At 66.4% G+C, this 80,861-nt stretch carries 92 protein-coding genes and 4 tRNA genes (1 of these 96 running past the window's edge); 23 read left to right on the plus strand and 73 right to left on the minus strand.

From position 1 onward, the window contains the following. From E0L93_RS07160 to lepA, 21 genes are all read right to left on the minus strand, one after another. A protein-coding gene (locus E0L93_RS07160; protein WP_132690417.1) for a peptidoglycan D,D-transpeptidase FtsI family protein crosses the window boundary here: on the minus strand, positions 1-322 show its start. 1,397 nt of this gene lie to the left of the window's left edge; 322 of the gene's 1,719 nt are visible here — the first part of the coding sequence; its start codon is at positions 320-322; the stop codon falls past the left edge of the window. Further along, on the minus strand, positions 315-689 hold the full coding sequence (locus E0L93_RS07165; protein ID WP_132690419.1) for a hypothetical protein: 375 nt from the start codon (positions 687-689) through the stop codon (positions 315-317). Before E0L93_RS07165 ends, E0L93_RS07160 begins: the two co-directional genes overlap by 8 nt. Continuing rightward, the gene (rsmH, locus tag E0L93_RS07170; protein WP_132690597.1) at positions 689-1,609 is read right to left on the minus strand and encodes a 16S rRNA (cytosine(1402)-N(4))-methyltransferase RsmH; all 921 of its coding nucleotides are present in this window, start codon (positions 1,607-1,609) and stop codon (positions 689-691) included. The genes E0L93_RS07165 and rsmH overlap by 1 nt, the downstream gene beginning before the upstream one ends. After that, positions 1,609-2,064, minus strand: coding sequence for a division/cell wall cluster transcriptional repressor MraZ (gene mraZ / locus E0L93_RS07175; protein WP_132690421.1), 456 nt, complete (start codon positions 2,062-2,064; stop codon positions 1,609-1,611). Before mraZ ends, rsmH begins: the two co-directional genes overlap by 1 nt. Positions 2,065-2,379: 315 nt before the next feature. Next, a tRNA-Ile gene (locus tag E0L93_RS07180) sits at positions 2,380-2,453 on the minus strand. Positions 2,454-2,463: 10 nt separating this feature from the next. Continuing rightward, positions 2,464-2,536: transfer RNA gene (locus E0L93_RS07185), tRNA-Asn, on the minus strand. A gap of 39 nt (positions 2,537-2,575) precedes the next feature. Continuing rightward, complete coding sequence (dnaG, locus tag E0L93_RS07190) at positions 2,576-4,315, minus strand: DNA primase (RefSeq protein ID WP_165874221.1); 1,740 nt, start codon at positions 4,313-4,315, stop codon at positions 2,576-2,578. 77 nt (positions 4,316-4,392) lie between these two features. Next, positions 4,393-5,343 (minus strand): deoxyguanosinetriphosphate triphosphohydrolase, encoded by a 951-nt coding sequence (locus tag E0L93_RS07195; RefSeq protein WP_132690425.1) that lies wholly within the window; start codon positions 5,341-5,343, stop codon positions 4,393-4,395. Between the two features lie 12 nt (positions 5,344-5,355). Further along, positions 5,356-6,090 carry a DNA repair protein RecO gene (gene recO / locus E0L93_RS07200; RefSeq protein ID WP_165874222.1) on the minus strand — a complete coding sequence of 245 codons (735 nt, stop codon included), beginning with the start codon at positions 6,088-6,090 and terminating at the stop codon, positions 5,356-5,358. After that, positions 6,071-6,778 carry a deoxyribose-phosphate aldolase gene (gene deoC / locus E0L93_RS07205; RefSeq protein WP_132690429.1) on the minus strand — a complete coding sequence of 236 codons (708 nt, stop codon included), beginning with the start codon at positions 6,776-6,778 and terminating at the stop codon, positions 6,071-6,073. The genes recO and deoC overlap by 20 nt, the downstream gene beginning before the upstream one ends. Positions 6,779-6,821: 43 nt before the next feature. After that, complete coding sequence (era, locus tag E0L93_RS07210) at positions 6,822-7,715, minus strand: GTPase Era (RefSeq protein WP_132690431.1); 894 nt, start codon at positions 7,713-7,715, stop codon at positions 6,822-6,824. Further along, entirely contained in the window at positions 7,712-8,092 is a 381-nt protein-coding gene (locus E0L93_RS07215; protein WP_132690433.1) for a cytidine deaminase, read from the minus strand. The genes era and E0L93_RS07215 overlap by 4 nt, the downstream gene beginning before the upstream one ends. Positions 8,093-8,105: 13 nt before the next feature. Further along, positions 8,106-8,837, minus strand: a complete 732-nt coding sequence (locus E0L93_RS07220; RefSeq protein ID WP_132690435.1) for a diacylglycerol kinase — start codon at positions 8,835-8,837, stop codon at positions 8,106-8,108. Next, complete coding sequence (ybeY, locus tag E0L93_RS07225) at positions 8,824-9,240, minus strand: rRNA maturation RNase YbeY (RefSeq protein ID WP_165874223.1); 417 nt, start codon at positions 9,238-9,240, stop codon at positions 8,824-8,826. The genes E0L93_RS07220 and ybeY overlap by 14 nt, the downstream gene beginning before the upstream one ends. After that, on the minus strand, positions 9,240-11,465 hold the full coding sequence (locus E0L93_RS07230) for an HD family phosphohydrolase (RefSeq protein WP_132690439.1): 2,226 nt from the start codon (positions 11,463-11,465) through the stop codon (positions 9,240-9,242). Before E0L93_RS07230 ends, ybeY begins: the two co-directional genes overlap by 1 nt. After that, on the minus strand, positions 11,455-12,360 hold the full coding sequence (locus tag E0L93_RS07235) for a PhoH family protein (RefSeq protein WP_243638145.1): 906 nt from the start codon (positions 12,358-12,360) through the stop codon (positions 11,455-11,457). The genes E0L93_RS07230 and E0L93_RS07235 overlap by 11 nt, the downstream gene beginning before the upstream one ends. Positions 12,361-12,468: 108 nt before the next feature. After that, complete coding sequence (locus E0L93_RS07240; RefSeq protein ID WP_132690441.1) at positions 12,469-12,921, minus strand: GatB/YqeY domain-containing protein; 453 nt, start codon at positions 12,919-12,921, stop codon at positions 12,469-12,471. A gap of 28 nt (positions 12,922-12,949) precedes the next feature. Continuing rightward, on the minus strand, positions 12,950-13,729 hold the full coding sequence (locus tag E0L93_RS07245; protein WP_132690443.1) for an RsmE family RNA methyltransferase: 780 nt from the start codon (positions 13,727-13,729) through the stop codon (positions 12,950-12,952). Next, positions 13,726-14,856, minus strand: a complete 1,131-nt coding sequence (gene dnaJ / locus E0L93_RS07250) for a molecular chaperone DnaJ (protein WP_132690445.1) — start codon at positions 14,854-14,856, stop codon at positions 13,726-13,728. The genes E0L93_RS07245 and dnaJ overlap by 4 nt, the downstream gene beginning before the upstream one ends. After that, positions 14,856-15,878, minus strand: coding sequence for a heat-inducible transcriptional repressor HrcA (gene hrcA, locus E0L93_RS07255; protein ID WP_132690447.1), 1,023 nt, complete (start codon positions 15,876-15,878; stop codon positions 14,856-14,858). The genes dnaJ and hrcA overlap by 1 nt, the downstream gene beginning before the upstream one ends. A gap of 26 nt (positions 15,879-15,904) precedes the next feature. Next, positions 15,905-17,674 carry a translation elongation factor 4 gene (lepA, locus tag E0L93_RS07260; RefSeq protein ID WP_132690449.1) on the minus strand — a complete coding sequence of 590 codons (1,770 nt, stop codon included), beginning with the start codon at positions 17,672-17,674 and terminating at the stop codon, positions 15,905-15,907. A gap of 130 nt (positions 17,675-17,804) precedes the next feature. Between lepA and rpsT the strand changes: the two genes are divergently transcribed. After that, positions 17,805-18,062 (plus strand): 30S ribosomal protein S20, encoded by a 258-nt coding sequence (gene rpsT, locus E0L93_RS07265; RefSeq protein WP_132690451.1) that lies wholly within the window; start codon positions 17,805-17,807, stop codon positions 18,060-18,062. On the opposite strand, the gene holA is transcribed toward rpsT, so the two are convergent. From holA to E0L93_RS07390, 25 genes are all read right to left on the minus strand, one after another. Then, positions 18,043-18,963 carry a DNA polymerase III subunit delta gene (gene holA / locus E0L93_RS07270; RefSeq protein ID WP_132690453.1) on the minus strand — a complete coding sequence of 307 codons (921 nt, stop codon included), beginning with the start codon at positions 18,961-18,963 and terminating at the stop codon, positions 18,043-18,045. The two genes, rpsT and holA, sit on opposite strands and share 20 nt — an antisense overlap. A gap of 18 nt (positions 18,964-18,981) precedes the next feature. After that, the gene (locus E0L93_RS07275) at positions 18,982-20,571 is read right to left on the minus strand and encodes a ComEC/Rec2 family competence protein (protein ID WP_132690455.1); all 1,590 of its coding nucleotides are present in this window, start codon (positions 20,569-20,571) and stop codon (positions 18,982-18,984) included. Beyond that, positions 20,558-20,974: a ComEA family DNA-binding protein gene (locus E0L93_RS07280; RefSeq protein ID WP_132690457.1), complete on the minus strand. Its 417-nt coding sequence runs from the start codon at positions 20,972-20,974 to the stop codon at positions 20,558-20,560. The genes E0L93_RS07275 and E0L93_RS07280 overlap by 14 nt, the downstream gene beginning before the upstream one ends. 63 nt (positions 20,975-21,037) lie before the next feature. Beyond that, positions 21,038-21,110, minus strand: a tRNA-Ala gene (locus E0L93_RS07285). Between the two features lie 42 nt (positions 21,111-21,152). After that, the gene (rsfS, locus tag E0L93_RS07290) at positions 21,153-21,554 is read right to left on the minus strand and encodes a ribosome silencing factor (protein ID WP_207890371.1); all 402 of its coding nucleotides are present in this window, start codon (positions 21,552-21,554) and stop codon (positions 21,153-21,155) included. Further along, the gene (nadD, locus tag E0L93_RS07295) at positions 21,551-22,198 is read right to left on the minus strand and encodes a nicotinate-nucleotide adenylyltransferase (protein ID WP_132690459.1); all 648 of its coding nucleotides are present in this window, start codon (positions 22,196-22,198) and stop codon (positions 21,551-21,553) included. Before nadD ends, rsfS begins: the two co-directional genes overlap by 4 nt. Next, a complete protein-coding gene (gene obgE / locus E0L93_RS07300) occupies positions 22,195-23,427 on the minus strand; it encodes a GTPase ObgE (RefSeq protein WP_132690461.1) in 1,233 nt (410 codons plus the stop codon). The genes nadD and obgE overlap by 4 nt, the downstream gene beginning before the upstream one ends. A gap of 28 nt (positions 23,428-23,455) precedes the next feature. Then, positions 23,456-23,716 (minus strand): 50S ribosomal protein L27, encoded by a 261-nt coding sequence (gene rpmA / locus E0L93_RS07305; protein WP_132690463.1) that lies wholly within the window; start codon positions 23,714-23,716, stop codon positions 23,456-23,458. A gap of 2 nt (positions 23,717-23,718) precedes the next feature. Beyond that, positions 23,719-24,009 (minus strand): 50S ribosomal protein L21, encoded by a 291-nt coding sequence (rplU, locus tag E0L93_RS07310; protein ID WP_132690465.1) that lies wholly within the window; start codon positions 24,007-24,009, stop codon positions 23,719-23,721. Positions 24,010-24,098: 89 nt separating this feature from the next. Beyond that, positions 24,099-25,253: a rod shape-determining protein RodA gene (gene rodA, locus E0L93_RS07315; RefSeq protein WP_132690467.1), complete on the minus strand. Its 1,155-nt coding sequence runs from the start codon at positions 25,251-25,253 to the stop codon at positions 24,099-24,101. A 6-nt stretch (positions 25,254-25,259) separates the two neighbouring features. Beyond that, positions 25,260-25,754, minus strand: a complete 495-nt coding sequence (gene mreD, locus E0L93_RS07320; protein WP_165874224.1) for a rod shape-determining protein MreD — start codon at positions 25,752-25,754, stop codon at positions 25,260-25,262. Next, positions 25,751-26,653, minus strand: coding sequence for a rod shape-determining protein MreC (gene mreC, locus E0L93_RS07325; protein WP_132690471.1), 903 nt, complete (start codon positions 26,651-26,653; stop codon positions 25,751-25,753). Before mreC ends, mreD begins: the two co-directional genes overlap by 4 nt. Positions 26,654-26,656: 3 nt before the next feature. Continuing rightward, the gene (locus E0L93_RS07330) at positions 26,657-27,685 is read right to left on the minus strand and encodes a rod shape-determining protein (RefSeq protein WP_132690473.1); all 1,029 of its coding nucleotides are present in this window, start codon (positions 27,683-27,685) and stop codon (positions 26,657-26,659) included. Between the two features lie 43 nt (positions 27,686-27,728). Then, the gene (gene radC / locus E0L93_RS07335; protein ID WP_132690475.1) at positions 27,729-28,418 is read right to left on the minus strand and encodes a RadC family protein; all 690 of its coding nucleotides are present in this window, start codon (positions 28,416-28,418) and stop codon (positions 27,729-27,731) included. After that, complete coding sequence (locus E0L93_RS07340; RefSeq protein WP_132690477.1) at positions 28,391-28,972, minus strand: Maf family protein; 582 nt, start codon at positions 28,970-28,972, stop codon at positions 28,391-28,393. The genes radC and E0L93_RS07340 overlap by 28 nt, the downstream gene beginning before the upstream one ends. Before the next feature lie 8 nt (positions 28,973-28,980). Beyond that, positions 28,981-29,382 (minus strand): nucleoside-diphosphate kinase, encoded by a 402-nt coding sequence (ndk, locus tag E0L93_RS07345; protein WP_132690479.1) that lies wholly within the window; start codon positions 29,380-29,382, stop codon positions 28,981-28,983. A gap of 2 nt (positions 29,383-29,384) precedes the next feature. Beyond that, on the minus strand, positions 29,385-29,900 hold the full coding sequence (locus tag E0L93_RS07350; RefSeq protein ID WP_132690481.1) for a double zinc ribbon domain-containing protein: 516 nt from the start codon (positions 29,898-29,900) through the stop codon (positions 29,385-29,387). A gap of 104 nt (positions 29,901-30,004) precedes the next feature. Beyond that, entirely contained in the window at positions 30,005-31,222 is a 1,218-nt protein-coding gene (locus E0L93_RS07355; protein ID WP_132690483.1) for a bifunctional folylpolyglutamate synthase/dihydrofolate synthase, read from the minus strand. Positions 31,223-31,225: 3 nt separating this feature from the next. Then, complete coding sequence (locus E0L93_RS07360) at positions 31,226-33,793, minus strand: valine--tRNA ligase (RefSeq protein ID WP_207890372.1); 2,568 nt, start codon at positions 33,791-33,793, stop codon at positions 31,226-31,228. After that, entirely contained in the window at positions 33,790-35,049 is a 1,260-nt protein-coding gene (clpX, locus tag E0L93_RS07365; protein WP_132690487.1) for an ATP-dependent Clp protease ATP-binding subunit ClpX, read from the minus strand. Before clpX ends, E0L93_RS07360 begins: the two co-directional genes overlap by 4 nt. A gap of 52 nt (positions 35,050-35,101) precedes the next feature. Then, positions 35,102-35,704, minus strand: a complete 603-nt coding sequence (locus E0L93_RS07370; RefSeq protein WP_132690489.1) for an ATP-dependent Clp protease proteolytic subunit — start codon at positions 35,702-35,704, stop codon at positions 35,102-35,104. Further along, positions 35,701-37,065, minus strand: a complete 1,365-nt coding sequence (tig, locus tag E0L93_RS07375) for a trigger factor (RefSeq protein WP_132690491.1) — start codon at positions 37,063-37,065, stop codon at positions 35,701-35,703. The genes E0L93_RS07370 and tig overlap by 4 nt, the downstream gene beginning before the upstream one ends. A 39-nt stretch (positions 37,066-37,104) precedes the next feature. After that, positions 37,105-37,187 (minus strand) — tRNA-Leu (locus E0L93_RS07380). A gap of 50 nt (positions 37,188-37,237) precedes the next feature. Then, entirely contained in the window at positions 37,238-37,999 is a 762-nt protein-coding gene (locus E0L93_RS07385; RefSeq protein WP_165874225.1) for a glycerophosphodiester phosphodiesterase, read from the minus strand. A gap of 85 nt (positions 38,000-38,084) precedes the next feature. Next, positions 38,085-39,482 (minus strand): S8 family serine peptidase, encoded by a 1,398-nt coding sequence (locus tag E0L93_RS07390; protein ID WP_165874226.1) that lies wholly within the window; start codon positions 39,480-39,482, stop codon positions 38,085-38,087. 237 nt (positions 39,483-39,719) lie between these two features. On the opposite strand from E0L93_RS07390, the gene E0L93_RS07395 reads away from it, so the two are divergent. From E0L93_RS07395 to E0L93_RS07405, 3 genes are all read left to right on the plus strand, one after another. Continuing rightward, entirely contained in the window at positions 39,720-40,067 is a 348-nt protein-coding gene (locus tag E0L93_RS07395; protein WP_132690497.1) for a hypothetical protein, read from the plus strand. 25 nt (positions 40,068-40,092) lie between these two features. Next, on the plus strand, positions 40,093-40,362 hold the full coding sequence (locus E0L93_RS07400) for a hypothetical protein (protein WP_132690499.1): 270 nt from the start codon (positions 40,093-40,095) through the stop codon (positions 40,360-40,362). Positions 40,363-40,560: 198 nt separating this feature from the next. Beyond that, positions 40,561-41,562, plus strand: a complete 1,002-nt coding sequence (locus E0L93_RS07405; protein ID WP_132690501.1) for a CPBP family intramembrane glutamic endopeptidase — start codon at positions 40,561-40,563, stop codon at positions 41,560-41,562. Positions 41,563-41,572: 10 nt separating this feature from the next. On the opposite strand, the gene E0L93_RS07410 is transcribed toward E0L93_RS07405, so the two are convergent. Beyond that, positions 41,573-41,863, minus strand: a complete 291-nt coding sequence (locus E0L93_RS07410) for a helix-turn-helix domain-containing protein (protein ID WP_132690503.1) — start codon at positions 41,861-41,863, stop codon at positions 41,573-41,575. Positions 41,864-41,873: 10 nt separating this feature from the next. After that, positions 41,874-42,710 carry a deoxyribonuclease IV gene (locus E0L93_RS07415; RefSeq protein WP_165874227.1) on the minus strand — a complete coding sequence of 279 codons (837 nt, stop codon included), beginning with the start codon at positions 42,708-42,710 and terminating at the stop codon, positions 41,874-41,876. Positions 42,711-42,813: 103 nt separating this feature from the next. Here E0L93_RS07415 and E0L93_RS07420 point away from each other — a divergent pair, with 103 nt between their 5' ends. Together E0L93_RS07420 and E0L93_RS07425 are read left to right on the plus strand one after the other, a co-directional pair. Then, entirely contained in the window at positions 42,814-43,263 is a 450-nt protein-coding gene (locus E0L93_RS07420) for a hypothetical protein (protein WP_132690507.1), read from the plus strand. 161 nt (positions 43,264-43,424) lie between these two features. Continuing rightward, the gene (locus E0L93_RS07425) at positions 43,425-43,949 is read left to right on the plus strand and encodes a rhomboid family intramembrane serine protease (RefSeq protein WP_132690509.1); all 525 of its coding nucleotides are present in this window, start codon (positions 43,425-43,427) and stop codon (positions 43,947-43,949) included. On the opposite strand, the gene E0L93_RS07430 is transcribed toward E0L93_RS07425, so the two are convergent. After that, positions 43,939-44,325 (minus strand): Fur family transcriptional regulator, encoded by a 387-nt coding sequence (locus tag E0L93_RS07430; RefSeq protein WP_132690511.1) that lies wholly within the window; start codon positions 44,323-44,325, stop codon positions 43,939-43,941. The two genes, E0L93_RS07425 and E0L93_RS07430, sit on opposite strands and share 11 nt — an antisense overlap. Before the next feature lie 147 nt (positions 44,326-44,472). On the opposite strand from E0L93_RS07430, the gene E0L93_RS07435 reads away from it, so the two are divergent. Genes E0L93_RS07435 through E0L93_RS07455 form a run of 5 tightly spaced genes read left to right on the plus strand, consistent with a single transcriptional unit; the run spans position 44,473 to position 48,347 of the window. Then, positions 44,473-44,838, plus strand: a complete 366-nt coding sequence (locus E0L93_RS07435; RefSeq protein WP_132690513.1) for a SaoD/DsrE family protein — start codon at positions 44,473-44,475, stop codon at positions 44,836-44,838. A 9-nt stretch (positions 44,839-44,847) separates the two neighbouring features. Then, positions 44,848-45,042 carry a hypothetical protein gene (locus tag E0L93_RS07440; RefSeq protein WP_132690515.1) on the plus strand — a complete coding sequence of 65 codons (195 nt, stop codon included), beginning with the start codon at positions 44,848-44,850 and terminating at the stop codon, positions 45,040-45,042. Positions 45,043-45,091: 49 nt separating this feature from the next. Further along, entirely contained in the window at positions 45,092-45,616 is a 525-nt protein-coding gene (locus tag E0L93_RS07445; RefSeq protein ID WP_132690517.1) for a hypothetical protein, read from the plus strand. Beyond that, positions 45,609-46,721 (plus strand): NAD(P)/FAD-dependent oxidoreductase, encoded by a 1,113-nt coding sequence (locus E0L93_RS07450; RefSeq protein WP_132690519.1) that lies wholly within the window; start codon positions 45,609-45,611, stop codon positions 46,719-46,721. The genes E0L93_RS07445 and E0L93_RS07450 overlap by 8 nt, the downstream gene beginning before the upstream one ends. Next, on the plus strand, positions 46,722-48,347 hold the full coding sequence (locus E0L93_RS07455) for a nucleoside recognition domain-containing protein (protein WP_132690521.1): 1,626 nt from the start codon (positions 46,722-46,724) through the stop codon (positions 48,345-48,347). Between the two features lie 168 nt (positions 48,348-48,515). Here E0L93_RS07455 and E0L93_RS07460 read toward each other — a convergent pair whose 3' ends face one another. From E0L93_RS07460 to E0L93_RS07500, 9 genes are all read right to left on the minus strand, one after another. Beyond that, positions 48,516-49,361 carry a metal ABC transporter permease gene (locus E0L93_RS07460; RefSeq protein ID WP_132690523.1) on the minus strand — a complete coding sequence of 282 codons (846 nt, stop codon included), beginning with the start codon at positions 49,359-49,361 and terminating at the stop codon, positions 48,516-48,518. Positions 49,362-49,363: 2 nt separating this feature from the next. Then, positions 49,364-50,128, minus strand: a complete 765-nt coding sequence (locus tag E0L93_RS07465; protein ID WP_243638146.1) for a metal ABC transporter ATP-binding protein — start codon at positions 50,126-50,128, stop codon at positions 49,364-49,366. 1 nt (position 50,129) lies between these two features. Further along, complete coding sequence (locus tag E0L93_RS07470) at positions 50,130-51,170, minus strand: metal ABC transporter substrate-binding protein (RefSeq protein ID WP_165874229.1); 1,041 nt, start codon at positions 51,168-51,170, stop codon at positions 50,130-50,132. 46 nt (positions 51,171-51,216) lie between these two features. Further along, on the minus strand, positions 51,217-51,594 hold the full coding sequence (locus tag E0L93_RS07475; protein WP_165874230.1) for a Fur family transcriptional regulator: 378 nt from the start codon (positions 51,592-51,594) through the stop codon (positions 51,217-51,219). Positions 51,595-51,685: 91 nt separating this feature from the next. After that, the gene (gene lgt, locus E0L93_RS07480; RefSeq protein WP_132690529.1) at positions 51,686-52,507 is read right to left on the minus strand and encodes a prolipoprotein diacylglyceryl transferase; all 822 of its coding nucleotides are present in this window, start codon (positions 52,505-52,507) and stop codon (positions 51,686-51,688) included. Between the two features lie 18 nt (positions 52,508-52,525). Beyond that, the gene (gene mrdA / locus E0L93_RS07485) at positions 52,526-54,523 is read right to left on the minus strand and encodes a penicillin-binding protein 2 (RefSeq protein WP_132690531.1); all 1,998 of its coding nucleotides are present in this window, start codon (positions 54,521-54,523) and stop codon (positions 52,526-52,528) included. 74 nt (positions 54,524-54,597) lie between these two features. Beyond that, complete coding sequence (locus tag E0L93_RS07490) at positions 54,598-55,221, minus strand: class E sortase (protein ID WP_243638147.1); 624 nt, start codon at positions 55,219-55,221, stop codon at positions 54,598-54,600. A 79-nt stretch (positions 55,222-55,300) separates the two neighbouring features. Next, complete coding sequence (locus tag E0L93_RS07495) at positions 55,301-55,810, minus strand: hypothetical protein (protein WP_132690533.1); 510 nt, start codon at positions 55,808-55,810, stop codon at positions 55,301-55,303. Continuing rightward, on the minus strand, positions 55,807-56,343 hold the full coding sequence (locus tag E0L93_RS07500) for a CPBP family intramembrane glutamic endopeptidase (RefSeq protein ID WP_132690535.1): 537 nt from the start codon (positions 56,341-56,343) through the stop codon (positions 55,807-55,809). The genes E0L93_RS07495 and E0L93_RS07500 overlap by 4 nt, the downstream gene beginning before the upstream one ends. Before the next feature lie 89 nt (positions 56,344-56,432). On the opposite strand from E0L93_RS07500, the gene E0L93_RS07505 reads away from it, so the two are divergent. Next, positions 56,433-57,785 (plus strand): phosphomannomutase/phosphoglucomutase, encoded by a 1,353-nt coding sequence (locus E0L93_RS07505; RefSeq protein WP_132690537.1) that lies wholly within the window; start codon positions 56,433-56,435, stop codon positions 57,783-57,785. Here E0L93_RS07505 and E0L93_RS07510 read toward each other — a convergent pair. The 6 genes from E0L93_RS07510 to E0L93_RS07535 form a co-directional block, all read right to left on the minus strand. After that, on the minus strand, positions 57,782-58,492 hold the full coding sequence (locus E0L93_RS07510; protein WP_132690539.1) for a BON domain-containing protein: 711 nt from the start codon (positions 58,490-58,492) through the stop codon (positions 57,782-57,784). The genes E0L93_RS07505 and E0L93_RS07510 overlap by 4 nt on opposite strands. 79 nt (positions 58,493-58,571) lie before the next feature. After that, complete coding sequence (locus tag E0L93_RS07515; protein ID WP_132690541.1) at positions 58,572-59,375, minus strand: DR2241 family protein; 804 nt, start codon at positions 59,373-59,375, stop codon at positions 58,572-58,574. Then, the gene (locus tag E0L93_RS07520; protein ID WP_132690543.1) at positions 59,362-60,117 is read right to left on the minus strand and encodes a CbiX/SirB N-terminal domain-containing protein; all 756 of its coding nucleotides are present in this window, start codon (positions 60,115-60,117) and stop codon (positions 59,362-59,364) included. The genes E0L93_RS07515 and E0L93_RS07520 overlap by 14 nt, the downstream gene beginning before the upstream one ends. A gap of 97 nt (positions 60,118-60,214) precedes the next feature. Then, the gene (locus E0L93_RS07525; protein WP_132690545.1) at positions 60,215-60,979 is read right to left on the minus strand and encodes a potassium channel family protein; all 765 of its coding nucleotides are present in this window, start codon (positions 60,977-60,979) and stop codon (positions 60,215-60,217) included. Between the two features lie 28 nt (positions 60,980-61,007). Further along, positions 61,008-61,895 (minus strand): triphosphoribosyl-dephospho-CoA synthase, encoded by an 888-nt coding sequence (locus E0L93_RS07530; RefSeq protein WP_132690547.1) that lies wholly within the window; start codon positions 61,893-61,895, stop codon positions 61,008-61,010. A 5-nt stretch (positions 61,896-61,900) separates the two neighbouring features. Then, positions 61,901-62,356, minus strand: a complete 456-nt coding sequence (locus E0L93_RS07535; RefSeq protein ID WP_132690549.1) for a redoxin domain-containing protein — start codon at positions 62,354-62,356, stop codon at positions 61,901-61,903. A 129-nt stretch (positions 62,357-62,485) separates the two neighbouring features. On the opposite strand from E0L93_RS07535, the gene E0L93_RS07540 reads away from it, so the two are divergent. After that, positions 62,486-63,628, plus strand: coding sequence for a carboxylate-amine ligase (locus E0L93_RS07540; RefSeq protein WP_132690551.1), 1,143 nt, complete (start codon positions 62,486-62,488; stop codon positions 63,626-63,628). On the opposite strand, the gene E0L93_RS07545 is transcribed toward E0L93_RS07540, so the two are convergent. Further along, positions 63,625-63,900: a 4a-hydroxytetrahydrobiopterin dehydratase gene (locus E0L93_RS07545; RefSeq protein WP_132690553.1), complete on the minus strand. Its 276-nt coding sequence runs from the start codon at positions 63,898-63,900 to the stop codon at positions 63,625-63,627. The two genes, E0L93_RS07540 and E0L93_RS07545, sit on opposite strands and share 4 nt — an antisense overlap. A gap of 18 nt (positions 63,901-63,918) precedes the next feature. After that, on the minus strand, positions 63,919-64,698 hold the full coding sequence (locus tag E0L93_RS07550; protein WP_132690555.1) for a YrzE family protein: 780 nt from the start codon (positions 64,696-64,698) through the stop codon (positions 63,919-63,921). 141 nt (positions 64,699-64,839) lie between these two features. Between E0L93_RS07550 and E0L93_RS07555 the strand changes: the two genes are divergently transcribed. From E0L93_RS07555 to E0L93_RS07575, 5 genes are all read left to right on the plus strand, one after another. Then, entirely contained in the window at positions 64,840-66,210 is a 1,371-nt protein-coding gene (locus E0L93_RS07555; RefSeq protein WP_132690557.1) for a glutamine synthetase family protein, read from the plus strand. A gap of 120 nt (positions 66,211-66,330) precedes the next feature. Next, a complete protein-coding gene (locus E0L93_RS07560) occupies positions 66,331-67,797 on the plus strand; it encodes a leucyl aminopeptidase (RefSeq protein ID WP_132690559.1) in 1,467 nt (488 codons plus the stop codon). Beyond that, positions 67,794-68,435, plus strand: coding sequence for an MBL fold metallo-hydrolase (locus tag E0L93_RS07565; RefSeq protein ID WP_132690561.1), 642 nt, complete (start codon positions 67,794-67,796; stop codon positions 68,433-68,435). Before E0L93_RS07560 ends, E0L93_RS07565 begins: the two co-directional genes overlap by 4 nt. Beyond that, positions 68,432-68,947, plus strand: coding sequence for a MogA/MoaB family molybdenum cofactor biosynthesis protein (locus E0L93_RS07570; protein ID WP_207890373.1), 516 nt, complete (start codon positions 68,432-68,434; stop codon positions 68,945-68,947). The genes E0L93_RS07565 and E0L93_RS07570 overlap by 4 nt, the downstream gene beginning before the upstream one ends. A 6-nt stretch (positions 68,948-68,953) precedes the next feature. Next, a complete protein-coding gene (locus E0L93_RS07575) occupies positions 68,954-69,211 on the plus strand; it encodes a hypothetical protein (RefSeq protein ID WP_132690565.1) in 258 nt (85 codons plus the stop codon). Between the two features lie 55 nt (positions 69,212-69,266). Here E0L93_RS07575 and E0L93_RS07580 read toward each other — a convergent pair whose 3' ends face one another. Together E0L93_RS07580 and E0L93_RS07585 are read right to left on the minus strand one after the other, a co-directional pair. Continuing rightward, entirely contained in the window at positions 69,267-70,295 is a 1,029-nt protein-coding gene (locus E0L93_RS07580) for a class I fructose-bisphosphate aldolase (RefSeq protein WP_132690567.1), read from the minus strand. A 100-nt stretch (positions 70,296-70,395) separates the two neighbouring features. After that, positions 70,396-71,070, minus strand: coding sequence for a sortase (locus E0L93_RS07585; protein ID WP_132690569.1), 675 nt, complete (start codon positions 71,068-71,070; stop codon positions 70,396-70,398). A gap of 107 nt (positions 71,071-71,177) precedes the next feature. Here E0L93_RS07585 and E0L93_RS07590 point away from each other — a divergent pair, with 107 nt between their 5' ends. From E0L93_RS07590 to E0L93_RS07600, 3 genes are read left to right on the plus strand one after another with little or no spacing between them, the layout of a single operon-like run. Then, positions 71,178-72,152, plus strand: coding sequence for an ABC transporter ATP-binding protein (locus E0L93_RS07590; protein ID WP_132690571.1), 975 nt, complete (start codon positions 71,178-71,180; stop codon positions 72,150-72,152). 2 nt (positions 72,153-72,154) lie between these two features. Next, a complete protein-coding gene (locus E0L93_RS07595; RefSeq protein ID WP_132690607.1) occupies positions 72,155-72,919 on the plus strand; it encodes an ABC transporter permease in 765 nt (254 codons plus the stop codon). A gap of 15 nt (positions 72,920-72,934) precedes the next feature. Next, on the plus strand, positions 72,935-73,561 hold the full coding sequence (locus tag E0L93_RS07600; RefSeq protein ID WP_132690573.1) for a GNAT family N-acetyltransferase: 627 nt from the start codon (positions 72,935-72,937) through the stop codon (positions 73,559-73,561). 6 nt (positions 73,562-73,567) lie between these two features. On the opposite strand, the gene E0L93_RS07605 is transcribed toward E0L93_RS07600, so the two are convergent. Together E0L93_RS07605 and E0L93_RS07610 are read right to left on the minus strand one after the other, a co-directional pair. After that, positions 73,568-74,836, minus strand: a complete 1,269-nt coding sequence (locus E0L93_RS07605; RefSeq protein ID WP_165874231.1) for an alpha/beta fold hydrolase — start codon at positions 74,834-74,836, stop codon at positions 73,568-73,570. A 105-nt stretch (positions 74,837-74,941) separates the two neighbouring features. Beyond that, positions 74,942-75,265: a hypothetical protein gene (locus E0L93_RS07610; RefSeq protein WP_132690577.1), complete on the minus strand. Its 324-nt coding sequence runs from the start codon at positions 75,263-75,265 to the stop codon at positions 74,942-74,944. 191 nt (positions 75,266-75,456) lie between these two features. Here E0L93_RS07610 and E0L93_RS07615 point away from each other — a divergent pair, with 191 nt between their 5' ends. After that, positions 75,457-76,665, plus strand: a complete 1,209-nt coding sequence (locus E0L93_RS07615) for an NAD(P)/FAD-dependent oxidoreductase (RefSeq protein ID WP_132690579.1) — start codon at positions 75,457-75,459, stop codon at positions 76,663-76,665. Here the strand turns inward: E0L93_RS07615 and E0L93_RS07620 are convergent. Beyond that, positions 76,655-76,930: a (2Fe-2S) ferredoxin domain-containing protein gene (locus E0L93_RS07620; RefSeq protein ID WP_132690581.1), complete on the minus strand. Its 276-nt coding sequence runs from the start codon at positions 76,928-76,930 to the stop codon at positions 76,655-76,657. The two genes, E0L93_RS07615 and E0L93_RS07620, sit on opposite strands and share 11 nt — an antisense overlap. Before the next feature lie 73 nt (positions 76,931-77,003). On the opposite strand from E0L93_RS07620, the gene E0L93_RS07625 reads away from it, so the two are divergent. Then, positions 77,004-78,437: an aldehyde dehydrogenase family protein gene (locus E0L93_RS07625; protein ID WP_132690583.1), complete on the plus strand. Its 1,434-nt coding sequence runs from the start codon at positions 77,004-77,006 to the stop codon at positions 78,435-78,437. Positions 78,438-78,474: 37 nt separating this feature from the next. Here E0L93_RS07625 and E0L93_RS07630 read toward each other — a convergent pair whose 3' ends face one another. Together E0L93_RS07630 and E0L93_RS07635 are read right to left on the minus strand one after the other, a co-directional pair. Beyond that, a complete protein-coding gene (locus E0L93_RS07630) occupies positions 78,475-79,932 on the minus strand; it encodes an NAD-dependent malic enzyme (protein WP_132690609.1) in 1,458 nt (485 codons plus the stop codon). A 165-nt stretch (positions 79,933-80,097) separates the two neighbouring features. Then, entirely contained in the window at positions 80,098-80,541 is a 444-nt protein-coding gene (locus tag E0L93_RS07635; protein WP_132690585.1) for an Hsp20/alpha crystallin family protein, read from the minus strand. Positions 80,542-80,861 lie beyond the last annotated feature (320 nt).

Below are 80,861 nucleotides of genomic sequence, written 5' to 3' on the forward strand. Positions count from 1 at the left end.
CAGCATCCACGCTCATCGCCAGCGGCCGCCCGTCGGCGCTCCAGATGGTCCCCCGGCGCTCCGTTCCGGCCGCGGGCTCGGGGTTCTGGCTCGCCGCGAACGCCTGCAGGCGCTCGCCGTCAACGACGCTCAGCTGGAAGGCCCGGCCCACCAGAACCAGCCCGACGATCAGAACCGCCGCGACGACCGTGAACAGCCTCCTGCGACCGGTCTGCCGGGATGCGGGAGCGGCGCGGAGGCGGGCCCGCCTCCGCGCCGCGGGCCGCCGCCCCGCGAGATATACCACCGACCGCCGGCGGCGCTCCGCCCTCTTCCTACTCAACCGCGCCCCCCTCGAAGACCTCCACGCTCCCAGAGCCCGGCTGCCGCATCCCCATGCTCCGGGCGCCGTCCATGACCCGCTCCGGCCGGGACAGCTCTGCGGCCTGAACTTTCAGCTCCCGGTTCTGCATCTCTACCTGCTCCACCTGCCGCTGCAGATCCATCACCCGCTCCTCAAACTGACCGGCGAGGGAGTTCAGGTAGATCCCCCCCATCATAAGCAGCGCGGGAACCACCACGAGCGTCAGGAAGGTCCGCCTGCGCCGGGCCGCCCCCCTCTTTGAGGGCCGCCCGCGGGGCCGGGGAGCGGGAGCCCGGCGATCCCCGGGCTTTGCCAGCGGACGCCGCCGGTAGTTATGGGCGGCCATCAAGGCTCCCCTCCAACGCGGAACGCCACTCTCAGGCGGGCCGGAGCGCTACGGGGATTCTCCTCCACCTCCCGGGCGGACGGACGCAGAACTGGTCCCCGGCGAAAAGCGGGCTCTGCCCCGCAGACGCAGACCGGCAGATCCGGCGGGCATACGCACCCTCGCGAACGCCCGGCGATAAACCTCTTTACCAGCCGATCCTCCCCACTATGAAAAGTGAGGGCGACCAGTCGCCCTCCGGGTTTCAGTATCTCCTCTGCGGCCGGCAACGCCCGCTCAAGCCCGCCCAGCTCGTCGTTGACGTAGATGCGAATCGCCTGAAAGACCCGTTTGGCGGGATTCCCACCCCGCTCAACCCACCCAAGCGCCGCCCGGACGGCTTCTAAAAGATCCATCGTACTCCTGAGCGGCCGCCGCGCCACGATCTCCCGCGCAACCCGGCCGGCCCGCGGAACGTCCCCGTACTCGGCGAGTACGCGCCGGATCTCCCGCACCTCTGCCCGGTTCAGGAACTCGGCGGCGGAGATGCCCCGGCCAGGGTCCATCCGCATGTCCAGCTCGCCAGCGCGCACGTAGCTGAACCCGCGGCGCACATCCTCTATCTGATAGCCGGAGAGCCCGAGATCGAAGAAGACAGCATCAACCCTCTCACCAGCCTCCGCCATCGCCCCCAGAACCTCGTCGAACGGCCCGAACCGGAACTCGAAGCGAGGATCCTCCCCCTCCAGAACCCGGGCCCGCTCCCGGGCCTCAGGATCTCGGTCTATGCCAATCACCCGTCCCCCGGGCCCCAGCTCAGAGAGGATGCGGCGGGTATGCCCCCCGCCACCGAAGGTGGCGTCGACCACCCGCTCCCCGCCGCCGAGAGCCAGAGCCTCGATCACCTCCTCCAGCATCACCGGTACGTGACCGAGAGCCATCACCGCCCCTCCTCCCGCCCGGCGAACTCCTCGATGATCTCCGCGAACGACTCGTCGGCACCGGCGAGATAGCTGTTCCACTCGTCCGTGTCCCAGATCTCCAACCGGTCGTCAACCCCGGCTATCGTTACGTCCTTCCTCAAACCCGCATACCGCGCGAGCTTCGCCGGGATGAGCACCCGCCCCTGACGATCCAGAGTCGCCTCGAAAGCCATGGAGAAGAACATGCGGGAGAGCTGGCGTCCCTTGGCCGATAGATCAGCCTGAGCCTTGATGTTCGCCTTGAACGCCGCCCACTCCTCCGGAGGAAACGCAAAGAGACACCTGTCCACACCCTTGGTGATTACTATCCCCCCCTCGAAGTAAGGCCTCAGCCGAGACGGGAGAGTCAAACGCCCCTTCTCGTCCAGACTGTGCTCGTATTCACCGAGAAGGGCCAGGGTTCTTCCTCCCACTACTCTCCACTTTGACCCACTACGCTGAGAATTCTTGCACAGCGGGTCGTTTTAAGCAATTTTGCAGCAAAATCAGGCCCCAAATACCGTTTTCAACCCCTTTATTCCCCCTCCCCAGGGACTAGGACTCCCTCTGAAGATCTCGGAGCATTGCTGTGAGACGGAGTGGAATCTGCGGTTCTCAACGCTATATGTTGTGTTTATCTCCGGGTGTTGTGGAATTTATTGAGAGCCGAAAAATTTTCCGGGTTCTGCCGGGGAGGTGCGGGGGCGTGGGGTTTGATCCGCCCCTCCGGGTGGGGTTCGGGAGGTTTGTGGGCCCACCAGGACTCGAACCTGGGACCGTCCGATTATGAGTCGGATGCTCTGACCAACTGAGCTATGGGCCCTGGCCTAGAGCTCCCCTGGCTGGACTCGAACCAGCAACCCTTCGGTTAACAGCCGAATGCTCTGCCAATTGAGCTACAGGGGAATGCCCGGACGCAGATTATACGCTCTGAGTCCGGGGGCTTCAAGGCGCTGAGACCTCTTCGGAGCTTATGGCGGACTTGAGGATCCGTATCTCGTGATGCAGGCTCAGTTTTTCGTCCAGGTCTCCGGTGCGGCGTTTGGCACGCTCGCGGGAGAGGGTGCGCAGGCGGAGCCAGGCGGCCCGGATGATTGGGGGAGTAGCTTCGGTCTGCCGGCTTTGAAGCGTCAGTGCGCTCACCAGGTCCAGGTACGGTCGGGCTCTTTCGCTCGCGAGGAGGGCGTCGAGCTCGCTGCCGGCGTTCTCTCTCAAGAGTTCGAAGAGCTCCGCTCGCGCTCTGTCGGAGAAATCCCGGGGCTCTGGCTTCACCGGCTCGGGCAGCCCCGGGACCTCTACCCCCTTCCGGAGGAACTCCGCCGTGTCCGCCGGGGAAGTCAGGATCAGGGCCAGAACCTCCAGTTCCGCCTCTTTTGCGGGATCGTAGTCCCCGGTCTGCCGGAAGCGGCGCTCTCCTCGGGTTCCGGGCGCCAGCAGATGAGCGAATGATCTCGCATCCACGCCGAGAGACTCCGAAGCCAGCCGGACGGCCTCCCGGCGCAGGACGGGATCTTCTATCTCCCGGATCATGCCCTCCAGCTCCGGGCGAGCCCGGGCCCGGTCGACGGCCTCCGCCCCTCGGGCACGCTCCGCAATGCGCCGGATGCCGTACTCCAGCACCGGAAGTGCCTCCTCGAGCAGCCCTCGAAACTCCTCCGCCGAATGCCTCAACAGCCAGTCCGCCGGGTCCTGTTCCAACCGTAACACCCGGAGATCCAGCCTCATCGAAGCCGCCGCCCCGGCAGCGCGCCGGATCGCCTCCTCCCCAGCCTCATCCGGGTCGAAGAGGAGATATATCCTCTCCGCATATCCGCTAAGCCGCTTCAGATGATCCCCCGTGATCGACGTGCCCAGCGTGGCCACCGCATTCCTTAGCCCACACTGATGCAGCATGAGTACATCCGTATACCCCTCCACTACTATAGCTATACCCCCCCTCCGTATATGATCGGCTGCCTGAGGGAGGCCGTAGAGCAGGTAGCGTTTGTTGAAGAGGGGGGTTTCCGGGGAGTTGAGATACTTAGGTTTGGCGTCGCCGAGAGTTCGGGCTCCGAAGCCGATCACGCGTCCCCGGTGGTCTGCGATGGGGAAGGTTATTCGCTCGAAGAATCTGTCGCGGCCGCTTGTGGAGAGGAGTCCTGCATCGTCCAGGGCTTCGCGGGTTATGTTCAGCCGGCCTGCTATCCGGACGAAGCCTGCGGGCGGGGCGTATCCGATCTTGAACGTCTCGAGGGTTTGCCGGTTAAATCCGCGCTCTGCGAGGTACCTGCGGGCGGGAGCGGCGCGGGTGGATTCCCTCAGGCATTTGTGGTAGTAAGCCGCTGCGGCCGCGAGGGCCCGGTACGCCGCGCGGCGGCGCGCGAGGGCTCGGGCTTCGCCGGGCGACCGTTGCACGTACTGCAGGTCCACTCCGAAGCGTTCGGCCAGATAGCCGATGGCTTCGGTGAAGGAGAATCCTTTCAGCCGGCTGACGAGCTCGATCGCATCTCCTCCGGCGCCGCATCCGAAGCAGTAGTAGAGTCCCTTATCCGGAGAGACGCTAAAGGATGGGGTCTTCTCCTGATGGAAGGGGCAGAGACCCGTGTACTCGCTCCCCTGACGGCGCAGTGCGGTAAACTCGGAGGCGACCTCCACGATGTCTGCCGCCTCCCGGACTTCTTCGATGCTCTGCGGGGATATCTTCAAGGTGTTCCGAGCCCCCTCTCTCCGCACACGCTGCCAGAGACTCTACAGCGGCCGGCGGGATTTGGCAATGTGTCCCCTCAGCGGGAGATTATGTCGCTCTGCGGCATGAAGAGTCGCCTGAAGGTGGCCAGAGCGTAGCGGTCGGTCATGCCGGCCACGAAGTCCACGGTCTCGGTCACGGGATCGGGGTCGGTGGAGGGGCGCTCTTCCGGGTGCTCCAGAAAGTACTGAAAGAGGGTTCTAACCACTCCGGCGGCCTTATCGTCCTGCCGGGAGAGCGGGTTGCGGTAGACGTTCTCAAAGAGCCAGCCCCTCAACTCCAGCAGGGTTTCGTGGATGGGATCTGAGAGGGCGATCTCCCCGCGTTTCTCGGAGGTCGAGATCATGTCCCGCACCAGCGTATCTATCCGGCGGCTGGCGCGGTCTCCGAGTATCCGCGCGGTCTTCTCCGGGAGTTGATCTGCTGATACGATCCCGGCCCTCATCGCATCGTCTATGTCGTGGTTGACGTAGGCTATTCTGTCCGCGATGCGAACGATCCGGCCCTCGTAGGTCTCAGGGTGGCCCCGGCCGGTATGGTGGAGTATCCCATCCCGGACTTCCAGCGTAAGGTTCAGCCCCCGGCCGCCCTTCTCCAGCACATCCACGACGCGTAGCGAGTGCTCGTTGTGGCGGAAGTCACGCCCGTGCTCCCGGAGAACCTTGCTCAGGGCCTCTTCACCCGTGTGTCCGAAGGGTGTGTGCCCCAGGTCGTGACCCAGCGCTATCGCTTCGGTGAGGTCTTCGTTGAGTCCGAGAGAGCGGGCGATGGTGCGTGAGATCTGCATCATCTCCAGGGTGTGTGTCAGCCGGGTCCGGAAGTGGTCCCCGTCCGGGGCTATAAACACCTGCGTCTTGTGCATGAGCCGGCGGAAGGCCTTGGCATGGATTATCCGGTCGCGGTCGCGCTGGAACTCGTTCCTCAAACCGTCGGGCGGTTCCGGACGCAGCCTCCCGGCACTCTCCACGCAAGCCCGGCCGGACCTCACCCCGGATCCTCCCTAGCCCGTCATCCGCTGCGCTACCGTACCGGCGGGAGCGTGCGCCAACGCATGTTCCTGCACCACCCGCCGCGCACTCTCTATGAGACCGAACTCCAGCCGGGCCTCGGCCACCGGACGCCGCATCAGGCCCATCAGGGCCTCCCTCAGGCCCGGCGGTACGGGGAAAGCTCCGCCCGGGACGGTCTGGCACTCACTACAGAGCATGCCCCCCGCCTCCGGAGCGAAGCGCACGCCCGGCAGCCCTTCCGCAAACCCCCTCCGGCAGCTGACGCAGCGCCCCAGCTCCGGAGCGTAGCCGGCGAGCGCGGAGAGCTTCATCACGAAGGCCACCTCGACCGCCGCGTACTCTCCGGTCCGCCCCTCCAAAGCCTCCAACCCCCTGAAAAGCAGGTTGAAGACCCGCCGGTCGGCCTCATCCCCACCGCAGAACGCCCGCACGGCCCGGACCATGCCCCCGGCCGCCTCCAGGCGCCGCAGATCCTCCCTGACCCTCCGGAAGCTCCTCAAGACCTCTGCCTGAGTCACCGTGTCCAGGGTGCGCCCCTCATAGGCGACGAACTCCACGCACGAGAGAGGCTCCATCCGGGCCCCGAACCGGGAACCGACGCGCCTCACCCCCTTTACTATTGCGGAGATCAGCCCCCGGTCCAGAGTGTAGATATCCGTTATCCGATCGGCCTCGCCGTAGCGAATCGAGCGCAGGACTATGCCCCTACTCTTGTAGACCGCCATTCTCGGCCTCCTGCATGATGGCCACGCTCCTGCTGGCCCCGATTCTAGAGGCTCCGGCATCCAGCATGGCGAGCGCGTCCTCCAGAGTGCCGATCCCGCCGGACGCCTTGATCGCCAGCGCGTCCGGAGCCTCCTCTCTCAGGAGCGCAACGTCCTCGGCGGTAGCCCCTGCCGGACCGAAGCCCGTCGAGGTCTTGATGAAGTCCGCCCCGCTGTCGGCCACCATCTGAACCGCCAGCCGCTTCATCTCGTTCGTGAGGTAGGCCGTCTCCACGATCACCTTCACTATGATATCGCCCAGCCCGTTGCTTATGGCAAGCGCACTCACCTCCTGAATCAGGCTGGTGAGCTCGTCCGCCACGTAAGAGAAATCGCCGGACAGAAAGCGGGAGATGTTCATCACCACATCCAGCTCCGAAGCCCCCGCCGCGACCGCCTCCCTCACCGCCGCCACCTTGACGCCCGTGACGTCGTTTCCGAACGGGAAGGAGACTACCGTGCACACCTTAACATCCACCCCGCGCAGCTCCTCCGCAGCCAGCCGCACGTAGCAGGGAGGAACGCATACCGAAGCGAAATGATAGTGGCTGGCCTCCTCGCACAGGCGGCGAATGTCCCCCTCAGAGGCGTCGGGCTTCAGGAGCGTGTGATCCACCATCTTCGCAAACTCCCGAACCCTTAGCGCCATCTCTCCACCGCCTCCTCCAGCAACGCCACAGAACCCGCCGCCATTATAAACCCAGACGTTCGAGAAATTTCTCGTCCCGCCGCCACCTGGGCGTCACTTTGACGGTGAGGTTTAAGTATATCCTCGTCCCGAGCAGGCGCTCGACCTCTTTCCGGGCTTGGGTACCGATGGTTTTGATGGTGCGGCCGTCTTTACCGAGCACTATCATGCGCTGGGTCGGGCGTTCCACATGGATGATGGCGTAGATGACCGTCACCTCTCCCTTACGCTCGACCTCTTCCACCTCGACGGCGATGGCGTGTGGGACCTCTTCCCGCAGTATGTTCAGGGCCTTCTCCCGGATATACTCCGCCAGGATGAAGGCCTCCGGGAAGTCCGTTACCGTACCTTCGGGGAAGTACCGGGGACCTTCCGGAAGCAGGGAGACCAGGCGGTCGAGCATGGTCTCGGTATTCTCGCCGCTTACGGCGCTGACGGGGAAGACATCCTCCCACTCCCCGAGTTCGGCCACCCGCTCCAGAACGGGCAGCAGCTGCGAGCGGTCTCTGAGGAGGTCCACCTTGTTGACCGCGGCCACGGTCGGGGTCCCGGCGCGGGAGATCAGCTGAGCGATATAAGTGTCGCCCTTACCTATGGGCTGGGAGGCATCGAGCACGAAGAGCAGGACGTCGGATTCCTTCATGCTCTCCACGACGCGCTCCTGCATACGCCGCCTGAGCGCGTCGCGGGGCTTCTGGGAACCCGGGGTATCCACGAAGACCGCCTGGTAGCCCGGACCGTTGCGCACCCCCCGGATCGTGGTCCGGGTAGTCTGGGGTTTGGGGGATGTGATCGCCACCTTCGCCCCTACCAGCCGGTTCATCAGGGTGGACTTACCGACGTTCGGCCGTCCGACGACGGAGATGAACCCGCTCTTGAAGCCTCCCCCTGCGGTCACAGATCCTCCGGCCCGAAGGCGTGCGGAAGTATCTCCCGAAACGGGTAGCTTACGGCCCCGTTCTCCGAGCGCACGACGACCTCCTCGCACCCGAACTCGTGCAGCACCTGCCGGCAGGCCCCGCAGGGGAAGGTTCGCTCTCCATCCGGGCTCACGACGGCGATGGTCTTCACCTTGCGCTCTCCGGAGTTGACCATGGCGGCCGCCGCGTTGCGCTCGGCGCAGATGGTCATCCCGAAAGAAGCGTTCTCAACATTGCAGCCTGTATACACCCGCCCGCTCCCGGAGCGTATCGCGGCCCCTACCCGGAAGCCGCTGTACGGAGCGTATGCTCTACGGGCGGCTTCCTCCGCGGCCCGTACCAGATCTTCCCGCAAAAGAGCCCCTCCTTCATCCCGCCAGCTGGAAGACGGCCATGGACACCAGTATTCCCAGCACGGCCCCAACGACCACCTGATAGATGGAGTGTATACCGGCCTCGACCCGACTCTGACAGACCAGCAGCGCCATCAGCAGCGCCATTATGGAGATCAGACCACCGTAGCGCGCTTCGGCGGCAAGGAAGCTCACTACCACCCACGCAGCGAACGCGGCCGCCGCATGCCCGGAGGGCATCCCGCCCAGGAAAGAGTTGGGTGAACGCGTGAGCGCCTTCCCGATGATTACCAGCAGGCTCACCAGCACCAGCGCCACCAGCGTCAGGTGTCCGGGCCAGCTGCGAACCTCCTGCAGCGTCTGCATCGAGAACGGTCCCAGCTTGTCCGCCAGGACCAGATAGCCCACCGCCACCGCCGAGACGCTGGCGACCAGCACCGCCCCGGCCGCCACATCCTTCGCCAGCTTGGCGAGCGGATGATACTCGCGGGTCACCAGGTCCACCGCGAACTCCATGGCCGTATTGAACATCTCGGTCACAAATACGGCCATGATCACGATCACCAGCACCGCCAGCTCCAGCCGACTGACGTTCAACAGCAAGCTCAGCACCAGCACCATCAGCGCGGCGACCGCGTGAAAGCGCATGTTGCGCTGGGTCCGGATGACGTAGATGATGCCCTGATAGGCGTGGTTGAGGCTGCGCGCTACGTTCTGCTGCTTCTTCCCGGTCTTATCCCCGCTCACGCAGCTCCCTTAAAACCGCCTCCTGAACCCGGAACATCTCACTCCCCTCGAACTCCTCCCCGTGATCCATGCCGCTCATGTGCAGCGCACCGTGCACTACGAGCTCCTCAACCGCGGATGCCTCGCCTCCCACGTACCCGGGGGCTATCACTATCTCACCGGCCATCTCGCCGTACATGCCATCTATGGTAAAGGTCAGCACATCGGTCGGGGAATCGATTCCCCTATACTTCAGGTTCAGATTGCGGATGGTCGGCAGATCGACCAGCGCCACGGACACCTCGCCCAACCGGTCCAGTTCCAGTCCCCGGGCTGCGAAGGTCTGGGCGCAGATGCGGGTGGCCTCCTCCCGGGAGAGGAGACCGTATCCTGCCTCGTCCACTACCTCAACGGAGAAGGTCATCATCCGGTAGAGGGGTTCTGGGCGGGCACGCGCGGTTTCTTCTGGTCCTGAGGTTCGGGGTAGGTGATGCGGGGGCCGAGGAAGCCGATGAGCGCATCACGGATAGCCTCACCGGCCTCGCGGATATCCTTGATGGTCAGCTCACACTCATCGAACTGGCCGTCGTCCAGTTTCTGGCGGATTACCTGATCCACGACGTCCTGAATGCGCTTGGGCGTGGGCTTCTCCATCGCCTTGACGGCCGCCTCGATGGAGTCGGCGAGCATGAGGATCCCCGCCTCCTTGCTCCGCGGGCGGCCGCCCACGTGCCGGAAATCGGCTTCGGAGATGTTGGTTCCCGGAGGCGACTCCTTGAGTGCCTTCCTGTAGAAGTACTCCACGCGGGTGGTGCCGTGATGCTGGGCTATTATATCCAGCACCTCCTGCGGCAGGTTCCACGCCCGGCCGATATCCAGCCCGTCTTTGACGTGTCGCTGGATGACCCGGACCGAGAGCGCCGGGGTGAGCGCCTGATGGGGGTTGGAGCGTGCGATCTGATTCTCTATGAAGTACGAGGGGTGCTCCATCTTGCCGATGTCGTGATAGTAAGCCCCGACGCGCGCGAGCAGGGTGTCGGCCCCGATCCTCTCGGCGGCGGCCTCGGCCAGATTCCCGACCTGCATGGCGTGGCTGAAGGTTCCCGGGGCCTCCCTCAGCAGCTTCTGCAGGAGCGGGTTGCTGGGGTCTGAGAGCTCCAGAAGGCGCATCGGCGTGAGGATGTTAAACGCGCTCTCGAAGATCGGCAGGAGCACCATCGCCAGCATGAGCGAGAGCAGCCCGTTGCCCAGTCCCCAGAGCCCTTGCTCCGCGGCGACCCGCAGCCCGCCCCCTCCGATAAGGCTCATGGCGAACGCTATCCCGGCCATGACCCCGGCAACAATGAGCCCGGCCCGCAGCAATTCCTTCCTGGACCGGGTCCGGACGACCGTGTAGATCGCAAATCCGGAAGAGAGCAGGAGCGCCGCGGTCAGATAGAAGTCGTTGTCGGCGATGATCCCGACGTTAATGCTGGTTATGACCACCATCAGGAAGGTTAGGCGCGGACCCAGCAGGATCGTCCCCAGCATGCCCAGCCCGGCTAGCGGCGTGAGGTACGGGTTGAAACCCGCCAGAGCGAAGATCTGGGCCAGCGCCGTGAACAGGATGGCCAGCAGCGCCGCCAGCACCAGCTTGGTGTGCAGATTGTTCCGGATCAGGCGCCGACCGAAACGATCCATCAGATACCAGGCTATCCCCAGCTCCGCGGCTACGATCAACCCCACTCCCAGAAACACCGTCCACGGGTTGTAGGTGCGCACCAGCCCCAGAGCCTCCAGCTTGGCGAGCGCCTCCCGGTCTATGACCTCGCCCCGGGCAACGACCCGCTCGCCCTGCAGCACGGTACCGGTCACCGGCTCGACGCTCATGGCCGCCTGCTCCCGCGCCTCCCGTGTGGCCGCCCGGTCGACCACGTAGTTGGGCTCCAGAAAGCCCCGGCTCAGGGCCTCGACCACGTTCGCAAGCTCGCCCGAGGCGTCCAGCCGGGCCGCATCCGAGAGGCGCGCCCGCCCTTCGGAGAGCGAGATCACGGTGGCGGGAGATTCAGAGACCGCGTCATCGGCGATGGCCGTTGCGCCGTAGAGCTCTTCGAGGTTCTCGATAACGTACTCCTCGGCCTCCCTCAGTTCGCCGTCCTCCAGGAAGATCAGCGCGCGGGCTACATCCTCCGGCAGATAGAACGGCGCCACCCCGAGCACCCGGGAGACCTGCTCCTCGGGAGGCGCCCCGCTCTGCCGGATCTCCTGGATCTGCGCGAAGAAGGCTCTGACCCTGTCGGTCACCTCGCCGGGCACCGAGTCGTCCTGAACGTATATCGGGGGCACCTGACTTGCGGCCTCGCTGCGCGCGGCCTCTGTGGCCACGGGATCCTCGTAGGAAACGCTGCGGGGAGCGTATACGTCCTCCTCGGCCACGTCGCCGAGATCGTAAGCCCGCGGCCCCTCCGCGATGCCCAGCGAAACCAGTGGCCTGAAGTCTACCGCTATGAGAGCCGAGAGCGCGAAGAAGGTAAAGAGGGTGAGCCCGATGTAGAAGACGCGGTGCGGAAGCCGCTCCAGACGGTCTCTCAGGCGTTCCAGACGCCCGGGCGGTCGGTGCAGCTCGGCCTTGAGCTCTCTGCGAGACGCAGCTTCCCGGTTATCTTCCATCTCCAGTCTCTTCCCGACCGGACCTATGGCTCCGCTCGTAGGCGTTGACGATCCTCATCACGATATCCGCCCGCACGATGTCGGAGCGGTCCAGCCGGACGAACTCCACGCCTTCCACACCGCCCAGTATACCCTCCACCTCCGCGAGACCGCTGCGCTTGCCGCCCGGAAGATCCACCTGAGTGATATCCCCCGTAACGACCATCCTGGAACCGAACCCCATCCTGGTAAGGAACATCTTCATCTGCTGCGGCGTGGTGTTCTGCGCCTCGTCCAGTATGATGAAGGCGTCGTTCAAGGTCCGACCCCTCATGTACGCCAGCGGAGCTACCTCGATTATACCCCGCTCCAGATAGATCTGGACTTTGTCCGGATCCATCATCTCGTACAACGCGTCATAGAGAGGCCGGAAGTACGGATCCACCTTCGCCATTACGTCGCCGGGGAGGAAACCGAGCGACTCACCCGCCTCAACGGCCGGACGGGTGAGGATGATCCTGCTAACCTCCCCGCGGTTCAAAGCGTCGACCGCCAGAGCAACGGCGAGATACGTCTTCCCGGTCCCGGCCGGCCCTATGCCGAAGACAACCTCGTTCCTCCGAATGGCGTCTATGTACGCCTTCTGATTGCGGGTCTTGGGCGCTACCCGCCGCCCGCGGTGCGTCAGGATTACGTCCCCGAGCACCTCCTCGGCCCGCCCCCGGCCATCACCGCCCATCCGGTGCAGCCGCTCGGCGGTCTCCGGCGTCGGATGCTGCCCCCGCTGTACCAGCCGCGAGAGCCCGTGGAAGATCCGCTCCGCCTCCTCCACCTCAGGCTCCCCGCCCCGTAGCGTCACCTCGTTGCCCCGGACGTAGATCTCACAGTCCACCAGCTCCTCTACGCGACGTAACACCGCATCCCGCTCCCCGAAGATGCCGAGTACGTCACCCGGTGGAACGGTCAGGTTTACCTCAACCTGATTCTCTGGTATAGAGTTCGTGGGTCCCTCCTTCACTGGCCCTCAACTGCTCCTCTGAAGACACTCCTTTACCGCCTCTGAGAGTTCCCGGCCGGAGGCGCGTTCGCCGGCCAGCTCCATAGCGCGCCTCATAGCCGCGCCCATGTCCCTCATGCTCTCGGCGCCGGATTCTTGAACGGCCTGATCCGCAACCCGCTCCAGCTCCTCGCGCGAGAGCGGCGCGGGGAGATAGCTGCGGATGACCTCCGCCTCCGCCCCCTCCGCTGCGGCCCGATCCTCCCGGCCGGCTCTCCTGAACGCCTCCGCGGACTCCTCCCGCTGCTTGAGCTGCTTCCTCAAAACCGCCAGCTCCTCTCCTTCGCCAAGCTCGCGTCCGAGCTCTATCCGGCGGTTCTCGAGCGCCGCGCTCAGCATCCGCAGCGCACTCACCCGGTCCCTGTCCCGGGCCTTCAACGCCTCCTTGGTGTCCCTCTGTATCCGGTCCAGTAGGCTCACGTCAGCTCTCTCTACCCTCCACTATGTATCATGTGTGATCTGCACCGTCTATCCCCGGCCGGGGGCACTCCGTGCGGTAAGCCTCCCCTTCATAACCGCCGAGGAGCACCTTCGCCCGGCTCACCGCCGCGATCCCGGCCGTCTCACTGCGCAACCTGTAAGGGCCCAGATGAGCTACGCTCAGACCCGCCTCCCCGGCCCGGGACAGCTCCCGCTCGCTCCAGCCGCCCTCAGGGCCGACGAAGACCGCAGCCGGCGACCGTAGATCCATCCCCTCCAGCGGAGGAGCGGCCGGATCGTTGTGAAGCAAGACCCCGCCGTCTTCTGCCTCCTCGACGGCCTCCCCGAAGCTCATGACCTCGCTGACCTCGGGCACCTTCAGCCGGAGCGCCTGCCGGGCGGCGGACTCCGCTATCCTGCGCCAGCGCCCGACCTTCGAGCTCCCGACCCCCGACCGCACCACGCCCCGATCTGATGAGAGCGGGACTATGCGCTCCACCCCGAGCTCGGTGGCTTTCTCCATTACGAGATCCATGCGCCTCCCCTTGGGCACCGCCTGATAGAGAACGACGCACGCCCCACCGTCATCCCCCCCAGCAGACACCTCGCTCAACACCCGCGCCCGATCCCCCTCCAAAAGCTCCGCAACGAAGAGCCTCCGGGAGACATCTACCAGCTCTATCCGCTCCCCGTCTCCAGCCCGCAAAACCCTCCGGATATGGTGCGTCTCACCCGGCGATAGACGAACCTCGCCCCCAACCTCGGTCTCGTCCCGCAGGAAGACGCGCGTGATCGGCCCGAAACCTATCGGAAGACACTCCTTAAACGGTCGAAGAACGAGCTGCCGCCCGTCCCGTTGTAGTTCTCCTCACCGCTGATGTTCTCGAACCTCCTCAACAGCTCCCGCTGCTCCTCAGTCAGATTCGTCGGTACCAGAACGTCCACCATTACCTTCAGATCACCACGCCCCGACCGGCGCAGCCGCGGCATCCCCTCAGCCTTGAGCCGGATGGTCGAACCCGGTTGCGTCCCCGGCTCTATCCTTACCTTCCGCTCGCCGTTCAACGTCTTTACCGGCTTCTCCGCCCCGAGCGCAGCCTCCGCAAACGTAACCTTCAAACGGTAGACGAGGTCGTCCCGGTCGCGGATGAGGTCGGGATCTTCCTTAACCTTCACCTTTACGTACATATCGCCTGAGCCGGCGCCGTAATCTCCGGCGTGTCCTGCTCCGGAGAGCCGGATCTGCATCCCGTCCTCGATGCCGGGCGGAATCTTGACCGTGCGCCTGATGCGTTCGGAGACGCGGCCCCCTCCCCCACAGTTCTCGCAGGTCTCCTCCACCATGCGCCCGCTGCCACCACACGTGGAACAGGTCTGGGTGCTCATGATCTGCCCCAGTAGCGTCTCCCGGACCGTGCGAATGATGCCGCTCCCCCCGCATCCCGGACAGGCCCGTAGCCGCTCGCCGCCAAGCCCGTTGCAGACCGGACAGACTCCTATAACATCAACCTCTACTTCACGCTCAGTTCCAAAAGCAGCCTCGCGCAGGTCTATCTCCACCTCAGCCTCGACGTCGCCTCCGCGCCGCGCTTGCTGCCGGCGGGCGCCGCCGAAGAAGGAGTCTCCGAACCCTTCGCCGAAGAAGGCTTCGAAGATATCCTGGAAGCCGCCGCCGAACGGGTCGCCGGCACCGGCGCGTCCGGTACCGCGCGGGACCTGGTGGCCGTATCTATCGTATGCCCGGCGGGCTTCCGGGTTAGAGAGCACCTCGTAGGCTTCGGTCAGTTCTTTGAAGCGCTCTTCGGCCTCGGGGTCTCCGGGGTTAGCGTCCGGGTGATGCTTGCGCGCCAGTCTGCGGTAAGCCTTCTTTATCTCCTGCTCCGAGGCTCCGCGGCTAACGCCCAGAACCTCGTAATAATCGCGCTTGGCAGGCATTAAAATCCGGTGCTGAGCCTATCTGTCAGGGTCTCTGCTGCGGAACGCACGGTAGAGATCGCCGAATCGTAATCCATCCGCTTCGGTCCGATGAGGCTCACCACGCCGTACGGGCGGTCGTTTACCTGGTAGGCGGCCGCCACGAGGCTGGTGTTGGAGAGCTTGTAGAAGCCGCTCTCCGAGCCGATGGCGACCACGACGTCGGTGCAACTGTTCGAGCGTTCCAGTGCTCGCTCCAGGACGTGCAGGAGCCACCGCCGCCGCTCGAAGATCTCGACTATGGCCGCGAGGCTGGCGGAGTCCAGGTCGTCGAGCCGGGCCAGGAGGGCCGAGGCTCCCCTGACGAACAGGCCCCGGTCTTCGGAGCGCGCCAGCGCCTCTATAGTACCCATAACGGCCTGCACGACATCGGGATTGTAATCGGAGAGCAGTCGGCGGGCGGCCAGATCCAGCTCCAGATCCGGGTCCAGATACCGTCCTCCGATCCAGCCGTTCAGGGCCTGCACGATCTCGCGCAGCTCTTCGTCCCGGACCCGTTCCGGCAGTGTGACGACCGAGCTGGACACAACACCGCTCTCCATCGAGATGATGAGCAGCACCGTGTTGGGCCGGAGCACCACGCAGTCCACGGAGGTAACCGTGTCGCCCAGCATTCCGGGGCCTGCGACCACCGCAAGAAGGCGGGTGACCCGGGACATGTCCTCCGAGATGCCGCGCAGCAGCTCGTCTAGATTGCCGTAGCTGTCCGCGGAGGTCTCGAACAGCCCGTCCCGCGGCCGCTCCCCGGTCATGAGGGTGTTGACGTAGTAGCGGTACCCCGCATCCGTGGGCACCCGACCGGCGGAGGTGTGCGGGTGGGTGAGCAGCCCCAGGCTCTCGAGCTGGTTCAGCTCGGCCCTGATGGTTGAGCTGCTCGCGTCCACGCTCTCCGTCAGAGCTCCGCTGCTGACCGGAGAGCCGGTCGCTATGTACAGTTCCACCGTCTTTATGAGTATCCTGCGCTGCCTGCTGGAGAGCTCCATACCGGCAGAAATTTTATCACAGGGACCTATATCCTCAGCGCTGCCAGGAAGGCCTCCTGGGGTATCTCTACCTTACCCACCTGCTTCATGCGCCGCTTGCCCGCCTTCTGCTTCTCCAGCAGCTTGCGCTTGCGGGTGATGTCGCCACCGTAACATTTGGCGGTGACGTCCTTGCGGTAGGGGCGAACGTTCTCGCGGGCCACGATCCTCTTACCCACTGCCGCCTGCACCGGGACCTGGAACTGCTGGCGGGGTATGAGCTCCTTCAGCTTCTCCACCAGCGCCCGGCCTCGCTGCGCGGCCCGGTCTCTGGGGACTATCATCGAGAGTGCCTCCAGAGGATCCCCTGCGACCAGAACCTCGACTTTGACCAGGTCCGCCGCCTGATATCCCCGCGGTTCGTAGTCGAAGGAGGCATACCCCCGGGTCCGGCTCTTGAGCGCGTCGAAGAAATCGGTGACCACCTCGGCCAGTGGGAGATCGTAGGTGAGTTGAACCCGCATGCTGGAGATATACTCCATCCCCACAGAGATGCCGCGCCGCTCGTGACAGAGCCCCATCACCGCCCCCACATGCTCCTGGGGGCAGATGATAGTGGCTCGCACCACGGGCTCCCGGATCTCCTCGAAGAGGTCCGGGAGCTCGCTCGGGTTGGTGATCTCCCGCTCTTCACCGTCCACTCTCACCTTGTACTTCACGTTCGGTATGGTGGCGATCAGCTCCAGCCCGAACTCGCGCTCCAGCCTCTCCTGAACGATCTCCATGTGCAGCAGCCCGAGAAATCCGCATCTGAAACCGAATCCGAGCTGGGTATTCTCGGGCTCGAAGTGCAGGGCGGCGTCGTTCAGCTGCAGCCGGGCCAGAGCGTTGCGCAGTCGCTCGAAGTCGTCCGGATCCGTCGGGTAGAGGCCGCAGAAGACGGTGGGCGGGACCCGGGTGTACCCGGGCAGCGGCTCTTCGGCCGGGTCGTCGGCCCGGGTCACGGTATCGCCGACGCGCAGCGCCTCTATGTCTTTGAGACCCGCGACGATATATCCGACCTCGCCCGGCCGCAGCTCTTCCAGCGAGGTGGGTCTGGGCGAGTAGCAGCCGACCTCCAGCACCTCGAACCTCTCGTCGCTCCCGAACGCCCGGACCTCGTCGCCCTTGCGCAGCGCGCCGTCGAAGAGGCGCACCAGGGCGACGACGCCCCGGTAGGGGTCGTAGTAGGAGTCGAAGACGAGCGCGCGTGTCTTCTCTCCCGCGGCCTGCGGCGCCGGGATGCGGTCTACGATGGCGTTCAGGACCTCCCGGACGCCCTCGCCGGTCTTGGCAGAGATCTTGAGTATCTCGTCCTCTTCGACGCCGAGGAGCTCGGTGATCTCTTCGGTGACTGCTGCCACGTCGGCTATCGGGAGGTCTATCTTGTTTATGACGGGTATGATCTCCAGATCGTGCTCCATGGCGAGGTAGAGGTTCGCCAGCGTCTGGGCCTGGATGCCCTGGCTCGCGTCTATGACGAGCAGGGCGCCCTCGCAGGCGGCTATGGCGCGGGAGACCTCGTAGGCGAAGTCCACATGCCCCGGGGTGTCTATGAGGTTGAGGGTCCACTCGCCGTCGGGGCGGTTGTAGAGGACCCGCACGGCCTGGGCCTTGATGGTTATCCCCCGCTCGCGCTCCAGATCCATCGTATCCAGGATCTGCTCCACCCGCTCCCGCTCCGGGACTGCATCGGTTATGTCCAGCAGGCGGTCCGCGAGGGTGCTCTTGCCGTGGTCTATATGCGCGATTATGCAGAAGTTTCGTATGCGTTCCATCCCGGACACGGCAGAGATTTTACCATCGCGGGCGGTCCGAGCGGCGCGCCGCGAGATTGCCTCTCCTCTCCCCGTATGCTTAAATTTGTGCCCGGTTGTGCGGAAGTGATATAGAAGAAGGGAGTTTTAGGTGCCAGCACCATCTAAGCGAGACAAGCAGAGCCGCAAGAGGTACGAGCGCAACCGGGCGGTGCAATCCCGGCTGAGAAACATCTCCAAGAACTTCTACCGGGCTCTTGAGAGCGGGGACGAGGAGCGGGCCCGGAAGCTCAGGGAGGAATCGCAGAAGCTCTTCGACAAGGCGGCCTCCAAGGGCATCATTCATCCCAACAAGGCTGCGCGCAAGGTCAGCCGCCTTACGCGAGCCCTCAGCCGGAGAGCTTCATAACGGCCAGCTCCACCTGTAGTTCGGGCCGGAGGGCGCTGGCGCCTTTGAGCCCCCGCTCGAGCTCCAAAACCACCGTCAGGGATTCCTCCAGCTTCTCTTCGCCGATCTTTTGAGACTGCTCCTCGAGCTTGCGGGCCACGAACGGCGGTACTCCGAGCCTCCGGGCGACTTCCTGCCGGGGTGTGCCCCGGGCGTAGAGCGCCTTTGCCCGGGCGAGCAGATCGAACTGCCGCCGCACCATGAAGGTGAGGCGCAGCGGCGGCTCCCCCGCCGAAAAGAGGCGTTCCAGAAGGCTTAAGAGCGTGTGCCGGTCGCCAGAGGCCAGCGCATCCACAAACGAGAAGATGTCGGCTTCGAGGTTCGGGGCGCAAAGAGCCTCCACGTCCTCCAACGTGGCCTCCCCGGCCTCCCGGTAGAGGGCCAGCTTCTCTATCTCGCGCGCGAGCCGGAGCTTGTCCTCCGAGCAGCGGGCGGCGAGCTCCCGGGCGACCTCCTGCGACAACCGGATCCCCTGCTCCCGCGCGTACCTCACGACCCACTTCAGAAGCTCTTTCCCGGCAGGCCGGGAGAGGGTGTGCACCTCTCCGGCACGCTTCGCGGCGGCCAGCAGGCGCTCCCGGGACCCGAGCCTCTCTCCGAGCAAGACGAGATCTGTGTCCGGTGCAGGGTTTTCGAGGTAGCCTGCCAGCAGGGCCTTCTGGTGCGCGCTCCAGGCATCAAGTCTCCGAACGACGACGAAGTTTCCCTCCCCGAAGAGGTTGCCCGAGTTGCAGGCCGAGATCACCTCCTCCGGACCGGTCTCGGAGGCGTCCACGCTCCGGACCGCGCGTCCTCGACTCAGCTTCTCTACGCTGCGGGCCTTGCGCTCCTCGTCGTCGCCCAGCAGAAGGTATACGGCCATAAGATGTATTCTAATCGCTCAGAGGACCGCCATCGCCAGCCAGAGCGCAGCCCAGAAGACCAGAAGCCCGCCGATAGCCGGCCAGCGCTCCTCGGGCAGCGCGCTCGCGGCGGCTGCCGCGGGCGCGCAAGCCACGTAGAAGAGAACGGCGAGCGCAAGGTCGGCGTTTGCGGTCTCCACGGCGGCGAACGGCAGCGAGGCGAGAAGCTCGGCGGTCCGCCACATCACGCTCACGAGGAATCCGTTCGCGGAGTTCACCGGGTATGCGAGCGCGGGCAGCAGATTGCCGGTCAAGACCCCGCACAGCCCGAGCGTCAGGATCGGGGCGGCGAGCGGCACGGCGACGAGGTTGGTGATCACACCGACCACCGGCACCTCGCCGAAACTGGTGGCGATTATGGGGGCGGTCGCTATCTGGGCGGCGAGCGAGATGGACATCAGCCGGGAGAGCGGCTCCTGCCCGGCCGGAAGCGGCCGCAGGACCGTGCGCTTGAGGAACGCTTGCAGGGGTTTTCGCAGGAGCAGGATGCCGAACACCGCCGCTACGGAGAGCTGAAACCCGGTGCTGTAGATGAGCATCGGATTCCAGGCCAGAACCAGTGCCAGCATGCACGTCATGAAGTGCAGCGGTGAGATCCCGCGCTTCAGGAGCGGTGCCAGCAGCACGAAGCTCGCGATCACGCCGGCCCGGATGGCCGACGGCGGCGCGCCGGCTACCACGACGTAGACCCACACCAACGCCAGAGTTGCGGCGTTGCGCGTAGCGAGGGGCAGCGCGAGCGCCCGGAGGGCGAAGTAAGAAGCGGTCGCCAGCACGGCGACGTGCATGCCAGAGATGGCCAGTATGTGCGCTATTCCGGAACGCCGGAATGCGTCCTGCATCTCATCCGGGATGCGGCTGCGGTCCCCGATGAGTATTCCCCGCACCATGGAGGCCTCTTCGGACCGCATTCCGTGGCTGAGCGCGGCGTCGGTACGGCGGTGCACCTGCCCGATCCAACCCCGCCCCTCGTCCACCGGCCAGACGCCGGAGGCCCGTATCTCGGCCGAGACTCCCCGGGTGCGCAGGTGGCGAGCGTAATCGAACTCGCCGCCCGAATCCGGGACAACGATCTCTCCATCCACCCTCACCCGGTCGCCCACGCCCGCCCGCAGGTCGAAGGCTCTGATCTGCACCTTACCGCCCCGGACCAGCTCCCGATCCCCCAGCCACAGATGTTCCACCCGCAGCTCGGCTCTGTTGCCCGCTCCCGAAGGAACGGGCGGTGAGGCTACGGTCCCGACCGCGACGACCTCTCCCGGTTCCAGGGCGGCGAGCTCGGCCAGCGGATCCCGCGCCGCCGCATGTAGATAGGCTATACCGGCTCCGGCGGCGACGAAGAGCGGACAGAGCAGCCCCATGAGCCGCCATCCACGGGGCAGCAGCGAGCTCCAGATTGCCGAGCCCGCGCAGATCAGCAGCGAGCCCAGCACCAGCGCAGAGGCGAACGGAGGAACCACCGTCCCGGCGACGATCCCGGATGCGAGCGCCACAGCCCAGAGGTCCAGCCGGATCGGCGGGGAGAGATCCAGATCGAGCCGGACGCGCCGGCTCTCAGAGGTCCGCATACGGCCGGATCTTCTCCAGCGTCTTGGGACCGATCCCGGAGACGTTCTCCAGCTCCTCCAGCGAACGGAACGCGCCGTGGGTCTGGCGGTACTCGATTATGCGCTCGGCGAGCGCCGGGCCGATCCCCGGCAGTTCCTGCAGCTCTTCCGAGGTGGCGGTGTTTATGCGGACTATGACCGGAGGCTGAGCGTCCGCCGCGACCTCCTGCAGCGGAGCGTTGTAGACCGTCTTCGGTGCGCTCCCGGAGATGTGGGAAGCGTAGAAGGCCCCGCCGAGCAGCACGCTCACCACCGCGAGCGCCACGAGCACCTGCGGCCGGTTGCGCCGCAGGTATCCCGCAGCGCCGGCCCCTTCTTTCTCTCCGCGCCGGGTTGTAAGGGACTCGAATCTGTTGCGGTACATTCCGCAACAGGTATCGGAAGGAAGACGGGGAAACTTTAGTTCCGGCAGCCGGAGGGTGTGCAGTGGAGCCGACGGGACTCGAACCCGTGACCTCCACGCTGCCAGCGTGGCGCTCTCCCAACTGAGCTACGGCCCCTCTCGGGCGCTCGCAAGAGTATATTAACTGGGCGGCAGAGTGTCAACGCGCCCGGGCTTCACCGCTCCAGCGCTCCTGAGGGGCGCTCTTCCAGAGCGACTCCAGCCGGTAGTAGTCCCGGGCCTCGTCGGTGAAGATATGCACCACCACGTCCAGAAAGTCCAGGCTGGTCCAGCTCGTTCCCTCGGGAATCCGCCGCGACGCGGGCCGGTAGCCCTCGCCGCTCATGCGCTCCAGAACCTCCTCCACGATCCGCCGCGTCTGCCGCTCGGTCTCGGCGCTGGCGATCACGAAATAGTCCGTATAGGAGGCGAACTCCCGCATGTCGATGATCACAACGTCGTTGGCGAACATATCGCTCGCCGCCTGAGCCGCCGTGACGGCCATATGGTAGGTAAGCTCTTCCGCTTCCCGGTTATTGGTGGCGAACTCGTCGCGGGTCAAGGTATCTGACTCCTGTTCAAGCTCTCGCTCCTTTCAACACGCTCCTCCAGGCTGTATATTCCCCGTTTCTCGATGATCCTGTACACGGGCTCGGGGACCATGTACCGGATGCTCCTTCCCCGTGCCCGCCGGGAGCGGATCTCGGTCGAGGATATGTCTATCCGCGAACACTCCACGGGGAGTATGCGGTGGAAGTTCCGCAGCTCCTCGGCCAGGTGGTTCAGGGCCGAGAGGTCGTAGCCGGGCCGGGTCGCGGCGACCATGACGGCCTCTTCAAGCAGCCGGTCCGGATCTTTCCAGGTCAGCAGGTCGCACACCGCATCGGCCCCGCTGATGAAATACCACTCTCCGTCCCCGTATTTCTCCTTGAGAGCGATCGTGGTGTCCACGCTGTACATGGGCCCGCCGGCCTCCACCTCCAGGCTCTCGACCACGAACCGGGGATTGCCACGAACGGCCTCCCGCACCATCTCCAGCCGGTCCCAGGCGCCGGCCTGAACGCTCTCGGCCGCCTTGTGCGGAGGCATGCCGCTCGGCACGAAGAGCACCCGCTCAAGTCCCAGAGCGTCGGACACCTGCTCGGCTATGATCAGATGCCCGACGTGGACGGGATCGAACGTACCGCCGAAGATCCCGACCCTCACCGGAGATCGAACACCCGGTCGCCGATCTGCACTTCGTCCCCGGGCTGCGCCCCGGCCCTCCTGAGGGCGGCGAGGATGCCCCGATTCCGCAGCTCACGCTGGAAGTGCTCCACCGCCTCCGGGTTCTCCCAGTCGGTCTTGAGCACCAGCCGCTCGGCCAGCTCTCCGGAGACCCGGTAACCGCCGTTTACCGCCTCCACCCGCACCCCCTTCCAAGTCGGCCGGAAGGTCCGGTGTGTCTTCCGGTCCCCTCCGGACACGGACTCCAGCTCTTCCAGACGCTCTTTCAGCAGATCCGCAAGTTCCTCTACCCCCTCGCCGGTCGCAGCGGAGATCTGCGGAGAGTCCGGAAACACCTGTCCGAGATACTCCCGCAGCTCCTCATCCAGCAGATCCACCTTGTTGAGCACCACGATCGCAGGCTTCCCCGCAAGTCCGGCGGCCCCGAGCTCGGCCCGGAGCACGGCCTCCGCCCCCTCGGGGTCCCCGCTGGCGTCCAGCAATAGCACCAGGAGCCGCGAGCGTGCGACGTGGCGCAGGAAGCGGTTTCCGAGACCGCGCCCCTCGCTGGCCCCCTCGATGAGCCCCGGGATGTCCGCTACCACGAAGGGCTCGCGGTAGGCGCGGCGGTCCACGACGCCCAGCCGGGGAGTGAGCGTGGTGAAGGGGTAGTCTCCCACCTTTGGCCGCGCCGCACTCAGAGCCGCGAGCAGGGAAGACTTGCCGGCGTTCGGCAGCCCCACCAGCCCCACATCGGAGAGCACGCGGAGCTCGAGCCGGATCTCACGCCGCTCGCCCGGAAGGCCTTTCTCGGCGAACGCCGGAGCCTGCCGGGTGGAGGTTGCAAAAGACTCGTTTCCCCTCCCTCCGGCCCCGCCCCGGGCCACCGTTACCCGATCTCCGGGCTTCTCAAGATCCGCCACCAGCTCGCCGTCGGAGTAGACGAGCGTGCCGACCGGAACCTCCAGGATCACGTCCTCTCCGCGCTCGCCGGCCCGGTTGCTCCCCTGCCCGTGCCGGCCGCGCCCGGCTTTCACCTCATGCCGGTAGGCGTAGGGCTCCAGCGTGGAGAGATCCTCGGTAGCAACCACTATAACCGAGCCGCCATCACCCCCGCGGCCGCCGTCAGGACCGCCGCGGGGACGGTACTTCTCACGGTTGAAGGAGACGCACCCGTCTCCGCCCCTTCCTCCCTGGACCAAGAGACGGGCTTCGTCTATGAACTGCACCGGGGTCAGAGCCCTCCGGTAGAGCCGGTCAGACCGTTCCCTCCTGCAGGACGCTCACCACGCTCCTGCCGCGCGACCTGCTGAACTTGACGAACCCGTCCACCGTGGCGAAGAGGGTGTCATCCCCGCCACGGCCGACGTTCAGGCCGGGGTGCACCTTCGTGCCGCGCTGCCGGACGATGATGCTCCCGGCGCTCACAAACTGGCCCCCGAAGGCCTTAACCCCCAGCCGCTTGCTCTCCGAGTCCCGGCCGTTCCGCGAGGAACCGCCGCCCTTCTTGTGAGCCATCTCTATGAAACCTCCAGTACTTTGATCCGGGTCAGCTCCTGCCGGTGGCCCTTCTTCCTGCGGTAGCCCTTCTTGGGCTTGTACTTGTAGATGTGCAGCTTGCCTCCCCGCAGGTGCTCCAGAACCTCGACCTGGGCGGACTTCTCCTCGAGCTCGAAGTTCTCGCCGTCACCCGTAAAGCTGACCGGCAGCGAGAGCTTCTCGCCCACGCCGGCGTTCAGGCGGTTCACGACGAGCTCGTCACCCACGTTCACCCGGTACTGCCGACCACCGGTTTTCACGATTGCGAACATACGCGATCTCCCGTAATTCTAACTGCTATTCCAGAGAGTACCAGCGCACTATCTTACAACCCGGCCGCCGGGCCGGCAACGTCGTGCGGTCAGAGATCGGAGTGCCTGGCACCCCCGGCCTTCGAGCGCATGGCGATGCTCAAGAGCAACCCGATGGACATGACGCTCATGATCAGGCTGCTGCGGCCGTAGCTGACGAGCGGGAGCGGCAGACCGGTCACCGGCATCATCCCCAGCGCCATCCCGATGTTCACGAAGACCTGAAAGACGAACATCGTGGAGACACCGACCGCCACCAGCACGCCGAACTTGTCCCGGGCTACCGTGCCGATGCGCAGGATGCGCCAGATCAGGATGAAGAACAGCGCCAGCACGATCATGCTCCCCACGAATCCGGTGCGCTCCGCGAGGTTGGAGAAGATGAAGTCCGTGTGATCCTCGGGGAGGAAGCCCAGGTTGGCGAGCGTGTTCGCCTCCAGTCCCTTGCCCAGGAGCCCTCCGGAGCCCACGGCTATCTTGGACTGCAGCACCTGATAGCTGAGGTCTGTAGAGAGCTCCGGTTGCAGGAAAGCGGTGAGGCGCTGGATCTGGTACTCGTGCAGAATGTTGAACTTGAGCGCCACGACGAAGGCCGCGATACCCGCCCCGAAGAGCGTCCCCAGATGCCAGAGCCGGGCCCCGCCGACGAAGACCATGGCGACGAAGACCGCGCCGAAGACCAACGCCGTGCCCAGATCCGGCTGCGTGAAGACGAGCAGGGTGGGGAGCATCATGATCCCCAGCGCCTTCAGGAAGGTTCCCCAGCTATCGGGGGGATTGTCCGAGAGGTACTTCGCCAGCACGACTATCATCAGCAGCTTGGCGAACTCCGAGGGCTGAACCTGAAACGGCCCGAGCTCGATCCAGCTCTTCGCTCCGTTGATGGTCGTGCCGAAGAAGGCCACGGCGAGCAGCATGGCGATGGCCGCCCCGAAGAGCCACTCGGCGAAGCCCTTCAAACGCCGGTAGTCCATCAGGGCCAGCGGCACGGCCAGGGCTACGCCGGCCACGAGTCCGGCGGCCTGATTGGTAGCGTAGTAGGGGCCGTTCTCCACCCCAGAGGTGTAGACGGCGAAGATCCCGAACCCCGTAAGGGCCAGCGCCGCGGCTATGAGCACCGGATCCAAACCCCGGAATCTGCCGCGTCCCGGAAGCTTCACCCCGGCCTGCGGCGTGGTCGTAGTCGTGCTGCGGGTTATGCTCATCTCAGATCACCCGATCAGGCCGAACCTCTCCATTACCCTGCAGAACAGATACGCCAGCAGACCGTTGAGCAACACGTCCGGCATCACGCCCACGACCATAAACCGCCCAACCGGCACGCTCCCGTACCCTGAGAGATTTAACGCCGTAATCCCTATGATGTCAAATGCCGCGACCGCGAGCATCACCACGAAAACGAGGGTAAGGCGCGTGTTGTACTTCCTGAACCCAACCCCGGAGCGCACCGCCAGGAACGCAGCCACCAGCCCCGCCAGCGCGTGCGTCCCGAAAAGCCCGCCGCCCAGCGCGTCCGTGAGCACGCCGCCGAAGAATCCCACCAGTATCCCCTGCAGATCCCGCAGCCCCGCAGCGGCGAAGACTATCCCGATGATCATGAACCGGGGAGCGGCATAGCCCAGGGTGAGATACGGAGCGACGGCGACCTCCAGAACGGCGGCGAAAGCGACCAGGAGAGCGGCCCACGGGGTAGGGAGCAGCCTCACCAATCAATAATCACCCTCACTTCCCGTAGAGCATCGGGGTTTACCGCGGGTGAGACCACGATCTTCTTGTACTGATCCAGGTCCTGGGAGCTGACCGACGCCACCGTACCGACGAAGAGCCCCGGCGGGAAGAGCAGCTCGCGCTCCCCGGCCCGGCCGCTCGTGATCACGTAGTCGTCCTTCTCCACCCGGTCACTGAGCTCTACGTAGTCTATCCCGAGCGATCCCTCCCAGCTCGTCTGGAGCAGTCCCTCCCCGTAGACCACCCCCTCATCCTCGGGAGGCTGCACCTCACCGGTGCTCCGGTCGAAACTCGCCGGGGGCACGGTCGTCACCCCGGCGGCGAACGCCTGATCGGTTATGAGCATCACCTCGGCCGTGTTCGGCGTCACCCTCTCGGTGGTGCGCCCGACGAGCGTGTTGTTCCCGACCACCACGGGCTGCTCGGGCTTCACCCCGTCCTCGGACCCGACGTTGATCACGATCCGGTTTGCGAACTGCCCGCCCACCGGAGCGATCACCCGCGCCAGCGGCGAGTACTCGTAACCGGCGCGCTGACCGTCCAGCATCTCGCGCAGCCGCTGGTTCTCCTGCACCAGCCGGGCGTTCTCCGCGGCCTGCTCCCTGTAGCGCATGAGCTCCTCTTCCAGCTGTGCCTCGCGCTCGGCCGCGCCGAAGGCGCCCTGAACGTAGCCCCCGACCGTCTGGAACGGCCAGGCGAGCGCTCCCACCACACCGTGCACGGGCCGCAAAACCTCCATCGCCCCGAGCTGCACGGTGTGCAGCGGCCCGGAGTCCGGATCCTCCTTCACGTATACGGTGAACAGGATCAGACACACGACCGCGAGTATGGCGAAGGCCGCAAGCCCCCCTGGGCTACTAGTCTTGCGCCGCCCCATAGATCAGTTGGAAGAGAGCGCGCTCTGGTAGTACTCCATCTCCTCCAGCGAGCGGCCGGATCCGATCGCCACGCACATCAGCGGATCATCAGCCACATGCACCGGAATCCCGGTCTCCCGCCGCAACCGTTCGTCCAGGAGCCGCAGCAGCGCTCCACCGCCGGCGAGCACCATCCCCCGGTCCATAATATCCGAGGCCAGCTCGGGCGGCGTGCGGTCGAGCGTGTCCTTCACCGCCGCCACGATGGCGTCCACCTGCACGCTCACGGCCTCCCGGATCTCCTCGCTCGTAATGACCACCGTTTTGGGCAACCCGGTCACCAGATCCCGGCCCCTGATCTCGGCCGACTCCTCCTCCGGCAGCGGGAAGGCGCTGCCCAGCTCGATCTTGAGCTGTTCCGCCGTCTGAGTCCCGATGGCGAGCTTGTACTCCCGCTGAATATAGGTGGCGATGGCGTCGTCTATCTCGTCGCCGGCGATGCGGATGGAGGACTTGGTTACGATCCCTCCGAGCGAGATCACGGCCACCTCGCTCGTCCCGCCGCCAATATCTATTATCATGGAGCCCTGCGCCTCGTTCACCGGCAGTCCGGCTCCGATGGCGGCGGCCATCGGCTCCTCGATGGTGAACGCCTGGCGCGCTCCGGCCGACTCGGTCGCCTCCTTGACCGCCCTCAGCTCCACCCCCGTCACCCCCGAGGGCACGCACACCACGACCCGGGGCCCGATCAGGGACGGCAGCAGCGGCCGGTTGGGCTGCACCTTGCGGATGAAGTAGGAGAGCATCTTCTCCGTGACCTCGAAATCCGCGATAACCCCATCCTTGAGCGGCCGCATCGCCACGATGTTGCCCGGCGTGCGCCCCAGCATCCGCTTGGCCGCCGCCCCCACGGCCAGAACCTTCTCCGTCTTGGTGTCTATGGCCACGACCGAGGGCTCCGAGAGCACGATGCCCTGTCCCTTTACGAAGACAAGCGTGTTCGCCGTACCCAGATCTATAGCTACGTCTCTCCCGAACAGTCCTCCGAACATCCTGCCCCTGCCTGTCGAGTCTGAGCTCCGCCCCTGCGTGAAGCTAGAGCATCTTGTTCTCTCGCATCGAGAAGAACCCGTCACCTATTATGACGTGGTCCAGCAAGTCTATTCCCAGTATTCCGGAAGCCTCGACGAGCCGGCGGGTCACCTCCCGGTCCTGACGGCTCGGCTCAACCCTCCCGGTCGGGTGGTTGTGCGCCAGGATCACGCTCGCGGCGCTGGCCCGAACCGCCGGCTTGAAGACCTCCCGGGGATGGACGAGGGCTTCGGAGACGGTGCCAACCGAGATGACCGGGCTCCCGATCACTTCATTCTTCGTGTTGAGCAGCACGGCGATGAAGTTCTCCCGGTCCGCGTTGGCTATCCTGCCTCTCAAAAGCTCGTCTACGTCCGCTGGCGATGATACCACGGGGCGTTCGGGGTTGCGAACCCGGGCGACCCGCTTGCCGAGTTCGACCGCGGCCAGGATTATGCACGCCTTGGCCTCCCCGATGCCGTTGACCTGCATCAGCTCGTGCGCCGAAACACCGTAGAGACCGTGCAACCCGCCGCTGTCGGAGATGACCTGCTGCGCCAGCTCTACCGCGGTCTTCTCCCGGCTCCCGATGCCGAAGAGCAGTCCCAGCAGCTCCGCGCTGGAGAGCGCCTCCGGCCCCTCAGCCAGGAGCCTCTCCCGCGGCCGCAGCTCGGGCGGCAGCTCTTTTATCGTGTAGCGGCGCTGCCGTACCAACGCACCCCGTAACCCTTGAGCAACCGGCTTGCGAGCACCAGCGGCAGTCCCACCACATTGGTGTAGTCGCCCCGGATCTCCTCCACGAAGAGGGCAGCCCTCCCCTGTATCGCGTAGCCCCCGGCCTTTCCGACACCTTCTCCGAGAGCCACGTACGCCTCGAACTCTTCCTCCTCCAGCTCCCGCATCTTCACCCGGGTCCCGAGATACCCGACCCTGACGTCCTCCCCCCGGGCCACGGCGACCCCAGAGTACACCTCGTGCCAGCGCCCCCGCAACATTCCCAGCATCCTGCGGACGTCCCGCTCACCGGTAGCCTGCCCGAGCACCCGCTCTCCGGGAATATACACGACCGTGTCGGCTCCGAGCACCACCCGTCCGGGATGCGCAAGGGCTACCTTGCGGGCCTTGCCCAGAGCGTTCGAACGCACCGTCCCGACCGGATCTTCGAGCAAGACCTCCGGATAGCCGCTCTTCTGTACCTCGAAATCGAACCCCGCCTGGCGGAGGAGGTCCACCCGGCGGGGCGACTCCGAAGCGAGTATGAACCGCAAGGCCTGCTCTACTCGCCGAAGAAGAGCCGGATCTCGCGCTCGGCGTTCTCGGGAGAGTCGGAGCCGTGAACCAGGTTGTCCGGCATGCTCAGAGCCAGGTCGCCCCGGATGGTCCCCGGAGCCGCCTCGGCCGGGTTGGTGGCTCCCATGAGGTTGCGCACGGCCTTGACCGCTCCGTCCCCGCCGACCCGCATCGCCACAACGGGCGTGGAGGTGATGAACTCCACCAGCTCCTCGAAGAAGGGCTTCTCCCGGTGCTCGGCGTAGTGCTCCTCGGCGAGCTCGCGGCTCACGCTCATCATCCTGAGGTCCCGGATGTAGAGCCCCTTATCCTCTATGCGACGGATGATCTCCCCGATCAGCCGCCGCTTCACACCATCGCCCTTGACCAACACCAGAGTCTCTTCCAAACCTACTCCTTCTCGTACGGTCGGTTCTCCAGCTGTACGCGGCGGGTGTTGCGCCCCCGCTGCTCCCGGGCGCAGTAGGGACAGACCTCCCACTCGAGGTTGATCGCCCGGGAGCAGTTGATACACGGCTTCTTGAGCTGCCGGCCGCACTCGGGACAGATCAAAAAATCCCGCTCCACCATAGCCCGGCAGCTCGGGCAGACCTGTATCTGATGCCTCAGCTCCCGCTCCAGCACGGCCAGCTCCAGCTCGCGCTCCCGGGAGTCCAGAAGGTACTCCGGCGGCCGAACGATGAGGTAGATGAGGGTGCCGACGAATGGGAAGATGAGCGCGATCAGGGCCCAATATATCTTCACCGCCCCCCGGCGCGAGGCGTCCACATACGTCCAGTAGACGAGCGAGAGCCAGAGCACGACGATGAACAGCCCCATGAGCTGCAGGAAGAGCCGCAGCAGCGGGCTGCCTAGAATATCGCCGATGAGCTGGAAGGGGTCGGTGTCCTGCTGCAGGAACGCCAAACCCGACTACCCCATCGCAGCCCTGACGAAGGCGTAGCCGAAAACGAAGGACAAACCGGCTACTGCCAGCAGCAACACGGCGAACTTGCGGTTCAGCACCTCTCTCACAACACCTCCCGGGCCCGCGCGCAAGTGTACAAAGATCCCGTAACCAGCACAACCCCCCCGCTCACCTGCGCCTCGGACACGGCCGATCTAAGAGCCGCCGCCACATCCCGCTCTATCCGTCCGGGGCGGCCCGCCGAGTCCCGGGGATCGAAGGTCCGGCCGACCCACTCCGGATCGGCGGCGCGCTCGCTCGGGGGCTCCACGAGATAGAGCGAATCCGCACCCTCCCGCAGGGGATCGAGCATACTCGCTATGTCTTTGTCCTGCAGCACGCCGAAGACGACCGTCAGGGGCCGCCCACAGAACCGCTCCCGTACGGCCGCGAGGGCGGCCCGGATGCCGGCCGGGTTGTGTCCTCCGTCGACAACAACCGGCACGCCGCCGCACCGGCGCACCTCGAAGCGCGCCGGAAGCAGCCGCACCACCCGGATCGCCCGCGCCCGCTCGTCCGGAGCGAGCTTTCGGCCCAGCGCGAGCTCGGCGGCCCGGAGGCCAAGCGCAGCCGAGCGCCGCTGGTAGCCGGCGAGCTCCTCCGGCCCCGCGCTCTCCGCACACACCCCCGCAAGCTCCGCTCCGGTGCGCTCGCAGAGCTCGCGCGCGATCCTCACCACCCGCCCGTCGGCGGTCCCGAGCAGGAGCACCATACCCTTCGTCAGCGGAGCCAACTTCTCCCGGGCGATCTCCTCCACGGTCTCTCCGAGCTGCTGGGTGTGGTCCAGACTCACGTTCGTGAGCACCAGCAGCTCAGACTCGCCGGCAGAGGTGGCGTCGTAGCGGGCCCCGAGCCCGGCCTCCAGCACGGCCCACTCCAGACCCCGGTCGGCGAAGAGCTTCATCGCCCCGGCGGTGAGCAGTTCGAACTGCGACGCCGGGATCCCGTGGCGATCGGCCAGCCGGATAACCTCACCCACACCCTGGGCGAACTCCTCCTCGGAGATGAAACCGTCGCCCAGCAGGACGCGCTCGGTGTACGAGTTCACGTGCGGAGAGAGATATGCCCCGGCGACCACCCCCGTGGCCTCCAGCGCCCCGGCTGCCACGACCGCCGCGGTCCCCTTGCCGTTGGTGCCGACGACCTGGATGCTCCTGAACCTCCGCTGCGGATCTCCCAGCAGCCTCAGCAGCCGCCGGGTGCGGTCCAGTCCCATGGTGATGAACCGTCTGCGGTCCAGCTCCCCGCAGACGGCCTCGTAGCTGCAAGCTCCCGTGAACAAAGGCTACCGGTACTCTCCAAGCCGGGAGCGCAGCTTCTCCAGAAGCCCGGCGTTGCTCGCCAGTTTCTCCCGCTCGGCAGCGACCACCCCGGCCGGGGCCCGCTCGACGAACTTCTCGTTCGCCAGCTTCTTCTGCGAACGGGCCACCTCGCCCTCAAGGCGCGAGATCTCCTTCTCAAGACGCCGCGTCTCGCTGCGGACCAGATCTTCCGGGAGTGCCAGCTCGACGACCACGTCTCCGGCGTTCAGCGTGGCGGTGGCCGCGCCCGCCGGACGCTCGGAGAGGCGCACGCCACTCAGAGACTCGAACACCGCGCGCTCTACGGCGGCCCCGCCGGCAATACGCCCCTCCAGCTCGCCCCCGGCGTTCGCCTCTGAGCGGAACGAGCGCACCGCCCGCACGGCGTTCCGGGTCCGGGACATGATCTCGACCGCCTCCTCGTCTTCCAGAGCCGGATCGTAGGCCGGGAACTCCTGCCGCACCAGCAGTCCGTCGCCGCCCAGCCGGTCGTTCATCTCCTCGGTCGCGAAAGGCATCATCGGGTGCAGCAGCCGCAGAACGCCGGAGAAGACCGCGCGCAGGATGCCGGGAGTGCGCGGCGTCGGGGCGACCTTGGCTATCTCCACGTACCAGTCGGCGAACTCGTGCCAGGCAAAGCCGTAGATGAGCCGGGCGGCCTCCGAGAACTCGCACTCCTCCAGCAGCTCATCGTACTCCCGCGCCACCCGGTTGAACTCGGCCAGGATCCAGCGGTCGGCGCAGGAGGGCTCGGCACCCTCGTCTTCCCCCGGCCCCTCGTAGCTCAGGATGAAGCGCATAATGTTCCAGAGCTTGGTGATGAAGCTGCGCCCCATCTCGGCCCGCTCGTAAGAGTAGGCGAAGTCCTGGGTCGAGGACTGGTGCAGAAGCCCGAACCTGACGGCGTCCGTACCGTACCGGTCGAAGAGGTCCAGCGGGTTTATGACGTTCCCCTTGGACTTGCTCATCTTCGTGCCGTCCTCGGCCAGCACGATGGAGTGCACGTTCACCTTCTCGAACGGCACCTCGCCCCGGAAGCGCAACCCCAGCATGATCATGCGTGCCACCCAGAGGTACATGATCTCGCGCGCCGTGGACAGAAGCTGCGTCGGATAGAAGTACCGGAGATCCTCCGTCTCCTCCGGCCAGCCCAAAGTGGCGAAGGGCCACAGCCCGCTGGAGAACCAGGTGTCCAGGATGTCCGGGTCCTGCTCGAAGCCCTCGCCGGGAGCCTCCCGGGCGGCCACCACCTCGCCGCCGGGGCCGTACCAGACGGGTATGCGGTGCCCCCACCAGAGCTGGCGGCTGATGTTCCAGTCGTGAATGTTCTCCAGCCACCGGATCGTCTCCTGCCGCCAGGTGTCGGGATAGACCTTTATCTTTCCCGACTTTAGCGCCTCTATGGCCGGCTCCGCGAGCGGCTTCATGGAGACCCACCACTGCTCGGTAAGCCATGGCTCGATGACCGTGCCGCACCGATCGCAGGTTCCGACGCGGAAGGTGTAGTCCCGCACCTCCCCGAGCAGCCCCCGCTCTTCGAGCCGCTCCACGACCGCCCGGCGGGCTTCCTCCCGGCTCATATCCGCGAACGGCCCGCCGTTCTCGTTGATGGTGCCGTCCGGGTTCAGAATGTTCACCGGCTCCAGGCCGATCCTGCCCGCGATCTCGAAGTCGTTGGGATCATGTGCCGGAGTAACCTTCAGCACGCCCGTGCCGAACCCGGGGTCTACATGCTCGTCGGCGTAGATCCCGATCTCCCGCTCGACGAACGGGACCGTGACCCGCCGCCCCACGAGGTCTCCGTAGCGCTCATCCTCCGGATGTACGACCAGCGCCACGTCGCCCAGCATCGTCTCCGGCCGGGTCGAGAAGACCTCCGCATAGCTCTTGCCGTCCGGCCCGGGCCCCTTACCGTCCGCGAACGGGTAGCGGATGCCGTATAGCTTCCCCCGATGCTCCTCGTAGTTGACCTCCAGGTCGCTGATGGCGGAGCGGTCGCGCGGGCACCAGTTGGTTATGCGGTTGCCGCGGTAGACGAGACCCGCATCGTACAGCTCGATGAACGTCGTGAGCACCGCGTCCACGTACCGTTCATCCATGGTGTAGCGCAGCCGGCGCCAGTCCACCGACGCCCCGAGCCGCTTGAGCTGCCCCAGTATCTGGGAGCGCGACTCCTCGGCGAACTCCCGGCACCGCTCCACGAACTCCTCGCGTCCCAGATCCCAGCGGCTCTTGCCCTCCTCGCGCACCAGCTTGCGCTCGACGACGTTCTGAACCGCGATGGAGGCGTGATCCACACCGGGCAGCCACAGAGCCTCGTAGCCCTTCATACGCGCCCGCCGGATGAGGGTGTCCTGAATGGTCATGTTGAGGGCGTGCCCCATGTGCAGCGCACCCGTGACGTTGGGCGGCGGCATGACGATAGTGTAGGGCTTCCGCTCAGGCCTGACCTCGGCCTCAAACGCGCCGCTGCGCTCCCACTCCCCGTACCAGCGCTCCTCGGCCTCCCGCGGATCGTAGACCTTGGGTATGTCCGGAACCGATCCGCTCACGCGCTCTCGTCGTAGGTGTACTTGCCGCTGCCGCTGCTCGTGATGAGGGTCGGCTGCACGCCCTCCAGGACCGTGTCCGCATCCACCACGCACTTGACCACGTCCGACCGGCTCGGGAGCTCGTACATGGTCGGCAACAATGTCTCCTCCATGATGCTGCGCAGGCCCCGGGCCCCGGTACCCCGGTCCAGTGCCAGATCGGCGATGGCCTGCAGAGCCTCGTCGGTGAACGCGAGATCCACCTTGTCGTAGCGCAAAAACTGCCGGTACTGCCGCACCAGAGCGTTCTTGGGCTCGGTGAGTATGCGGACCAGATCATCCCGGCTGAGCCCGCGCAGCGTCGAGATCACGGGCAGACGCCCCACGAACTCCGGGATCAGACCGTACTTCAACAGATCCTCCGGCAGCACGTGCTGGAAGACCGCCCCAGGGTCCTCCTCCAGGCGCTGCGAGACGTCGCTGCCGAAACCGATGCTCTTCTTGCCGATGCGTTGCCGGATTATCTCCTCCAGCCCGCCGAAGGCTCCCCCGCAGATGAAGAGGATGTTCTTGGTGTCTATCTGCAGGAAGTCCTGATGCGGATGCTTGCGCCCGCCCTGCGGCGGCACGCTCGCCACCGTGCCCTCAAGGATCTTGAGCAGCGCCTGCTGCACACCCTCGCCCGACACGTCGCGGGTGATCGAGGGGTTGTCGGACTTGCGGGCGATCTTGTCTATCTCGTCTATGTAGATGATCCCCGTCTCGGCCCGCTTGACGTCGAAGTCCGCCGCCTGAATGAGCTTGAGCAGGATGTTCTCGACGTCCTCGCCGACGTACCCGGCCTCGGTCAGCGCCGTGGCGTCGGCTATCGCGAACGGAACGTTGAGGATCTTGGCCAGCGTCTGAGCCAGCAGCGTCTTGCCGCTGCCGGTCGGCCCGATCAGCAAGATGTTGGACTTCTGCAGCTCGGTGCCGTCGCTGGCCTCGGCACCCATGCCGATGCGCTTGTAGTGGTTGTAGACCGCAACAGAGAGGATCTTCTTCGCCTCCTCCTGCCCGATCACGTACTCGTTGAGGATGCGGTTGATCTCCCGGGGCTTGGGGAGGTCGTCGTCGCTGAGGACCTCGGGGCCGCTGAACTCTTCGTCGATTATCTCGTTACAAAGCTCGATGCACTCGTCGCAGATGTAGACTCCGGGACCGGCGATCAGCTTGCGGACTTGCCGCTGGCTCTTGCCACAGAAAGAGCACTGCAGCTGCTCGGACGGATCCCTCATCACGGCCTCCCTGCCTCAGCTTTCGCGTCCAACGCTCTCTCTTTCCCCTCCTCTAGTGACTCCGGACGATGTTGTCTATAACACCGTACTCAATGGCCTCCTCGGGGCCCATGATGTAGTCGCGGTCGGTGTCGCGCTCGATCTTCTCGTAGGGCTGGCCGGTGTGCTCGGCCAGGATCTGGTTGAGCCGCTTCTTGGTCGCGATGAGCTCCCGGGCGTGGATCTCCACATCGGAGGCCTGTCCGGCGATACCGCCCACGTGCGGCTGGTGCAGCAGTATCCTCGTGTTCGGCAGCGCGTTGCGCTTGCCCTTCGTGCCGGCGGCGAGCAGGAACGCCCCCATCGAGGCGGCCATGCCCAGCGCCGTCGTCACGATGTCGGGCCTGACGAACTGCATCGTGTCGTAGATCGCAAGCCCCGCGTGCACACTGCCGCCCGGAGAGTTGATGTAGATGTTGATGTCCTGCTCGGGGTCCTCGCTCTCCAGGTGCAACAGCTGCGCCATGACCGAGTTGGCCACCTGGTCGTCTATGGGCGTGCCGAGGAAGATGATCCGGTCCTTCAGCAGCCGGGAGTAGATGTCCATGGCCCGCTCGCCGCGCGGGCTCTGCTCGATGACGTAGGGGATGACCCCCAGGGGATCGTAGTGGCTCACCGCTCCTGCTCCTCTCCGCTCTCGGCCGCCTCAGCTTCTGCCTCTTCGGCCTCCTCTTCCTCTAACTCCGTCGGGATGGCGTTCTCGGCCAGAAAGTCCAGCGCTTTGCGCCGGGCGATCTCCTCTTCCAGCAGCTGGAAGGTCCCGTTCTTCTTCATGCTCTCGACAAGCTCGTTCACATCGCGCCCGGAGTCCTCGGCCAGATGCTCTATCTCGTGCACAACCTCTGACTCCTCGACCCGGATGTCCTCCGCCCGGACCACCGCGTCCAGCACGAGCTCCTTCCGAACCACGTCCTCGGCGTCCGGCCGGGCCTGCCGGGCGACCTCCTCGCGGGTGGTCTGCGCGATCTGGTAGTACTGCTCGGGCTTTATGCCCTGCGCCTGCACGTTGCGCTCGAAGCTCTCGACCATCTCCCGCACCCGGTCTTCCACCATTACCTCGGGCACCTCGACCTCGGCGTTCGCCGCCACCACGTCCAGCACCCGGGCGCGGAACTCGCCCTCGGCCTGCCTCCGCGCAGCTTCCTCCAGCTGCTCCCGGATGGCGCCCCGAAACTCCTCCAGAGTGTCGAACTCGCTCGCCTCCATGGCGAACTCGTCGTCGAGCGGCGGCAGGTCGCGCTCCTTGATCTCCTTGACGTGCACCCTGAAGAGCACCGACTGCCCGCGCAGCGACTCGTCCCGGTAATCCATCGGGAAGGTGACGCCGAACTGCTTGCGCTCCCCGGCGTTCATCCCGACAAGATTCTTCTCGAACTCCTCTAGAAACTCGCCCCGGCCAACCTCCAGCATGTAGTCCTCGGCCTCGGCCCCCTCTACAGGACCTCCGGCCATCCGCTCACCCTTGAAGTCCAGGATGACGAAGTCGCCCTCCCGCACGGGCCGGTCCTCGACCGCCGCCAGAGTCGCAAACTGGTTCCGGAACTCCTCCAGCTGCCGGTCCACGTCCTCATCGGAGACCTCGACCTTCCGCCTGGGAACCTCCACGCCCTTGTACTCGCCGAGGCGGGCCTCGGGCCGCACCTCGACGGTCGCCGAGAACTTGAAGCTCTTACCCTCCTCCGGCGGACTGTCGAAGGAGATCTCCGGCCGGTCTATCGGGCGCAGCCGGCTCTTCAGCACCGCATCCGAATACCAGTTCGGCAGACTGTCCTGAAGAGCCTCCATGAAGATGTAGTCCCGCCCGAGATGACTCTCGATGACGCGGCGCGGAGCCTTGCCCGGACGAAAGCCGGGAACCCGGATCTTCCTGGCAAGCTCCCGGACCTTGGCCTCCACGCCCTTCTGAACCTGCTCAGGCGCGACCTCCACGTCCATCCTGACCTTGTTGTCTTCGAGCTTCGTAACGTTGACCGACATATACTCCAACTCTTCTCGAACTTACCCGACCCGCTTGAGTGCGAGAGGCGGGATTTGAACCCGCACGCCACAAAGGGCACTAGATCCTAAATCTAGCGTGTCTACCATTCCACCACTCTCGCATGCAACGGCTAGAGGGATTATAGCAGCAGACGGTCGGGGCCCGGGGCGGTTACGCTACAGGCGCAACACCGCCGCTCCGGGTCGCCTTACGGGTCTTCCGGTACTCCTCCCTCACCGCAACGAGCCTCTCCGGCACGTTAGTGCAGATCCCGTCCGGCTCGTACTCCAGGAGCCGCTCCAGCACCCTCCGGCGGTCTTCCTGCCACAGGATGACCCCCATACCAGACCGCCGCGCCGCTTCGACAAGGCCCTGCCCTAGCAGCCGGTGCGGTTCGGGATGCGCCCTCTCCCAGCAGAGGTGCACGTAGTTTGCGCCCAGCCGCTCTCCGAGGCGCAGAACCTGCCCCGGGTCCGTATGCGCCGAGAGCACTGAGGTGGGGAGGCCGGAATCCAGCTCCCGCACCCGGGCCACCTCCGACGGATGGAAGGAGCCGATGAGTACCTGATCCTGCATCTCCAGCTCGCTCACCAGCCGCACGACCGAGCTTGCAACACCCGTCGCCTTCAGCTCCAGATAGGTCTCTATCCGGCTCCGGGCCCAGCAGAGCACCTCCTCAAGCTCCGGGATCCGGGGCTCCGGCCGGCGAGCGGATATCTCCTCGCACGAGAGCTCGGAGACGGAAGCTCTTCCGGCCCCGCTGCCGAGACCGGCGTCGTGAACCACGACCGGCACCCCGTCCCGGCTCACCCGCACATCCAGCTCGATGAGATCCGCACCCGCCGCATCAGCGGCCCTAAAGGCGCGCATGGTGTTCTCCGGCTCCGCCGCCGAAGAGCCCCGGTGCGCGATCACGGCTGTCGAGCCGGGCATCATCCCCTCCTCGCGCTGAGCTTGACACAACCCGCAATGGTGTAAACTACACCGCCCGCCGTGTCAAACGGAGCGCTCCGAAAGCTCACCGCGCGGCGTTGACCCGGCCGTGACCGTAGTAGGGATCCCTGCCCGGCTCGCCCAGATCGTCGGCGGACCGCCGCAGAGCGGTTTCGACCTGCGAGGGGTGCATCTGGCCGCCGTTCCGGGCGATAACGATCGCCGCAACGCCCGAGGCATGCGGAGCGGCCATGCTGGTCCCGGCCGCCCAGCCCCAACCGCCGGAGATGGCGCTGTACACCAGATCGAAACGCCAGCACTCATCGGTCACCCCGGCGACGGTGCAGACCCGCCCAGACTCCCGCAGGTTGGAATCGACGTTGCCGCCGGGAGCGGCGAGGTCTATCGCCGAACGGCCGTAGTTGGTGTAGAAGGCCGGCAGATCGAGGTCCGTATCCGGATCGAGCGCCCAGCCGTTAGGACCGGTAGCGGAGATGCTAATGACGTTCGGCAGGTCCGCGGGCAGCACGGTCTGAGACCCGTCCCGGTCACGGTCGAAAGAGCTGTTGCCGGCCGAGGCGATGATCGTCGTGCCCTCCCGGTAAGCGTAGCCGGTGGCGCGCTTCATCAGGTTGACGAGCTCGGAGATCTCACGCGCGCTCACGCAGTCGCCCTCGACGCAGTACCCCCCGCGCGAGGGCAACACACCCCCGAGGCTCATGTTGATGATATCGGAGTCTATGTTGGCGGCGTAGACGATGCCCTGCGCCACACCGGAGAAGGTGCCGCTGCCGGTAAACTCGGAGAGCACCTTCACGGCCACTATCTCGGCCTCCGGCGCCACACCTATCACCCCCTCGCCGTTCTCGGCCGCAGCGAGGGTCCCGGCCACGTGCGTGCCGTGGTTGAAGTACACACCGGGCCGCACATAGTAATCCTCGCCGGGAACGAAGGAGGCACTGAGCTCCTCGTTGAGATTGGGGGCGAGATCGGGGTGCTGCCGGTCTATCCCGGAATCGAGCACCGCTACCCGCACCCCGGCCCCGCGCCCGCCAGCGGCCCAGGCCCGGACGGCATCGACCGCAGCGTGACCCCACTGCAGATCGAAGTACGGGTCTTCGGCCCCGCTGGCCGGCGGGTCGCCGATCCGGGCAGCCACTCCCCGATGCTCGGGCTCTATCCACCGGATCTCGATGTCCGGGACCACCGCCCGGACGCCCCGGATCCCCGAAGCCCTCTCGGCGAAGCCCGCGTCTCCGGAGCGCACGACCGCAGCCCCTATCTCCGGTATGGCATCAACCACCGTGCCGCCGGCCTCCTCGACCCTCTGCTGCAGACCGGGCGGCAGGGATTCCTCGCGCGCGATGAGTACGTACTCCCGCTCCCCCGAATCCGCACCCGCAGATGCAGCAAGGAACGCTGCAACAAGCATCGCGGCAGACGAAATGATCAACGCGAGCAAGCCCCGTGAGACAGAACTCATCTTCCCCATCCCTCCATGTAACCGCTCTTAAAGGACGTACGGATTCTATAGCATCCTCACACCTCATGCCAGAGCGAGCCCCACCTCTCCGCCAGAGAGCGGATATTCTAAAAGCGTAGAAGCGCACAGATGCAAAATATCGCGGTTTCTTACAAAAATAGCAAAAACTCTGGATCGTTGGTGTAATCTGTAGGTTAGGAAAACGATGCGAAGAGAGATCAGGGGGTAACGGAGCCCATGGAGCCCAGAAGAGTAGCCCTCAAACCGCATACCTCCAAGATTCGGCGCTGGGTCAATGAGGGACGCTCTGACGAGTGGATCGCCAAGGAGCTGAACACGACGCCTTCGAGCGTGCAGAGCTTCCGGTCGCGCAATTCCATCTACCGCCGGGATCCCGTCCGGCGCGGGGAGATCTCGGAGCACAAGGTCGTACTGGACGAGAACGAAACGGGGCTCGTACTCATGACCGAGGCTGCGGAGTCGGAGGTCTTCCGGCGGGCCTGGAAGGACTATCTGCGGCGGCCGCCGGGAGATCTCCAGCTGGTGGTGACTCAGGAGCGGATCTACGTCGAGAAGGTGAGGTAGCATCGGCGGTTCGGACCACATCCGCTTGGATCTCTCCGTAGAAGAGGCTTCGGTCCTGCATGAAGCTCTTGAGCAGCTGCTGGAGAGCCAGAGCTTCCCGCGGCTGGAGCGCGTGCATCGGCTCCTGAGCTGGCGCCTTGCGGCCGCGAGCGACGAGACGGCCTCAGGTCTGACCGCCGAGCTCGCCCGCCTCGCGCGCGAAGCCTCGACGCTGGAGGAGTACGAAGCTGCGCGGGACCGCGTGCTAGGTCCCATACTGGAGCGGCTGGAGAGCCCCGAGAACCGAGACCCGTGATACCGTTGCTGAATCGTTATCCCGTCTTGTCCGGCATGTAATCCGGACCGCCTATACTTCCCCCTACCGGGCACCCCCCTCCAAACGCCCGCTGAAGACGCACCCGGCCCCGACCACGCAAAACCGTTCGCGGGCCGGGTTTTCTCGTTGTGCTAACCTTTCGGGCGTGAACGGCGAAACCCCCACCGGAGAGAACTGATGGGAGCGGGAGCGACGATCTTCCTGACCACCCTGGTGGTCATCCTCGCTCTCATCGCCCATCAGGGGAAGCGCAGCCGCCGGGCTCAGGCGAGCCTGGCGATGATCCTGCTCTTCCTCTCCCTGATGGTCGCCGGCGTTGGGGTGCTGCTCTTCTTCACGCTGAGACTTGAGGGCGGCGCCGGGATCTCTACCGCCGCGGCCGGCGCCATGGCGGCCATCCTGGCTCTGGCGGGCCTCGCCGGGATGGCGCTCTGCCTCTGGCCGCTGCGCCGCCTCACCGGACGCCGGGTGAAGCGGGCGAAGCTGGCGGAGCCCACGATCTTCCTCGGCGTCTGGCTCTTCATCATGGTGCTCGCCAACAACCTGATCGGATTCATAGCCTTCATGGCGGTCCCGGACGTCACCGAGCTGCTGCCGGGCGGCGGGGATCTGCTCTCTCCGGCCGAGATCCTGACCACCGCCCTGCCGCTCGTCGTGGTGGCGCTCTTCGGCGTCGGGTTCCTGATCCGCCGCAACGTGCGCCAGACCGCGCGGCGGCTGGGGTACGGAGGCATCTCGGCTCCCGAGCTGGGCATCGTCGGCCTCTTCGTGCTGGGTAGCCTCGGGCTGGCGTTCGCGGCGGATGCGGCGTTCGAGTACCTGCAGCCCGAGCTCTACCGGGAGGTCGGAGACATCTCGGAGGGGCTCTTCGTGCCCGCCGGAAGACCTCCGCTCGAAGCGGCGCTCTTCGCCCTGCTGATCGGGATCAGCGCGGGTTTCAGTGAGGAGACGCTCTTCCGGGGCGCCGTTCAGCCCGCGCTGGGCATCTTCGCCACCTCCGTGCTCTTCACCTCCATGCACATCCAGTACGGCCCCTCGGTAGTGCTGATTCAGATCTTCATCTGGTCTCTGGCCGTAGGGATTCTGCGCAGGAAGATAAACACCACCGCCGCGTTCCTGGCGCACGCGGCGTACAACTTCCTGGTCGTGATGCTGGCCTACGCGGGCTTTGGAATCTGATTACCCGGAATCAGGCCGCCATGGATTCGGCGGCTGCGGGCGGTTCGAGCTCGTCCGCAATATGCCGCAGAAGCTCGCCGACGCCGATACCGAGCCCGCGGGCGATGCTCTCCAGAACGCGGGAGGACGGGTCCTTCTCACCGCGCTCTATCTCGGCCAGGTAAGAGACGGAGATGTGAGCCCCCTCGGCGACCTCCCGCAGGGTGAGGCGGCGCGCGGTGCGTATCGCTCGCAGCGTGCTGCCGACGGTGCTCAAAAGATCTTTCCTGATCGGGGGTGCCCCTACGTTGACCGCCTCCATGCGTTAGATTCTATACGCGCGCCGCAACGATTGGCAAGCCGCCCGCAAGCTCTTTGACGAGCCGGATCTGCCGGATGTTGACCTCCGGGGTCGAGTACGGCGTCTCCATCACCAGCGGAACGCCCGGCAGCGCAGCGAAGAGCTCGCGCCAGGATCCGAGCGGTATCCGTCCCTCCCCGATCCTTCTGTGCCCGTCCCGGCGACTCCCGGCCGGATTCTTCGCGTCGTTCAGATGCAGCAACGCCACCCGCTTTAGCCCCACGTTCTCCTCCAGCTCCTCCATAAACGCCGGAACATTCTCCGGCACGGAGAGGTCGTAGCCCGCGACGTGAGCGTGAGCGGTGTCCACGCAGACCCGTAGCCCGGACTTCCGGGCGAGCTCTCCCAGAGAGGCGAAGTCCGCGCACAGCTGCGTCCCGGCTCCGGCAGAGTTCTCTATGACGAGCTCGGTCTCTACCCCTCCGGCCAGCTCCAGCACCCGGGCGACGCCCCGGGCGGCCCGCTCCAAAGCCCCCGCTCCGCCGCTCGCCCCGGCGCTGCCGGGGTGAAAGACCACAAAATCCGCTCCAAGGCTCGCCGCCAGCCGGACCTCGGCCGCCAGCGCCTCGGCGGACTTCTGCCAGTGGTCCTCCCGGCGGGTGGCGAGGTTGATGAGGTACTTGGCGTGCACCACGACCGGGCAGAGCCCCGCAGCACCCTCCCTGAAGGCTGCCGCATCCGGGCGGCTTCCGGGCACGGCCCAGCCCTGCGGGTTGGAGACGAAGATCTGCACCGCCTCACAACCCCACTCTTCTGCTATCTTCAGCGTCTTTCTAAGCCCGCCGGAGGTCGGCAGGTGCCGCCCCACGCGGCTGGTCCTCCCGGTCACGCAGGAGATTGTAGCCTGTTTGCAACTCCCCCGCCCGCAGAGCGTATAATCTCTACGAGAACCCAGGAAGGAGTTTCATATCGTGACCGTCGAGGGCAAGGTAGCGAAGATCCTGAGCCACCGCGAGATCGTAATAAACCGCGGGAAGCAGTCCGGGGTGAAGAAGGGCATGCGCTTCGAGATCTTCGACCCGGAAGGCGAGGAGGTCTGGGACCCGGACACGGGCGAAACCCTGGGCCGCGTCGAAGACATCAAAGCCCGGGCCGAGGTCACCGAGGTTAGAGACCGCTTCTCGGTGGCCCGTATCTACACCTCGCAGGCCCCGTTCTCGGGCTTCGAGGAGATGCAGGAGAACCTGCAGCGCGTCTTCCAGCAGCTCTTTGGCGAGGGCGCACAGGTGCAGGGCTTCGGGTTCCCCCAGCAGGACTCGGGCGCGGCCCCGGAGGATCTGGAGGAGATGTTCGGCGGACCGCTGGAAGACGCCTCGAAGATCCAAGTCGGCGACGCCGCTAGAGAGATCAAGGGCCGCTGAAAGAGCTGCTCCGCACCCCGGTAACCTCCGCCCTCATACTCGCCTGCGTCGCGGTCTACGTCGGCGTCGCGGCACTGAGCGCTCTGGCCGGTGCCTCATTCGTCGGCGCGCTCGTCAGCCCGCCGCTCGGAGCGCTGGTCTTCGCCGGCGCCGTAGCCCCGGTGCTGGTCGCCGACGGCGAAGTCTGGCGGCTCGGCAGCAGCATGCTGCTGCACGGCAGCTTCGCCCACCTGGCGGTGAACATGATCGCGCTCTTCTTCCTCGGCACCTTCGCCGAGAGCGTGCTGGGCCGCGCGAAGTTCCTGGCGCTCTTTCTGGTGAGCGGCCTCTCCGGAGGCATAGCGCTGCTCTACTTCGGCAGCTTCGACACCCCGGCCGTCGGAGCCTCGGGAGCCATCTTCGGCCTCGTCGGCGGCATCCTGGGACTGGCGCTGCGCCAGGGCACCTTCTCCTGGCAGAACCCCATCATCCGCCAGCTCCTGATCCTGACGGTCATAAACCTCTTCATCGGAGCGTCCATCCCCCAGGTCAGCAACACGGCTCACGTCGGCGGTCTCGTCGGCGGCGCGCTGTTCGGTTGGCTGGTCTCCGATGCCGCCTTCCAGCGCCGCAGCGCCTTGCCCCCAACCCTCATCTTCCTCGGCCTCGAAGCCGCCCTGATAGCCTTCTGGCTGCTCACCCTCTAGCACAGGCCGGACACCGCCCGTACAGAGTCAGATGGTGCTCCTCGACCGTGTAGCCACCCGGCAAACGGGTGCCCCGAGGCACCCCAACCGGACATACCTCCAGATCAAACACCCCCCCGCACCCCGAACACCGGAAGTGGTGGTGGTGCCCGATCCCGGCCGCCTCATAGCGCCGCTCCTCCCCCGGCAGACTTACCACCACCACCTTCCCCTCCTCCAGCAAAAGATTCAGCGCCCGGTAAACGGTAGCTATCCCTAACCCCGGCAACTCATCCGAAGCCCGCTCGTGTATCTGCCCGACCGCCAGCGGCCCCTCGGCGCTGAGGATGGTATTGAGAATTGCCTCTCTCTGTTTCGTCCGCCGTACCCGGCTCATCTTCCTCCCTGCCTCGCTATCCGCCCCCTCACAGCAATCTCTACGCGATATTTTTACCCCTCCCATTGACAACCGCAAAGTCTCGCCCTTTAATGATAACAATTTATCATTTATATCGAGCGCTATGGGCTACGAGGAGGTAGATCGGTGAAGGTTGCGTACATCTTCAGCACTTCGGGGCACACGGCGAGCTACAAGCTGGGGCGCATGATTCTGCCGCAGCTGGAGGAGGGTAGTCACGGGGCCGAGGTGGTTGGGATGTTCTTCTTCGACGACAACACGTACATTCTGCGTGCTGGAGATCCGCTAGGCGAGCGGCTGGCGAGTGTGGCGGCCGAGCGGGGCATTCTGCTCATGCTCTGTGACCGGTGTGCGTTGGAGCGTGGTCTCGCCGAGGGTGAGCCCCTCGATGCCCGGCCTGTGGGGACCGTCAGAGGGGTCAGGGTGGGGTGTTTCCCGGATCTCTACGGTGCCCTCTCCGATGACCCGCCCCAGCAGGTGATTACTCTCTGAGAGGGTGGGGTGAAGGGGAAGCTCAAGAGCGCGCCGCCCGACGCCGCTGGGATGCGGCGGCGTGTGGAGGAGGCCCTGCTTAAAGAGGCGCTGGGCCTGGAGCTCACCGGGCGGGAGCGCAGGATCGTGCAGTGGGTCCGCAACGGCAACGGTTGTGTGGCCTGCGCGATGATCTCCCGGGAGATTGCGGGACGGAGGACATAGAAAGACCCGGCAGCTATCGCGGCTGGAGATCCCGGGCGGGGTTCGGAAGATGGGTCGGGCGTTGCTGGACCAGCAGCTCTGGTGCTGGGGCCGGGATATAGTCCGTCCGCAGGGGAACGTTCTGCTGCGGTACGGCTTCTCCCGCTCGCGGCCGCCGGAGGGCAGGTTCGGAAGCAGCGCCTACACCCTGCGCCCGGACCCGCGCATCAGGATCACGCTCTGGGGCTTCGGAGTCTTCTACGGGAGCGCCGGCTCCGGCGGGCTCTTTCTCAAGCGCCGGTCCTTCAGCCCGCTGCTCACCCCGCAACCGGACCCCGGAGGCGCCTGGAGCCAGGCCGATCTGCCTCCGGTGCACTCCCCGGCGAGCCGGGAGGAGTGCCGGACCGCCCGCCGCCTCTTGTGCGACGTTCTGGGCTGGATAGCGGAGTACGAACGCTGGGTGCGCACCGAACTCGGGCCGGACCACCGGCGGCTCTGCGTCGCCGAGTGGCCGAAGGCCGCGCTCCCGGCGGATGAGATGGCCGAGGGCTGGCTGAAGCTGGCCCGCTTCTTCGAGGAGGAAGAGAGTGCGTGAGCTGGACGTGGCCGTAGTCGGGGCCGGAGCCGCTGGCATCGGCTGCGGGGTGGTGCTGGATGACCTGGAGCTGGACTTCGAGATCCTGGAACGCTACGAGATCGGAAGCTCCTTCGAGCGCTGGCCGGAGGAGATGCGCTTCATAACCCCCTCGTTCACCGGCAACGCGTTCGGCGCGATGGACCTGAACGCGATCGCTCCCGGCACCTCGCCGGCCTACACGCTGGGCTGCGAGCACCCCACCGGCCGGGAGTACGCCCGCTACCTGCGCGGGGTCGCCGACTACTTCGAGCTGCCCGTCCGGACCGGGGTGGAGGTCCACGACGTGCAGCCGCTGCCGGAGGGAGGCTTCGAGCTCGATACCTCCCGGGGGGAGCTGCGCAGCCGCTTCGTGGTGTGGGCCGCCGGCGAGTTCCAGTACCCGGACCTGACTCCGTTCCCCGGCGCGGAGCAGCTCTGCCGCCACAGCTCGCTCGTGCGCTCCTGGCGCGCGGTGGAGGGCGACGAGATCTTGGTCATCGGCGGCTACGAGAGCGGGCTGGACGCCGCGATCCACCTCAGCGCGAGCGGCCGGCGCGTGCGCGTGCTGGACGCCGCGGCGAGCTGGGACGCCGACGACAGCGACCCGAGCCTCACGCTCTCTCCCTACACCCGGGAGCGGCTGGAGGCTGCCGCAGCTACGGGCCGCATCGAGCTCGTCGGCGACGCCCGGGTGGAGTCGGTGGAGCGTGCGGACTCCTCCGGCTACGCCGTACACGCCGCCGGCGGCCGGAAGTGGAGCACGGCCGCTCCACCCATCCTGGCCACAGGTTTCGCCGGGAGTCTGCGCCGGATCTCCGCGCTCTTCGAGTGGGAGAACGGCCACGCGGTGCTCACCGGAGAGGACGAGTCCACCGTTGTCCCGGGGCTCTTCGTGGTCGGGCCCGAGGTGCGGCATGGAGCTGCGATCTTCTGCTTCATCTACAAGTTCCGTCAGCGGTTCGCCGTGGTCGCCCGCGCTATCGCCGAGCGTCTCGGGGCGGATACCTCGATCCTGGACCTCTACCGGCAGCACGGTCTCCTGCTGGACGACCTCTCCTGCTGCGAAGACGAGTGCGTCTGCTAGATGCGCGCGCCGGTCACGACCAGGACGGTGGTAGCCGTCGGCAAGGAGAGCGCCGGCAAGTCGCGCCTCATCTCCTCGCTGACCGGCCGCAGCGCCCGAAGCTCCAACTTCCGCGGCACGACCGTGGCCTGCGAAGAGTACAGGTGCGGGGAGTACACCTTCGTGGACACACCGGGGATCTCGCGCGAGAGCGACGGGGCGGCCGTCTGCGAAGCTCTGGAACGCCTGGGCCCCGGAGACCCCGTCCTGCTGGTCGTCCCGGCCACGCATCTCGACGAGGACCTGCGGGACCTACTGCCTCTCGTCGAGGGCCGCCGGGGAGCCGTGGTAATCACGCACCGGGACCGGGTAAGCGCCGCCCCGGAGGCGCTGGAGCGCCTGAGGCGCGAATCGGGGCTGCGTTTCATCCCCGTAGACGCCCGCCACCTGGGACCCCGGGAGCGGGAGGAGGTCCTGGCGGCCCTGGGCGAGCCGGCCCGCTTCCCCGGTAGCGTCCGCCAGCGGGTGGGATGGCGCATAGAGCCCCGCGCGACGGTGCTGGAGCGACCCCGGCTGGGGCCGCTCCTCGCGCTACTCCTGCTCCTGGCTCCGGCCGTACTCTCCGTGTGGATCGCCAACACCTTCGCCGGCCTGGTGGAGCCGGCGGCCGAAACGCTGACCGCTCCCCCGGCCGCTGCCGCCGGCAACCTGCCGGAGCCGCTGCGGGAGGTCCTGGCCGGAGACTACGGGCTGCTGACCATGGGGCCGCTGCTCTTCGTGTGGGCCGTACCCACCGTGCTCGCCTTCGCCCTCTTCCTCGGCGCGTACAAGGCCAGCGGCCTCCTGGACCGCACCACCTCCGCCGTGCACCCCCTGCTGCGGCCCTTCGGGCTCGGCGGCCGGGACCTGGCGCGCGTGGTGATGGGCTTCGGCTGCAACGTGCCGGCCATGATCAACGCTCGCTCCTGTTCCGGCTGCTCGCGCGGCACTTGCGTCTCGGCCATAGCCTTCGGCTCCGCCTGCTCCTACCAGCTCGGAGCTACACTCGGGGTCCTGGCCGCCGCCGGCCTCCCCCACCTCGCGCTCCCCTATCTGCTCTACCTGGGCCTTACCACCCTCGTGTACACCCGGCTCACCTCCCCGCCCGAGGCGCGCTCCCCCCTGGACCTCCTGCCCACCGGCCGCCGCATCTTCCTGCAGCCTCCGGCACCCGCCGCCGTGTGGAGCGAAGCGCGAAACACCCTGAACATGTTCTTCCGGCAGGCGGTCCCGGTCTTCCTCGCCATAACCGCCGCAGCCTCAGTACTCAACTGGCTCGGCGCGGTCCCGGCCGCAGCCCGCCTGCTCTCCCCGGCCATGAGCCTCTTCAACCTGCCGGCGGAGGCCGCCCTGCCCGTGGTTCTGGCCTCGATCCGCAAGGACGGCATCCTGCTCCTCGCCGAAGGCTCCCTGCTGGAGAGCCTGACCCCGCTCCAGGTCCTCACCGGCGTGTACCTGGCGGGCGTGCTGCTCCCCTGCCTGGTGACCGCCCTCACCATAGCGCGCGAGCACTCCCGGACCTTCGCCCTGAAGCTGCTCGCGCGCCAGGCCCTCTTCGCAGCGGCCTTCGCCGCGATCCTGGGCTGGGCCGGCCGGCCGTTTCTCTAAGCTCCGGCAACCCCGCCGGTTTAAACGATCTCCACCGGCCCGTGATCGTCGCAGTGGCCGCGGCGCTCATAGTGCATGTGCCCGTAACTCCTCCTTATAAACCCGGTGACTCATCATCCACCCGCCTCTCTCAACCGCTCGCAAAACATGATGCCCCGGGACCAGAACTCAGTGCGAGGGGCCGGGGATGGAGGCGGCCTTCCGGACGCGCCCGGTAACAGCCAGGGTGACGAGGAAGATGGCCGTGGCGACCAGGATAATGGAGGCTCCGGAGGCGGCAGCCGCGTAGTAAGAGAGATAGATGCCCAAAACGGCCGAGAGGCTCCCGATGGCGCAGCTCGCCAGGATCATGTGGTGAAACCGGCGGGTAATGAGATAGGCCGTGGCCGCGGGGGTGACCAGCAGCGCCACGACCATCACGATGCCGACTGCCTGTATGGAAGTCACTATGGTGACGCCCAGCAGCCCTAGAAGCAGGTAGTTGAGCGCCCCGGCCGGGAGCCCGGAGGCGGCTGCGACCGTCGGATCGAAGGCCACGAAGAGCAGCTGGCGGTAGAAGGCGAACACGACCAGCAGTACCAGAGCCCCCAGAATACCTATCGTCCAGAGGTCACCCGCGGTTATGGAGAGCACGTCTCCGAAGAGGTACCCGAAGAGGTCCACCGTGTACGCCTCCACCCGGCTGATGACCAGGATTCCGAAGGCAAACGTTCCGGAGAAGAGGACCCCTATGGCGGTGTCGAAGCGGATCCGGCCGCGACGGCTTATGGCCCCGATCCCGAGCGCCGTACCCATGGCGAAGATGAACGCGCCGAGGTAGACGTTAGCCCCCAGCACGAAGGCGAGCGCTACCCCGCCGAAGCTGGCGTGCGCCAGCCCGTCCCCGATGAACGCCAGACCTTTGAGCACCACAAAGCTGCCCAGAATGCCGCAGGCGATGGCGACCAGCACCGCAGCTATGAGTCCCCGCTGCATGAACCCGAACTCCAGCGGCTCCAGCAGGTACCCGGCCACCGTCAGCCCTCCTCTATCGCCACCGTGCGGCCGCCGACGTCGATGATCCTGAGGTGGCTCCCGTACGCCGCGTTGAGCAGCTCCGGCGTGAACACCTCATCGGGCGGACCGTAAGCAACGACGCGCCGGTTGAGCAGGAGCGCCGCGTTGAAGCGTTCGGTCACGCAGGTGAGATCGTGCGTGGTGACAAGCACCGTCTTCCCCCGGTCCTGCAGCCGGCGCAGTAGGTCGAAGATCTCGTGCTGCGCCAGCGCGTCCACCCCGGAGACCGGCTCGTCCAGGAGCAGGATCTCAGCCTCCTGAGCCAGCGCGCGCGCCAGGAAGACCCGCTGCTGCTGGCCGCCGGAGAGCTCGCCGATCCTGGCCTCCGCGTGGTCCGCCATCCCGACCGTCTCCAGCGCACCCGTGACGAGCTCGCGGTCACGCCGGGAGGGCTGGCGCAAAAGCCCCAGCGCGGGCACCCGCCCCATCATCACCACGTCGAAGACGCTGACCGGGAAGTTCCAATCCACCTCTTCCCGCTGCGGCACGTAGCCCACCAGCCGCCGCACGCGCCGGCGCGGTTTGCGGCCCAGAATCTCGACCTCGCCCGCCTCATAGGGCACCAGACCCAGAAGGGCTTTGACGAGCGTGGACTTCCCGCCGCCGTTGGGCCCGATGACCCCGACCATCGAGCCCCGGGCGACCTCCAGCGTGACGCCTTCCAGAGCCCGCCGCCCGTTGTACGCGACGCTCAGGTTGCGGACGGAGAAGGCCGAATCGTCCAACTCAGGTCAGCCCCTCGACCATGCGGTCTATGTTCGTGCGCATCATGCTCAAGTAGGTGTCGGCGCTCTCGTCGTCTATGAGCGTATCGGTGTACACCTCGTAGACCTCAACGCCCGCCTCCTCGGCCACGGCGTCCGCGGCGGAGCCGGAGAACTGAGGCTCGGTGAAGATGGCCCCGACCCCCTGCTCCCGGATCTGCCGCGAGAGCTCGGCGAGCTCCCGGGCGCTCGGCTCAGCCTCGGGATTCGGGAGCACCACACCGACCTCTTCGAACCCGTACCGCTCGGCCCAATACCCGAATGCCTCATGGAAGGTGACGAGCTTGCGGTCCTCCTCGGGGATGGTCTGCGCCCGCTCCATTATGTAGGCGTCGAGCTCCTCAAGCTCCCGCAGATAAGCTTCGGCGTTCCGCTCATAGGTCCCGGCCCCCTCGGGATCCACCTCCGAAAGCGCATCCCGGATGACCTCCACGTAGTGCATGGCGTAGGTCACGTCCAGCCAGAAGTGCGGATCGCCCTCGGAGTGATCGTGCCCGTGCTCGTGGGAGTGCTCGCCTCCATGGTCATGCCCGTGCTCGTCTCCGTGGTCGTGACCATGCTCTTCTTCGTGCCCGTGGGAATGCTCGCCCTCGTGGCCGTGACCATGCTCATCCCCATGGTCGTGTGCGTGCTCCAGCGGCTCCAGGCCCTCCGAGAGCTCCACGACGCGCAGCTCGCCGCCCCCGGCGCTCTGAATGAGGCCGTCGATCCAGTCGTCCAGCCCGAGACCGTTCTTGAAGACCACCTCCGATTCCGCAATCCTGCGCGCGTCCTGCGGCGTAGCCTGGAAGGTGTGCGGGTCGCCGCCCCTCGGTACTATGCTGAACGATTCTACCCGCTCCCCACCGACCTCCCGCACGAAGTCCTCCAGAATGGGGATGGTCGCCGCAACCTGTATCCTCTCCGTCCCGGCCTCCCGGGGCTCGGCATCCCCGGCAGCGCCGCACCCCGCCGCCACAAAGATTAACAGAACCGGCAGCAGCCACACCCTCACGCTCTTCACAACCCTCCTTCTAATTGAAACGGTTTTTCAATAGCGGATAAAATTTTTACCCCCGGCATCCTCCGCAGAGTCCGTAAACCTCCAGCCGGTGGAAGCTGACCTCGAAGTCGGAGGCCTCCCGTGGCAGCCGCTCTTCCAGCGGGCAGTCTTCGAACTCGCTGATGGCCCCGCAGGACTGACAGATGAGGTGGTGGTGATGATCTTCGGCGAGCTCGTATCGCGGCTTGCCGTCCCCGAGGTCCAGCCTGCGCGCCAGGCCGGAGCCGCAGAGCAGGTCGAGCGTGCGGTAGATCGTGACGATCCCCACGCCCGGGCAGCGGGCCTGGATCTCGTCCACGCTCTGGTGCCGGCCGGAGGCCAGCGCCTCAATCACAGCCAGACGCTGGGGCGTGGCCCTGTACCCCAGACCGCGAATCTTGCCCACCGTGGTTCGAAAACTCAGTCCGAATCCTCCTCTGATTGAAAAAATCTTTCAACTGGAGACGGTATCAGGCCCTGCTGGCGGCGTCAAGGGGTCAGGCTCCGGCCGGGCGGCAGCCCTTGGGGCGCGAGTGGCGCAGGAAGAGGATCAGGGCGAATGTGAGCGCCAGGATGCTGGAAACGAACAGGTTGCCGCGGAAATCTCCGATCATGAACGCCGGGTCTATGCGCAGCATCTCCACGAAGAAGCGGCCCACGGAGTATAGGGAGACGTAGAGCAAGAAGATGTCGCCGTCTTTGAGCCGGAAGGCGAATCTGCGGGCCACCCAGAGCAGCAGGAGGCCGACGAGCAGGTTCCAGACCGATTCGTAGAAGAAGGTGGGGTGGAAGACTGCTGCGTCCTCGAAGCCGGGCGGGCGGTTCTCGGGGGCTATGCGGATGCCCCACGGCAGGTCCGTCGGGCGGCCGAAGAGCTCCTGATTGAAGTAGTTCCCCCAGCGTCCGACGGCCTGGGCCAGGATGAGGCCGGGGGCCGCTGCATCGGCCAGCTGCAGCACGTTCACACCCCGCAGCCAGCAGAAGATCACGGCCCCGGCGAATCCTCCGGCGACCGCGCCGTAGATCCCCAGCCCCCCCTCCCAGACCCGGAAGACGCCCGCGAAGTCGTTGGAGTAGAGCTCCCAGTCGGTGATTACGTGGTAGAGCCGCGCTCCGACGAACCCCAGAGGGATCACGAAGAAGAGTGCATCGAGCGCCAGTGCCGGGTCGTGGCCCTTGCGCCGGAGCTCCCGGGATGCGACCCAGGTAGCCAGCGCTATGCCGAGCGCGATGAAGAGGCCGTAGTAGCGCAGGGCCAGGGGTCCGATCTCGAACACGACCGGCGAGGGTGGACTGGGCAGTGAGAGCAGCGCGTTCAACCTCGGGCTCCTCCGTTCCTAATCTTCGTCCTCGGCGGCGAAGATATCCTCCGGCGACTGCTCGACCCCGTAGTAAGCTTCGAGCACGTGCCGCACCACCGGGGCCGCGGCGATCTCGCTATGGCCGCCTTCTTCGATCATGGCCACGACCACCAGGGGGTTCTCCTGGTTCCGGGCCCAGCCCGCAAACCAGGTAACGGGGTCTTTGGGCTGCATCTCGCCCGTCCCGGACTTACCGACTATATCCAGCTCGGAGCCTTCAAAAGCGGGACCGGCCGTTCCGTCCGGTCCGGTCACCAGCTCCAGCCCCCGGATGGTCGCCTCGAAGTATCTCTCGGGGAGGTCCACCCGGCCCGCAGGCTCCGGCTCGAACCGCTTGACGAGCCGTCCGCTCTGGTCCCGGACCTCCAGCCCGACGTGCGGCGTGACGAGCGTACCGCCGTTCTGGATGGCGGCGTAGCCGCGCGCGATCTGCAGCGGCGTCACCAGCAGATCCCCCTGCCCGATCGAGAGGTTCACCCAGCGCCCGACGCTCCAGAGCTGATCGTCGGGCGTCGTCCCCCATTCCTCCTGCCATTCCCGGGTGGGGACCCGCCCCGGAGACTCGCCCGGCAGATCGAAACCGGTGTAGTCTCCGAACCCGAACTTCATGTAGTACTCGGGGAGCAGGTTCTCGTTATCGGTGCGCTGCCACATCCAGTCGGCGACCTGGTAGAAGAAGATGTTATTGGAGTCCATCAGGGCCTCGGCGTAGTTCTGGGTGCCGTGCGTGGTCCCCGTGCCATAGTTCTCCCGCCAGCTGCGCCAGCAGCCACCGACCGAGCCCGCGGGTCTCCAGCAGCCGCCGTCGTCGGTGACGGTGGTGGAGGGTGTAATCACGCCGGAGTCCAGGCCGGCTATCCCGGTGAACACCTTGAAGGTGGAACCGGCCGGGTAGTTGCCGGCGATGGCCCGGTTGGTGAAGGGGGAGTTGGCCTCCTCGGAGGTCAGGTACTCGTACTGCTCCATCTCTTCCTCGCCCGTGATGCCACCCACGAAGAGCGAGGGGTCGAAGGTCGGCCAGCTGGCCATGGCGAGTATCTCTCCGTTGCGGGGATCCAGCGCCACCACCGCCCCGCCGCTCCCGTTGTACCCCTCCTGCCGGGCGCGCTGCATGGCGGCCTGCAGCTCCTGTTCCGCCACCCGCTGCAGATCCATGTCCAGGGTCAGGTAGAGGTTGTTGCCGGGCTGCGGGTCGGTGATCCGGCTCGGCGCGTTCACACCACCCGGGCCCTGATTCACGATACGCCCCAGCGCGTCCACCTGGTACTCCTGGCTGCCCGGCTCGCCCCGCAGATACTCCTCGTAGGCCAGCTCGACGCCGCTGCGACCTACGATGGAGTCCTGCGGGAGCCCCCGGAAGAGCGGGGTCTGAAGGTCCTCCTGGGTTATAGCCCCGGTGTAGCCCAGCACGTGCGCTGCCAGCTCGCCCTCCGGATAGCTGCGCACCCAGTTGTTGCTGACCTGCACGCCGGGGAACTCCACGGAGCGCTCGCTGACGTAGGTGACGTCCTCCTTCTCGGCGTTCTCCTTGACCAGGATCGGGGCGTAGGCCGTGCTCGGTCCGCCTTCGATCGCGGCGTCGTAGCGCTCCAGCACCGCCTCGGGGTTCGCCTCCAGAACATTCGCCAGCCGCTCCACCTGCTCCCGCTCTATGGAGGCGGGTATCACCGAGACGTTAAGTCCGGGCCTGTTGGTCGCCAGCACGTCCTCGTTCCGGTCGTAGATCACACCCCGCTGCGCCGGGATGGTCACCGAGCGCGTCTGCGTGGCCTGAGCATCCGAGGAGTAGGACTCTCCGGAGAGGATCTGCAGATGCCAGAGCCTGAAGGAGAGGATGACGAAGATCAGGGCCACCACGACGGCCAGGACGACCACCCGCACCTGCATCTTTCCCTTGGTCACCCCGGCAGCCTGCGAGGAGCGGCGGTTGATCTTCTCCGCCTTCAGCTCCTTCGGTGTGGGCCACTTTATCACAGGCTGCGCCGCCTCCCCCTTCTTCCAGCGGGTGTCCGGGTTCTTATTCTTCTTGTGTGATCAGTCTAACCGCTCTAACTGACGTCCACCAGCTCGCCCCGCACGATCATACGCTGCGAGTAGTCCGGGAGGGTGCAGGTCTGGAGCGTGACGATGTTCTTGCCCGGCACGGGCTCGACCACGTGCACATCGGTCGGTCCGACGACCATCTCCTCGTAGACCTCGTAGGTGTACCGGCGGCCTTCGGCGTCGGTGAGGATTATCTGATCCCCCTTCTCCAGCTTGTCCAGGTCGTAGAAGGCCAGGAAGCTGTTGGTGTTGGGGTATCCGAGCCGGTGGCCGGCTATGTAGACGTTGGCCTCTTCCTCCCAAGGCCAGCCGGTGCCCTTCAGATGAATGGCGTGGTAGTCCCGGAGGGCCTGCTCGTCGTTGCCCGCGGCATCGGGAACGGTGACGCCGTTTATGCGGTCCATCTTGGGGACGGTGAGCTTTAGCGTGGTGTCCTCGGGGGCGTTGGCCGCCTGCTGCGGCTGCTCCTCCTCCGCGACGGTGGGGACGTTGAAGCCGGCTCCGGGATCCTCGCCCGTCCCGTTGCTGGCCACGTTCTGCTGACCGAAGAAAAACATTACCACCAGCGCAACCCCGGCTCCGACGAGGATGAGGCTGGCGATGCTCAGTATGACGCTCTTGAAACGCAAGTAGGCAACCCTCCCGATGCTGTCTCCTGAACTCCTGCGATTACGGCCGCGAATATTGTATCGAAAAAACCCCGCCCTACTAGCCCCCCACCTCGAACCACCGGCGGGCCACCTCCTCCTCTCCCCGGTACACGGAGAGGGTGTACCGTCCCTCCGGCAGCCTCCCGCCGCTCTCGGGAACCACCGCGAACCGCAGCAGCCCGGAGACGCCTTCCCGGCTCCGGATGAGCCGGTCGCCCGCTTCATCCACGACCCGGATGCCACCGAGCGGCCACGGCCTGAAGCCCTCTCGCCGGACCCGGGCTTCCAACCCGCCGCCGGCGTCCATCTCCCGGACGGTCAGGTACACGTAAACGGCCCGAGGCCGCCCCTCGAAACGCCGCACGTCCTCCTCCGGAGGATACCCGGCCCGCTGCGTGCTCAGCCGGAGATCTGCCACACCGCCGGTCATAAATTCGTCCCGGGAGCCGGTATCCCGGCCCGGCAAAAGCAGCGCGGCCGGGACGGCCAGGATCAGGACTATCACCGCCCCCGCGAGCAGGGGCAGGCCCCGCCGCTTCCCGGAGGTGGTGGTGTCCGGCAGCCTCACTTCCGGCTCCGCCGACGCTTCCAGAGAAGCAGCGTGGCGGCGTTGTGCAGGGTGTGCGCGAGCATGGGAGCCAGCAGACCTCCCGTCCACTCGTAGAGGAAGCCGAAAAGAAAACCGGCGGCCAGCGCCCACGCCGTCCAGATCAGGTACCGCCGGTCCGGACCGATGTGCACAAGCCCGAAAGCCACCGCCGCCACCACCAGCCCGAACTCCGGCTGCACCGCGCCACGGAAGAACGCCTCCTCCCCCACACCGCTGTAGACGGAGACCAGCACGAGGCCGAGCGGGCTGGCGCGGTCCACTATCTGGGGCGCGAGCTCGTCGGCCAGCCGCCGCAGGAGGGGGACCGCCCGGTAGAGCAGGAGCCCAAGCGCTACGGTCCCGGCGGCGGTGAGCGTTCCGGCCAGCAGGCTCAGCGCCGGGTCGTCCCCGATCCAGAGCATCTCCCGGCCGCGCAGGGCGTTCCAGGCCGCCGCGGCCACCACCAGCAGCCCGTAGAAGACCGCGGCGAGCTTTAAGAAGCGCGGGCTCATCGTCTACACTACAATCCCTCAGCAGGCGGCCGCATAAAGCGTTATTGTACTTGGTGCAGTCGAGAGAGAATCCGGAGGCCGGCAAGCGTATGGTTGACGAGACGATCTTCAAAGCCTACGACATCCGCGGCATCTACCCCGACACGCTTAACGAGGAGATCGCCCGGGACATCGGACGGGCCTTCGTCCACTCCTTAGGGCTTGCGGGCTCCCGGATCGTGGTCGGGCGGGACATGCGCATCAGCGGCGAGGCGTTGAGCCGGGCCTTCATCCGGGGGGTCACCGAGTCCGGGGCCGATGTGCTGGACCTCGGGCTCGTCTCCACCGATGCGCTGTACTTCGCCGTGGGGCACCTGGAGGAGCCGGGCGGGGCCATGATCACGGCCTCCCACAACCCCAAAGAGTACAACGGCTTCAAGCTGTGCCGGGAGAACGCGATCGCGCTCTCCGGCGAGGAGGGGATCTTCCGGATCCGGGACCTCATCCTCTCCGGCAAGCTGCCGCCTCCCTCCGACCACCCCGGCTCGGTGGAGACGGGCGACATCGCCGAGCCCTACGCCGAGCACTGCCTGACGTTCATAGACACCGAGGGGCTGCGGCCGCTGAAGATCGTCGTAGACGCCGGCAACGGCATGGCGGGCAAGATGCTGCCGCCCATCTTCGAGCGTCTGCCGTTCGAGTACGAGCCGATGTACTTCGAGCCGGACGGCACCTTCCCCAACCACCCGCCGAACCCCATCGAGCTGGAGAACATCGCCGAGCTGCGGCGGCGCGTGGTCGAGGTCGGCGCGGACTTCGGGGCCGCCTTCGACGGCGACGCAGACCGGGTCTTCATCGTGGATGAGAAGGGCGATCCGATCTCGGGCGACATGATCGTGGCCCTGGTCGCCAAGAACATCCTGGAGAAGGAGCCGGGCGCAACCATCCTGTACAACGCCGTCTGCTCCAAGGCGGTACCGGACCTGATCGAGCGCGAGGGCGGTGTCGGGATCCGCACGCGGGTCGGACACTCCATCATCAAGCCGCAGATGCGCGAGCACAACGCGGCCTTCGGCGGCGAGCACTCCGGCCACTACTACTTCCGCGACAACTACTTCGCGGACTCCGGGATCGTGGCGATGCTCACGGTGGCCGAGCTCGTAGCCCGGCAGGACGGCCCCATCTCAGAGCTTCTCGCCCCGATAGACCCCTACGTGCGCAGCGGGGAGATCAACAGCGAGGTGGCGGACCAGCAGGCAAAACTGAAGGAGATCGAGGAATACTTCGCCGCCAGAGGAGCGAAGATAGACCACCTGGACGGGCTCACCGTGGATATGGGGAGCTGGTGGTTCAACCTCCGCCCCTCGAACACCGAGCCGCTGCTGCGCCTGAACGTGGAGGCCGAGAACCGCGAGACGCTGGAGCGCGAGCGCGACCGCCTGCTGGAGATGATCCGGAGCTAGCCGTCCTCCCCACCGGCCCGCCGCTCTCTGGTCGGGCCCTCGGGGTTCACGGTGAGGAGGTTGCGGACCTCGCGGACGCCCTCGGTGTTGCGGGCGATCTCTTCGGCCGCCCGCCGGGCCTCCTCGGAGGGTGCCTCGCCCCGCAGCTCGGCAACCCCGTCATTGACCTGGACGTTTATCCGGGGCATCGAGGTCGTGCGGGGGTCGGTGCCGATCTCACTCCGGATGCGCTGCTCGACCTCCTCCGGCTGCTCCGGCACGCCGGCCACCTCTCTGCGGTGCTCCTCGCCGATCAGCGGCCCGGCCGAGGGGTCGGAGAAGCCGCGCTCGGCTCCCGTTACGTTCTCCTCCCCGGGCTCCTGATGCTCTTCGGAGTCCCCCGTATCAGAGGTCGTGCTGGAGCTCTCCTCCTCCTGGCGGACTCCGGCGGCAAAGCCCTCCTCACCGAAGGCCCCCTCACGGGCGCCCTGCGCTCCCAGCCGACCGAGGAGAACCCCGCCCAGGAAACCGAGGAGGGCCGCCGCGCCGTACTTCGACCAGCGCACCCCCGCGGGCTCGCGGGAGCTGAGCGCGCGCCTGAGTAGCCTGCCTTCGGCCCGGGCGGCCTTCTTCGCCCCCCACAAACCGGTCTTGGCGGCCTTGCCTCCACCCCATGCAAGCCACGGGGCCGGCTTCGCAGCCGCTCTGGTCTTCCTGAAGTACGCCATGCTCCGACACCTCCGTTAGGTCTCTGATCTCTTCTATCGCTGTTACCCGCAAGAAGGCGGAGGGAAACGTCCTGGGAGCTCAATCGGCCAGAGGTTCGCGCAACCGGGGAACGAGCGTCAGCGCCCGGTAGCGCAGCCTGCGCCGGTTGCCGGGCAGGCTGAACTCTCCCTCGCGCGCCGGGGGCAGCTCGCCCGCGGCCGCGGCCTCCACCAGAGCGGCCAGATCCCGGCGCTCGCTCGCCGTAAGGCCCGAGGCATCCCGCCCCTCGCGCTCGAAGAGGGTTATCTGCCGCGCGAACGAGATGAAGAGGCTGCACGGCTCGGGGCACGGAATCTCACCCTCCCCCGGCTCCATCTTCAGCGGCGTCCCGGCATCCACGCCCCAAAGAGGCCGCTTCAAGCACACTTCGTCCTCGCAGTGCGCCCGGGCTGCGGCCTGCACCCCTTCATCGGAGAGGTTCCGGACTATCTCGTAGATCCCGCTCTGCCGCCCCGCCGTCTCCCGGTAGTGCGTAACGGGCAGCCGGCCGGCGCGCTCCAGGTGCCAGTGCACGAGAGCCGCCGGATAGAGGTAGTTGAGAGCGGCAGCCAGCTCGCGCTCGTCCTCAACCCGCAACGTCCAGCCCCGGCGCAGGTTCGGCGAGGTCTTGAGCGGCCGGTGCTCACCCCCTTCGGTGGTCCGGGCTATCTCCCGGGCCGCGGCGGGGCCTGCGAGGGGCCGGAGATCTTCCCGGCCGGCGTCCGCTAGGTGCCGCAGCTCGTAGCCGTCTTCCGCGCGGCGGACCAGGAGCTGCCCGAAGCGCCGCCCCTCCCGGGAAGCGGCCACCCACTCCGCAAAGGCCTCCCGGGCCGCGGCGGCTACCGGCCGGTCAGCCCCGGACAAGGGCCAGCTCCCGGGCGCGGGCGGCGATGAGATCCGCCATAGCCGGGTGCGTCCCGACCGGGGCGCCGTAGTAGATGGTCTTGTCCGGGCGGCGGGTCACCTCCCCGGTGAGCTCCAGATCCTCCGGGATGGTCTCCTTCGTGTGCCACCCCTCGGCCACGAAGACCGGGATGACGACGACGTGCCCGGCCGGGATGTTCTCTACCACGTCCACGATCTCGGGCTCCTGGTCCAGAAACCCGACCTCTACCAGGTCGTAGACGCCACGCTCCCGGATACGGCCGGCGTTGAGGTAGATGACGCCGCTGCTGTTCTGGTTGCGGTCCGTGCCGTGCCCGAGCAGCACCAGAGCCCTCCGGCCGCCGGAGAGGTCGTGCCCGGCGGTGAGGTCCGCAGCCCGCTCCAGGATCACGTCCGCCATCAGCTCGAACGTCCCCAGCGGCCCGGCGTAATATACGGTCTTGCCATCCGGACGATGCGTCACCTCGCCCTCCAGCCCCAGCTCACGCGGGATCACCTGCTGCGTGAAGTATCCCTCGGAGATGAAAGCCGGAACGACGTACACCTCCCCGGCCTCCACGGTATCCAGCACGTGCCGCATGGAGGGCTCCTCCTTCCAGAAGCACTCCGCTACCTCGTCGTACTCGCCGGAAGCCCGGATGCGCTCGGCGTGCTCGTAGACCGGCAGGCTGGAGTCCGCGTTAAGGTGTGAACCGTGCCCGACTATTACCAGAGCCTTCAAGGAGCCTCCTTCGCGTATACCACGAACCCTTGCAGAGAGATTCTAGCGCAGCCGCCGCCAAAAGCCGGGTATCCGATCATGGCCGGACCCGGAAGGCTCAACCTTCGTCCGAGATTCCGGCCTCGCTCGCGCGGCGTAGACGCTCCAGAGCCCGGTCCTGCTCGTCCAGCCGGCGCTCCAGCGACTCCAGTTTCCGCATGATGTCCCGGGCGGTCACCTCTTCCGGCTCCTCCTCCCAGGAGGCCCCCTCGACAAAGAACGCGGCGAGGCCGGCCGTCAGAACGCCGAAGAGGGTTATGCCGAGCACCATCAGAAAGACAGCTATGATGCGTCCCTCGCCCGTCACCGGGCTTATGTCGCCGTAGCCGACGGTGGTTATGGTCACGAACGCCCACCACAGAGCGTCGGCGAAGTTCTCTATCTCCGCGTTGGCCCGCCGCTCGAAGGCCAGCATCAGCAGCGCCGCCGTGAATACCGAGAGGGCCGCAACGGCAGCCACATAGGCGCCCCGGTAGCGCCCGAGCAGCCGCCGCAGGCCGCTGAGGGTCCTGAGGAAGAAGGGAAGGAGCATCAGCAGCCTCAGCGGCCGCAGGAAGGGGAGCAGGACGATCAGAACGGAGAGCCAGTTGCGGCGCAGGTACGCGAGCCGCCGCTCAGCCGCCCAGACCCGCACCGCCAGCTCCACCGCGAACACCGCGATGATGACGAGCTCCACCGTTCCCAGGCTCGCCCGGACGAATCCCGGGACCTCCGGCAGGAACCGGGCGATGATCAGCAGTAGATAAACGAACGCCAGCAGCAGCATGATGGGCTCCGTGCGGCGCTCTATCCGCTCTACCCGCCTCTCTCCCCGGTCATCCACATCTCCACCTACACTACCACGGCCGGAGCTACGGCTGCAGGGCCGGGCGCACCCGGTAGTTCAGAAACTCCGCACCGTTCTCCACGGCGGTCAGGAAGGCTGCGGCCGCAACCACCGGCTCGGTGGCCGAGGGATAGAGGCGCGGGTCGGAGCGCAGCAGGCCGTTGAGGTTGGAGATCTGCTGCACCCCTCTGCGGGAGTAAACGCCTCCGGCCTTGAGCACACCGCGCGCCATGCGCGAGACCTCCTCAGCCTCCTTGCGCCCGGCGCGGGCCTCCACGTCCAGATCCGGAACCTCGGCCAGAACCTCCAGGTACGCCTGCACCAGAGCCGAGCGGATCGCCTCGGCGCGGCCGAGAGCGCTCATCAGGGAGGGGTAGGCGAGCTGCCGCGTGACCTCGAAGCCCCGGGAGTACTCACGGGCCAGCGGGTCGCGGTTCGCCGCGAAGCGCATTGCGTCCCGGAGGGTGGCCTCCTTTCCGGCCCCGAGCGTCACTTCGATGGCACCGGCCAGCGCTCCGCCGGCTCCAGAGACCTCCAGCGCCCGCGCGAAAGCCCGCACGTCGCGGTGTGTGAGGCGCCGCAGCACGAGCCCCAGCCTCTGTCCCAGCAGCGCGCTGCGGGCCAGCGGAGCCAGAGCGCCTGCGACCCGCAGGTCCGCAGAGCCGGTCAGCCTCCGGGCCGCCGTCACCGCATCCAGCACCACCTCTCCCACGGCGCGTTCTCCCGCATACCCGAGCGCCGCGCTCAGCAGCGGAACCCCGAGCAGGCGCGTCTCGTGCGCCACGTCCCGGTCGGCGTAGCGGGAGCCGCAGCCGGGCATCGGAGCGCTGTAACAGAGCGTCAGAGCCGTGGTGGCGGCGGAGGAGACCTGCCCCGGCGAGACCCCGGGCTCCGGTTTCCGCTCCCGGTCCATGCCCCCTACAGCACCGCGTCCAGATCCTGCAGGACCTGCTTCAGGTCCGGCCGGTCCTTCGGTGTCTTCTCAACGCGCCGGGCCCGCACCACGCCGGAGCGGTCCACAACGAAATACGCCCGGTCCGGGAAGCCCTGCTCACGCAGCACCCCGTAGCTGCGCGAGACCTCCTTGTTGAAGTCCGCCAGCAGCGGGAAAGAGATGCCGCGGGCCTCCGCCCACGCCCGGTGCGACCACGGAGAATCGGTGCTCACGGCGAGCACCCGGACTCCCCGCCGCTCGAACTCGTCCAGGTGCTGCTGGATCTCGTCCAGCTGGTCGGTGCAGACGCTGGACCAGTCACCGGGGTAGAAGAAGAGCGCGACATCTCCCTCCTTCAGGAAGTCGCCAAGCGACACCCTGCTCTCCCAGCTGTCCGCCGGCAGGGTAAACTCCGGAGCCTTGCTTCCCACCTCTACCATCTCAGCCTCCTCTCTCCATCTCAGTCCGATGCAGCGGATATTCTACTGCGCCCGGAAACTCTCCCGCAGCAACAGGTAGAATCTCTATTATTTGACGATATCTGTCGGGCATACGTGCGAGGGAGGGCTTTGAGCAGCTCTACGGAAGAGTTTCTGGTCCCCGAGGAAGCGTTCGAGACCGGCGCTCCGGAGGGTATGCTGGGAGTCGAGGAGGAGCTGTGGCTGGCGCACCCGGAGTCCATGAAGCTGGCCGGAGGAGCGCAGAAAATACTGAGCGGTTCGCCGGCGGGGCGCTTCTCGGGCGAACTCATCGACTGCGAGATAGAGGTCAACAGCGGCGTGCACCGCGAGCCGGCCTCCGTGGTGAGGGACGTCGCGGACCGCCGCCGGGAGCTGCTCGGCTGGGCCGAGCGCCTGAGCCGGGTGCTGGGAACGAGCGGGACGCACCCCATCGGCGAGTGGCGGGAGCAAGAGATAATAGACACCCCACACTACCGGCGGCTGGAGGAGCGGCTGGGCTGGATCATCCGGCGCAACAACACCTTCGCCCTGCACGTCCACTACGCCGTGCAGGAGAAGGAGAAGGCGGTCTACCTCTTCAACCGGCTGCGCGAGTACGTACCCCACATGCTGGCCCTCTCGGTCAACTCCCCGTTCTGGCAGGGCGAATACACGGACATGCTCTCCAGTCGCACCTTCGTCTTCTCCAGATCCCTCCACCGAGCCGGGCTCCCCGAGCCACTGAGGTCTTGGGACGACTACCTCAAGTACGTGGACTACCTGCAGCGCTCAGGCACGATACTGAAACTGGGTGAGATCTGGTGGGACATCCGGCCCCATCCCGTGCTCTCGACGATCGAGCTGCGCGCCTTCGACGCCCAGACGGAGCTGTGGCGCACCGAGGCGCTCATAGCTCTGGGCGCGGCGCTCTGCGACGTGCTGCGCGGCGAGTACGAGGCGGGCGAGCTCCGGCCCGTGCGCCCGAACCGCGAGATAGAGGAGAACAAATGGAGCGCCCAACGCTACGGGATGGAGGGGGTATTGGTAGACCACGAGACGCACGAGGGCATCCCCACCCGCCGGGCGCTGGAGAGATTCCTGGAGTACCTGCAACCGGCCGGTAGGGACCTCTCCGGCGTGGAGCGCATTCTGGACGAACCCGCCGGCGCCGAGCGGCAGCTGGAGGTCTGGCGGGAGACCGGCTCCCTGGTGGAGGTGGCCCGGGACATCGCCCGCCGTACCCGGGAGTTCCCGCCCGCCGGGCGGCCCTAGCCGGACTCTATCCGGCGGGCCAGCTCGAAGTCCCTGTCGGTCAGACCTCCCTCAGAGTGCGTGGTCAGGGTAAGGGTGACCCTGTTGTACCGGATGTCTATGTCCGGATGGTGGTTGGCCGACTCGGCCAGCTCTCCCACGCGGTTTACGAATTCCAGCGCGGCCCTGAAGTCCTCCAGCTCGTAGGTCTTGGTGATGAAGTTCTGCGAGACCTCCCAGCCGGGAAGCTCCCGCACCCGGCGCTGCGCCTCGTCGAAGGGTATCGTGGCCAACCCGAGCCTCCTTCCTCTCTAGGTCGTGTAGTCTATGCGGGTGTGGAAGTTGCTCCCGGCGCGCCCGCCCAGGAAGCCTCCCAGCAGAGAGACGGCCAGCACGCCGACCAGGATGCCCAGCCCCACAAATCCGGTCCCGGCCAGACCGCCGACCGCCGGAACGACGGTACCGGCCACGAACTGCTGGACGGCCCCGAAGAGCTCGCCCGGCAAGAACGCCGCCGCCGCGCCGAGCACGATGCTGATGAGCAGCCCCCAGACGACGACCATAGCCCCGTTGCGGCCGCCGTCGAAACGGGCCATGCGCCCGGCCACATATCCCCCCGCGAAGTAGCCCGCGAAGAGCAGCACCCCGATGATTATCAGGCCCGTGATCGTGGTGGCTCCTAAGTCCTCCGCCCCGATATCCAGCGTGAACCCCAGCGGGATCAGGACCACGCTCGCGATCAGCGAGAGAAAACCCAGAACCACCCCGGCCACGATCCAGCCGACGAAGCTGGCCAGCCAGTCCACCCCGCCGTACAGGTCCCGCAGGCGGGCGTGCCGCTCCTCGGCGGCCTCCAGATATCCCCGGGCGGAGTAGGGACGCGTGTGAGACTCCTCGTCCCCGGAGCGGATCACCCGGGTTCGCTCCTCATCCGCATCTCCGCGCGGGATCCGCTGCGTCCGGTCCGCATCACCCTCCGGTGAAACCCGGCGCGTCGTCTCCCCGGTCTCGCCCTCGTCCAGCGGCCCGCGCCGCCGGCGCTCCTCGGGTCTTTCGTCCATGCGCTCTCCCCCGTATCTCTGGGTCGCCAACGCTTCCGTCTCCGGCCCTACCCCGGATGCCGAGGATGCCCGTATCCCCGCCTTTTGTACATCCGGCCAAAATACCGGGGAGAAAGCCCTTCTCCGGTTATACACCGGGCCGTATCCGCCCGGGACTGCGCCCCCTATTATATGGGATATCGCTGCACCGGTCGCAAAGGAGGAAGACTTTTGGCGGAGTTGAGCAGAGAAGACGTTCTCCGGCTGGCCGAGGAGAACAACGTCAAGTTCATCCGGCTGTGGTTCACGGACATTCTCGGCAACCTGAAGAGCTTCGCGATCACTGTCGGGGAGCTGGAGGACGCCCTGGACGGCGGGATGGGCTTCGACGGCAGCTCCATCACCGGCTACAACGACATCGAGGAGTCGGACATGATCGCCATGCCGGACACCTCGACCTTCCAGCTATTCCCCTGGAGCCCGCGGGAGAACGCCGTCGCCCGCATGTTCTGTGACGTGCGCACGCCGGAGGGGGACCCGTACGTCGGCGACCCGCGGCACGTCCTGCGCCGGGCTCTGGAGCGCGCCAACGAGATGGGCTTCGACAACTTCTATGTCGGGCCGGAGCTGGAGTTCTTCTATTTCAAGGACCCCTACGGCACCGAGCTGCTGGACTACGGCAGCTACTTCGACCACACAACGCTGGACGCTGCCACCAACCTGCGGCGCGACACGGTGCTCGCGCTGGAGAAGCTGGACATCAACGTGGAGTACTCCCACCACGAGGTCGGCAACAGCCAGCACGAGATAGACCTGCGCTACGACTCGGCGCTGGAGATGGCGGACAAAGCCATGACCTACAAGACGGTCGTGAAGGAGATCGCCCAGCGCCACGGCGTCTACGCCACCTTCATGCCCAAGCCGATCCAGGACCAGAACGGCTCCGGCATGCACACCCACCAGAGCCTCTTCTCGAACGGCAAGAACGCCTTCTTCGACCCGGACGACCAGTTCTATCTCTCGGACGTGGCCAAGGCGTTCATCGCGGGCCAGCTGCGCCACGCGCGCGAGATCTCGATCATCTTCGCCCAGTACGTAAACTCCTACAAGCGGCTCGTGCCGGGCTACGAGGCCCCGGTCTACATCGCCTGGAGCCGCCGCAACCGCTCGGCGCTGGTGCGTGTCCCGCTCTACCACCCCGGCAAGGAGCAGGCCACGCGGGCCGAGATCCGGTGCCCCGATCCCGCAGCTAACCCCTACCTGTGCTTCGCCGCCCTGCTGCACGCGGGCCTCGAGGGGATCGAGCGCGGTTATGAGCTTCCGGAACCGATGGAGCGCAACCTCTACCACCTCTCCCACGACGAGCGGCAGCGGCTCGGCATCCAGAGCCTCCCCGCCTCCCTGGGAGAGGCGATTCAGGAGGCCGAGGACTCCGAGCTGCTGCAGAAGTGCCTCGGGGAGCACATCTTCAAGCGCCTGCTGAACCTCAAGCGCGACGAGTGGGAGGAGTACCGCATACAGGTCACCCCCTTCGAGCTGAAGAAGTACCTGCCCGTCCTGTAGGCACCGGATGGGAGGGCGCGGCCTCCGCGGAGGCCGCGCCCTTCGCCGTCCCGGCGCTCAGTTCACGTATAATCAGCCGTGGTTTGAGGGCAGAATCTCTACTCTGGAGAGGGTGATCGCATGGTAGAGATCGATGCGTTATCCGCCGGGCTGCGGAGCGTGGAAGCGGAGCTTCTGGCCGTCGGGGTCTTCAAGGGCGAGGACGCGCCGGAGGAGATCCGGGAGCTTGCGGGCGATGCCATATCCTCGGGAGACTTCTCCGGCAGGGAGGGCGAGACGCTCCTCATCTACAGCCGGGGAGCCATCTCCGCGCCGCGCCTTCTGCTCGTGGGGCTCGGGGAGCGGGCGAGGTTCGACCGGGAGAGGCTGCGCCGGGCCTCCGCCACCGCGGCGAAGAAGGCCCGCTCCCTGAAGCGCGAGAGCGCCGCCTTCGCCCTGGCAGTACCGGAGGGTGAGGGTACAGAAGACGCGGCGCAGGCCGCGGCCGAGGGGGCCGCGCTGGGGCTCTACCGCTTCGACCGCTACAAGACGAAGGAGGATGATGAGCCCGCAGAGCTCGCCAGCTTCACCCTCGTGGCGGACGACGCCGGAGCTGCGAACCGCGGTGCAGAGATCGGAGTGAAGGTGGCAGCGGGAGCGATGCTGGCCCGGGATCTGGCCAACGAGCCCGGGAACGTCGCAACCCCGACCTACCTTGCGGAGAGAGCGCAGGAGATCGCCGGCCGGTACGGTATGCAGACGACCGTCCTGGACCGCGCCGGGGCCGCCGAAGAGGGGCTGAGCGGGCTTCTGGCCGTGGCACGGGGCTCGGAAGAGGAGCCGCGCTTCATCGTGCTGGAGCACCGCAGGGGCGGGGAGAGCGCGCCGGTCGTGCTCGTCGGCAAGGCCGTCACCTTCGACTCCGGCGGCATCTCCCTCAAGCCGCACAGCGGCATGGAGGAGATGAAGTACGACATGGGTGGCGGTGCAGCGGTGCTGGGCGCCATGGAGGCCGTCGGCGCTCTGGGGCTGCCGCTGAACGTCGTCGCCATCGTGCCGGCCACCGAGAACCTCCCGAGCGGTAAGGCGTACAAGCCGGGAGACGTCATCCGGCTGCACTCGGGCAAGACGGCCGAGATCGTCTCCACCGACGCGGAGGGGCGCATGATCCTGGCCGACGCCCTCTCCTACGCCCGGCGGTACGAACCGGCGGCGGTCGTGGACTGCGCGACCCTCACCGGCGCATGCATGGTAGCGCTCGGGCACCACGCCTCCGGCCTGATGGGCAACGACGAAGACCTCATCGCCGAGGTGCAGACCGCCGGGGAAAAGAGCGGCGAGCGGGCCTGGCCGCTCCCGCTCTTCGAGGAGTACACCGAGCAGATCCGAGGCAACACCGCCGACATCAAGAACTCCGGCGGCCGCTTCGGCGGCGCGCTTACCGCCGGGGCGTTCCTGAAGGAGTTCGCGGACTACCCGTGGGCGCACCTGGACATCGCCGGCACCGCCTGGCTGGAGGAGAGGGCCAGGAACGCCTACACCCCCCGCGGTGCCACCGGGACCCCGGCACGCCTGCTGGTCGAGCTCCTGAGGGGGAGGGCGGCATGATCCTGGAGTCTCTGGTGGTCGGGCTCTTCCAGGAGAACTGTTACGTCTTCGGCGACGAGGAGAGCGGGACCGGCGTGATCATAGACCCCGGCGACGAGGCGACGAGGATAGCGCTCGCCGTCGAGCAGACGGGGCTGGAGATAGAGAAGATCCTGCTCACCCACGCCCACATAGACCACATCGGAGCCGTGGCCGAGCTGGCCCAGGAGTACGCCTGCCCGGTCCTGATCCACCCCGAGGCCGAGCCGATGCTCCGGCAGGCCCCGGCCCAGGCCGTGATGATGGGCATCCGCTTCGGCAAAGCTCCGGAGGTAGACGGGTACATGCAGGAGGGCGAGCCCGTGGAGGTCGGCAACCTCTCTCTGGACCCGCTCTACACCCCGGGCCACGCGCCGGGCCACCTCTCCCTGTATTGCGCAGACGAGGGCCTCGTCTTCGCCGGGGACGCGCTCTTTGCGGGCAGCATCGGGCGCACCGACCTGCCCGGCGGGGACCACCAGACGCTGCTCGCCAGCATCCGGGAGAAGCTGCTTGCCCTGCCGGATGAGACGCGGGTCTATCCCGGCCACGGTCCGTCGACCACCATAGGAGATGAGCGCAGGAGCAACCCCTTCCTGGCAGGAGGTGCCGCATTTTGAGCGAGAGCGTCCGGCGACACCGCGAGGCCGCCCCGGAGAGCGTGCGGGTCGCGGTGCTGACCATCAGCGACACCCGTACCCCCGAGACCGATACCGGCGGGGACACGATCCGCAGGCTCCTCCAGGAGGCCGGCCACGAGATCGCGGGCAGTGCCATCGTCAAGGATGAGGCGGAGCAGATAGAGGCACGGCTGGACGAGTTTTTGGCCGATCCCGGCGTGGACGCCGTGATCACCACCGGCGGCACCGGCATCTCCGCCCGGGACACCACCTACGAGGTGGTAAGCCGCAAGCTGGACAAGGTCCTGGACGGGTTTGGCGAGCTCTTCCGCGTCCTCTCCTACGAGGAGGTGGGCGCGGCGGCGATCCTCAGCCGGGCCACGGCCGGGTCCGCCGGCGGCAAGTTCCTCGCCTGCCTCCCCGGCTCCGCCAACGCCGTGCGGCTGGCGATGGAGAAGCTGCTCGTCCCCGAGATAGCGCACGTAGTCTTCGAACTGAAGAGGCACAGGTGATACGGCATGGAACGTGATCCTCTGACCCCCGAGATGGACGCCCTCTGGCGGAGGCTCTGGGAGATGTGGCAGGAGAACGACGAGTCCGACGTCATCCTCGACGCCGGCCGGCTGGAGGAGATCGAGGCCGAGATCCCGGAGCTCGAAGGCCGCATCAAGACGGCGCTGGCCTATCTGCAGCGCGCCCGCTACATCCAGTACCGCAACGGCCTCGTGGACGGCAACCTGGAACCCATCGTCTACGACGTGTACGAACCCCGCTAACAGCGCGGCCGGCCCTCTGCAGAGGGCCGGCCGCAGCGTCGCGGAGCGACATCCTCTAAGCCGCCAGCTCCTTCTCCAGCTCCTCACTGTAGCTGCCGGAGCGGGCCGCGCTGTTCATGCGGGCGCGGTGGCGGAAGATCTTCTGTGCCTCTGCCACCTTGTCCGGGTTGCCCGCCCAGGTCTCCATCGGGCCCTGCTGCAGCGCGCGGGCGTAGGAGAAGCTGAGCTCCCACGGCAGGTTGTCGTACAGGCGGTTCATGGCGTTCAGGTGCTCCGTGGCCTGAATGTCGGTCTGGCCGCCGGAGAGGAAGACGATGCCGGGGACCGCCGCCGGGACGCTCCGCAGCAGGCACTCGACAGTCATGCGGGCGACCTCCTCGACTCCGGCCTGCTGCGGGCACTGCTTGCCGGAGATCACCATGTTCGGCTTCAGGAGCATGCCCGAGAGCTCGACCCCGGCCTCGTAGATGTACTCGAAGGTGCGGTTGAGGGTCCACTCCGTGACCTCGTAGCACCGCTCGATGGTGTGGTCGCCGTCTATGAGCACCTCGGGCTCCACTATCGGCACGAGCCCGGCCTCCTGGGAGAACGCCGCGTAGAGAGCGAGCCCGTGGGCGTTGGCGCTGATGCACCGCTCGGTGGGGATGCCCTCGCCGATGGTGATCACGGCCCGCCACTTGGTGAATCGGGCCCCCATCCCCCGGTACTCCTCCAGCCGCCCGCGCAGCCCGTCGAGCCCCTGTGTGAACTTCTCCTGCGGCGAGAGCGGCATGGCCGTAGTGCTCTTGTCCACCTTGATGCCCGGGATGACGCCCTGCTCCCTGAGCACCTCCGGCATGGGCCTGCCGTCAGAGGTCTGCTGCCGGATCGTCTCGTCGAAGAGGATGACGCCGCTTAAGTACTCGCCGATGCCCTCGGTAGTAAACAGCATCTCGCGGTACGCCCGCCGGGTATCTTCGGTGGACTCGACGCCGACGGCCTTCAGGCGCTTCTCAATGGTTCCGAAGCTCTCGTCGGCTGCCAGGATGCCCTTGCCCGGCGCCACCAGCGCCGTCGCAGTCCGGTTCAGTTCTTCCTTGTTCATGGTGCGCGATCCTCCTCTCTCCAGCACTCGCTACGGCCGAACGTACCGGATCATGTTACACAATTTTAGTATCCCCGGAGCGTCGGGGCAGAGAACGTCTCTATGCGGCGTCCACCGAGACCAGCTCGCCGCGCACTACCAGCCGGTACTCATAGTTCGGACCGACACAGGTCTGCAGCGAGGCCACCGTCTTCCCCGGGACGGGGCTCGTCACCCACACGTCGGTGGGGCTGACGGTCAGGGTCTCGAAGACCCGGTAGGTGTAGCGGTTTCCTCCGGCGTCGGTGATGTAGAACTCGTCCCCGATACCCGCGTTCGGCAGGCCGGCGAACTGCATGTAGCTGCCCGTCCCCACGTAGCCGAGTACGTGCCCGGCGATGTAGGTGTTGGCCCCCTCCTGCCACGGGAAGCCGGTCTGGGGGAGCTTGATCGCTCCGTGGTGCAGGGCCGCCGGATCGCTGGTGTTCTGGACCAGGTTGTCGTAGATGCCGGCCGCCGGGAAGGTCAGGGAGAGCTGGTCGGAGCCCGGAGGCACAACGGAGGCGAGAAGCCCCTCGCTCTGTAGCCGCCGGTCCTCCCTGCGGTCGCGCCCTTCGTTCTCTCTCTCCGGCCCTTCTTGCGCCAGCTCCAGCGGAGTGGCCGCAGCCGGCTGCGAGAGCCGGGCCACGGAGATGTCCTCCCTGTGGGAGACGCCGATGAGGAAGGCTGCAAGCCCGGAGATGGCCAGCAGCGCGACGAAGCCCAGCGCGTAGAAACCGAAGCTCTTCCCTTGCATGTCAGGGAGTATACTCGAGATCGCCGCGCAATGGCAGGCACCGGCTAAGAGATTTGTTCCTCCGGGGAGCCGGAGGGTATACCATATGGGGTCGTGAATCTCTTCGGATGGTACACGGCAGGGGCGCAAACCCGCCCGCAGCGAGGGCCGGGACGTTGACCCCCGTCTCGCTAAAGGCCCGCGGCCTCCGGAAGGCCTACGGGGAATTCGAGGCCGTCAAGGGCATAGACTTCGAGGTCTACCGGGGTGAGTGCTTCGGGTTTCTGGGACCCAACGGCGCCGGCAAGACCACGACGATGAAGATGATCTACGGCGTCGTCATCCCCGGCGGGGGCGAGCTCAGCGTCGTGGGGCGCGACGTGCGCCGGGATATCCGGGAGATCAAGCGCCGCATCGGCGTCGTCCCGCAGGAGAACAATCTGGACGAGGAGCTCACGGTCCGGGAGAACCTGCTGGTCTACGGCCGGTACTTCGATCTGCCCCGCAAGCTCATCCGGCGGCGCGTCGAGGAGCTGCTGGAGTTCGTCCAGCTCTCCGAGAAGTCCGGCGAGCGGGTGGAGCACCTCTCCGGCGGCATGAAGCGGCGGCTGCTCATCGCCCGGGCGCTCGTGAACGCGCCCGAGCTGGTGGTGCTGGACGAGCCGACCACCGGGCTAGACCCGCAGGCGCGGCATCTGGTGTGGGAGAAGCTGCGGCAGCTCCGCAACGGGGGCACCACGCTCATCCTCACCACCCACTACATGGACGAAGCCGCCCAGCTGTGCGACCGGCTCGTGATCATGGACAACGGCAACATCATCCGGGAGGGGGCGCCGCAGCGCCTCATAGAGGAGAACACCTCGCCCGAAGTGCTGGAGTTCCGGCCCCGCCCGGACCGCCTGGAGGATCTGCAGCGGCTGCTGGAGACCGAGGCCGAGCACGTAGAGCGCAGCGCCGACCTCTTGCTCGCCTACACCCACGACTCGGACGCGCTCATGCAAGCGGTACGCCGGTCCGGAATAGAGATAGAGAACACCCTCTACCGGCGGGCGAGCCTCGAAGACGTCTTCCTGCGCCTGACCGGGAGGAGGCTGATCGAGTGAGGATGCACTGGCCCTCCCTGCGGGGGGCGTTCCGGGTCTGGCAGCGGGATGCCACCATCTTTAAGAAGTTCTGGAAGCCGGCCCTGATGCCGAACTTCATCGAGCCGTTCTTCTACCTGGCCGCGCTGGGGCTCGGCCTGGGGGCCTTCGTGCGGGAGATCGACGGCCAGGACTACCTGCAGTTCATCGGCCCGGCGCTGCTGGCGAGCAACGCCATGTTCGCCGCTTCCTTCGAGAGCACCTACAACACGTTCGTGAAGCTGAGGTTCGGCAAAGTATACGACGCGATAGTAGCCACACCGGTCAACGCCGAGGACATAGTGGTGGGCGAGTACCTGTGGGCCGGGACGCGCGCCCTCCTCTACGGCACGGCCTTCACGCTCGTGCTGGCCGTGCTGGGGCTGGTGCACTCCTGGTGGGCGCTTCTGCTGCCACCGTTTCTGTTCCTCGTGGGCGTGATGTTCAGCGTGATGGGGACGCTCTTTACCAGCCTCATCAAGAGCATAGACTTCTACGCCTACTACTTCACCCTGGTCGTCACGCCCCTGTTCCTCTTCTCCGGGATCTTCTTCCCCGTAGACGGCTTCCCGACGCCGGTGCCCGAGATAGCCTGGATGACCCCGCTCTACCACGCGGTGAACGTGACCCGCGCGCTGGCGACGGGTCCTTCGCCAGAGATCCTGGTGGATGTGGCCTGGATAGTGATCTTCACCGCGGCGCTGGCGATGCTGCCGGTGCGGCTGATGCGGCGGCGGCTGATCAGCTGATACGATACTGACCGCATGACGGTAGCAGACGGAGCATCGTTCACCGTACGGCCGGCCCGGCCGGAAGAGGACGCCGCGATAGCGAGCCTCGTGGTCGAAGGCTTCCTGGACAAGTTCCACCCAACCTTCGGCAGGAAGATGGACCGCTCGATCCGGATAATGGAGGACTGGGTGCGTCTGGAGCGCACCTGCGCGGGAGCTTGCTCGCTGGTCATAGACTCCGGCACCGAGATCGCCGCCACGCTCGGCATCCGGGAGCACGGAGCCGACGATCTCGCTCTCTCGCGCGAGCTCTGGCGCTCCCTCAGGCGGCACCTGGGACTCCTGTACGCTTGGCGGGCGGCGCTGCTGCTCTCCTACCCCCGGCACGAGATCCGGCCTTCGGAAGCCTACGTGGAGCGTCTGGTCGTGGCCCCCGCCTACCGGCGCTCGGGAATGGCCCGGACCCTGCTGCGGGCCGCCCAAGACTGGGGCCGGGAGAATGGCAAGGACACGCTCGGCCTGCAGGTGAGCGGGAACAACTTCCCGGCACTCAGGCTCTACGAATCCCTGGGCTTCCGGGAGACCTCCCGGCAGCGCTCGCTCATCACGGGCGTGGCACTGGGCATAAGGGAATGGCTCTACCTCGAGAAGCCCGTGTAGAACGCGCTAACGCTCACTCGCTCCGGAGTCGCGGCGCCTCCTGTCCCGCGCACTCCGCAGCCTCTCCGAGAGCTGGCGCATGAACTCCGAGCGCTCCATCTCCTCTCCGGGCTTCCTGTCGCTGTCCGGTTCGCCCGCGCGCGCCTCACCCTCTTCGGGCTCGCGCTCCCGGCGGGGTTCCTCGCGCGGCGGTTCGGGCTCCTCGCCGGCAGCCTCCGGCGCTTCGGGCTCCGGGCTGCGCCTCCTGCGGGGATCGCTCAGGTTCTGGAAGAGGTCGTCGTCCACGAAGCTGTAACCCCCGGGACGGCGGGGCTCGCCCTCCGGCGCGGGAGCGTTCTCGACGGGATACTCCGCGGTGTCCCCCTCCCCGGAGCCCCCGAGCGCGGAGGCGAGGTGCTCGACGAACTCCTCCGGACGCTCCAGCATCGGCAGATGCCCGCAGCCCGGCATGAGCACGACCTCGGAGTTCTTGAGCGTCCGCGCCCAGTCGACCGTGGCCGCGGGGTCCACGACCGCGTCCTCCTCTCCGGCCAGGATAAGAGCCGGAATATCCAGCAGCCTGGCCTGCCGCGTGAGCCGCCCGCGGGTGAGCTCGCGCCGGGCGGTTCTGTAGGTCCGGAGCACGGCCGCCGGGGTGGGCCTGCCCGTGGCCTCGATCAGTTCCCCGGTCAGGGCGGAGGGATCCGAGACGAACGGCCGGAGCCACCACTCCCTGATCTGCGGGACCAGACGCGCCACGGAGTAGAAGACCGGCCCGACAACCGGCAGCGTCGAGAGCCACAACAGGTTCGGAAGATCCATCTGCTCCTCGCTCGCCGGAGTGGCGACCAGAACCAGCCGGCCCACGATCTCGCGGTGATCCGCCGCCAGCTTGACGGCCATCGCCCCGCCGAGATCGTGCCCGACCACCGTCACGCCGGTGAGGCCGAAGTGCGCCGCGAAGGCGTACAGCAGCCGGCTGCCGTTGCGGATGCCGTACCCGGAAGCGGGCTTGTCCGAATCCCCGAAGCCCCGCAGATCCAGCCGGTAGACCGTATGCTGCCGCTCCAGCGCGCGGGCCACCGGTTCCCAGAGCTCCGAGGAGGTCATCCAGCCGTGTACCAGCAGCACCGGCGGCCCGCCACCGCTCACCCTGTAGCGGATCCAGGCGCCGTCCAGCTCCAGATACTCGCCGTCGGAGAGGTTCTGAACCTCGTAGGTCCTCCTGGTGAGAGCGAAGGCCGCTGCTAAAAACACGGCGATAATGAGGAGGATTATGAAGATTGCACCGCTCACAGCATCCATGATAACTCACCCTCGCTCTCCGGATACAGAGAAACCGGGCTTCTCGCGGGCCGCCCAGGTGCGGCCCTTCGCCGGCGCCTCTCGGAGAGACCGCTCCTAGCTCGCCTTTCTGTCCTCGGTGTCGTAGAGCCGCGCGAGCTGCCGCTTAAGCCGCTCCTTCTCCCGGCCCGCCGCATAGCACTCTATGCAGTGCAGAACCTCCTGCGGCCGCCCCGGGTGCAGGTCGTACTCGGTCATGAACTCGAGGATCTCGCGGTATTCGGGCCCGGCCTGATCCACGAACTCCGAGAAAGAGATCTCGCCGGCTATGAGCTTGCGGCGAGCCTCCTCCGGAGTGAGATCCCCTATCTTGCGGCTGGTATGGCGCACGATTAGGCCGGGCGCTATGTCTTCTACGTTTAGCTCCTCTTTCTCGGTCAAGCATTACCCCTTCCTAGAGATAGAGCGGAGCCCACTTCCGGCCGCTCTCCCGCTTGTCAAAGTGGCAGATATCCCCAAATGACTTGTTGTTCAGTCTATGGGAAGGGCGATCTTTTGTAAACCCCCGCGCAGAGCGCCCCAGTGTAGTAAGGTTCACGGGAAAGTGCTCCGTCCGGCGGGAGACTAGAGAGATGGCAGAAGCGAGGAAGCACATCGTGGTTTTGGGGGCGGGGTTCGCCGGAGCCTCGGCCGCCCGCAGCCTGCCCGCCGGCGAGGCCCAAGTTACCTTGATCGACCGCAGCGAAGAATACGCGTTCGCCCCCCTCATACACGAGGTAGCCGCCGGGCGCGTGCATCCCGGAAGCATAGTCTCATCCATTCCGCGGCTCTGCCGCGCGGCCCGCTGCGAGTTCGCGCAGGCGGAGGTGGAGAGCGTGGACCTCGCCGGGCGCCTGCTCCATGCCGGAGGGCGCATCTTCCACTACGACTACCTGATCCTGGCCCCGGGTACGGTCCCCGTCCCGCCTCCGGAGGATCTGCGCAAGCACTTCACACTCTTCGGGACGCTGGACGACGCACTCGAGCTGCGCCGGCAGCTGAGCGAGAGCTGGAAGCGGGCGCAGCGGGGCAGCGGGGAGCCGGGCCTGCTTACGGTAGCCATAGTGGGCGGCGGGACGACCGGGGTGGAGCTGGCGTTCGAGCTGGGGAGCCTGTTCGAACACCTCCGGCGCCGCAGCCGCCGCTCTCTGCAGGCCCGCATCCTGCTGCTGGAGGCCACCGACCGCTTGATGGGCTGGCTGGACCCCTACTTCCACGAAGTCGCGCTGCGGCGGCTGAAGGAGGTGGGGATAGAGGTCCGGCTGAACGCTCCGGTCGAAGAGTCACATCCGGAGGCGGTCAGGGCCGGAGAGGAGTGGATCCCGGCCCGCATCAAGGTCTGGGCTGCCGGGGTATCCGCCCCGCCGCTGGTGAGAGACCTGCCCGCCGGGCGCGACGATCTCGGCCGGGTGCGGGTGGATGGCCACCTCACCCTCCCGGCCCACCCGGAGGTGTACGTGATCGGCGACGCAGCGGCCTACGAAGACCGCCGCTACGGCATCCTGCCCCCCACCGCCTCCGTCGCGGTGCAGCAGGGGCCCTACGCCGCCCGAGATATCCGGCAGCGACTGCGGGGAGGCCGGCGAACCCCGTTCAGGTACCTCAACCGGGGATACATCGTGAGCACCGGTCCCGAGAGCGCGATCGCCGAGGTCAGCGGCCGGAGGTTCGAAGGCCGCGCCGCTCAGGCCCTCTACCGCAGCGTCTTCCTCTACTACATGGACCGGCGGGAGCGCCTCCTCACCACCGCCGACTGGGCGATGGATGCCGCGCTCGGCCGCCTCGGATTCGCTAGCCCATGATCCTGTCCCCAGCGGCGTGCCGCTCGACGATGCGCGGCACGTCCTCCGGAGCGACCTCGTAGTACCAGACGTCGTCCGGGAAGATGAAGACGACCGGCCCGCGCTCGTGGCGGCGGGTGCAGGTGTTGCGCACCACCATCGTGCCGGAGAGTCCCCGGCGGGCGACCTCCTCCTCGAAGAGCCGCAGCAGCTCACCGCCGCCCCTGGCGCCGCAGCGCCCTTCGCCCGGCGTCGCACACACGAATATCTGCCGGAAACGCGCCATACGGATAATGGTACGGCCGGTTAGGCAGTGCGTCCAGGTGGTATATTTCGGATGAGCGGAGAAGGAGGAAGAGATGCAGACCAAGGCCAGGACCCGAGATCTCCTCATCGGCGGTGAATGGACGCGCGCCAACGAGTACATCTCCGTCCGCTCGCCGTACAACGACTCCGAGGTCGGCCGGGTCGGCAAGGCAGATCCCGAGCACGTCGAGCGGGCGCTCGAACGCGCGCACGAAGCCCTGTCGAGTCCCATCCCGGCCTACCGGAGGGCCGAGATCCTGGAGCGCGCCGCAAGAAGCGTGGAGGAGAATGCCGAGGACCTCGCCCGCACCATCGCGCTGGAGGCCGGCAAACCGATGAAAGCCGCCCGGCTGGAGGTCTCGCGGGCTATCTCCACCTTCACCTTCGCCGCCGTCGAAGCCCGGCAGCTCGCAGGAGAGCTGGTCCCGATGGAATCCTCTCCCGCCGGAGCCGGCAAGCTGGCCTTCACCCTGCGCCTCCCGATCGGGGTGGTGGGGGCCATCACGCCGTTCAACTTCCCGGTGAACCTCGTGGCACATAAGCTGGCCCCGGCAGTCGCCGCCGGATGCCCGGTGGTGCTCAAGCCCGCCTCGGCCACCCCGCTCTCCGGCTTCAACCTGGCCGAGATCCTGCTGAACGCCGGGCTGCCGGAGGCGTACATCAGCGTGGTGCCGGGCTCCGGCTCGGAGGTCGGCGGCATGCTGGTCGAGGACGAGCGCGTGCGGTATATCACCTTCACCGGCAGCGGCACGGTCGGCTGGGGCATCCAGGAGCGGGCCAAGAAGAAGAAGGTCGCCCTGGAGCTCGGCAACTCCACGCCGCTCGTCGTCCACTCCGACGCCGACCTGGAGGCCGCCGCGTCGGCCATAGCCACTCACGCCTACTCCTACGCCGGACAGAGCTGCATCTCCATCCAGCGCGTTATCGTGCAGCGAGATGTCCACGACGAGCTGCTGGAGCGGCTAGTGCCGAAGGTTGAGGCGCTTAAGGTCGGCGACCCGCTGGACGAAGAGACCGACGTCGGCCCGCTCATAACACCCGAGGACCGCGAGCGCGTAATGGACTGGATAGCAGAAGCACGGCGAGATGGAGCCTCGGTCCTCACCGGCGGCGAGCTGGAGAACGGCATCCTGCGCCCCACCGTCATAGACGGGGTGCGGCCGGAGATGAAGGTCTCGTGCGAGGAGGTCTTCGGCCCCGTGGCCTCCGTGCTCACCTACCAGGACCTAAAGGAGGCCATAGAGCTGGCCAACTCCACGAACTACGGGCTGCAGGCCGGCATCTTCACCCGGGACCTGGGCAACGCCCTGGCCGCCGCGCAGGCGATGCAGTTCGGCGGGGTGCTCGTCAACGAAGCTCCCACCTTCCGGGCGGATCAGATGCCCTACGGCGGCACCAAGGACTCCGGCAACACCCGCGAGGGTCCGCACTACGCCGTGCGCGAGATGACCGAAGAGAGGGTGATCGTCCTCAACCACCCGGGCTAGAGCGGGGGTGAGGGCCCGGCGGGCCCTCACCCCACCCTCAGTGCAATACTCCCGGCATTCCCGAGTAGCCCTCCCGCTCCTCGTCCTTGCGTACGCGCCGAGCAACGCCACTCTCGGCGGCGGCGCGCTCCACGGCCTCGGCGACCGCCGGAGCCACCCGCTCGTCGAAGACGCTGGGTACGATGTAGTCCTCGACCAGACTCTCCTCCGGGATCACGCCCGCGATGGCCTCGGCGGCGGCGAGCTTCATCTCCTCCGTGATCTCCCGCGCCCGGCTGTCCAGAGCCCCCCGGAAGATGCCCGGGAAGCAGAGGACGTTGTTGATCTGGTTGGGGTAGTCGCTGCGCCCGGTCGCCATGACCCGTACATGCCCGTGGGCCAGCTCGGGCATGATCTCGGGCACGGGGTTGGCCATCGCGAACACGATCGGATCCTCGGCCATCGCCTTGAGATCCTCCACACTCAGAACCCCCGGCACCGAGAGACCGAGGAAGAGATCCGCACCCCGCAGCGCGTCCGAGAGCGTGCCCGTGATCCCCTCGGGGTTGGTGTTCTCCGCGTACCAGCGCTTGGAACCGTTCAAATCGTCCCTCCCGCCATGTACCACCCCCCCGCGGTCGCACCCGATTATGTTCCTGACGCCCGCCGCCAGAAGTATCTTGGTGCAGGCTACCCCGGCCGCCCCCAGACCGTTCACGACCACCTTCAGATCCTCCATCCTCTTGCCCACGAGCTTCAGCGCGTTGATGAGCGCCGCCAGCACCACCACCGCCGTGCCGTGCTGGTCGTCGTGGAAGACCGGGATGTCCAGCTCCCGCTTGAGCCTCTCCTCGATCTCAAAGCAACGCGGAGCGGAGATGTCCTCCAGGTTTATCCCCCCAAACCCCGGGGCTATGTTCCTGACCGTCCTTATGATCTCCTCGGTCTCCTTAGCGTCGAGACAGACCGGAAACGCGTCAACGTTCGCAAACTCCTTGAAGAGCATCGCCTTGCCCTCCATGACCGGCATCGCCGCCCGCGGGCCTATGTCCCCCAGCCCCAGTACCGCCGTGCCGTCAGTGACCACAGCCACCGTATTGCGCTTGATGGTCAGGTTGAAAGCGCTCTCCGGATCCTCGGCTATGGCCTGGCAAACCCGCGCCACACCAGGCGTGTAGGCCATCGAGAGGTCGTCGCGCGTCCTGAGCTGCATCTTGGAGCGAACCTCGATCTTGCCGCCAAGATGCATGAGGAAGGTCCGGTCCGAAACGTGGATGACCCGTACCTCAGGGAGATCCTCCACCGAACGTACTATGTGCCGGCCATGCTCAGAATCCCGCGCATTAACCGTGATGTCCCGTACGGACCGCTCGTGACCGATCCGTACGATGTCCACCGCCCCAACCATCCCCCCCGCATCCCCGACGGCCGTCAGAATCCGCCCGAGCGCCCCCGCCCGATGCGGAAACTCGACCCTCAACGTAAGACTGTAGCTCGCGCTGGGAATAGACTCCATGGTACCGACCTCCACCCCCGATCTCCCAATGCTTCCAGACCCATTCTAAACGCCCGAACCTCCTCGTAAAACATACCACCGGAGAATTTTTCTCGTTCAACGAAAAAATTATTCCAAAAAAATAAGAGACCCCCCGCCAGATGGCGGGAGGTCTTGGGCGGGGCATCAGCCCTCGATCTGGATCCTCCGAGGCTCCTGCACGGCGGCCGCCCCCTCCACGGTTACCTCCAGGAGGCCGTCTTTGAAGGTGGCCCTGATCTTGCTCTCGTCCACATCGTCCGGCAGGCTCATGCTCCTGCTGAACGAACCGTAGCTGCGCTCCCGGATCAGATACCCCGAGCCTTCCTCCGAACGCTCGTCCCGGCGCTCGCCAGAGATGGTGAGAACCCCATTCTGCAGCGAGATGTCTATGTCCTCCCGCTTCATCCCCGGCAACTCAGCCCGGATTACCAGATCCCCACCCCGGTTGAAGACGTCCACCGCCGGAACCCAGTCAGATCGCTCACCACGCCTCCGCGCCGGACGTATGAACGACCGGAACATGTCGTCCATCATGCGGTCCATCTCACTCTGCAGATCCCGAAAACTCCGGAACGGACTTAATGCCATCCTGACACCTCCTCTGTGTCTCCTACCCTTAACCTAAATTATATCGCTATCCCCATTAATGTCAACGAGTTCACTAATAAAATCTTATATTCCTATACTCATATTTTGAATCAGACTTCGTGCCGCGGGTGGTCTTGCCGGTGTTTTGTCTGCCGGTCTCTTAGTTTCGGTCACACGGGCATGTAGCCGGGGTCTTCGGGGAGGTCGGCACCGGGGAGGTTTCTGGCGCGCTGGAGGAACCAGCGGCCCAGGGGGGTCTGGCGGCCGGCTTCTTCGGCGGCCCGGTCGAGGCCGGTCCGGATCTCGTAGAGGGTGGGGGG

It is taken from the genome of Rubrobacter taiwanensis, assembly GCF_004337705.1.
GTDB lineage: Bacteria > Actinomycetota > Rubrobacteria > Rubrobacterales > Rubrobacteraceae > Rubrobacter_C > Rubrobacter_C taiwanensis.

Excerpts from the sequence above, each read along its gene's own strand:
- E0L93_RS07565 (WP_132690561.1), top strand. The coding sequence starts at position 67,794 with ATGATCCTGGAGTCTCTGGTGGTCGGGCTCTTCCAGGAGAACTGTTAC.
- E0L93_RS07275 (WP_132690455.1), bottom strand. The coding sequence starts at position 20,571 with ATGCGGACCTCTGAGAGCCGGCGCGTCCGGCTCGATCTGGATCTCTCC.
- E0L93_RS07500 (WP_132690535.1), bottom strand. The coding sequence starts at position 56,343 with ATGAGCCCGCGCTTCTTAAAGCTCGCCGCGGTCTTCTACGGGCTGCTG.
- rpmA (WP_132690463.1), bottom strand. The coding sequence starts at position 23,716 with ATGGCTCACAAGAAGGGCGGCGGTTCCTCGCGGAACGGCCGGGACTCG.
- E0L93_RS07385 (WP_165874225.1), bottom strand. The coding sequence starts at position 37,999 with ATGCCCGGCTCGACAGCCGTGATCGCGCACCGGGGCTCTTCGGCGGCG.
- E0L93_RS07580 (WP_132690567.1), bottom strand. The coding sequence starts at position 70,295 with ATGAACAAGGAAGAACTGAACCGGACTGCGACGGCGCTGGTGGCGCCG.
- E0L93_RS07455 (WP_132690521.1), top strand. The coding sequence starts at position 46,722 with ATGCGCGCGCCGGTCACGACCAGGACGGTGGTAGCCGTCGGCAAGGAG.
- E0L93_RS07430 (WP_132690511.1), bottom strand. The coding sequence starts at position 44,325 with ATGAGCCGGGTACGGCGGACGAAACAGAGAGAGGCAATTCTCAATACC.
- E0L93_RS07590 (WP_132690571.1), top strand. The coding sequence starts at position 71,178 with ATGGTACACGGCAGGGGCGCAAACCCGCCCGCAGCGAGGGCCGGGACG.
- deoC (WP_132690429.1), bottom strand. The coding sequence starts at position 6,778 with ATGGCGCTAAGGGTTCGGGAGTTTGCGAAGATGGTGGATCACACGCTC.
- lepA (WP_132690449.1), bottom strand. The coding sequence starts at position 17,674 with ATGGAACGCATACGAAACTTCTGCATAATCGCGCATATAGACCACGGC.
- E0L93_RS07280 (WP_132690457.1), bottom strand. The coding sequence starts at position 20,974 with ATGTACCGCAACAGATTCGAGTCCCTTACAACCCGGCGCGGAGAGAAA.
- E0L93_RS07510 (WP_132690539.1), bottom strand. The coding sequence starts at position 58,492 with ATGGCGTACTTCAGGAAGACCAGAGCGGCTGCGAAGCCGGCCCCGTGG.
- rplU (WP_132690465.1), bottom strand. The coding sequence starts at position 24,009 with ATGTTCGCAATCGTGAAAACCGGTGGTCGGCAGTACCGGGTGAACGTG.
- mreC (WP_132690471.1), bottom strand. The coding sequence starts at position 26,653 with ATGGGGCGGCGCAAGACTAGTAGCCCAGGGGGGCTTGCGGCCTTCGCC.
- clpX (WP_132690487.1), bottom strand. The coding sequence starts at position 35,049 with ATGAGGGATCCGTCCGAGCAGCTGCAGTGCTCTTTCTGTGGCAAGAGC.
- ybeY (WP_165874223.1), bottom strand. The coding sequence starts at position 9,240 with ATGACCTTCTCCGTTGAGGTAGTGGACGAGGCAGGATACGGTCTCCTC.
- dnaJ (WP_132690445.1), bottom strand. The coding sequence starts at position 14,856 with ATGCCTGCCAAGCGCGATTATTACGAGGTTCTGGGCGTTAGCCGCGGA.
- E0L93_RS07575 (WP_132690565.1), top strand. The coding sequence starts at position 68,954 with ATGGAACGTGATCCTCTGACCCCCGAGATGGACGCCCTCTGGCGGAGG.
- E0L93_RS07635 (WP_132690585.1), bottom strand. The coding sequence starts at position 80,541 with ATGGCATTAAGTCCGTTCCGGAGTTTTCGGGATCTGCAGAGTGAGATG.
- recO (WP_165874222.1), bottom strand. The coding sequence starts at position 6,090 with ATGGCGGTCTACAAGAGTAGGGGCATAGTCCTGCGCTCGATTCGCTAC.
- E0L93_RS07555 (WP_132690557.1), top strand. The coding sequence starts at position 64,840 with ATGGGATATCGCTGCACCGGTCGCAAAGGAGGAAGACTTTTGGCGGAG.
- E0L93_RS07615 (WP_132690579.1), top strand. The coding sequence starts at position 75,457 with ATGGCAGAAGCGAGGAAGCACATCGTGGTTTTGGGGGCGGGGTTCGCC.
- E0L93_RS07405 (WP_132690501.1), top strand. The coding sequence starts at position 40,561 with ATGGGAGCGGGAGCGACGATCTTCCTGACCACCCTGGTGGTCATCCTC.
- E0L93_RS07330 (WP_132690473.1), bottom strand. The coding sequence starts at position 27,685 with ATGTTCGGAGGACTGTTCGGGAGAGACGTAGCTATAGATCTGGGTACG.
- E0L93_RS07600 (WP_132690573.1), top strand. The coding sequence starts at position 72,935 with ATGACGGTAGCAGACGGAGCATCGTTCACCGTACGGCCGGCCCGGCCG.
- tig (WP_132690491.1), bottom strand. The coding sequence starts at position 37,065 with ATGTCGGTCAACGTTACGAAGCTCGAAGACAACAAGGTCAGGATGGAC.
- hrcA (WP_132690447.1), bottom strand. The coding sequence starts at position 15,878 with ATGGAGCTCTCCAGCAGGCAGCGCAGGATACTCATAAAGACGGTGGAA.
- E0L93_RS07625 (WP_132690583.1), top strand. The coding sequence starts at position 77,004 with ATGCAGACCAAGGCCAGGACCCGAGATCTCCTCATCGGCGGTGAATGG.
- E0L93_RS07390 (WP_165874226.1), bottom strand. The coding sequence starts at position 39,482 with ATGAGTTCTGTCTCACGGGGCTTGCTCGCGTTGATCATTTCGTCTGCC.
- E0L93_RS07395 (WP_132690497.1), top strand. The coding sequence starts at position 39,720 with ATGGAGCCCAGAAGAGTAGCCCTCAAACCGCATACCTCCAAGATTCGG.
- E0L93_RS07585 (WP_132690569.1), bottom strand. The coding sequence starts at position 71,070 with ATGCAAGGGAAGAGCTTCGGTTTCTACGCGCTGGGCTTCGTCGCGCTG.
- holA (WP_132690453.1), bottom strand. The coding sequence starts at position 18,963 with ATGGCCGTATACCTTCTGCTGGGCGACGACGAGGAGCGCAAGGCCCGC.
- E0L93_RS07620 (WP_132690581.1), bottom strand. The coding sequence starts at position 76,930 with ATGGCGCGTTTCCGGCAGATATTCGTGTGTGCGACGCCGGGCGAAGGG.
- E0L93_RS07630 (WP_132690609.1), bottom strand. The coding sequence starts at position 79,932 with ATGGAGTCTATTCCCAGCGCGAGCTACAGTCTTACGTTGAGGGTCGAG.
- E0L93_RS07230 (WP_132690439.1), bottom strand. The coding sequence starts at position 11,465 with ATGGAAGATAACCGGGAAGCTGCGTCTCGCAGAGAGCTCAAGGCCGAG.
- rodA (WP_132690467.1), bottom strand. The coding sequence starts at position 25,253 with ATGAGCATAACCCGCAGCACGACTACGACCACGCCGCAGGCCGGGGTG.
- E0L93_RS07595 (WP_132690607.1), top strand. The coding sequence starts at position 72,155 with ATGCACTGGCCCTCCCTGCGGGGGGCGTTCCGGGTCTGGCAGCGGGAT.
- E0L93_RS07410 (WP_132690503.1), bottom strand. The coding sequence starts at position 41,863 with ATGGAGGCGGTCAACGTAGGGGCACCCCCGATCAGGAAAGATCTTTTG.
- E0L93_RS07535 (WP_132690549.1), bottom strand. The coding sequence starts at position 62,356 with ATGGTAGAGGTGGGAAGCAAGGCTCCGGAGTTTACCCTGCCGGCGGAC.
- E0L93_RS07530 (WP_132690547.1), bottom strand. The coding sequence starts at position 61,895 with ATGGACCGGGAGCGGAAACCGGAGCCCGGGGTCTCGCCGGGGCAGGTC.
- E0L93_RS07165 (WP_132690419.1), bottom strand. The coding sequence starts at position 689 with ATGGCCGCCCATAACTACCGGCGGCGTCCGCTGGCAAAGCCCGGGGAT.
- E0L93_RS07505 (WP_132690537.1), top strand. The coding sequence starts at position 56,433 with ATGGTTGACGAGACGATCTTCAAAGCCTACGACATCCGCGGCATCTAC.
- rsmH (WP_132690597.1), bottom strand. The coding sequence starts at position 1,609 with ATGGCTCTCGGTCACGTACCGGTGATGCTGGAGGAGGTGATCGAGGCT.
- E0L93_RS07560 (WP_132690559.1), top strand. The coding sequence starts at position 66,331 with ATGGTAGAGATCGATGCGTTATCCGCCGGGCTGCGGAGCGTGGAAGCG.
- E0L93_RS07445 (WP_132690517.1), top strand. The coding sequence starts at position 45,092 with ATGGGTCGGGCGTTGCTGGACCAGCAGCTCTGGTGCTGGGGCCGGGAT.